This is a genomic window from Sphingomonas longa (assembly GCF_016892685.1).
In the GTDB taxonomy this organism is placed as follows: domain Bacteria; phylum Pseudomonadota; class Alphaproteobacteria; order Sphingomonadales; family Sphingomonadaceae; genus Sphingomonas; species Sphingomonas longa.
The window spans coordinates 553,524-668,866 of the sequence record NZ_JAFEMC010000003.1 but is presented as its reverse complement, the minus strand read 5'-3'; the positions used below and the strand labels follow the sequence as shown (position 1 = coordinate 668,866).

Genomic DNA, 115,343 nt, shown 5'->3' with positions numbered 1-115,343 from the left:
TTTCGAGGCGACCGGTGATCGTGCGCACGTCCCAGCTTCGCACCGTTTCGGAGACGAGGCGGACGATGCCGTCGCCGTAATCCGCCGCGATGCCGACAACAGTGCGGCGGACGAAGCGGTTGATCCGGGCCGCCAGCGCACGGTTCTCGCGCAGCGTCGCGCCCAGTTGGCGCAGGATCTCGCCCAATTTGCCGGCCATCGCGCGTTCCGGATCGCGGGCGATATTCAGCAACGCACCGCGCGCCTGCTCCCACAGCCCGTCGAGCCAGCGCGCCATCGCCTTGTTGGCGAGCAGTTCCTCCTTCAGCGACTCGACGCGCGCCTGCGTCGCCGGATCATACTGGAGGTCCCAGGCGAGGCGATCGAGCCCCTCCTCGGCCTTGATCCGCATCGGGTGCTGTGGATCGTTGGCCATGTCGGCGAGCAGCTTCTCCAGACCGCCGATGAGCTTGTCCGCCAACGTCTCGTCGAGCCCGGTCCAGCGCAGGATCGCGCCGGCGCGGTCGTGGACCATCTGGCGGATGAGCGTGTCGTTGCCAGACAACGCGTTCGCGCCCCACCGGATCGCGGCATCGAGCAACGGCGCGTGCCGGCCCTCCGCCATCGCCGCCTTCAGCAACTGGCCGGCAAGCGGCGACACCTGCGTATCGCGCAGCCGCCCGGCGACCGCCGACTTGACCATTCCACCGAGTCGCGCGGGATCGAGCCCGTCGAGCATGCCCGCGACCAAAGCCGACGCGCCCTGTCGGAACCGGCCGCCCGCGCTTTCGGGCGGATCGGTGAGCCAGCGCGCGACCGCCTCCGCCACGTCGAGCCGCCGCATGCGTCGCGCGACGACGTGCGGGATCAGGAAATTGTCGCGCAAAAACTGGGCAAGCTGGTCGCCGATCCGGTCCTTGTTGCGCGCGACGATGGCGGTGTGCGGGATCGGCAGGCCGAGCGGATGCCGGAACAATGCGGTCACCGCGAACCAGTCGGCCAGCGCGCCGACCATTGCCGCCTCCGCAAAGGCGCGGACATAGCCCCAGCCCGGATGCAGCGGCACGAAATGACGGCTGACGAGGAAGATCGCCGCCATCAGCAGCAGCAATCCCGTCGCCAGGCGGCGCATCCGCACGAGCCCGACCGGTGGCGCTTCGGTCGCCAGCGGGGATCGGGTTGCAAGCGTCATCGCTTGCACAATACCCGAACCGGCCGGTTGGTTCAGCCGGTTCGTGACGGAGCCGTTCCGGCGTGCGCCACGATCATCCTCATTCGGCCGGATGCGGGCGGTCGGCGTCGTAGCCGATCTTGCCGGCCGGTCCCCCCAGCGGCGTCGGCGAGGGGGCGCCGGCGATCACCGGGCCATCCTCGTCACCGGGGCGATAGGTGAGCAGGCGACGGCCGAGCTTCGGCCCGATCCACTCTTCCATCCCGATTGCGAGACTGAAGCTGGCGGGCACGATGCAGAGCGTCAGGATCGTCGACAGGAACAGCCCGCCGATCACCGTCACCGCCATCGGCTGGTTGAACGATCCATCGCCGCCCAGCGCCAGCGCCGTCGGGATCATGCCGGCGATCATCGCGACCGTGGTCATGACGATCGGCTGCGCGCGCTTGTGCCCGGCATCGAGAATCGCGGCCAGCGGCGGCACGCCGACGCGCATCTCCTCCAGTGCGAAGTCGATCAACAGGATCGAGTTCTTGGCGACGATGCCGAGCAGCATCAGCAGACCGATCAGCACCGGCAGCGAGATCGGCATGCCGCACAGGTGCAGCGCAATCGCGCCGCCCAGCGGCGCCAGCAGCAGCGAGCCGAGGTTCACGAACGGCGGCATCGCACGGCGATACAGCAGGATCAGCACCGCCAGCACCAGCAGTACGCCGGCGAACACCGCGATGACGAAGTTCTGGATCATCTCCGCCTGCCACTTCGCCTCGCCGGAGGCGGCATAATGCACACCCTGCGGCAGGTTCTTCATGATCGGCAGTTCCATGATCTTCGACCGCTCCTCGCCGGCGATCGCGCCGGGTGCGAGGTCGGCACCGATCATGATGCGGCGTTCCTGGTTGAAGCGACGGATTTCCGACGGCCCCGCCCCGAAGCCGATCTCCGCGACAACGCGCAGCGGCACGGTACCCCCGCGCGAGGTTTGGACGGGCAGGTTCTGGATCGTCGACAGGTTGCGGCGGCTATATTCGTCCAGCGCGACGCCGATCGGAATCTGGCGATCGGGCAGCGAGAACTTCGCCGCGTTCTGCGCGATTTCGCCCTGCGTCGCGATCCGGATCGTCTGGCTGAGCGCCGCCGTCGTCACGCCCAAGTCGGCGGCGAGGTCAAGCCGTGGACGGATCACGAGCTCGGGCCGCGGCAGATCGCCCTCGACTCGCGGCGCCCGCAGATTGGGCAGCGTCCGCATCTCGTTGGCTAGCGTGTTGGCGGCCTTCATCAGTGCATCGGGATCGGCACCCGCCAGCATCAGCGACACCGCGCGGCCACCGCCGCCGCCGCCACCGAAGTTGATCCGGGCATCCGGAATCTCGTTCAGCAACACCGCCGTCTCGCGCTCGAAGTCGATCGAGCTACGCTTGCGATCCTTCTTCAGCGTGATGGCGATGCTGGCATTGCCGATGCGGACGTTCTCGACGGCGGAGCGAACCTCCTGCTGCTGGCGCAGGATGTCGGCCACGCGGCTGGTCACCGCCTCCGTCTGCGCGAGCGTCGTACCGGGCGTCATCGTGATCGAGACGCGGCTGAAATCATTGTCGCGCGGCGGCTGGAACGTGAACGGCAAGGTCGCGAACGCGCCGATCGTGGCAAGGAACGCGAGGCCGCCGATCGCCATCGTCCACCAGCGATTGCGCAGGGTCCAGCGCAGGATCGCCATGTACCCGTCCATCGCCCTGCCCTCGCCGTGTTCGGCGTGGCCATGCGCTTTGAGGAAATACGCCGCGACCATCGGTGTGATGAGGCGCGCGACGGCAAGGCTCATCAGCACCGCGACGACGACGGTGATGCCGAAATTCTTGAAGAACTGGCCGGCGATACCCGGCATCAGGCCGACCGGCAGGAACACCGCGACGATCGAGAAGGTCGTCGCGACGACTGCGAGACCGATCTCGTCGGCAGCGTCGATCGATGCCTGATAGGCGGTCTTGCCCATCCGCATGTGACGGACGATGTTTTCGATTTCCACGATCGCATCGTCGACGAGCACGCCCGCGACGAGGCTGAGCGCGAGCAGCGTCATGAAGTTCAGGCTGAACCCCATCAGCGACATGATCCAGAAGGTCGGGATCGCTGACAGCGGAATCGCGAGCGCGGAGATCACCGTCGCACGGCCGTCGCGCAGGAACAGGAACACGACGACGACTGCGAGGATCGCACCCTCGAGCAGGGCGTGGACCGCGGACCTATACTGCGCCTTGGTATAATCGACGCTGGTGAATTGCTGGATGAACCGGAACTTCGGGTTCTCCTTCTCGATCTTCGCCAGTTCCTTGACGGTGGCGTCGTACAGCGCGACCTCGGACGCGCCGCGCGCGCGCTGGATGCCGAACCCGACGACCTGATGGCCGTTGACCTTGGAGAAGCGCTTCTGTTCCAGCGACGTGTCGCGTATCTGGGCAATGTCTGCCAGCTTGACCATCCGGCTCATCGTCTGGATCGTCTGGCCGCCATTGGCGATCTGGTTGCCGGCGATCGGGATTTGGAGCTGGCCGACCTCGTAGGCGGTCTTGGCGCTGCCGACGATGCGCAGCGACTGCTGCGACCCGCCGATTTCGGCCTGCCCGCCCGCGGCATTCTGGTTCACGTTGCGCAGCGCCTGATTCACCTGGCTGGCGGTGATGCCAAGCGACTGCATCTTGGCGGGATCGAGGATGACGCGGATCGCGCGATCGACACCGCCCGACAGGTCGACCTTCTGCATGCCCGGAATGCCGAGCAGGCGCTTCACGACGACGGTGTCGACGAATTCCGACAGACCCTCCATCGTGGTGTCCGTACCCTCGACCGACCATGTCGCGATCGAATCGTCGTTGATGATGACACGCTCGACGCGGGGTTCGATCACGCCGTCCGGCAATTCGCTGCGCACCGACGCCACCGCGTCGCGCACGTCGGTGACGGCGCGGTCGACGGGAGTCGAGAAGTCGAACTGGATGAAGGTGCCGCTGGAGCCTTCGCTGATCGTCGAGTTGATCTCGTCGACGCCCTCCAGCCCGCGGATCGCCGCTTCGACCTTGGTCGTGATCTGCGTCTCGATCTCGGTCGGGGCCGCGCCCGGCTGGCTGATCTGGACGTAGACCGCCGGGAAGGTGATCTCCGGGCTGTCGTTCACCTGCATGCGGTTGAACGAGATGATGCCCGCCAGCGTCAGCGCCATGAACAGGACGAGCGGAACGACCGGGTTCCGGATCGCCCAGGCGGACATATTGCGAAAGCCCATCGTGGGTTAGCCCTTGCGTGCCTGGAGGACGGGTTTGATCTTCTGGCCGGGATTCAGGAACGCGCCCGCCGAAATCACGACGCGTTCGGTGCCGTTCAGCCCCTCGGCGATCGGGATGCCGTTGTCGGCGCCCTCACCCGTCTTGACCGAACGCCGCTCGACCTTGTCGTCCTTGCCGACGACGTAGACGAAATTGCCGGTCGCATCGGACAGCACCGCCGATTCGGGCAGCAACGGCTCGGACGCGCTGCCCGCGGTCACCGTCGCCGAGGCGAAGCCGCCGGGACGCAGCGCCGGATCGTACTTCACGGCGATGCGGGCGATACCCTGCCGCGTCGACGGATCGATCACGGGGGAAACCTGCCACACTTCGCCCGGGAAGCTCTGTGTGGAGCCGACCGGCGTGACGGTGGCGCGCGAACCGACGCGCAGGCCCTGAAGATCGCCTTCGCTCATCTGCGCGCGCATCTCCATCTGGCCGTTCTGCGCCATCCGGAACAACGCGCCGGAGCCGGAGCTGACGATCTGGCCCGGCTCGACCTGACGCGTCAGGATCAGGCCGGCGGTGGGGGCGCGGATATCGAGGCGGCCGTTGCGGGCGCGCGCCTCGCCCAGCGACGCCTGCGCGACCTTGACGCGGGCGGAGGCGGCGTCGCGCGTGGCGGCGCGGCGTTGCAGGTCGGCCTTGGAGATGAAGCCGCGATCGACGAGCTGCGCGGCGCGGTCGAGTTCCGCCTGCGCAAGGTCGGCATCGGCCTTCGCGACGCTGACCTGTGCGGCAAGCGAAGCCGCGGTCTGCGTCTGCACGGACCGGTCGACGGTCGCGAGCACCTGCCCGGCGGCGACCCACTGGCCGGGTTCGACCAGCACGCGGGTGACGAGGCCACCCTCGCCGGCGATGCCGACGGGCATGTCGCGACGGGCGGCGAGCGAGCCGGTCGTGGTCACGTCGCGCGCGACGACGGTGCGACCGGGGACCATGACGGAAATCGCCGCAAGCTGTTCGCCCGATGCGGTTTTCGCCGCACCGTCCGATTCGCCGCGGCCGAATACCGCCCAGCCGACGACCGCGAGCACCGCCACGACGATCGCGGCGATCAGGAACTTACGACGCGACGGCGGCGCTTCGACGCCCGGCAGCCGTTCCTGCGTGATAGAGCCCGTCTCGTAGTTCATCGGCTTTCGTCTTCCCCCGCACGACCCCACCGGTCAGTGACCGGGCTGTATTATCCGAATAGGTCACCAACCTCAATAGGGCGGCCATAGCATATCCTACACGATGTTCCTCGTTCATCGCAGGTTGCCAGCGGGCCGTTCATGGGCTGTGTCATCATCGTCGTCGCTCCACGGGAGAAGTCCATGCGCCTTGCCACCCTCGCCCTCGTCGCCACGGGCTTGTCCTCGCTGACGGCGTTCCCCGTCGTCGCGCAGACCGTGCCCGGCGTCGCACCGATGATCCCGGCGGAGGGCACCGTTCTGGACATCACGGCGGAAGGCCGCACGACGCGGGTGCCCGACCTCGCCACGATTCGGGCCGGGGTCGTCACGCAGGGCGCGACAGCCGCGCAGGCTTTGACCGCGAACGGCGGCGCGATGGAGAAGGTGATCGCGGCCCTTCGCAAGGCCGGCGTGCAGCCGCGCGATCTGGAGACCGCGTCGGTCCAGTTGTCGCCTCAGTACCGATACCAGGACAACCAGCCGCCGGTCATCACCGGCTATCAGGCGACCAACAGCGTCAGCATCCGCTTCCGCGATATCGCCAGATCGGGAACGATCCTCGATACGCTGGTGGCGCAGGGCGCGAACCAGATCGACGGGCCGAACCTGTCCGTCGACCAGCCCGATGCGGCGCTGGACGAAGCCCGGACCGATGCCGTGAAGAAGGCGCGGGCGCGGGCGGAGCTGTATGCGAAGGCGGCCGGTATGCGCGTGCTACGGGTCGTATCGATCGACGAGACCGGGCAGGATGCCGGCGGGCCGGACCGCCCGCCCGTGTTCCTGCAGGCGCGGGCGCAGATGATGGATTCCGCCACGAAGATCGTGCCGGGCGAGAAGGACATCACCGTGACACTGCGCGTGCGTTTCGTTCTGGGACAATAGAACATGAAAAAGGGGCCGCCCGGCATGCCCGGCGGCCCCATTTCCGTAGTGACACTGGTCGTGTCGCTGTTCCGCCATCCAAGCCGGCGGAAGAGCGTCCGACTTAACGGACGCTACCGCGACGCACCAGGTTGACGATCCCGAGCAGGACCACCGCACCGAGCAGCGACACAAGGAACGACGTGACGTTCAGGGGCGCGTTGTTGATTGAACCGCCGCTGATGATCAGCCCGCCGATGAAGGCGCCGATGATCCCGACGACGATGTTCAGGAAGATACCCTGCTGGGCATCCGTGCGCATGATGATGCTGGCGAGCCAGCCGATGACGCCGCCGATGATGAGCCAAAGGATGATACCCATTACACTTCCCTCCATTATGCCCATCATACGGGCGATGGAGGTACAAATCGGTGGCGTTGATTTATGTTCCGCCTGCGATCCGATTCAGAACATGGATTTTTAGTATCGTTGCTGGCGTTCGTACAGGGAACGATAATGCTGGATGCGCGTGACGCGCAGCCCCGGCATCCCCGACCGGTCGATCGCGCGCTGCCACCCGGCGAATTCCTCCACCGTCAGCCCGTACCGCTCGCAGACTTCGTCGACGGACAGCAGGCCGCCATTGACCGCCGCAACGACCTCGGCCTTGCGCCGCACGACCCAGCGGCTGGTGCCCGGAGGCGGAAGCGTGTCCAGCGTCAAAGACTCGCCCAGGGGGCCGATGACTTTCGCGGGGCGGATCTTCTGGTTCTCGATCATACTCAACCTCTGTCGGGGCGGGGGGCCCCCTTCACGAACTCGATGGGTGGGGAGTAAGGGCGGGACTTGAAGATCGCCTGAAACCCCACGGTAAACGCGCTCTTCATTCGTCCTTCCAACGTGTTATCGCGGCCGCCACCTGGCCGTTGAAGCTGCCGTCCCGCGGTGCGAACTCCGAGGGTTTCGGACGCTGGACGGCATCGCCGGCCGCTTGCGCGGTCGCGGTCGGGCTGGCCGACTGCCGCGCCTGCACACCGATCATCAGCACCGCCAGATCGCCCGGCCACGCCACCGGTTCGGCATCGCGATCGAAGGAGAAGCTGAGGTCCAAGGCGGCGTGTCTTTCGGGCAGGAAAAAGGGTCGGTCGCCGGCGTGTAGCGGCAAGGGCATGAAGGTCCGGTAAAGCGCGGCCCATGCTCGCCATTCGACCCGCACGCGCCTATGTGACGGAACGATGGACGAAACGGATTTCCAGTTGGGCGCCGATGTCGGTGCCAGGCGGATCGTCGTCGCCATGTCGGGCGGCGTCGACAGCTCGGTCGTGGCGGCGCTGGCGGCGCGGACCGGCGCGGAGACGATCGGCGTCACGCTGCAACTCTACGACCACGGCGAGGCGGTCGGGCGCGCGGGCAGCTGCTGCGCCGGCCGCGACATCCGCGATGCGCGCGCGGTGTGCGACCGGCTCGGCATCGCGCACTATGTCTTCGATCACGAGAGCGCGTTCCGGCGCGACGTCGTCGACCGCTTCGCCGACGAGTATCTCGCCGGGCGGACGCCGATCCCGTGCGTGTCGTGCAACACGGGACCGAAGTTCACCGACCTGCTGGCGCTGGCACGCGAGCTGGGCGCGGACTGTCTGGCGACCGGCCATTACGTCCGGCGGGTCGAGGGGCCGAACGGCGCGGAGCTGCACCGCGGCGCCGACCCGGCGCGCGACCAGAGCTATTTCCTGTTCGCGACGACGCAGGACCAGCTCGACTATCTCCGCTTCCCGCTCGGCGGCCTGCCCAAGGCACGGGTGCGGGAGATCGCGGCGGAACTGGGTCTGGGCGTCGCCGCCAAGCCCGACAGCCAGGACATTTGCTTCGTGCCGGACGGCGACTATGCCGGGCTGGTCCGCAAGCTGCGTCCCGATGCGGATACCGCGGGCGAGATCGTCGATCTGTCAGGCCGCACGCTGGGGCGGCACCGGGGGCTGATCCACTTCACGGTCGGACAGCGTCGCGGGCTGGAGATCGGCGGCACGCCGGAGCCGCTGTACGTGGTGCGGCTGGAGCCCGACTCGAAGCGCGTTGTGGTGGGGCCGCGGGCGGCGCTGGCGGTCGAGGCAGCGGTGCTGGAGAACCTCAACTGGATCGGGGGCGACCATCGCGGGCCACTGACCGCCAAGGTCCGGTCGATGGCGAAGCCGGTTCCGGCGCGGCTGGAGGGCGGACGCCTGAGCTTCGACGCGCCCGAGTATGGCGTCGCACCGGGTCAGGCGGCGGTGTTGTACGCGGGTGAGCGGGTGCTGGGCGGCGGCTGGATCGCCGCGACGGAGGCGGCGCTGCTGGCGGCATGAGTCGGATAGATGGGAACATGGTCTGCCGGGCTATACTGCCGGCGAAGCCCCAGCCCTCTCCCACTCCGTCATTCCAGCGAAAGCTGCGATTCTACCGTGGGCGAGCGGGTCGCGCCGCGTGAGACTCCAGCTTTCGCTGGGGTGACGAGGACGTTGGAGTGGCGCTGCGGCAACTGCCGCGCTGCAAAGCACATCGGATGGAACATGGGCGGGAGAGAGCGTGGTGGTGCGCTCGATCTCCCGCCGCTGTCGTGTTCGCCGGTGCCGGTCTTGCCGGCGGCTCCGCTCCAGAATTCGTCTTTTTTTTGACGGCGTCCGCGACAGTCGCGGGCTGCGTAGAGGAGCGACGGGCAAAAAAAAAGGCCGGACAAGCCGGCCTGTGAAGTTTTTAGGAGAGGATGCCTGAAAGGCACGCTCTTTGTGCAGTGCAGCGCGGCTCTTCGCAAGTGCAACTTGATCCATCATAGTTGCAAATGTTGCAATCGTATACTCAGGGGAGCAGGAACGTGCCCTCGATCACGGTGACGCACTGGCCGCCGAGCACCACCCGGTCGCCATCGAGTCGGCAGGTCAGGTGACCTCCGCGCGCACTTGCCTGAAAGGCGGTCATCGTGTCGCGGCCGAGCCGCTTCGCCCAATAGGGGACGGCCAGCGCATGGGCGGAGCCGGTCACGGGGTCCTCGTCGATCCCATAGGCGGGCGTGAACACGCGGCTGACGATATCGGTGGTCGCACCCGGCGCGGTGACGACCGCGACCATCGGTTCCAGTGCAGCGAGCGCACGCTGGTCCGGATCGAGATTGCGGACGACGTCCTCGTCCTCGACCACGATCAGCGCATAGCCATGTTCGTGCCACAGGATGTCGGCGGGACCGGTGATCCCCAGCGCCTCGACCAGCCCCGGCATCGCGCGCGGCGACGGACCCCATGCGGGGAGCGACAGCGTGTAGCCGTCATCCTGCCGCGCGACCTCCAGCATGCCCGCCTTGCGCGTGCGGAAGCGGACCTTCAGCCACGTCGGGTCCGACGACAGCACGACATGGCCGCTGGCCAGCGTGGCGTGGCCGCACAGCACGACCTCCGCGCCCGGGGTGAACCAGCGCAGCTCGAAATCGGCATCGTCATCCTCGGCGGCAACGAGGAAGGCGGTTTCGCTGAGGTTGTTCTCCTGCGCGATCTTCAGGAGCACATCGTCGGCCAGCCACGCCGACAGCGGCATCACCGCCGCCGGATTGCCCGTGAACGGCGCATCGGCGAACGCGTCGACCTGGGTGAAGGGTATTCGCATCGTCAATATCCCACGCGCTTGCTGAACCAGTGCGGCGTCACGTCCGCCTCCACCAGCGGGTTGTCGGTATCGGTGTGCCCTTCGGGATCGAGGTGGATCAGCACCTCGACCTTGGGAAACGCACGCTTCAGGTTGCGCTCGACCGATTCGACAAGGTCGTGGGCGCGCGCGACGGTGATGGTCGGATCGACCTCCATGTGGAATTGCGCGAAATCGTGGCTGCCGGAGCGGCGCGTGCGGAAATCGTGGATGCCGCGTAGCCCCGGCTGGCGCGCGGCAATGTCGAGGAACGCGGAACGCTGATCCTCCGGCCATTCCTTGTCCATCAGTTGATCGATCGCATTCGACGACGCCTGAAACGCGCCCCAGGCGAGCCATGCGGCGATAGCGATGCCGAACAGCGCGTCGGCACCGTGCCAGCCCATATATTGATCGAGCACCAGCGCGGCGATCACCGACCCGTTGAGCAGCACGTCTGATTGATAGTGGACGTTGTCCGCCATGATCGCGACGGAGCCGGTCTGGCGGATGATGCGCCGTTGATACCAGAGCAGCAGCACGGTCGCACCGATCGCCACGATCGACACGCCGATCCCGAACTCCGCATCCTGCGTCGGTGCGGTCTCGCCCAGCGCCATGAGCGCTCGCCAGCCGATACCGGCGGCGGACGCGGTGATGAGGCCTACCTGGAACAGCGCCGCCAGCGCCTCCGCCTTGCCGTGGCCGAAGCGGTGGTCGTGATCGGCGGGCGTCGCCGCCAGCCGCACGCCGTACAGCGTCACGAGGCTGGCGAGCAGGTCGAGCCCGGTATCCGCCAGCGAACCCAGCATCGCGACCGAGCCGGTGTGCCATGCGGCGAAGCCCTTGAGCGCCAGCAGGAACAGCGCCATCGCGACGCTGGCGAGCGCCGCGCGCGTGGCGAGCGGGAGCGCGAGACGACGTTCTTCGCGGGTCATGGGTAGAGCAGCCCCTCCGTCCAGCCGCCGTCCTCGCGCACGAACAGGCGGCGTTCGTGCAGCCGGTGCGCGCGGTCCTGCCAGAATTCGATCTGTTTCGGCGCGACGACATAGCCACCCCAGAAAGGCGGGCGCGGAATATCCTGCCCCTCGAACCGGGCCTTCATCTCGTCAACGCGACGCTCGAACGTCTCGCGTGCGTCGAGCGGACGCGATTGCTCCGACGCCCATGCCCCGAGCTGCGAGTCGCGACCGCGGCTGGCATAATAGGCGTCCGACTGCGCCTCGGTGGCGAGCGACACGGGGCCCTCGATCCGCACCTGCCGGCGCAGCGACTTCCAATGGAACAGCAATGCGGCGTTGGGATTGGCGGCAAGGTCGCCGGCCTTGCGCCCGTCGCGGTTGGTGTAGAACACGAAACCGTCCGGCCCATGCCCCTTCAAGAGGACCATGCGGACGGAAGGGTGCCCCTGCCCATCCGCCGTGGCGAGCGCCATCGCGTTGGGATCATTGGGTTCGGACGCCTTCGCCTCCGCGAACCACGTATCGAACAGGGTGAAAGGGTCGTCGGTCATGCCCCGCCCTTACCGCAATCGCGCGGCGAACGGAACGAGTCCGCGAGCGCCGCATTCATTCAGGATAATCGGGGATCAGAACATGGCGGCACGCGCATATTGGCAGGGGCAGATCCGGTTGGCGCTGGTGTCCATTCCGGTCGAAATCTACTCCGCCACCAAAAGCGGCGCGGCGGTGTCGTTCCGCCAGATCCACGAACCCTCGGGCAAACCGATATCGTACGAGAAGGTCGTGACGGGCATGGGCCCGGTCGACGTCGACGAGATCGTCAAGGGGTACGAGGTGTCGAAGGGCGAATACGTGCTGCTGGAGCAGGACGAGATCGACGCGGTGAAGCTCGAATCGAAGAAGACGCTGGAGCTGACGCAGTTCGTCGACGCGTCCGAGATCGACGTGCTCTATTATGAGAAGCCCTATTTCGTGGTTCCGGCCGACGATCTGGCGGAGGAGGCGTTCATCGTCCTGCGCGAGGCGTTGCGGCGGACGAAGAAGGTCGGGCTGGGCCAGTTGGCGATGCGCGGCCGCGAATATGTCGTCAGCCTGAAACCGTGCGGGCGCGGCATGGTGCTGGAGACGCTGCGCTATGCCGATGAAGTGCACAAGGCGCAGGGGTATTTTCGTGAGATTCCGGACGACAAGCCCGACGCCGAACTGCTCGACCTGGCGGAGGCGCTGATCGACCGGAAGACGTCCGCGTTCGATCCGCAGGAGTTTCATGACCGTTACGTCGATGCCCTGAAAGGATTGATCGAGCGGAAGCGCAAGGCGCACGGGAAGAAGATCATCGAGGAGAAGGACACGGGCGAGGCGAAGGGATCGAACGTCGTCGACCTGATGGCGGCGCTGCGCAAATCGATGGGCGACAAGGCGACGCCGGCGAAGAAGGAGCCGGCCGCAGAGAAGGCGGCTGCGGCGAAGAAGACGCCGGCGCGGAAGCCTGCGGCGAAGAAGCGTGCTTGAAGGCTGCGCTGCTCCCCTCCCTCGTAGGGGGAGAAGATGGTGCACCCTTCCTGACGGGGAGCGGAGCCAATGACCGACGCGCTCGAACGGTACAACGCCAAGCGCGACTTCACCAAGACCGCGGAGCCGGCGGGGACGCTCGCGCCCGGCAACGGCAACAGCTTCATGGTCCAGAAGCACGACGCGACGCGGCTGCACTGGGATTTCCGGCTGGAGATCGACGGCGTCCTGAAAAGCTGGGCCGTCACGCGGGGGCCTAGCCTCGATCCGAACGAAAAGCGGCTGGCGGTGCGGACCGAGGATCATCCGCTGAGCTATGCGACATTCGAGGGAACGATCCCCAAGGGCGAATATGGCGGCGGCACGGTGATGCTGTGGGACCGCGGAACGTGGTCGCCGATCGCCGGCAAGTCCGCGAAGGACATCGACGAGGGCCATCTGCATTTCGTGCTGGAGGGCGAGCGGATGCGGGGCGAGTGGCTGCTGATCCGCCTGAAACCGCGGGGCAAGGAGCGCGGCGAGAACTGGCTGTTGCGCAAGGTGGAGGACGGGTTCGCCGGCGGCACCGACACGCTGGTCGAGGAAGCGCTGACCAGCGTCGCCACCGGCCGGACGATGAGCGAAATCGCCGAGGGGAAGACAGCGGCGAAGGTTGCGCCGAAGATGCGCAAGGCTGCACCGAAAAAGGCGGCGACCGGCAAGCGCGCGCCAGTGTTCCGCGAGCCGCAATTGTGCACATTGGTCGACGCGGTGCCGGCGGGATCGACGTGGCTCCACGAGATCAAATATGACGGGTATCGCACGCTGGTCGCCGGCGCCGGCAAGGCGGCGAAGGTCTTCACCCGCAGCGGTCTCGACTGGAGCGACAAGTTCGGCGGCATCGCCGATGCGGTGGCGGCGCTGCCGGGCACGGCGCTGATCGACGGCGAAATCGTCGCCTTCCGCGACGGCAAGCCCGACTTCGCCGCGCTGAAGGATGCGATCGCGGCGGCGGACGGGGGCATGACGCTGTTCGCGTTCGACCTGATCGAACAGGACGGCGAGGACCTGTCCGACCTGCCGCTGACGGAGCGCAAGGAGCGGCTGCGCGCGCTGATCGGCGAGGGGTCGGAGACGCTGCGCTATTCCGAGCACGTCGTCGGATCGGGCGAGGCGCTGTTCGAACAGATGTGTCGTGAGGGGCTGGAGGGTGTCGTGTCGAAGCGCGCCGACTCGCCCTACCGGTCGGGACGCACCAAGGCGTGGCTCAAGGCCAAGTGCATCCAGCGGCAGGAATTCGTGATCGTCGGCTGGCAACCGTCGCCGAAAGGGCGCGGCTTCGCGTCGCTGCTGCTGGCGGTGCATGAAGGCGACGGCTTCGCCTATCGCGGCAAGGTCGGCACCGGCTTCAACGCCGCGACGATGGACGAACTGGTCGCGAAACTGGCGCCGCTGGAGCGCAAGACGGCGCCCGTCAGCGCGCCACGGGCGATGGTGCGCGGCGCGAAATGGGTGACGCCGAAACTGGTCGCGGAGATCGCCTATGCGGAGGTGACGCCGGACGGCATGCTGCGCCACGCCAGCTTCATCGGCCTGCGCGAGGACAAGGGCGCGAACGAGGTGGTGGCGGAGATTCCCGCCCCTGCGCCCGATGCGAAGACCGCGACCAGCGTGAAGATCAGCAATCGCGACCGGGTGATCTTCCCGGAATCGAACGTCACCAAGGTGCAGTTGGCGGACTATTACGCGGCGATCGCACCGATCATGCTCCCGTGGGCCGGCAAGCGCCCGGTCAGTCTGGTCCGCTGTCCGCAGGGTCGCGCGCGCGCCTGCTTCTTCCAGAAACACGATGCGGGCAGCTTCGGCGATACGGTGCATCAGGTGCCGATCCGCGAAAAGGACGGATCGACCGAAAACTACCTGTACGTCGATACGGCCGACGGGCTGGTCGCATGCGTGCAGATGGGTGCGATTGAATTCCACGGCTGGGGATCTTCCGTCGCCAGCGTCGAACAGCCCGACCGCATGGTCTTCGATCTCGACCCCGACGAGGGGCTGGACTTCGCCGACACGAAAAAGGCGGCGGAGCATCTGAAGGAACAGTTGGCGGAACTGGGGCTGGTCAGCTTTCCGCTGCTGTCGGGGGGCAAGGGCGTCCACGTCGTCGTGCCGCTGACGCCCAAAGCCGAGTGGCCGGCGGTGAAGGATTTCGCCAGCCGCTTCGCACAGGCGCTGGCACAGGCGGAGCCGGACCGGTTCGTCGCGACAATGGCGAAGGCGAAGCGGAAGGGCCGCATCTTCATCGACTGGCTGCGCAACCAGCGTGGGGCGACCGCGATCATGCCCTATTCGGCGCGCGCGCGGGAGGGTGCGCCGGTGGCGGTGCCGGTGTCATGGACCGAATTGCGCGACATCGACACGGCGGCGCGGTGGAGCGTGACCGACCTCGACGCGCTGGCAAAGCGCGCCGGTGGGCGTGGGTTGGAGGGCTGGGGCGTGGCGGATCAGGTGTTGCCGGATTTTTGAGCGGCCCTTTGCTGCTCCCCTCCCCAAGGGCAGGGGAGCCAGGAAGAGAAAAGTTGCGACACTCCGGCCTCCTCGTTCACAGACCGAAACGGCTTGCCGCCGCCGTCTGCGTGTGGGACCACGCGCGCCTGCATTTCCGCCCAGCAAAGGACGCGACGCGACGGTCATGGCGACGCAGTCGACCTCTCTCTTCGACGCCGGCGTGAACGCGCGGCGGTGGATCGACGACTATGTCGCACGGGCGCCGGCGCATGACGTGCTCGCGACGGGATCAACCGAGCCGTGGGCGACGATGCTGGAGGAGCTGGCAGCGGTCGCGAGTGACGATCTGGGCCATGCGCGCGAGCGCGTGCAGCGGCACGCGGCGGATATCGGCACCGGTTTTCGGATCATCGGCGAGGCGGACGAGCGGCCGTGGCCGGTGTCGCCCGTCCCGCTGCTGATCGAGGCATCGGAATGGGCCGGGATCGAAGCGGGCGTGGCGCAGCGCGCGGAGTTGATCGAGCGCGTGGTCGCGGACCTGTATGGCGAGGGACGGCTGGTCGCCGAGGGCGTGCTGCCCGCGTCGCTGGTGACCGGCAGCCGCCTGTTCCTGCGGCCGATGGTCGGGCTGGAGCCGCCGGGCGGCAAGCATCTGCAATTCGTGGCGTTCGACCTGGCGCGCGGGCCGACCGGCGAGTGGCGGGTGCTGGCCGATCACCTGCGCGCGCCGGCGGGGGCGGGCTATGCGCTGGAGAACCGGCTGGCGGTCGGGCGGACGCTGGGCGGTCTGGCGGCGCGGCTGAACGTGCAGCGGCACGCGCCGTTCTTCGCGGCGTTCCGCAGCGGACTGGCGGCGCTGTGCCGGCGCGACGATCCGCGCATCGGCCTGCTGACGCCGGGGCGGTTCAACCCGAGCTATCCAGAGCAGGCGCACCTCGCCCGGTATCTGGGACTGTTGCTGGTCGAGGGGGCCGACCTCGCCGCGCTGGAGGGCAAGGTCTATGTCCGCACGATCGGCGGGCTGAAGCGGATCGATGCGCTGTGGCGCAGACTCGACCCGCGCATGCTCGATCCGCTGGCGTTCGACACCCATTCGCAGATCGGCGTACCCGGCCTGATCGATGCCTATGCGGAGGGCAATGTCGTGCTCGCCAACGCGCCGGGCGCGGCGGTGATGGAGGCGCCCGCCTTCCACGCGTTCATGCCGGCACTGGCGCGCGCGGTGCTGGGCGAGCCGCTGAAGCTGCCGACGATCGCGACATGGTGGTGCGGTGGTCCCGACGAGTGCGCGCATGTCGCCGCCAATCTCGACCGGCTGACGATCGCGCCGGCCTTCGGGCATCTGCCGCTCGGGCTGGCCGACGACGCGTCGCGCGCCGACCTGATCGCCGACATGGCCCGCCGCCCGCAGGATTATGTCGGGCAGGAGGAGGTGCGGCTGTCGACGATGCCCGTCGTGGTCGGCGACCGGCTGGAGGCGCGGCCGTTCATGCTGCGCGTGTTCGCGGCGCGCGACGGCGATGGTCACTGGGCCGTCATGCCGGGCGGATTCGGCCGGATCGGCGAACATCCGCAGGCGACCGTGGCGGCGATCGGCGAGGGGCTGTGGTCGGCCGACGTGTGCATCTACGGCGCGGAGCCGGTCGCGCCGGTGTCGCTGCTGACGGCCACCGATTCGCTGCACGTCCGGCGCAATCCGGGCACGCTGCCGAGCCGGGTGGCGGACAATTTCTACTGGCTGGGCCGCTATCTGGAGCGGGGCGAGGCGTTGCTGGGCGCGATCCGCGTGCTGCTGGGCAATTCCATCGACGCGGACGGCGGCGGCGCGGTGCTGCCGACGGCGACGCTGGCGCGGCTGGTCGGCATGCTGGCCGGATCGAACGCGGCTCCCGCTCCCGCCTCGCTCAACCGCCCCGCGCTGATCCAGTTCGCGCGGACCGCGATGGAAGACCCGGACTGGCATTCGGTGGCGGCGATCAACCGCAACGCGCGCGCGATCGGCGAGGGATCGCGCGATCGGCTGTCGGCGGACATGGTGCGCCTGCTGGAGGCCCCCTTCCCCACGCAGCGCGGGATGCTGGAGCGGGCGGGGTCGCTGCAACGGCGTTACGCGGCGATCGTCGGCCTGTCGGCAGAACATATGGTGCGGACCTCGGCGTGGCGGTTCCACGATCTCGGCCGGCGGATCGAGCGGGCGGCGGCGATCGCGCGGGCGGTGCGGCTGTTCGGCATGCCGGGCGCGACGGTGGACGATCTGTCGACGTTGCTGGACCTCGCGGACAGCCAGATCAGCTATCGCCAGCGTTATCCGACCGGGCTGGCGCGCGTCGCCGTGGTCGATCTCGTCGCGCTCGATCCGAACAACCCGCGCAGCCTGGGTTTCCAGACGGAGCGGATCGCCAATCACCTCGCCGCGCTGCCGGTACTGGGGGACGACGAGATGGCGGAGGCGCAGCAGGCGCAGGCGATCCGGCTAAAGGCGATCGTCGAAACCGCGGACGCAACGACGCTGGACGTGGATACGCTGGGGGATGTCGAGAGCCGGCTGGTCGCGCTGTCGGACGCCGTGGCGCGGCGGTATTTTCTGCAAGGCGCGGAGCCGCTGCGTGCGGTCGGGCTGACGCTCGCATGAGGGTGGCGGCGTGATCTACGACATCCGGCACGTCACGACGTTCGACTATGGCAACCAGGTCAAGTTCGCGCGCTGCAATCTGCGGCTGAAGCCGATCGACTGGCCGGGGCAGACGCTGGACGATTACCGGCTGACGGTGTCGCCGGTCGGCCGGACCAGCCCGGCGCGGGCGGAAGCGGGCCTCGCCAACGTCACGCGGCTGGTGGTGGACAGCCCCGTCCGCACGCTGACGATCGAGAGCGTCGCGCGGGTGACGGTGGATCGGTTGGTCCCGATCCCGGCCGCCGACGATCCGACGCTGGCGGAGATCGCGCAACTGGCGCGAACCAGCCGCGACCTGTCGGCGGCGGGACCGGCGGCGTATATCTATCCCTCGCCGCTGATCCCGCTGGACCCGGAGATCGGCGCGTGGTGCGCGGCCGACCTTGATCCGGCGCGGGGATCGCTGGAGGCGGGCATGGCGCTGGCGCGGCGCATCCAGCGCGATTTCGCGTTCGATGCGGATGCGACCTTCGTCGACACAACCCCGATCGACGCGTTCCGGCAGCGGCGCGGCGTGTGTCAGGATTTCGCGCAGATCATGATCGCGGGTCTACGGGCGGCGGGGCTGCCGGCCGCCTACGCATCGGGCTATATCCGCACGATCCCGCCGCCCGGACAGGCGCGGCTGGTGGGTGCCGACGCGACGCATGCGTGGGTGCTGCTGTGGTGCGGGCCAGTGCGCGGCTGGGTGGGGATGGACCCGACCAACGGCATCTGGATGGCGGCGGACCATATCGTCACCGCGATCGGGCGCGACTATGCGGAGATCGCGCCGGTCGACGGGGTCGTGCTGGGATCGGGCGCGCAGGATATGGACGTCAGCGTCGATGTCGCGCCGCTGGAGGGTTCGTGAAGCGGGTCGCGCTGGTGGCGCTCATCGTCGCAGTGGTGTTCGGGGTGAGTTACTGGCTGTTCGCGACGATCACCGGGCGCAACCTGCCCGACTGGGCGCTGGTGCTGCCGTTGATGGTGATCGGGACGGATATCGGGTGGTCGGTCGCGCGGCGAGCGATGCGGCGCTGACCGGGTCAGGCCGGGACGAGCCCGGCCCGACTACTCATTTCGTCACGGCGTTGGGATCGCCGGCGTCGGGATCGTCCTTGTCCGCGGGGCCGGAATAGGCATTGTCGGTCTGGCCGCCATGACCGAAGAAGCCGCCGCCTTCGGGTTTCTTGCCGGTCTGCGGGTTGGGATAGGCGCCGCCGTTGCTCTCGCCGCCGGCATCTTTCGCGGGGGCATCGGACACGCCGTCGGGCGCGACCTTGCGGCCGTCGCCGCCATTCGCCTGCATCGGTTGATCGGACATGGGATCGTCTCCTTCGCCCGGCATAACGCGCCGCATGGCTCGCGCGTTGCGCTCTTGCGGCGAAGCGCCCACATAGGCGGATAATACACCGACCCGGATTACAGGGAATTCGATGGCCGATCCGTACCAGATCCTCGGCGTGGCACGCACTGCGACCGAGGCCGATATCAAGAAAGCCTACCGCAAGCTCGCCAAGGAGCTGCACCCAGACCGTAACAAGGACAATCCCAAGGCGTCCGAACGCTTCAGCCAGGTAACGAACGCGTACGACCTGCTGAACGACAAGGACAAGCGGGCGCGCTTCGATCGCGGGGAGATCGACGGCGACGGCAACCCCGCCGCGCCGTTCGGCTTCGGCGGCGGTGGTGGTCGCGCCCCGCATCCCGGCGCGGGCGGCGGCGGGTTTCGCAGCCAGGGATTCGAGTTCGGCGGCGGTGGTGCCGACGCGCCCGACATGAGCGATATTTTCGAGGGGCTGTTCGGCGGCGGATCGCGCGGCGGCTTCGGCGGCGGCGCGGCACCGGGCGGCGGCGGCTTCGCGAGCGGGTTCGGCCGGCGCGGCGCGACCAAAGGCGCCGACGTGCAGTATAAGCTGCAGGTGCCGTTCACCGACGCTGCGACCCTCGCGCCGCAGCGCGTGACGCTGGGCGACGGCAAGGCGATCGACCTGAAGCTGCCGGCGGGCGTCGAGACGGGCACGCAGATGCGGCTGAGCGGCAAGGGCCAGCCGGGGCCGGCGGGTGCGGGCGACGCGCTGGTGACGATCGAGGTTCAGCCGCACCGCTTCTTCGTGCGCGACGGCGACGATGTCCGCGTCGACCTGCCGATCTCGCTGGCGGAGGCGGTGCTGGGCGGGCAGATCAAGGCGCCGACCGTGGAACGCCCCGTCATGCTGACGATCCCCGCCGGCACCTCGTCCGGCAAGGTACTCCGGCTCAAGGGCAAGGGATTCCACAAGAAAGGCGGCGGTCGCGGCGATCAGCTCGTCACGCTGATGGTCGACGTGCCCGACGATGCGGCGCTGAAGACCTTCGTCGAGGGCTGGTCGGGGCGCGATGCGGGGAACCCGCGGGCGGCGATGGGCGTCTGAAGCCCTTGTGGATGATATCGGCGAACTGACCCCGGAAGCACGGGCTCACCAACACGGCCGCGCCCGCGCCCGTTTCGACAAGCAACTGGCGAAGGTCCGCCCCGGCAGCTACGCGTTCGAGGTGTTCAAGCGCGCGGCGATCGGCGTGTTCAACGACGGTTTCACGCATGCGGGCAACCTCGCCTATCTGGCGCTGATGACGCTGTTCCCGTTCTTCATCGTCGCCGCCGCGATCCTGTCGCTGCTGGGACAGAGCGAAGAGACGGTGCGGACGGTCGAGGGATTCCTCCATGTCCTGCCGCCCGATGTGTCCACGATTCTGCAAAAGCCGATCGCCGACGTGCTGGCGTCGCGCACCGGCAACCTGCTGTGGCTGGGCGGTCTCGTCGGGCTGTGGACGGTCGGCGGCTTTGTCGAGACGATCCGCGACATCTTCCACCGCGCCTACGGGATCAAGGCGACCGCGCCGTTCTGGAAATCGCGGTTGTCGTCGTCGGGCGTCATCATCCTGTCGGTGATCGTCGCGCTGTTCGCGTTCCTGGCGCAGGGTATCCTGACCGCGGCGGAGCAGTTCGTGTACCGGTTGCTGCCGTTCGCGCAGGATTGGGTGGGAGTGATCGGCCTGTCCCGCTTCATTCCCGGCCTCATCATGTTCGGCGCGCTGTACATGCTGTTCTATTCGGTCACGCCGTCGAAATACCGCTACACCAACTGCCGCAAATGGCCGGGCGCTGCGTTCACGACGGTCTGGTGGGTCAGCATGACCGCGCTGTTGCCGGTCGTGCTCGCGCAACTGGGTGGGTACGACATGACCTATGGCAGTCTGGCGGGCGTCGTGGTGATGCTGCTGTTCTTCTATTTGATCGGCCTTGGGCTCGTGTTCGGGGCGCATCTGAACGCGGCACTGGCGGAACCGCCCGAATCTTCGCTACAGAAGGGCGAGGCGGCGCCGGCGGGAGCGGCGATAGCGTAAAGGCTTGATGTGACAAAAGGGATCGGCGTGAACGGATTGATGGCTGGCAAGCGTGGGCTCGTCATGGGCCTCGCCAACGACAAGTCGCTCGCGTGGGGGATCTCGCAAAAGCTGGCCGAGGCCGGGGCGGAACTGGCGTTCTCCTATCAGGGCGAGGCACTGGAAAAGCGGGTGCGTCCATTGGCCGAGCAGCTCGGTACCGCGCGACTGATCGAGTGCGACGTGTCCGACATGGGCGCGCTGGATGCGGCATTCGCCGACTTGGCGAAGGACTGGCCGACGATCGATTTCGTCGTCCACGCGATCGGTTTCTCGGACAAGAACGAGCTGCGCGGGCGCTATGTCGACACCAGCCTCGACAATTTCCTGATGACGATGAACATCAGCGTCTATTCGTTCGTGGCGGTGGCGCAGCGGGCGGCGAAGATGATGCCGGATGGCGGCGCGCTGCTGACGCTGAGCTATTACGGCGCGGAAAAGGTGATCCCGCACTACAACGTCATGGGCGTGGCGAAGGCCGCGCTGGAAACGAGCGTGCAGTATCTGTCGGTCGATCTGGGCCGCGACAACATCCGCGTGAACGCGATCAGCGCCGGCCCGATCAAGACGCTGGCCGCGAGCGGCATCGGCGATTTCCGCCTCATCATGAAGTGGAACGAGCTGAACTCGCCGCTGAAGCGCAATGTCACGATCGAGGATGTCGGCGGCGCGGGCCTGTACCTGCTCTCCGACCTGGCGAGCGGCGTGACGGGCGAGGTGCATCACGTCGACGCCGGCTACAACGTCATCGGCATGAAGGCGGAGGACGCACCCGACATCGCGCTGGCCTGAGCGCGGGTGCCGGTGGGTTTTCTCGCCCGGCAACCGCTTCCACTTCTATTCCAGTGGGGTCGAACCGCGGGCACCGACCCACGTCGCTTACCCGGACGTGGCGATCGCCGATAATCGTGGACTGGACGCCCGCACCTTGCGATGGATTGTCGAACAGGTGAGCCTTTGCCGGTCAGAGATCGTGGATGCATGGAATGACCCCCTTGAAACGCGCGGTCGGCGTCGAACTAGACGAAGACATCTTTGTGCAAGCCCTGCTCGCCGGTCGTGGTGACATGAGGCGGACGGCTCGTAGCGCGGCATGAGCGTCAACAGCTTCGGCCGCCTGCTGCGGTTCACGACATGGGGTGAGAGTCACGGGCCGGCGATCGGCGCGGTGGTGGACGGGTGCCCGCCGGGCATCGCGCTCAGCGAGGCGGATATCCAGCCGTGGCTGGACCGCAGGCGGCCGGGCACCTCGCGCTTCACGACGCAGCGGCGGGAGCCCGATCTGGTCCGCATCCTGTCTGGCGTGTTCGACGGACGCACGACCGGCACGCCGATCAGCCTGATGATCGAGAATGTCGACCAGCGATCGAAGGATTATTCGGAAGTCGCGAAGGCGTACCGGCCCGGCCATGCCGATTATGCCTATGACGCCAAATACGGGTTTCGCGATTATCGCGGCGGTGGACGATCGTCGGCGCGCGAAACGGCGAGCCGGGTCGCGGCAGGGGCGGTTGCGCGAGCAGTGATCCCCGGCGTCCGCATTCGCGCCTGGGTCGAGGCGATCGGCGGCGACGCGATCGATCCTGCGGCGTTCGACGACAGCGCGATCGACGAAAATCCCTTCTTCTGCCCGGATCGCACCGCTGCGGCCCGTTGGGAGCAACTGGTCGACCGCGCGCGCAAGGCGGGATCGTCGCTGGGCGCGGTCGTGGCGTGCGAGGCGACCGGTGTTCCGGCCGGCTGGGGCGCGCCGCTCTATGCCAAGCTGGACAGTGAACTGGCGGCGGCGTGCATGGGCATCAACGCGGTCAAGGGCGTGGAAATCGGCGACGGGTTCGCCGCGGCGGCGCTGTCGGGCGAGCAGAACGCCGATCCGATGCGACCGGGGGAGGAGGGACCAGCTTTCCTGGCCAATCACGCCGGCGGGATCGCCGGCGGAATCGCGACCGGCCAGCCAATCCGGTTGCGCGTCGCGTTCAAGCCCACCAGTTCGATCCTGACGCCGGTGCCGACGATCAACGCGCTGGGCGAAGCTGCCGAGATCGCCACGAAAGGTCGACATGATCCATGTGTGGGTATTCGCGGAGTCCCGGTGGTGGAGGCGATGGTCGCCCTCGTGCTCGCCGACCAAGCGTTGCTTCATCGCGGTCAAACTGGCGCAACGTTAACCTACTAAACAATTGAAATGGAACGCACTCCTATCGGGCTTCGTTTGACGGGTACTTTTAGGAGAATGACGATGCGTATGATCCTTCCTTTGGCGGCCGCCGCTCTCGCCCTTCCCGCGCTCGCCGCCGCGCAGACGACCGGTGGCACTGCGGGCGGTACCGCAGGCAGCACGATGGGCGGCACGTCGGGCACGATGGGCGGTACGACCGGCTCCACGATGGGCGGCACTACCGGCAGCAGCACAATGGGCCAGACGGGGGGCCAGACCGGCACCACGACGACCACGCCCGACACGCAGTCGACAACGACGCGTTCGACCACCACGCGGTCGCCGAACCGTGCACGTCGCGGTTCAGCGACGGGTGGTACGACCGGCGGTGCGACGACCGTCGATCCGACGACCAGCGCGCCGGGCACCTACGGCGGCGCGGGCACGACTGGGGTCGACAGCACGACGGCACCGGGTTCGACCGGCACGACGATGGGCGGTACCACCGGCTCCACGATGGGCGGAACCACCGGTACGACGACCGGCGGCACCACGGGCACCACCCCGCCGCAATAAGCGTCTTCAACGATGCCGACGAAGGGCCGGGCGAGCGATCGCCCGGCCCTTTCGTTTGTCAGTCGGCGAAGGGGTCGCGGACGAGGATGGTGTCCGCACGCTCCGGGCTGGTCGAGACAAGCGCGACCGGGCAGCGGATCAGTTCCTCGACGCGGCGGATGTATTTGATCGCCTGCGCCGGCAGGTCCGCCCAACTGCGCGCACCCGCGGTCGACTCCTGCCAGCCCTCCATCGTCTCGTAGACCGGCTCGACCGCGGCCTGATCGGCGGCATGAGCGGGGAAATAGTCCAGCGTCTCACCGCGCAGGCGATAGCCGGTGCAGATCTTCACCTCGTCGAACCCGTCGAGCACGTCGATCTTGGTCAGGGCGATGCCGGTGATGCCGCCGACCGCCGCCGACTGGCGTACCAGCACGGCGTCGAACCAGCCGCAGCGCCGCTTGCGCCCGGTGACCGTGCCGAACTCGTGGCCCCGGATGCCGAGGTGTTCGCCGGTGGGATCGTCGAGTTCGGTCGGGAACGGGCCGGATCCGACACGCGTCGTGTAGGCCTTCGCGATCCCCAAAACGAAACCGACCGCCGCCGGACCGAGCCCGGAGCCACCCGCTGCGGTGCCGGCGATGGTGTTGGACGATGTGACGAACGGATAGGTGCCGTGGTCGACATCGAGCAGCACGCCCTGAGCACCCTCGAACAGGATACGCTTGCCGGCGGCCCGGGCGATATTCAGGTCGCGCCAGACCGGCTTGGCAAACGACAGGACGAAATCGGCGATCTCGCGCAGGTCGCCGACCAGCCGCTCGCGATCGATCGGATCGACGCCGAAGCCGGCCCGCAGCGCGTCATGATGCGCACAGAGGCGGTCCAACTGCGCATCCAGCTTGTCGAGATGGGCCAGATCACAAACGCGGATCGCGCGGCGCCCGACTTTGTCCTCATAAGCAGGGCCGATGCCGCGGCGGGTAGTGCCGATCTTGCCCGCGCCGCTCGCATCTTCGCGCAGACCGTCGAGGTCGCGGTGGAAGGGCAGGATCAGCGCGCAATTGTCGGCGATGCGCAGCGTATCCGGCGTCGCGACGACGCCCTGCTCGCCCAGCCGCTCGATCTCCGCCTTCAGCGCCCAGGGGTCGAGGACGACGCCGTTGCCGATGACCGACGGCGTACCGCGCACGATGCCCGATGGCAGCAGCGACAGCTTATACACTGCGTCGCCCACCACCAGCGTATGGCCGGCATTGTGCCCGCCCTGAAACCGGACGACCATGTCGGCCCGCTCGGCGAGCCAGTCCACGATCTTGCCCTTGCCCTCGTCGCCCCACTGTGCGCCGATGACCGCTACGTTCGCCAATGCGTTTCTCCCCGGATGCGCGTGCCCTCTACAGGGCCTGCGCCTGTCCTGCCACCCAGCAATGCGTGGCGAGTTGTGCCTGCGGCGTATCCGCCGGATCGAGCGCGGCGACCGTGACCCATCCCTGCGCGCGGAGCGATGTACCCTCCGCATCGGGCGTGCCATGCGGCAGGAACAGGCGGCGGCGCTCCACGGTGGCATCACCCGCCAGCAGTGCGTCGGCATAGAGCGTGAAACCCGTGGCGGGTTCCTCGTTGCCGTTCGGGTGGACCACGACGTACGTGCCGCCACGGCCCAACTCACGAGCGGCGCCGGCGGCGAACAGCGAAAAGCCGAGCCACGACTGGTATTCGAAGCCGTGCCGCTCCGTCGGATCGAGCGTCATCGCAACGCGGCCGCCAAGCGAGTCGGCGATCTGCCGAAGCCCATCGAGCCGGCTGGCGAGCGCACCCGTCGTGTCGAACGCGCGCAGCCGCTCCAGTGCGGGAGCGAAGGCACCCGCCGCTTCGATGAGCGGCAGGTAGGCGGGCGCGATCGCGGCGACACCGCCGGCGTCCTTGGCGTCGAGCCGGTCGCGCAACGCGTCGATCTGCCCGGCCGGCACGGGCAGCGCGCCCGCGGCGAGCGTGTCCACCAGATCCGGGAGTGTGAAATCGACCGACGGGTCGGCGATGCCCGCGGCGGCGAGCGCATCGGCGGCGACTGCGACGACTTCGCGCGCGGCGGCGATCGAATCGAGGCCGATGAGTTCGACGCCGAGCTGGCGGCGTTCGCGCGCCGGGGCAAGCTGCGTCGCGCGCAGTTTCAGGACGGAGCCGCCATAGGACAGGCGAACCGGGCGTGGGTGGTGGCCCATGCGGGTTGCGGCTATACGGGCGACCTGCGCGGTCAGGTCGGGGCGGATCGCGAGTGTCGCCTGCCCGACCGGATCGACGAAGCGAACGGCGTTGGCGAGGCCGCCGGCCTTGAGCCGGGCGGCGAGTTCGTCGGCATATTCGGCAAGCGGCGGGTCGATGCGCTCGTAACCGTAGAGCCGTGCCGCCTCCAACACGCGCGCCTCCACGGCGGCGGCGACGTCGGCGAAGGGTGGAAGGCGGTCGTGAAACCCCTCCGGAAGCAGGCCGGGCTTGGTCATGCGCGCCGGATAGCGGGGTGCGCGGTGGAGCGCCAGCCGGCGAAGTGGAGGAAGTGAAGGCGCTGGCGCACCAGTTCCTCCACTTCAAGGCCCCGGCGCTTAGGCGCCGAGCGGGGTGGGGTTGCCGAAGCCGGTGGGACGGCGTGTCTTGGGGATCGAGGTGCCCGCGGCGGGGACCGACGGGGTCTTCGAACCCGGATCGCTGCGATCGAGCTGTTCGCCCGCGATCAGCTTCTTGATCTCGTCGCCCGATAGCGTCTCATATTCGAGCAGCGCACCGGCCAGCAGGTGAAGCTGGTCGACATGCTCGGTCAGCAGATGCTGCGCGCGCGCCAGACCGCCCTCGACGATCGCCTTGATCTCGTCGTCGATCAGTTGCGCAGTGGCATTCGACATCCGCACCGGCTGAGAAGACGAGTAGCCGAGGAAGCTCTCGCCCTCCGGCTGCGCATATTCGACCGGGCCGACCTTGTCCGACATGCCCCACTTGGTGACCATGTCGCGGGCCAGACCCGTCGCATACTGAATGTCGCCCGATGCGCCCGACGATACCTTGTCGTAGCCGAAGATCACTTCCTCTGCGACACGGCCACCCATTGCCACCGCGAGGTTCGCGTACATCTTGTCGCGGTGGTAGGAGTAGCTGTCCCGCTCCGGCAAGCGCATCACCATACCCAGCGCGCGGCCGCGCGGGATGATCGTCGCCTTGTGGATCGGATCGGACGCCGGCTCGTGGATCGAGACGATCGCGTGGCCCGCCTCGTGATAGGCGGTCATGCGCTTCTCGTCCTCGGTCATGACCATGCTGCGACGCTCTGCGCCCATCATGACCTTGTCCTTGGCCTCCTCGAACTCGGCCATCGCGACGAGGCGCTTGCCCTTGCGCGCCGCGGTCAGCGCCGCCTCGTTGACGAGATTGGCGAGGTCCGCGCCGGAGAAGCCGGGCGTACCGCGCGCGATCGTGCGGGCATCGACGTCGGGCGCCAAGGGCACCTTTTTCATGTGAACTTCGAGGATCTTGACGCGACCCTCGATGTCCGGCCTCGGCACGACGACCTGACGATCGAAGCGGCCCGGACGCAGCAGCGCGGGATCGAGCACGTCGGGGCGGTTGGTCGCCGCGACGATGATGATGCCTTCGTTCGCCTCGAAACCGTCCATCTCGACCAGCAGCTGGTTCAGCGTCTGCTCGCGCTCGTCATTGCCGTTGCCGAGACCGGCACCGCGATGCCGACCGACCGCGTCGATTTCGTCGATGAAGACGATGCAGGGCGCGGACTTCTTGGCCTGTTCGAACATGTCGCGGACGCGGCTGGCACCGACGCCGACGAACATCTCGACGAAGTCGGAGCCGGAGATGGTGAAGAACGGTACGCCGGCCTCACCCGCGATGGCGCGGGCGAGCAGCGTCTTGCCGGTGCCGGGCGACCCGACGAGCAGCGCGCCCTTCGGAATCTTGCCGCCGAGACGCGCGAACTTGGTCGGGTCCTTCAGGAAATCGACGATCTCGGTGAGTTCCGAGCGCGCCTCGTCGATGCCGGCGACGTCGTCGAACGTCACCTTGCCGTGCTTTTCGGTCAGCATCTTCGCGCGGCTCTTGCCGAAGCCCATCGCGCCATTGGCGCCGCCGCCCTTCTGCATCTGGCGCAGCACAAAGAACGCGATGCCGAGGAACAGCAGGAACGGTAGCGACTGGTACAGCAGGACCATCCAGACCGAAGGACCTTCCTCCGGCTTGGCAGTGATCGTCACGCCCTTTTTCCGCAGCGTCGGGACCAGCGTCGCATCCTGGATCGGATAGGAGCGGAACTTCTCACCGCTCGTCATCGTGCCGGTGATGATGTCACGGCTGATGTTGACGTCGCGAACCGTACCCTCGTCGACCTTGTCGAGGAAAGCCGAGTAGGCGATCTGGTTGCCGGTGCCCGAGGTCGTGGTCCGACCGTCGATCATCGTCACGAACAGCGCGAGGCCGAGCAGGATCGCCACCCAGATGAGAAGACTCTTCATCCAGGGGTTGGGCCCGCCGCCCTCGGTTCCGTTCTGCTTGTCGTTGTCGTTCATGGGTCGCGCTGTACCTTTCGACCCTCAAGATAAGCCTGGATGGGTTAATGGCAATGGAACAAGAGCGCTCAGAGTGATCGACGTGGCGGTGCTTCGCGAAAATACCACGTCGTATCGCGCGCGGATGCCATCACACCGGCCTGCGTTGCCGATTTGCCCGCCTCCAGCGCATCGAGCAGCGCCTCGACATGGGTCGATTCGGAAAACCCGGGTCGAGTAATCGTGTTGGCCGTGCGGACCTGTTCGATCGCCATCCGGGCCAGCATGCGGCGAAGCGCGCGGGGCAGGTCGGCGACGTTGATCGCGACATCCTGCCCACGATGGGCGCGGGCGGCCCAGAGCCAGTCGCGGACCGCGCGCAAGTCGGCGTCGGCTTCGGCGCAACAGCCGGCGCTGCGGGCGAGCGCGGCGGGATCGAGCAGGTCGTGTGCGGCGAGGTGGCGGCGCAGATGCGTGCGGTCGAACCGGTCGGCGTCATTCGAGGGATCGTCGACGAAGGGGATTCCGGCCGCCTCCGCCATCGTCCGCAAGGTCGCGCGACGCCAGCTGAGGAGCGGGCGGATGACCGTCAGGTCACGGTCGCGTCGGCGCGGGCGGATGCCGGCGAGCCCGGCCAGTCCGCTGCCGCGATTGGCGCGCATCAGGAAGGTTTCGGCCTGGTCGTCGGCGTGATGCGCGGTGGCGAGGTACTGCGCGCCCTCCCCGGACGCCCAGTCGGTTAAGGCGGTGTAGCGTGCGGCGCGTGCTTCGGCGTGGAGATTGCCGGCTGGCAGCGGTTCCAGCGCGAGCGTCCGATGGGGGATGCCCGATGCGGCGCACCAGCGTGCGACCATTGCGGCTTCATCGGCGGAGTCGGCGCGAAGGCGGTGATCGACCGTCGCGGCGATCACCCAGCCCGGACAGGCCGCGGCGGCGAGCGCCAGCATCGCCATGCTGTCGGGACCACCGGATACCGCCAGTGCGAGCGGGTGAGCGGAAGCGAGCGGAGCATCGAGCAGCGCCGTCGTGTCGGAGCGGAATCGATCGATCAGCCCCGGATCGATCAGCCCCGGATTGATCAGGGCCGAATCGATCGCGCCCGCCTCACTTGCACTTGGCGGCGGTGCGGCCACGGGTGATGTCGGCCTGCATCGCGGCGGAGAGCTTGCCCGCATAGACATCGCTCAGCTCGTCATAGACCTTGCAGGCGTCGGCCGGCTTGTTGAGCTTCACCAGTGCCTGACCAAGGTAAAGCAGGCTGTCCGGCGCACGCTCGCCATCCGGCATCTTCTTGTAATTGTCGTAGAACGCCATCGAGGCGAGGCTGGGCTTGCCGTCGTCGAGATAGGCGCGGCCGAGCAGGTTCTGCGCGTAGCTTGCCCGCTTTGACTTGGGGAAGTCGGCGACGGTCTTCTTGAGTTGCGCCTGCGCCTCCGGGTAGAGCTTTGCCTGCCACAGACGATAGCCGTAGAGATAGGCGTCCTCCGCGGAGTCGCCGCTCGACGGGCGTTCCAGCGCCGCAAGGCGCGCGGCGCGTTCGTCGGTGACGGTCGGGCCTGCCGCTGCCGGGCGGGTTGCGCCAGACACGGTATTGGAGCCACCGAGCGGACGCGAGGCGGGCGCGGAAGCGATCGGTGCCGGGTCGCTACCATCGACGGGAGCGGCGGCGACCGGCGCAGTCAGCTTCGCATCGGTGCTGCGCCGATACGCCTCGAACTGCTCGCGCAGGGTGCGGATCTGGTAGCCATTCTGTTCGACCTGCCCGGTCAGCGTCGCAAGCTGCTGCTCGAGCGAGGTCACGCGCGCGGTCAGGTCGACGACGGCGCTGGACGCGGGCGCGCCGGGTACTTCGGTGGGAGCGACCGGCGCGGTCACGTCGGGCTGGAGCAACTGGCCGTTCGGGAAGACCTTGCGCTGGACCGCGCGCATCTCGCTTTCGAGGCGTCCGACACGGCCGTCTAGGCCGGACTGCGCGCTGGCGACCGCTGGAAGCGCGCCGACGAGCATAAGGGGCAGGAAGAGGATGTTACGCTGGGTCACAATACGCTGGGTCACTGTACGCTGGGTCACTGGCGTTTACTCGCTGGTATTCGGCCTGGACGCTGGCGGGTTCGCGGCCGAGTTGAGGTTGGCACGCTGCGTCTCCGTCAGCACGCGCGTCGGACGCGGGCGCGGTCGCGCTGCGGTCGTTCGCGCCGGACTGGTGGAGGGCGTAGCGGCCGGAATGGCGCTGGGCACCGGGGTCGGTGCCGTTGCGGCCGGTGCGCCGGACAGGCGTGCGGCGATCGAGGCGGCGTCGACCGGCACGTCCTTGATCGGCCGGCGACCGTCACCCAGTGGCGGGATCGCACGGCCGTCGACGCTGACCTGAAGCTCGTCGGGACGGCCCACGTTGATCATCGGGCCATTCGCGGTCGGCGGCACATCGAACTTCTCGCCCGGCTTCAAGATGCCGAGATACAAGGTCGTGTTGGCGGCATCGTAGACGCGCAGCCACACCTCGTCGTCGCCCGCCGCCAGCGTCACCTGTCGCGGTGTGGCCGGTGCGGGGGCCGCGGTCGGCGTCGGCGCGGCGCTGGGCGAAGTCGCGGGCGTGGCGGCAATCGTGCCGGTGCCTTCGCGCCGGAGCACGTCGGTACCGTACCATAGCCCGACGAGGATGATGACGGCGAGCGCCAGTCCCAGACCGACGATCGCGACACCGCGCGACGGCACGCGTGCAGGATCGGCGGTTTCATAGGGTGCGTATTCGGGCGCGCGGGTGACGTTGCGCAGTTCCAGCCGGACGTCGTGGGCCACCGCAACCTCATCCATCCCCAACGTGCGGGCATAGGCGCGGGCGAACCCGACCGCATAGGTGGGCGACGGCAGCGCGGCAAAATCGGTCGCCTCGATCGCCTCCAGATGGCGCAACGGAACGCGGGTGCGCTGCCCCACCTCGGCGATCGACAGCCCGGCTACCTCGCGCCCCGCGCGCAGGCGGTCGCCGACGCGTTCGGAGGACGCTGGCGGTACGGGCTGGTCGGGCACGACGTCACTCATCCATTCACTCCGCCCGGGCATCCCACCCGCCCCTGCATCTTTCAGAGCGTTACAGCCCCGTCAAGCCGCGCGCCCGTTCGGGAACGCCCTTACGCCAACTCGATTCCGTTCGCCGCCGCCCAGCCTTCGAGCGCGCCGCGCATGTCGCGCGGCGGCTTTTCGAGCAGCGTGTCGAGCGCCGCCGTCACCGCCGCCCGATCCAGCGACCGGATCATCGCCTTGACCGGGCCGACCGCGGCGGGTGTGATCGACAACCGATCGATACCGATACCGATCAGGGCCAGCGCCTCCAAGGGGCGGCCGCCCATCTCGCCGCACACCGCCACCGGCACGCCCTGTTCGCGCGCCGCGGCGGCGACGCGACGCAGGAAGCGCAGGATCGACGAGGACAGCCAGTCGTACCGCTCCGCCAGTTTCGGGTTGGCGCGATCGGCGGCGAAGAGGAACTGCGTCAGGTCGTTGGTGCCGATCGACAGGAAATCGACCGCGGGCAACAGCAGGTCGAGTTGCTCGGCCAGCGCCGGCACCTCCAGCATCGCGCCGTAGCGGACTTCGTTCGGCGCGCGCTTGCCGCGGCTCGACAGCCAGTCGCGCTGCGCCTCGAACAATGCCTTCGCTTCGTCGAACTCCCATGCCTCCGACACCATCGGGAACATGACGTTGAGGGTGCGGCCCGCCCCCGCCTCCAGCAATGCGCGCGCCTGCACCTTCATCAGGCCGTCACGCTCCAGCGACAGGCGCAGCGCGCGCCAGCCCATCGCCGGATTTTCCTCCGTGCCGCCCTCCAGCTTCAGGTAGGGCAACGCCTTGTCGCCGCCGATATCGATCGTGCGGAACACGACGGGACGGTCGCCGGCGGTTTCCAGCACCTCCCGGTAAAGGCGTTGCTGACGTTCGCGCTGGGGCAGCGTCGCGGAGACGAGGAACTGGAATTCGGTGCGAAACAGGCCGATCCCGTCCGCGCCGGTGATGTCGAGCGCGCCGACATCGTCGCGCAGGCCCGCGTTGATCATGAGCGTGACGCGGTGGCCGTCCTTCGTCTCCGGCGGCACGTCACGCAGCGCGGCGAATGCGGCCTTGCGCTTCTGACGCAGCACCAGCTTGGCGTCGAACGCCTCCTCCATCGCCGCCGACGGCCTGACGAAGACGTTGGCCTCGGCCACGTCGAGCAGCAGCTGGTCGCCCTCCGCGATCAGGCGGCGGACGTCGCGGACGCGGCCGAGCACGGGCACGCCCATCGCTCGCGCGACGATCGTGACGTGCGCGGTGAGCGATCCTTCCTCCAGGATCACGCCCTTCAGACGGCGGCGGTCGTATTCCAGCAATTCGGCGGGGCCGAGATTGCGGGCGATCAGGATCGTGTCCTGCCGCAGCCCGAGTTGCGCGGCGGTGCCCATCTGGCCCGAGACGATGCGCAGCAGGCGGTTCGCGAGATCCTCCAGATCGTGCATGCGATCGGCGAGCAACGGGTCGTCGATCTGGCGCATCCGCTGACGGGTGCGCTGCTGCACGCGCTCGATCGCCGCCTCGGCGGTCAGGCCGCTGTCGATCGCCTCGTTGATGCGCCGCGCCCAGCCCTCGTCATAGGCGAACATCTTGTAGGTCTCGATGACCTCGATATGCTCGCCACCGACGCCGAATTCGGCCTCCCGCGCGATGCGGTCGATCTGCTCGCGCATCTTGTCGAAGGCGGCGTAGACGCGGTGGCGCTCCGCATCGGTGTCCTCGGCGACAGTATGCTCGACGACGATGCGCGGCTGGTGGAAGACCGCCGCGCCGGACGCCATGCCCTCGACCAGCTTCTGCCCCGGAATGCGGACGGCGGCGGTCGATTGCGGACGATCGGTCACCGCGCCGGTGTCGATCAGGCCGGCATTGGCGATCAGTTCCGACAACACCATCGCGACGGTCAGCAACGCCTCGATCTCGACATCGGCGTAGCGGCGCTGTTCGGCATGCTGGACCGCGAGCACGCCGACGACGCGTTCGCGGCGGATGATCGGCACGCCGGCGAAGCTGTGGAAGCGCTCCTCCCCCGTTTCCGGCATGTAGCGGAAATCGGGGTGGGAGGCGGCCTCGTCGAGGTTCAGCACCTCGCCGCGCTCGGCGATCGTACCGACCAGCCCCTCGCCCAGCGCCAGCTTGGTGACGTGCACCGCCTCCTGCGCGAGGCCGCGGGTGGCGAAGAGTTCGAGCACGCCCTCGCGAAGCAGATAGACGGAACAGACTTCGCTGTCCGTTTCCTCGCCGATGATGCCGACGACCTGATTGAGCTTCGCCTGCGCGGGCGTACGCGACGCCATTACGTCGTGAAGACGAACGAGAATCTCGCGGGCGGAGGCGGCGGCCGTGGGCATGATGCGACTCGCTATCAGATTGTCCGGGGGCCGGGTAGCGGCGCGATCACGGAAACAGCAGCCACCCCGCCGCCGCACCGAAAGCGATCAGCGCGGGGATCAGCCAGCGCCCCTTGCCGAACCACGCCGCCGCCAGCGCCAGCGCGAAGATCGTCCCGACCGGCCAGAGCGCCGGAGCGCGGGCGGCGGTGGCCCAGCCGAGCTGCACCGACGTGGCGGCGATCACCCCGACCACCGCCGCCGCAACGCCCGCAAGCAGGCGGTGGGTGGCCGGGTTCTCCACCACCGCCTCCAGCCGTTCGAACAGGATCATCGAAAACGCGAATGCCGGCAGGAACATGCCCGCGGTCAGCGCCAGCGCACCGCCGAGACCACCGGCGACATAGCCGACGAAGGTGCCGAAGATCACCAACGGCGCCGGCAGCACGCCCGCCAACGCGACGCCGTCGAGAAACGTGCCGTCCGCCAGCCAGCCGCGCCCGACGGTGTCGGCGCGCACATAGGGGATGGCGGTATAGGCCCCACCGAAGGTGAGCAGCCCGCCCTTCAGCCCGGCGACGAACAGCGCGGCGATGCCCGCCTGCACGGCCGGCAACGCGGGCACCGCGCCGACCGGCGCCACCGTGCCGTTATGCAGCGCCAGCGCGAGGAGGACGGCCAGCACCGCCACCGCCGCCGCGGCCCAGCGCCGCGCCGCGACCGCATAGGCGAGACCGCCGGCGATCAGCGGGATCCAGAAGGGCACGCCGAGCAAAGTCGCGACCGTCGCAAGTCCGGCGATCAGCCACAGCAGGCGATCCTCCAGCACATGCGTGCCGATCCGCTGCACCGCGCGGACGATGATCGCGACCACGACGATCTGCACGCCCAGCAGCAGCCCCGACGCCCCCGTCCGACCAAGCAGCCACGCATCGTAGAGCCACGCCGCGCCCAGCATCAGCACGAAGCCGGGCAGCATGAAGCCGAGCCCGGCGAGCAGTCCGCCCCAGCGGCCCCGCGCGACCATGCCCAGATGGACGCAGAGTTCGTGCGCCTCCGGCCCCGGCAGGATCTGGAGAATCGCGAGCAGGCGGTTGAAGCGCGCGCCGGAGATCCACGGATCGTCCTCGACCAGCGCCTGCCGGATCATCGCGATCTGCGCGACCGGGCCACCGAAGGCGAGGCAGCCGAACCGCAGGAAGCGCAGGAACAGCGCCGGCAACGATATCGCGGGTGGCGCAGGCGATAGCACGGTGCCCCGATCCGCCGCGTCGACGACCATTCCCCCCATGTGACCCCCCTTCTACTCCGTCAGTCGAACAATCCGTCCTGCGATCCCGCCGGCGGGTTGAGCCCGAGATGCTTCCAGCCCCCGGCGTTCAGGAAGCGGCCCCGGGCGGTGCGGGCGATGAGCCCAAGCTGGATCAGATAGGGCTCGATCACCTCTTCGATCGTATCGCGTGGTTCGGACAGGCCGGCGGCGAGCGTCTCCACCCCGACCGGGCCACCCCGATAGATATCGGCGATCATGTGCAGATAGCGCCGGTCCATCGCATCGAGGCCGAGCTTGTCGACCTCCAGCCGGTTGAGCGCGGCGTCGGCGACGCGGGCATCCACCGTTTCCACCCCCGCAACGTTGGCGAAATCGCGGACGCGACGCAGCAGGCGGCCGGCGATGCGCGGCGTACCACGCGCACGGCGCGCGACCTCCGCCGCGCCGTCTGGCGCGATGCCGAGATCGAGCAGGCCGGCGGCGCGCGATACGACGCGCGTCAGTTCCTCCACCGTGTAGAATTGCAGGCGCACGGGAATGCCGAAGCGGTCGCGCAGCGGGGTCGTCAGCAATCCCTGCCGCGTCGTCGCGCCGACCAGCGTGAAGCGCGGCAGGTCGATGCGGACGGAGCGTGCCGATGGCCCCTCCCCGATCATCAGGTCGAGCGCGCGGTCCTCCATCGCCGGATACAGCACCTCCTCGACCGCCGGTTGTAGTCGGTGGATCTCGTCGATGAACAGGACGTCGCCATCCTCCAGATTGGTCAGCAGCGCGGCGAGATCGCCCTGTTTGGCGATGACCGGGCCGGAGGTGGCGCGGAAGCCGACGCCCATTTCGCGCGCGATGATCTGCGCCAGCGTGGTTTTGCCGAGACCCGGAGGGCCGAAGAACAGCACGTGATCGAGCGCATCGCCGCGACCGCGCGCGGCCTGAATGAAGATGCGCAGGTTCTCGCGCGCCGCCTGCTGCCCGACGAATTCGTCGAGGCTTTTGGGGCGCAGCGCGGCGTCGACGTCCTCGGGGCGGCGGCTGGCGGTCAGGAGGCGGTCGTCGGTCACGATTCGTTCCGTAGCGGACCTGCACGCATCAAGTCGAGGGGGCGAAGTGGAGGAAGTGGAGGCGTCGGTGCGCCGGCCTCTACTTCGCGCACGCTGCCATCCGAACGGCGGGCATCAGGCGAATGGGGCGGTGACGAATACACGTCTGTTATATCGCATCGGGCAGCGATGTAGGACAGCGGAACCCGTTCCGCGCCATGCGGTTGGAAGCGCATGGCGGACGATCCCCACAGCATCGGCGACATCCTCGACTCGTTGGGTACGCTGGCAGACGAGCAGGACCGGGTATCGCTCGGCGATGCGGTAGCGGCGTTCGGCAACCGATCCTACGGCCCGTTCCTGTTGGTGCCGGCATTGATTGAGGTATCGCCGATCGGCAGCATTCCCGGCCTGCCAACCATGCTGGCGGCGATCATCGCGTTGTTCGCGGTGCAGATCGTCATCGGCCGCGAGCATCTGTGGCTGCCGAAGTTCCTAGCGCGGCGGAGCGCCAAGGCGGCGACGGTTGACAAGGCGACGCGCAAGCTCCGCGGCGTGGCGCGTTTCGCGGATCGCTGGTTCCACGGGCGGCTGCCGGTGCTGACCCGTGGGCCCTTCGTGCGGGTGGCGGGCCTGTGCTGCCTGTTGCTCGCGATGACGGTGCCACCGCTGGAACTGCTGCCATTCGCGAGCACCGCGCCCATGGCAGCGATCGCCGCGTTCGGGCTGGCGCTGCTGGTCCGGGACGGGGTGCTGATGATTGTGGCGACGGTCCTGGCCGGGGTGGCGGTGGCGGTCGGCGTGGGGGTGATCGGGTCGAAAGGGTAGGTCGGACCGTCGCCTCAGCCGCGCGCGTACGAAGCGGTTTCGGCAGACACGCCCAGCCACGCATTCAGCAACTGCTCGATCGCGAGTCCCTCCGCATCGAGGTGCGCGCGGACGCCGGCGATCAGCGTCAGCATCGCCGCGCGGCGATCCGGTTCATCGGCGCCTACGACCCCGCCGATCCCGCTCCAGCGCAACACATAGGCATCGAAATTGGCGGCGGCGGTGTCGCAACTGACCATCATGTCGACAGCGGAGCGACGCTCGCCCGGATCACCCTGCGCGATGGCCGGGCAGAAGATGTCGGCGTGCTTGAACAGGCGATACGCGCGAAGCCGGCGCGCCAGATCCCAATGGGCTCGCGCCAGATCCGGACCGCCATCCTTGCTGGCGCCGGTGACGACCACCTCCGCCGCCTTCAACTGGTCGAAAAGGCCCTGCCGATGTTCGTTCAGCAGACGAAGTGCGCGGGTGGTGTCCATGCCCCGACCCTGCGGCGGAAAGGCTTACTGATCCATTACGGACCCAAAATGCATTTTACACACGGATTTTGGGTCTAGTTTCATTTTGCGGCTTTTCGCAGCGCCAGCCGAACCAGCGCGTCGAGGCTGGCGGCGCCGCCCAATTCCTCATCCGCCGCCGTAACGGCTGCGCTGGCATCGGCGGGGCGGAAGCCGAGGTTGAGCAACGCCGATACCGCATCCGCTGCCGCCCCCGCAGGCGCGACCATCGCTCCCCCGGTCCCGCTACCCGCCGGGATGACGCCGACGCGATCCTTCAGTTCGCGAACGATGCGTTCCGCCAGCTTCGGCCCGACGCCGTTGGCCCGCGCCACCATCGCCTTGTCCTGCGCCCCGACGGCGCGGGCGAGGTCGACCGGTTCCAAAGTCGACAGGATCGCCAGCGCGACGCGGGAACCGACGCCCTGCACGCCGGTCAGCAGACGAAACCAATCCCGTTCGGTTGCGCTCGCGAAGCCGACGAGGCGGATCGAATCCTCCGACACCAGCATTTCCGTGAACAGGGTCGCCGCCTCGCCGACCGGACCGACCGCCGCCAGCGTGCGCGACGATGCGCCGACCAGATAGCCGATGCCGCCGACGTCGATGACGGCATGGTCGATGCCGGTGGACTCCAGCCGTCCCTTGAGATGCGCGATCATGGCCGCGGGACGTAGAACAAACCGCGTCCCGCGTCATCCCGGAGCATCATCCCGTCGCGAGCGGGATCAGTTCCGGATGCAGGTAGGCCGGATCGAACTCGCCCAGCGACGCGAGCCGGGGCAGGTCGAGGACGGTGATCGCGCCGTTCTCCCGCTCGATCAGGCGATCCTGCGCCAGCGACTGGAGCACCCGGTTGACGTGGACGGGCGTCAGGCCGGTCGCGTCAGCCAATTGGCCTTGGGTCAGCGGCAACGCAGCCGCCGTTTGCGCATCGAGGCCGGCGACGCGCACCGCCGTTTCGCACAGCAGGTGCGCGATTCGGGTGCGGGCACCGCGCCGGCCGACGTTCAGAATCCACTCCCGGAACACGGAGGCATCCACCAGCGTGTCGAGCCAGAACGCACGGGCGATCGCCGGCCGCCGTTCAACCAGGGCGAGCAGGGCGGTGCGCGGGATGAAGGCGACGCGGCACGGCGTCAGCGTGCGGATGTCGTGATCGGCGGTACCCGTCATCAATCCGTGCAGGTCGAGCAGGTCGCCGCGCAGGTGCAGCGACACGATCTGGCGCTTGTCCTCGCCGGTGATCTTCGACCGATACGCGAAGCCGGAGAGCAACGCGCAGCAACGCTCGACCGGTTCGCCATCGCGCGCGATCACTGTGTCGGCGTCGAGCATGGTCGCCTCCTGCGCCAGCGCGAGAAATTCGGCGCGGTCGTGTTCGTCGAGTAGGCCGGATCGTTCGAGCTTGCGGACGATGGGCATGAGGACAGGTTCGCCTGCCTGCATCGGAATACCTCTTCTTGGGGCGTGGGAGAAAGACGCACGCCGTGCCGACCACGGCTCGCAGGGCCCGTTTACCATTGCGGCCGCCGGTAAAAACGCTTGGTCGGAAAGCGAACATTATCCAGGGCAAGGCGGGGTCGTGTAGCCGGTGCTAGTCGGCGGCATCGCCTGCCCACGGTGTCGGGATGCAGGCGACCGGGGGGTCAGGCTCCCCCGCCCGCACGACGGGATGCCATCATGTCCATGCTTATGCAGTCCTCGCCTGCGCAATCCACGGTCGAAAACCGGCTGCTATCCGCGCTGTCGGCGGAGGACTTCGCGCGGCTCGCGCCCTCGCTGGAGCGGATACACCTGCCGGTCCGGTTCCTGATGGGCGGTCACGGCGGGGTGATGGACACCGTCTATTTTCCGGAAACGGCGGTCGCGTCGCTGCTGGCGATCTCTCCCGACGGCAACCGGGTGGAGGCGGGTCTTTTCGGGGCGGAGGGCATGTCCGGCCTCCCGGTGCTGCTGGCGGAGGGACGGTCGCCGCACGATTCGCTGATCCAGGTCGAGGGCGGCGCGTTGCGCATGCCCGCCGATGCGTTTGCGAAGGCCGCGTGGGACAGCCCGACGCTGATGGGCCTGATGCTCCGCTACGCGCAGACGTCTTCGGTGCAGGTCGCGCATACCGCGCTCAGCAACGCGCTGCACACGATCAACGAGCGGCTCGCGCGGTGGATATTGATGTGTCACGACCGGGTGCCGACCGATCAGATCGCGCTGACGCACGATTTCATGGCGCTGATGCTCGGCACGCGCCGATCCAGCGTGACGCTGGCGTTGCAGACGCTGGAGGGCAGCGGCCTGATCCGCTCGCTGCGCGGTCAGGTCGTGGTGCGCGACCGCGCCGGGCTGGAGGAGTTCGCGGGCGATGCGTACGGCGCACCGGAGGCCGAGTATGAACGCCTGATCGGGCCGATGCCGCGCCCGCGGTCGAAAGAGGGGGTCGGCGGGGGCGCGAGCATCGGCCCCACCAGCTAGCGGCGATAGCGCTCCGCGAACTCGTCTTCGGACATGATGAGGTAGCGGATCGTGTCGATCAGCGCCCAAGGGCCGGTGACGATCAGGCCGACCAATGTGCAGGTCAGCACCAGCATCGCGATGCCGGAGCCGGTGCGGCCGAGATAGAAGCGGTGGATGCCCAGCGTGCCGAACAGGAAGGCGATGATCGCAGCGACGAACTTGTTGCGGTCGGTGCGCGGGCGCGGCGGTGTGGCGGCCGGAACGGCGACGGCCTGCGCCGCGGTCGGCAGCGGAAAGATGCTCAGCGCGCGGGTGTCGGCGGTCTCGAAATCGACATAGGCGCCGATCGCCGGCTCGCCGCGGTCCGCCCAATCGTCGGGCCCGAAGGTGTAGCGGCGGCCGTCGTCGCCCGCGACTTGCCCCGCCCCGGTCCGCGCATCTACGCCAAGCACTTGTCCCCGCATCAATTCCCTCCCTGTTGCCGCGGCGTTTCCGACATCCGCTGCCGGGTTGCAAGTCATCAGGCGGTGATGCGCGAGCGGCGCGCCATACCCTCCGCGCTGGCGAGGTGGTGGGCGTGGGTGATCGCGACGGCCAGCGCATCGGCGGCGTCGGGCCCGGCCAGCTTCGCGCCGGGCAGCAGCACCGCCATCATCGCCTGGATCTGCTTCTTCTCGGCGCCGCCGGTGCCGACGACCGCTTTTTTGACGGTCGAGGGGTGATATTCCCCGATATGCAGCCCGGCGGCGGCGGCGGCGAGCAGCACGACCCCGCGCGCCTGCCCCAGCTTCAGCGTCGACTGCGCATTGGTGTTGCCCAGCACCTCCTCCACCGCCGCCCCGTCCGGCCGTTCGGTGCGGATGACGTCGACCAGCGCCGAATACAGCAGCGACAGGCGACGGGGCAGCGCCATCGATGGATCGGTGCGGATCTGGCCGTTGGCGACGTGGCTGAGCCGGTTGCCGTCCGCGCGGATGACGCCCCAACCGGTGGTGCCGAGGCCGGGATCGAGGCCGAGGATGATCATTGGGACTGCTTCCACCGTGCGGGACAGGTTTGCGCAACCGACAGGATCGACAGGAGCGTGCCCTCCATGTTGGTCATCACGTCGTAGTTGGAGACGCGAATCGTCGTGATGCCCGCTGTTTTCAGGATGCCGTCCGCAACGAAATCGGTGTCCGCGTCATGCGTATGACCGTCCACTTCCACCGCCAAGGCGATGGCAGGGCAGAAGAAATCGAGGATACGAGAGCCGGAGACATACTGGCGGCGAAACTTGAAGCCGCCCCGCTTCGATCCGGACAGATGCCGCCACAAGCGTAGTTCGGGTTCCGTCGGATTGCGTCGATGATCGCGGGCGTAGCCGCTGACCACTGCCGACGCCGCCTCTCTCTTGAAGCCCCTCCCCTTCAGGGGAGGGGTTGGGGGTGGGGTGGGTCTCACCGAGTCCGTCGCCTGCGGAGAAGCCCCACCCCAACCCCTCCCCTGAAGGGGAGGGGCTTGAAGTGTTGGCTCAACCCAGCTTCTCCATGACCTCGTCGGAGACTTCGTAATTGCCCCAGACGGTCTGGACGTCGTCGTCGTCGTCCAGCGTGTCGATCAGCTTGAACAGCGTCGCGGCATCGCCCTCCTCGATCGAGACCATCGTCTGCGGGCGCCATGCCAGCTTCGCGCCCTCGAACTCGCCGAGCACGGGCTCCAGCGCCTTGGCGACTTCGTGCAGGTCGCCCTGCGCGGTCCAGATCTCGTGACCGTCTTCGGTGGAGGTCACATCCTCCGCCCCGGCTTCCAGTGCCGCCTCGAAGACCTTTTCGGCATCGCCCGCCGACGCCGGATAGTTGATGAGGCCGACGCGATCGAAGGCGTGGCTGACGGAGCCGGATGCGCCGAGATTGCCGCCGTTCTTCGCCACCGCCGTACGGACGTTGGTCGCGGTGCGGTTGCGGTTGTCGGTCAGCGCCTCGATGATGAGCGACACGCCGCCGGGGCCGAAGCCCTCGTAGCGGATCTCCTCATACGCCTCCATGTCGCCGCGCGACGCCTTGTCGATCGACCGCTGGATATTGTCCTTGGGCATCGACTGCGCCTTGGCGGCGTTCACCGCTGCGCGCAGGCGCGGGTTCATGTCCGGATCGGGCAGGCCCATCTTGGCCGCCACGGTGATCTCGCGACTGAGCTTGGAGAACATGCCGGACCGCTTTTTGTCCTGCGCGCCCTTGCGGTGCATGATATTCTTGAACTTGGAATGGCCTGCCATCGGTCCGCCTCTTGGAAGATGGCAGCGTCCTTAGACCCGACAAAGGGCTTTCGCCAATCGTCCCCTTCCGGCAAACGGCACCGCGATGACGGTAAGCGTGGATATGGGCACCGACGAGCGCGGCTCGGCGGTGGCGATGGACCTTGAGGAACTGCTCGCCACCCGGTTGCTGGTGCAGGGCAATTCCGGATCGGGAAAGTCGTACCTGCTGCGCCGCCTGCTGGAACGGTCGGCCGGGCAGGTGCAACAGGTGGTGATCGACCCGGAGGGCGATTTCGTCACCCTCGCCGGCCCCTACGGGCATGTCGTGATCGAGGCGGCGGACTATTCGGTGGCGGAGGTGGCCCGGTTCGCATCGCGCATCCGCGAACATCGCGCGTCGGTGGTGCTGAGCCTCGAGGGGCTGGAGGCGGAGGGGCAGATGCGCTGCGCGGCGGCGTTCCTGTCGGCGCTGTTCGATGCCCCGCGCGAACACTGGTATCCGGCGCTGGTGATCGTCGACGAGGCGCAATTGTTCGCCCCGACGACCGGCGGCGAGGTCGCGGAGGACGTCCGGCGCGCCTCCTTGTCGGCGATGACCAACCTGATGTGCCGGGGGCGCAAACGCGGTCTGGCGGGCGTGATCGCGACGCAGCGACTCGCAAAACTGGCGAAGAACGTGGCCGCGGAGGCCTCGAACTTCCTGATGGGCCGCACCTTCCTCGACATCGACATGGCGCGCGCCGCCGACTTGCTGGGGATGGAGCGGCGTCAGGCGGAGGCGATCCGCGACTTGCCGCGCGGCACTTTCATGGCGTTGGGGCCGGCGGTGTCGCGGCGGCCGATCACCGTCAGGATCGGCGCGGTCGAGACCTCCGCCCGCTCGGGCAGCCCGAAGCTGACGCCGTTGCCGGACGCGAAGCCGTTCGATCTGGTCGACATGCTGGCCGAACCCGTGGTGGACGCGCCGATGCTGCCGATGGCGTTCGAAGCGCGGCCACGGCTGGTGCCGGCGGAGGAACTGGTGGCGGATATCGGCCGCCCTACCCCTGCGCCGCTGGCTCCCGTGCCCGACAAGGACGAGGCGGAGGTCGAGGCGATCTACGCGGAAGCGCTGCGCGCGATCGTCGCCGATGCGGATGCGGCGTTCCGGTCGCCGTCGACGCTGTTTCAGGATTTTCAGGTGCGATGCCGGATGGCGGGACTGTCGCGTCCGCCGCTGGACCTGCCGGGCTTTACGCGGCGGCTGAGTTGCGCGCGGGCGGGTATCTTCGACGTGGCGGCGGAGGAGTGGCAGGACGCGCTGGCGCTGGCGGGGACGTTGCCCGACGACATGATGGGCGCCTTCCTGCTCGTGGCGCGCGCCGCCAAGGAGGGACGCCCCTGCCCCTCCGACGCGGAGCTGGCGACAACCTACGGCACCAGCTCGCTGGGGCGCGTGCGTCGCCTGATCGGTTATATCGAAAGCCGAGAGCTGTTCGTGACGCGCGTGGACCTGTCCGGCAAGCGTTCGATCACGATCCCGCGCCTCGGTTGGACGACAGAGTCAGCCGACGCAGCTTGATCTAGTTTATTCACCCAGAAAACCAAGTTGGTTCTACATTGTTTACTCCTCCCGCCTATCGGTGATGGCGGAGGACGTTTTCATGCGGGTGACGATCACGGCCAGTCAGTTGCGGCTCGGCATGTACATCAGTGCGATCGACACATCGTGGTGGGAACATCCGTTCTGGCGCAGCAGCTTCCTGCTGCGGCGGCAAAGCGATCTGGACAAGATCATCGCCAGCGATTTCCAGCGGATCGAGATCGATACCGACCGTGGGATTGCACCCGAATCGGCTGCGTCGCTTAGCGACGCTGCTTCGCCGCAAACGGCGATTGCTGTCGACCCTCTTCCAGCCGTCGCTGAACCTGCCGCGCCCGAGCCGGCGCCGGTTCGCGTCCGCCCCACGCGTCGGCGCGAGGATGCAGCGACGCGCGCCGCCGAGACGGTCCAGCGCTCCAAGTTCGCCGTCCGTCGCATGTTCGGCGAAGCGCGGCTGGGTCGCGCGATAAAACCCGCTGATATCGCGCCGCTGGTGGACGAGATCGCCGCCTCCGTCGCGCGCGATCCCGGCGCGATCATTTCGGTCTGCCGTCTGAAGAACAAGGACGAGTACACGTACCTGCATTCGGTGGCGGTGTGCGCGTTGATGATCAATCTCGGCCGACACCTGCGGCTCGACGAACGTGAGATCCGCGACATCGGCATGGCCGGGCTGCTCCACGACATCGGCAAGATGGCGATGCCGGACGGTTTGCTCGACAAGCCGGGGCGACTCGACGACCAGCAGACCCGCGTGATCCGGACTCATCCCGAAGAAGGCATCCGGCTGCTCGGCGACAGCGACGAGTTGATGCCGATCGCGCGCGACGTGTGCCTGCACCATCACGAACGGGTCGACGGCACCGGCTATCCGTTCGGACTGACGGCGGAGCAGTTGAGCGTGCATGCGCGAATGGGCGCGGTGTGCGACGTCTACGACGCGGTCACCAGCAATCGCAGCTACAAGCCGGCCTGGTCACCGTCCGACGCGCTGTCGCGGATGATGACGTGGGAGGGGCATTTCGACCCCAACGTGCTGTCGGCGTTCGTCGGCAGCATCGGCATTTATCCGATCGGCACGCTGGTGCAGATGTCGGATAGCCAGCTGGGCATCGTCATCGCCGCGAACGCCGACGAACCGACGCTGCCCTGCATCCGGCGGTTCTACGCGGTGCCAGACGCCCGTTTTCTGGCACCGAAGGACGGGGCCGCCCGACCCGCCCCCCACCCGGACGCGATCCTGCGCCCGGAGGATGGCGATCGCTGGTTCGGCCGCGACTGGCCGGCGATTGCCGCGCGGGTGCTGGCGGGCGAGACCGTGACCGGGGAGCTGTTCGGTGCGACCGGTCACGGCGCGATGCCGTTGATCGGGATGCGCGCCGCCTAGACATCGGCTCTTCATCCCTCCCTTGGAGCGGGAAGGATGCGGTTACCGACGATCCCGTTCAGATCATCCCCAACGCCTGCATGTACACTTCGAGGATCGCCTCCTCCTCCTGATATTCTTCTTTCTTCTTCTTGCGGATCGACAGGATCTTTCGGATCGCCTTCGGGTCGTAGCCGCGGCCCTTGGCCTCCGCCATCACGTCCTTGATGTCGTCGGCGATGCCCTTCTTTTCCTCTTCGAGGCGCTCGGCACGCTCGATCAGGAGCCGCAGCTCGTCCGCCGCGACGTGCCCGCCGCCCATGCCTTCGTTACGATCTTCGGCCATGTCCCACCCCGCCCGCGCCCACGCGCGGCCTTTTGCTGATTCGATGAAAGGATGCCGGATCCCCGGCAGGGGGGCGCGTCTAGGCGTTTACGTTTGCCGGCTCAACCCCGGCCGGGTTCGGTCATCGCGGGCGGATCGCTGGCCGGGAAACTCTCGTCCAGCGCTTCGTCCAGCGCATTCTCCGCGGGAGCGTTGCGGGCGACGCTCTCCTTCATGCGGGCGAGCTGTTCGGGCGTGGCGTCGCCCTGATGCCGCGCCTTCCAGTCGGCATACGGCATGCCGTAGATCGCCTCCCGCGCCGTGTCCTTGTCGAGCTTGCCCGCCTCCTGCGTCCAGTCGGCCAGGCAATTGCGGCAAAAGCCAGCCAATCCCATCAGATCGACGTTCTGCGCGTCCGTGCGATGACGCAGATGCCGCACCAGCCGGCGATAAACCCTTGCGGCGGTGGCATCATCGACGCTGTCAAGCGGGTCCATTCGTATGCTCCGTGGTTGATCGAGGTATAATAGGCTTTAGGAGGTGGGCCCGCATCCCCCCAGCCGTATCTCATGAAAGCTGATCCATGACCCAGGCCAACGCCCCCACGGAGTTCGCGCCCCGGACGCGCAAGGTCCGCGTGCTCGCGACGCTCGGCCCCGCCAGCAATACGCCGGAAATGATCGCCACCCTGTTCCAGGCGGGCGCCGACGCGTTCCGCGTGAACATGAGCCACGGCGACCAGCAGTCGAAGGTCGCGGTGATCCAGGCGATCCGCGGACTCGAACGGCAGTTCGGCCGCCCGACGACCATCCTCGCCGATCTTCAGGGACCGAAGCTGCGCGTCGGCCGCTTCGCCGAGGGTCGCGTCGAACTGGTGACGGGTAACGTCTTCACGCTCGACCGTTCGCCGGAGCCGGGCGACGCGACCCGCGTCGAGCTGCCGCACCGTGAAATCTTCGCCGCGATCGAACCCGGCGCACGCCTGTTGCTGGACGACGGCAAGCTGGTGCTGCGCGTCACCGATCACGACGAGACCAAGATCGTCACCACGATCGAGGTCGGCGGCATGCTGTCCAACAACAAGGGGCTGAACGTCCCCGACGTGGTCGTGCCGATGGCGGCGCTGACCGAGAAGGACCGCAGCGACCTGGCGTTCGCGGTCGAACAGGGCGTCGACTGGATCGCCCTGTCGTTCGTGCAGCGCCCCGAGGATTTGATGGAGGCCCGCCGCCTGATCGGCGGCAAGGCGGCGTTGCTCGCCAAGATCGAGAAGCCGGCGGCGATCGAGCGGCTGGAGGAGATCGTCGAGCAGTGCGACGGCGTGATGGTCGCGCGCGGTGATCTGGGCGTCGAGCTGCCGCCCGAGCAGGTGCCGCCGCTCCAGAAGCGCATCGTCGAGGTGTCGCGCCGAATGGGCCGGCCGGTCGTCGTCGCGACGCAGATGCTGGAATCGATGATCCAGTCACCCTCGCCGACCCGCGCCGAGGTGTCCGACGTGGCGACCGCGATCTACGACGGTGCGGACGCGATCATGCTGTCCGCCGAGAGCGCGGCAGGTGCGTGGCCGATCGAATCGGTGACGATGATGAACGCGATCGGCAACGCGGTGGAGCGCGATCCGGGCCACGGCGACCGAGTCCACTTCACGGTCATGAAGCCCGATCCGACGACCGCCGACGCGCTGGCGGAGGCGGCGAAGAACATCGCGCGCACCGTATCGGCGGCGGCGATCATCTGCTTCACCTCGTCCGGATCGACCGCGCGCCGCATCGCGCGCGAGCGGCCGGCGGTGCCGATCTTGGTGCTGACGCCGCAGCTGGAAACGGCGCGACGGCTGGGGCTGCTCTGGGGCACCCACGCGGTCCACACCCGCGACGTCGAATCGTTCGAGGAGATGGTCGCCAAGTCGAAGCGCATGGCGCTGCGCCACGGCATCGCCAAGGCGGGCGAGCAGGTGGTGGTGATGGCCGGCGTGCCGTTCCGCACGCCGGGGTCGACCAACGTCATCCACGTGACGCGCATCGTCGGCGACGAACTGAAGAACTACGATTGAGGCTGTGAAGTCCTCCCCGGCACGGGGAGGACTTCAGATGCACGCGGCGCAATCATCGTGCCGTAACAAGCGTTTGCCATCGCCGCCGCATGCCCTCACCTCCGGCAGGATGACCGCTACCGTGCTCTCCGCTCCCGTCCGCCGGACGCCTGCCGTCGGCCTCGTCCACCTCGCGCTCGCGCTGGGCGGGTTCGCGATCGGCACGACCGAATTCGCGACGATGAGCCTGTTGCCGCTGATGGCGCGCGACCTCCACATCGACGAACCGACGGCGGGCCATGTCATCAGCGCCTATGCGCTGGGCGTCGTGGTCGGCGCGCCGACGCTGGCCGTGTTGGGAGCGAAGTGGCCGAAGCGGACGATGCTGATCGCGCTGATGGCGGTGTTCGCGGTCGCCAACGGGCTGTCCGCGCTCGCGCCGAGCTACGGCTCGATGCTGGTGTTCCGCTTCCTCAGCGGCCTGCCGCACGGTGCGTATTTCGGGATCGCCTCGCTGGTCGCCGCATCGCTGGTGCCGGCCGAGCGGCGCACCCGCGCCGTGGGCCGCGTGATGCTGGGGCTGACCGTCGCGACCGTCGCGGGGGTGCCGCTGGCCAATGCGCTGGGCCAGTGGATCGGCTGGCGCTGGGGCTTCGGCGTGGTGGCGGTGCTGGCGGCGGCGACGGCGGTATCGGTGGCGATCATGGCCCCGCGCGACACCGTGCAGCCGGGCGCGAACGCGATGCGCGAACTGGGCGCGCTGAAGAAGCGTCAGGTGTGGCTGACGCTGGCGACCGGCGCGGTCGGGTTCGGCGGCATGTTCGCGGTTTACACCTACCTTGCCTCCACCCTCTCGGCGGTGACCGGCGGAGGACCCGCCGCGCTCGCGCTGGTGCTGGTGGCGTTCGGCAGCGGCATGACCGCAGGAAACCTGTTCATACCGCGCTTCGCCGACCGTGCGCTGATGCCGACGGCGGGCGTGCTGCTGGTGTGGTCGGCGGCGATGCTGGCGCTGTTCCCGCTCGCCGCGCACGACCTGACCTGGCTGACGCTGGACGTGTTCGCGATCGGCGTCGGCGGGGCGCTCGGCACCGTGCTCCAGACCCGGCTGATGGATGTCGCGGGCGACGCGCAGACGCTGGCCGCCGCGCTCAACCATTCGGCGTTCAATACGGCGAACGCGCTGGGGCCGTTCCTCGCGGGGCTGGTGCTGGCGGCGGGCTATGGCTGGACGTCGACCGGGCTGGTCGGTTGCGCGCTGGCGCTGGGCGGACTGGCGATCTGGGCGGTGTCGTGGAAGGTCGGCGACCGGTAAAAGACTGTTGCTCCCGTGGCGACCGCGGCCGATACGTTCGGGTAAAGCGGGAGAGGCGGCGTGACGACCAAGGACAGGATCGGCTGGAGTGCGCTCGCGCTGCTGGGCGCGACCGCGCTGGGCGTCGTCGCCACCGTACGCGGCGAGAGCGTCAACGCGCTGTGGATCGTCACCGCGGCGCTCTGCACCTACCTGATCGCATATCGTTTCTACGCCAAGTTCATCGCCACCCGCGTGCTGGGTATCGATCCCTCGCGCCCAACGCCGGCGGTTCGCCGCGCCGACGGGCTGGATTATGTCGCCACCGACCGGCGCGTGCTCTTCGGCCACCATTTCGCGGCCATCGCCGGCGCGGGGCCGCTGGTCGGGCCGGTGCTGGCGGCGCAGATGGGCTATCTGCCGGGCGTGTTGTGGATCCTCGTCGGCGTCGTGCTGGCGGGGGCGGTGCAGGATTTCTGCATCCTGTTCGTGTCGATGCGCCGCGACGGGCGCTCGCTGGGCGAACTGGTCCGCGCTGAGATGGGGCAGGTCGCGGGGACGGTCGCGCTCGTCGGCGCGTTCGCGATCATGGTCATCATCCTCGCCGTGCTGGCGCTGATCGTGGTGCGCGCGCTGGCGGAAAGCCCGTGGGGGCTGTTCACGGTGGCGGCGACGATCCCGCTCGCGCTGCTGATGGGATGCTACACCCGCTGGCTGCGGCCGGGACGCATCGGCGAGGTGTCGGTGCTGGGCATCGTCGGGCTGCTCGCCGCGATCGTACTGGGCGGGCAGGTCGCGCAATCGTCGCTCGCGCCGTGGTTCACGCTGACGCCAGTGCAGTTGTGCTTCGGCCTGATCGCCTATGGTGCGGTCGCGGCGCTGCTGCCAGTGTGGCTGCTGCTCGCGCCGCGCGATTACCTGTCGACCTTCCTGAAGATCGGCGCGATCGTCGCGCTGGCGCTGGGCATCGCGATCATGGCGCCGCCGCTGCGGATGCCGGCGCTGACGCAATTCACGAACGGCGGCGGGCCGGTCTGGGCGGGCACGCTGTTCCCGTTCCTGTTCATCACGATCGCCTGCGGCGCGGTCAGCGGCTTCCACGCCCTGATCGCGAGCGGCACCACGCCGAAACTGATCGCGAGCGAGGGCGACGCACCGTTCATCGGGTACGGCGCGATGCTGGCGGAGAGCTTCGTCGCGATCATGGCGCTGGTCGGCGCGTCGATCCTCGACCCCGGCCTGTATTTCGCGATGAACAGCCCCGCCGCGGTGGTCGGCACCAGCCCGGAAAGCGCCGCCGCCGCCGTGACAGCGATGGGCTTTCCGATCACGCCCGCCGCGCTGGCGCAGGCGGCCCGCGACGTCGGCGAGGCGACGGTCATCAGCCGCACCGGCGGCGCGCCGACGCTGGCGGTGGCGATGGCGGAGATCTTCAGCCACGTGCTCGGCGGATCGGCGATGAAGGCGTTCTGGTACCATTTCGCGATTTTGTTCGAGGCGCTGTTCATCCTGACCGCGGTCGATGCCGGCACCCGCGCAGGGCGCTTCATGTTGCAGGACCTGCTGGGACTGGCGGTGCCGCGCTTCCGCGAGGGAGTGGGCTGGGCGCCGGGGCTGGTCGCGACCTTCCTGTGCGTCGGCGCCTGGGGGTTCTTCCTCTATCAGGGCGTCACCGATCCGCTGGGCGGCGTGAACACGCTGTGGCCGCTGTTCGGGATCGCCAACCAGATGCTCGCCGCGGTCGCGCTGGTGCTGGCGACGGTGGTGCTGTTCCGGATGAAGCGCGACCGCTACGCCTGGGTCACCGCGGCCCCGGCGGCGTGGCTGGTGCTGTGTACCGGCACGGCCGGGTTGCAGAAGGTCTTCCACGCAGATCCGGCGATCGGGTTCCTGGCGCATGCCGCCAAGTTCTCTGCCGCCGCTGCGAAGGGTCGGGTGCTCGCCCCCGCCAAGTCGCTGGCGGACATGCACCGCGTGGTGCTGAACGACCGCATCGACGCCGGACTGTGCGCGCTGTTCCTGGCGGTGGTGGCGACGATCCTCGTGTTCGGCATCCGCGCCTGTCTCGCCGCGCGCCGTGTGGACCGGCCGACGGTCAGCGAAATACCGGCGCTCGGTGAGAAGACGGTCGCGGCATGACGCTGATCGCGCTGCTCAGGGAAACCGCGCGGGCGATGGTGGGCATGCCGTCCTACGACGCGTATCGCCGGCACATGGCCGAACGGCATCCCGACCACGAGCCGATGGACGAGATCGCGTTCTTTCGCGATCGGCAGCAGGCGCGGTACGGGGGCAAGGGCGGCGGGCGCTGCTGCTGAGGTGCCGCCCCAAGCGCCTGATGCGCAAAGCCGTTGCGGCCCCCCCGCGATAGTGCGATGATTCGACATCATGCTGCTGCATCCGCCAGGAACCCCCCGCAATGCGCTGACGATGCGTCTGGCGCGTTATGTCGACCTCACCGGCCATGAGCGCGACGCGCTGGCGGCGCTGATCGAAAGCGAGCGGCGACTGAGCGCCGGGCAGTTGTTGCAGGAACAGGGCGGCCCCGTCGACGGACTCTTCGTGGTGCAACAGGGCTGGCTCCATTCGTCGAAGCGGCTGACCACCGGCGGGCGGCAGATCCTGCGCTTCCATTATTCGGGCGACCTGATCGGCACGTCCTCGATCGCATGGTCGGTCGCCGCGGCGTCCCTGACCGCGGTCAGCGACTGTATCGTCGCGACGGTGCCCAAGGCGAACCTGGGTCGCTTGTTCGCCGCGCATCCCCGGCTTGGCGCACTGCTCTATGCCGTCGCCTGTGCGGAAAAGGTGGCGATGGCGGACCGGTTGACGACGATCGGGCGGATGAACGCGCTGCAACGGCTGACCATCCTGCTCCTCGACGTGCTCGCGCGGCTGCGGGTGACGGCGGGCGGCGTGGTCGACACGATCGAGCTGCCGCTGACGCAGACCGATCTGGGCGACGCGCTCGGCCTGACCAAGGTCCACGTCAACCGTACCTTCCGCGCGCTGGAGGCGAAGTCGATGATCCGCCGCGACGGCCGGCGCGTGACGATACTGGACGAGGCCGGGATGACCGCCGCGACCGGCTTCGTCGACCGCTACCGCGAAGTCGCGACGGAGTGGCTGCCGAATCCCTAAGGGCTGAAAGATCGGCCCTAGAGTTCCGTCATTGCTTCGCTACGCTCGCAATGACGGCGTTGCTATTGAAGCACCGGCGCCGCGCGCAAAAACGCCGCATGCGGCTTCATCGCAGTCGCTTCCCGGACGTTCTGGTCCGCCAGCATCCGCATGAAGCCCGCAAGGTCGGCGTCCGGCAGCGTGTCCGCCAGCGGATGCCACGCCGCGGGGGCAATCCCCTGCCCGGCCAGCACCTGGAGCCAGCCGGGTTCGGTGAACAGCTCGTCATGCTCGCGGACGATGTGGCCCCGCGCGCGGTAGAGTTCGATCCTCGCTTGCAGAGTATCGGGCAACGTCATGGCCCGACACGCCTGCCAGAACGGCTCCGACCGCTCCGTCGCGTGATAGTGGAGGATGACCATGTCGCGGATCCGCTCGATCTCGAAATCAGTCTGGCGGTTGTATTCGGCGCGCTCCGCATCCGTGACGGTGCGGCCGGGAAACAGCTTCAGCAGGCGCGCGATGGCCGACTGAATCAGATGGATGCTGGTCGATTCGAGGGGTTCGAGGAAACCGCTCGACAGCCCAATCGCGACGACGTTCGCCTCCCGCGCCCGGATGCGGCGGCCGGTCGTGAACGACAGCGGACGCGGATCGCCGAGTGCAGGAGTATCGAGCCCGGCAAGCAAGGTCGCAGCGGCCTCGTCGTCGCTGGTATGCGCGCTGCAATAGACATGGCCGTTGCCGGTGCGGTGACGCAGCGGGATGCGCCATTGCCATCCCGCCTTGTGCGCGGTCGAGCGGGTGTAGGGGGCCGGCTCAGGCGTCGGTTCGCTCGGCACGGCCAGCGCGCGGTCGCAGGGCAACCAGTGGCTCCACGTCTCGTAACCGACGCCCAGCGTCTCGCCGATCAGCAGCGCGCGAAAGCCGGTGCAATCGACGAACAGGTCGCCGTCGATGCGGCGATCCCCCTCCAGCCGGAGCGCGGCGATATCGCCGGTGGGCGCCCGCTCGACGGAGAGGATTCGGCCCTCGATCCGCTCGACTCCGCGCGCCTCCGCATAGTCGCGCAGGAACCGCGCGTAGAGCGTGGCGTCGAAATGGTAGGCGTAGGGAACGGGTGGCAGATTGGGCGCAGTGATCGACGGCCCGCGATGCATGCGGCCGGCGCGCGCCGCGACCTCGTTCAGGGCGTAGTCGCCGAGCGGCCCTGCCACGCCCGCCGCGTTGGCGCGTGTCCAGTAGTGATGGAACGGCACGACGCCGATATCGCGGCCGACGGTGCCGAACGCGTGCATGTAGCGATGGCCGGTCTTCCACCAGTCGACGAACTCGATGCCGAGCTTGAACGTGCCGCCGGTCGCGGCGACGAACGCATCCTCGTCGATGCCGAGACCGTGGTTGAACAGGCGGATCTGCGGGATCGTTGCCTCCCCGACGCCGACCGTGCCGATCGCCTCGGACTCGACCAGCCTGATGCGCGTGGCCGGGCCGGCGAACCGCGCGAGCGCGGCGGCGGTCATCCACCCTGCGGTGCCACCGCCCGCGATCGTGACGGTGAAGGGCGCGCTCATGCGGCGCTCAGGAAGGTGTTGACGGTCAGCCGCCCGACGCGCGGATCGGGCGAGAGCGACAGATCCGCAGGCAGGTCGGCGCAGTGCAGCGTGTTGCTGCGATAGAGAATTGCGCGGTTGAAGCAGCCCTGATGGCGCGCGATGCAGGCGAACAGCGGCGTGTCGCCGTCGATATAGGCCGCGTCGGGCAACCCGTGCTCGCGCACGTCGAGTTGCAGGGCGGACGCATAGGACGGGTAGCGCGACCGGTCGACGCTTTCGTAGCCGGTCGATCGCTGCCGGAAGAAGGCGGTGCCGCCACGCTCGTCGGGCGACAAATAGTGGAGCAGCGCCAGCCGGTCCTCGCCGACGCCGTCGATATGCGGCAGCCGCTGGATCGGCGCGAGCGCGGACGGGGGCGTGGTGACGATAGAATAATACGCCTCCACCACCGACAGCGCGCCCGTGCCGAAGGTCTCGCTCGCGAGCGGCTCCAGCGCGGCGAGCAAATCGGCGATCAACGGGGCCGGGACCGTGGCGCGGATGCCGGGATAATAGGGGCCGATCGGCGCGAACTCGCGCGCGGCGGCGTCGTCGACGAAGATGGCCGGATCGGGCGCGAAACCGTCGAGGATCAGGACGGGCGACCGCTCCTCGCCCTGATGCACGACGGTGGTAGTCCAGTGGTTCACGTCACGAAGGGTAGCGGGTCGTGCGCGCGGCGTCTGCAAAATCCTCCCCTCGTCGAGGGGAGGATTCGGGGCCGTCAATCCGCCGCGATCGGCCCTTGCGGCGGCGACGCGCGGCGGGTGAACCAGACGACGACGACCATCACCACGCAAAGCCACGCCGACAGCCGGAACAGGTCGGTCGACGCGAGCAGATACGCCTGCCCGACCATCTGCCGCGTCACGACCGCGGCGGACTGCACGTCGGTCAGGCCCATCTTCCCCAGCGCGCCGGAGGCCATCTGGTACGGCATGTTGGTGCCGACCGCATCGGAAAGCCGGCTCTGGTGCAGCGCCTCGCGTCGGTCCCACGCCGTCGTGATGAGCGAGGCGGCAAAGCTGCCCGCCGTGATCCGCGCGAAGTTGGAGATGCCGGTCGCGGACGGCAGGCGTTCGGGCGGGATACGATCGAGCGAGATCGTCAGCATCGCGAGGAAGAACGTGCTCATCGCGATTCCCTGCACCAGCAGCGGCAGCATCAGGTCGCGGAAGCTGGCTCCCGTCGTATAGCCGGAGCGCAGATAATAGGAGAGGCCGAACGCCGCGAAGGCGATCGTCGCCATGATCCGAGCATCGACGCGCCCGCTGAACTTTGCCACGAACGGCGTCAGCAGCACCGCGACCGCGCCCGACGGCGCGGCAACGAGGCCCGCCCAGGTCGCGGTGTAGCCAAGCTGCGTCTGCAACCACAACGGCAGCAGCAGCGTGTTGGCGAAGAACACCGCATAGCCCAGACAGAAGGCAACGGTGCCGATCGCGAAGTTGCGGCTCTTGAACAGCGACAGGTTCACCGCCGGGTTGGCGTCGGTCAGTTCCCAGATCAGCCAGAACACGAAGCCGATCGCGGCGACGACGGTGGCAATCACGATCCGTTCGGACGCGAACCAGTCGTCGTTCTTGCCCAGATCGAGCACGATCTGGAGCGCGCCGACCCAGATCACCAGAGCGACCAGCCCGACCTGATCGATTGGCAGCTTGCGCGTCGGCGTCTCCCGCGATTTCAGGCCTTTCCAGCACGTCGCCGCGCAGAACAGGCCGAAGGGCACGTTGATCAGGAAGATCCAGCTCCAGTGGTAATTATCGCTGATATACCCACCCAGGATCGGCCCCATGATCGGCGCGACCAGCGTCGTGATCGACCAGATACCGAGCGCGGTACCGCGCTTGTCGGGCGGGAAGATCGCGATCAGCAGCGCCTGGCTGCCGGGGATCATCGGGCCCGACACCGCGCCCTGAAGGATGCGGAAACCGATCAGCGAGGGCAGGTTCCACGCGATGCCGCACAGGAAAGACGCGATCGTGAACAGGAATACCGACGTGCAGAATGTCCGCACGACGCCGAACCGCCCCATCAGCCAACCCGTCAGCGGCACCGCGACGCCGTTCGCGACCGCGAAGGCCGTGACGATCCACGTCGAATTGTCGCTCGACACGCCGAGGTTGCCCGCAATGGTCGGCAGCGACACGTTGGCGATCGTCCCGTCCAGCACCTGCATGAACGTGCCGAGCGCCAGCGCGAAGGCGACCAGCGCCAGCTTCCCCCCTTGCAGGGGCGGTGCGCCACCAGCGGCGGGAGGGCCGGCCATCAGCGGTTGGCCGCGACGATCTGGCGGATGCGCGCTTCGGTCGCAGGGTCGTTGGCGGCGGTGTCCAGACCCTTGTAGGCAGCACGGCCCGGCTGGCCGATGCGCGTGCCCGAGGTATTCGCCGTATCCACCGTCGCCGCGACCGACAGGCCGACGCGCAACGGGTTCGCCTTCAACTCGCGCTGGTCGAGGGCGATGCGGACGGGCACCCGCTGCGTGATCTTGATCCAGTTGCCGCTGGCGTTCTGCGCCGGGAGCAGCGCGAAGGCGTTGCCGCTGCCCGCGCCCAGGCCGATCACGCGGCCGTGATAGACGACGTCGTCGCCGTACATATCCGAATGGATCGTCGCAGGCTGGCCGATGCGCAGGTCCTTGAGCTGCGTCTCGCGGAAATTGGCGTCGACCCAGACGCGGTCGAGCGGCACGACCGCCATCAGCGGCGTACCCGCCGCGACCTGCTGGCCGATCTGCACCGTACGCTGCGCGACGACGCCGTCGATCGGCGCCGTGACGTGCATGTGCCCGCGCACGATCGCGGCGCGGCGATAGGCGGCGATCGCGGCGAGGACGGCGGGGTTGGTGTCGACCGTCGTCCCCTGCACGCCGGTGCGCGACTGTTGCTGACGCGTGCGGGCGAGCGCGAGGTTCGCGGTCGCGACGCGGACCTCGTCGGCGGCGTGGCTGAGTTCCTCGCCGGACACCGCCCCTTCGGCGGCGGCGCCGCGGCGGCGGGCATAGTCGCTGCGCGCCCGCGCCAGTTGCGCCTGTGCCTGCACGACCTCCGCACCGGCCGAATCGACCTTGGAGAAGTCGGACCGCGTGGCGCGAACGGCGCGCGCGAGATCGGCTTCGGCGGAGGCGAGGCCGACATCGGCGGTCGCCGCATCGAGGTCGATCAGCGGCTGGCCCGCCTTTACCATCTGCGTGTTGTCTGCGTGGATCGACAGCACCGTGCCGGGATCGCGCGCAGTGATAGCGACGATATCGCCGGCGACATAGGCGTCGTCCGTCTCCTGCTCCGGCGCGGCGAGCAGGAAATGGAATACCGCCCAGACGATCGCGCCGGTGACGACGACGAGGCCGAGCAGCATCAGCCCACGACGCCGCGCGCGCGGGTTGCCGCTGGCCGGGGGAGCCGAGGGGGCCGGTGCGGCGGGAGCCTCCGGCGCGGGAGCGGTCGTGTCGGTCATCGGGTCGTGTCCTGTGAGAAGCCGCCGCCGAGCGCGAGGACCAGCGCGACGCGCGCCTGCGCCGCATCCACCGCGAGGTTGGCATCGTCCTGCGCGGCGGCGAGTTCGCGGACGTCGTTGTCGATCAGGCCGAGCCGGCTTTCGAGGCCGCTCGACACGCGTATGGCGTTGAGGCGACCCGTCTCCGCGAAGCCGCGCACGACCTCGCGCTGGCGGGCGCGGTCCTGCTCCAGCGCGCCGATGCGGGCGATGGCATCCGCCGCCTGCCGCACCGATCCGACGACGCGGTCGTTGTAATCGGCGGTGGCGAGGTCGACCGCCGCCGTCGCGCCCGCCAGATCGGCACGCAACCGGCCATTGTCGAAGATCGGCAGGTGGATCGCCGGCCCGACCGCGGCATTGCCCGCATCGGGGGAAAACAAATTGCCGAGGCCGATCGCCTGCAGCCCGGCCGCGGCGGAGATGTTGATGTTCGGGTAAAAAGCGCGGCGCGCGACCTGACGCCCTGCCGCCGCCGCCTCGACCCGCGCCTGCGCCGCGGCGATGTCGGCCCGGCGCGACAGCAGGTCGGCGGGTACCGTCGCGGGCAGCGGCAGCGCGGCATCCAGCGTCAACCGCGTCGGCGCGATCGTCTGCGGGTAATCGACGCCGCGACCGGCCAGCGCGGCGAGCGCGTTCTTCGCCAGCACCTGCGCCGCTTGCGCGCGGACCAAAGCCTGCCGCGCCTGCGCCAGCAGCGTCGCCGCCCCCTGCGCATCAAGGTTGCTCGCCAGCCGGTTGCGGATGCGGACGTCGATCAGCCGGGCCGATCGCGAGCGGGTGGCGATCGTGTCGCTCGCGATCCGCGCCTGCGCCTCCGCGCGGGCGAGATCGAGATACGTCTGGACCACCGACCCGGCGAGCGCGAGCCGCGCCGCCTCCAGATCCAGCGCCGCCGCCCGCCCCGATGCGCGTGCGCCCGCGATCGCCGCCTGCTGCCGCCCGAACAGGTCGAGGTTCCAGTTGAGGTTCGCCAGCGCCGTGCCGACGAAGCGGACCGAACCACCGAAGGGCGGCGGAATGATGTATTTGCCGCTGAGCCGGCTGACCTGCCCCTGCCCGTCGAAGGTCAGGTCCGGGCCGTCCTCTGCCCGGCGTTGCGACAGCACCGCCTGCGCCTGCGCGACGCGAGCGAGCGCGGCGGCGAGCGTCGGGTTGCCGTCGGTGGCGTCGGCCACCACCCGGTCGAGTTGCGGATCGCCGAAGCCATGCCACCAGTCGCCCGCGATCAACGGCGCGGGTGCGCCGGTCAGGCCAAGCGCGGCGGGTGCGACCGGCGTCACCGCCTGCTGCGTGGCGGGCGCGGCGCACCCGGCCAGCAGCGCGGCGGCGAGTGGCACAAGGCGGGACACGCGCATCATGCCGACACCGTCACCAGCGTATCGCGCAGCTTCTGCAACAGGGCGATCATCGTCTCCACCTCCCGCGGCTCCCAGTCCGCCAGCCATTCGTTCCAGCAGGCCAGCACTTGACGCTTGCAGCGCATCGCCACCGCCTCGCCCTCGGTCGTCAGCGCGAGGTTGATGCAGCGGCGATCCTCTGCGGTGCGTTCGCGCGTGATCCAGCCGCTATGCTCCATCGCATCGACCAGCCGGGTCATCGCGCCCTTGTCGTGGCCCAAATCGCGCGCGAGTTCGGCGGCGGTACTGCCGCGCCCGGACCAGATTGCGACCAGCGCCTGCCACTGCATCGCCGTCAGTCCTTCGGCCGCGAAAATCCCCTCGATCCGCACGCCACCGAGCTGGTGAACGCGACGGACGAGATAGCCGATCGAGCAATCGGGCGTGAAATCCGAGTCGGTGTAGAAGCCCATATGGTTGCCTTGGCTACCATTGCCTGGGCAGTCAAATGAACTTTACGACATTTTTACGCGGGTGGCTTGCAATCCGTCTCGCGGCTTTACGGCGACCCGTGCTTCGGGTGCAGGATGGATCAGCATTCCCCTCGCGGCCGCACCGCCGCCCTGACGCTCGGTGCGATCGGCGTCGTGTTCGGCGATATCGGCACCAGCCCGCTCTATGCGTTCCGCGAGGCGTTGGCGCAGTCGGCGGCGGGCGGCATCGACGCGACCGAGATCGTCGGCGTGCTCAGCCTGGCACTGTGGGCGCTGATCCTGATCGTGACCGTCAAATACGTGCTGTTCCTGCTGCGCGCCGACAACAACGGGGAGGGCGGCGTGCTGTCGCTGATGGCGCTGGCCAGCCGATCGGGCACGGCGCAGCGCGGCGGGCTGGTGCTGCTGCTGGGCGCGGCGGGCGCGGCGCTGTTCTACGGCGACGCGATCATCACGCCGGCGCTTTCGGTGCTGTCCGCGGTCGAGGGGCTGAAGACGGTGCCGGGTCTGGGCGGGCTGTCGCTGCCCGCGATCATGGGCATGACCGTCGTGATCCTCATCGCGTTGTTCGCGGTGCAGTCGCGCGGGACCGCCAGCGTCGCGCGCGTGTTCGGGCCGGTCTGCGTCCTGTGGTTCCTCGCGATCGGTGCGCTGGGGGCGTGGCACGTTCTCGACCGACCCGGCATCCTGATGGCGTTCAACCCGTGGCATGCGGCGACTTTCCTCGCGGGGCACGGCACCGCCGGGCTGTTCGTGCTGGGCGCGGTGTTCCTGACCGTGACCGGCGCGGAGGCGTTGACCGCCGACATGGGCCATTTCGGCGCGCAGCCGATCCGCATCGGCTGGTTCGCGCTGGTCTTCCCGGCGCTGGTGCTCAACTATTTGGGACAGGGCGCGTTTGCGCTCGCGACGCTGGAGGGTGCGACCGCGGCGGGCAAGCCGTTCGCCAACGCCGACTGGTTCTTCCTGATGGCCCCCGATCAATTGCGCGCGCCGCTGGTCGTACTCGCCACGCTGGCGACGATCATCGCGTCGCAGGCCGTCATCACCGGCGCGTTCAGCCTGACGCAGCAGGCGATCGCGCTGGGCCTGCTGCCGCGCATGGCGATCCGCCAGACGTCGCAGCATCATGCCGGGCAGATCTATATCCCGCTCATCAACTGGCTGGTGCTGATCGGCGTGCTGTATCTGGTGCATGCCTTCCAGAGCTCGTCGGCGATGGCCGCCGCTTATGGCATCGCCGTGACGGGAACGATGGTCATCACCACCTGTCTGGCATTCATCGTGGTGACGAGGCTGTGGAAGTGGAAGCTGGCGACCGCGCTGGCGCTGATCGTGCCGTTGCTGGCGATCGACCTGATCTTCTTCGGGGCGAACATCCTGCGCGTCAGCGAGGGCGGCTGGGTGCCGTTGCTGGTCGCGGCGCTGGTCGGGCTGGTGATCGCGACATGGCGACGCGGACGCGCGCTGGTGTCGGAGCGGACCTCGGGCGACAGCGTTCCGCTCGCCGCGATCGCCGCCGCGCTGGGGCGCCGGCCACCGGAGCGGGTGGAGGGCACCGCCGTGTTCCTGACGCGCGAGACGCATGAGGCGCCGGCGGCCCTGCTCCACAATCTCAAGCACAACAAGGTGCTGCACGCGCACAACGTCGTGCTGACGGTCCGGACCGCCGACACCCCCTATGTCGCGCCGCCGGAGCGGTTGGAGATGACGCCGCTGGGCGAGCTGTTCGAATGCGCGACGCTGACCTACGGGTATATGGACGTGCCCGACATCCCGGCCGACCTGCTCGGCGATCCGCGCTGGCCCAAGGACAAGGGCGGTACGTCGTTCTTCATCGGCCGCAATTCCGTCGGTGCGGCGAAGGGTCAGGGAATGCCGTTCTGGCAGGACGTGATCTTCCTGTTCCTGCAAAAGAACGCGACCGACCCGACGCAGTTCTTCTGCATCCCGCCCGGCCGCGTCGTCGAACTCGGCAGCCGCATCGAGGTGTAGACGCGCCGACCGCCGGACGGCAGGACGAGTCCGTGCCCGACACCCTCGCCAGCCACCGGATCGGTATCGTCGTCGCGCTGGCGTCCGTCGCCGCCGTGGCGGGGGTGGCGCTGCTCCTGTCACCCTATCTGGGCGCGGGCAGCCTGGCTTTGCTGTTCATCCTGCCGGTGATGCTCGCCGCGGCGCAGGGCGGACTGGTCGCCGGCCTCGTCGCGGCGGGGAGCGGAGCGGTCGCGTTCAACTTCTTCGTGATCGAACCGCGCTTCACGCTGCGCATCGCCGATCCCGACAATGTCGCGACGACGTTGGTGCTGCTGCTGGTCGCCGCCGCCGTCAGCCAACTCGCCGGTCGCCTGCGCGCGGCGCGGGAGGCGGCGGAGGCGCTGGCGGCGGACCAGCGGCGGCTGGCCGCACTGGAACGCGCGCTGACCGATGCCGGCGACCACGGCGCGGCGCTGGCGCTGCTGATCGATGCGGTAGCGGGGGCCTTCGCGGTCGACGCCGCGGCACTCGGCGAACCCGACATCGCCGACCCCGCGCCGCTCGACCGTGCGGCGGGCGAATGGGCCCTGGCGAACGGCGAGGCGGCGGGGCGCGGCAGCGGCGTGATCGACGCTGCCGACCGGCTGTACGTGCCGCTGGTCGCGGGCGGCGAGCGGGTCGCGCTGATTGCACTGTCACGCGCTGACGGCGCCTCGCCGGTACCGACGGGGCGCGGCGGGCTGCTGCGCAACATGGTCGCGGCGGCGGCGCAGACGATCGGCCGCCTGCGCCTTTCGGAGCAACAGGCGGCGATCCGCGAGGAGCGACGGCGCAGCGAACTCAGTGCGGCGTTGCTGTCCTCGGTCGGGCACGACCTGCGCACGCCACTGACGGTGATCCTGGGCGAGGGTCAGGCGCTGCAAGGTGGCGCGACGATCGTGGCGGAGGCGCAGCGGCTGGCACGCAGGATCGACAATCTGCTCGGCATGGCGCGGGTCGAGGGCGGTGCGGTGGCGGTCGCGATCGAGCCCGTCGACCTGACCGATGCGGTCGCCAGCGTGCTGGACGATGCCGCCGGGCTGCTTGGCGGGCGGACGGTGTCGGTGACGATCGCCCCCGACGCGCCGCTGGTGCGCGCCGATCCCGGCCTGCTCCACCACGTGCTGCTGAACCTGATCGACAATGCCGCCAAATTCTCGACCGGCCCGATCGCTGTCTCCGTCGCAGGTCCGGTGCTGACGGTCGCGGACACCGGGCCGGGCATCCCGCCGGGGCATGAGGACGACGTGTTCACCCGTTTCCGCCGCTTCGCCGGTTCGGACCGCGAGGGCGGCAGCGGGCTCGGCCTCGCGATCGTCCGCGCCTTTTCCGATGCGTTCGGCGCGACGGTGACCGCGACCAACCGGCCGGGTGGCGGGGCGATCTTCAGCGTGGCATTCCGGTCGGCATGATCCTGATCGTGGATGACGAGCCGCATGTCCGGCGGCTGCTGGCGGCGATCCTGTCGCGCGGCGGGTACGACGTGGCGGAGGCCTGCGACGCGCGGTCGGCGATGCCGCTCGTCGCGCGCGCGGAGGCGGTGCTGCTCGACCTCGGCCTGCCCGACCGCGACGGCATGGAGTTGCTGAGCGATATCCGCCGGGTCAGTGCCGCGCCCGTGCTGGTCGTCTCCGCGCGCGAGGCGGCGGCGGAGAAGGTCGCCGCGCTCGACCTCGGTGCGGACGATTACGTGACGAAACCGTTCGATGGCGACGAACTGCTCGCCCGACTGCGCGCGGCGTTGCGCCGGCGTGGTGCCGAGCCGGCCCGCGCCGTGACCGCCGGCGATGTCGTCATCGACACCGAGCGGCGATCGGTCACCAAAGCGGGCGCGGAGGTGCATCTGACCCGCAAGGAATATGGCCTGCTGGCGATGCTGGCCGCGCATCCGGGGCGGATCGTCACGCACGCCCAGTTGCTAACCGTGATCTGGGGTCCGGCGCATGTCGCCGACATCGCATACCTGCGCGTGGCTGCGCGGGCCCTGCGCGTGAAGCTGGAGGACGATCCGGCGCGGCCCGTGCTGATCCGCAACGAACCGGGGATCGGATACCGGCTGGTGGTCTGAGCGGCGTGACCCCTATTCTCCGTCGCCCCAGCGAAAGCCGGGGTCTCGTTGAGGAGAGGACGAAGCCCCTCACCGGGAGACCCCAGCTTTCGCTGGAGTGACGAAGGGAGTGGCAACAACGGTCGCAAAACCCCCGCGTTGCACGCGTGACGGCGCACCGGTATGGCCCGGTCCGTGAAACCCCTCATCATCGCCGTGCCCAAGGGGCGTATCCTGAGCGAGGCGTTGCCGCTGCTCGCCGCCGCCGGCATCCGTCCCGAAGCCGCCTTCGCCGACGAGGACAGCCGTGCGCTGCGCTTCGCCACCGATGTGCCCGAAATCGAACTCATTCGCGTCCGCGCGTTCGACGTCGCGACCTTCGTCGCGCACGGCGCAGCGCAACTGGGCGTGGTCGGATCGGACGTGCTCGCCGAGTTCGACTATTCGGAACTCTATGCGCCCGTCGATCTTGGCATCGGCCATTGCCGCCTGTCGGTCGCGGAGCCGGTCGCGATGGCCGAGCGTGACGATCCGCGCGGGTGGAGCCATGTTCGCGTCGCGACCAAATACCCGCACGTCACGGCCGCCCATTTCGCACGCCGCGGCGTGCAGGCGGAGTGCGTGAAGCTGAACGGCGCGATGGAACTCGCCCCCACGCTCGGCCTCGCGCCGCGGATCGTCGATCTGGTGTCGTCCGGCCGCACGCTGAAGGAAAACGGGCTGGTCGAGGTCGAACGCATCATGGACGTGACCAGCCGCCTCGTCGTCAACCGCGCGGCGATGAAGACGCGGCCCGACGTGGTGCCCCTGGTCGAGGCGTTCCGCCGCGCCGTCGCCGGGGCGATGGCCGCATGATCCGGCTCGACACGACCGAACCCGGCTTCGCGGAGGCGTTCGACGCCCTGGTCGAGGGGCGGCGCGAGTCCGCCGCCGACGTGACCCGCGACGTGACCGCGATGCTGGCGCGCGTGAAGGCGGAGGGGGCGGACGCCGTCGCCGCGTTGACGCTGCAATTCGACCGTCACGATCTGGCGCAAACCGGCTGGCGGATCGACGCCGCGACCTGCGCCGCGGCCTATGAGGGGCTGGAGCCGGGCCTGCGTGCCGCGCTCGACCTCGCCGCCGCGCGCATCCGCGCCTATCACGAGCGTCAGCGGCCGGTGGACAGCGACTATGTCGATGCGGTCGGCGTCCGGCTCGGTGCGCGCTGGTCGCCCGTCGATGCTGCGGGGCTGTACGTGCCGGGAGGACGCGCGGCCTATCCGTCGTCGCTGCTGATGAATGCGATCCCGGCCAAGGTCGCGGGCGTCAAGCGGCTGGCGATGGTCACTCCGACCCCGAACGGAGAGGTCAATCCGCTGGTCCTCGCCGCCGCGCACCTGTCGGGCGTGGACGAGGTGTTCCGCGTCGGCGGTGCGCAGGGCGTCGCCGCGCTCGCCTACGGCGCGGGACCGATCGCGCCGGTGGACGTGGTGACCGGTCCCGGCAACGCCTGGGTCGCGGAGGCCAAGCGCCAGCTCTACGGTGTTGTCGGCATCGACATGGTCGCCGGTCCTTCTGAAATCGTCGTCGTCGCCGATGATGCGAACGACCCGGAGTGGATCGCCGCCGACCTGCTCAGCCAGGCCGAACATGACGTGACGACGCAGTCGATCCTGTTCACCGACGACGCCGCCTTCGCCGACCGCGTCGCCGCTGCGGTCGAGGCGCAACTGACGACACTGGTGACCGAAATCGTGGCGCGGACTGCGTGGGAGGCGAACGGCGCGATCATCGTGGTCCGCGATCTGGACGAGGCGCTGCCGCTGGTCGATCGCCTGGCACCCGAGCATCTGCAACTGGCGGTCGACGATCCGCAGGCGCTGTTCGACCGCGTGCGCCATGCCGGATCGGTATTCCTCGGTCGCCACACGCCGGAGGCGATCGGTGATTACGTCGCGGGGCCGAACCACGTATTGCCGACCGGCCGCCGCGCGCGCTTCGCGAGCGGGCTGTCGGTGCTGGACTTCATGAAGCGCACCAGCTTCCTGGGGCTGGACGAGAGTGCGCTCGCGGAACTCGGCCCTGCGACGGTGGCGCTGGCGGAGGCGGAGGGGCTGCCCGCGCACGCCCGCTCGGTCGCGCTGCGGTTGCGCCTGAACCGACCTGAAAACTGAGATTTACCGGCCGGAAAACTGATACACGAGGAGAGCATGATGTTTCGTCGCCGTGTCGCCGCCCTGCTGCTCATGCTGGGCATGCCGCTGATGTCGCCGCTCTGCGCGCAGGTGGTGGTGCCGGACGACGACTATGCCGCCGATCCGGTCGGCATCGTCGAGAAACCCTGCGTGTTCCACCCCGCGCCGATCGACGACAAGACCAAGGCGGCGTGGCGGCTGCACCTCGCGACGCGCGATTTCGGCGGTCTGTGCCGCTACGCCGCCGACGACGCGCGCCTGATCGCGGCGAAGACGCCGGTGCGGATCGTGTTCCTCGGTGATTCGATCACCGAGGGTTGGGCGCAGAAGGACCCGGCGTTGTTCCAGAACGGCGTCGTCGGACGCGGCATCGGCGGGCAGACGACACCGCAGATGCTGGTCCGCTTTCGGCAGGATGTGATCGACCTTCACCCGAAAGCGGTGCACATCATGGCCGGCACCAACGACATCGCGGGCAACACCGGCGCCGCGACGATGGCGACCGTCACCGGCAACATCCGCAGCATGGCCGAACTGGCCAAGGCGAACGGCATCCGCGTCGTCATCGCCTCCGTCCCCCCCGCCGCCGCATTCCCCTGGGCGAAGGACAAGCAACCCACGCCGCAGATCGCCGCGATCAACGCGTGGGCGAAGGGGTATGCGGCGGCGAACGGATTTCAGTGGGTCGACTATCACCCCGTCCTCGCGACCACGGCCGGCGCGATGAAGCCGGGGCTTGCCAGCGACGGCGTGCATCCGACCGAGGCCGGCTACGCGGCGATGCGCCCGGTCGCCCTCGCCGCGATCGCCCGCGCGACGCGATAGGGGACGAGGCCACTTGAAGCCGGCGGTCGGCATGCCGGGCATCCCGCGATAGCCCAACCCGTCGTGTCCCCGCGAAGGCGGGGACCCAGTGAGCCGGACGGGTCTACGCCTGCGGAACCAAGCGGTGAGCTCCCGCCTTCGCGAGAGCACGGATGTCTGACAGCGCAACCGCGTATCCGCTCAGCCCCCTCTATGATCCACCCCGGCGAAGGCCGGGGTCCAGTTGCCGCCAAGGCCGTGAGTCTCTCCAACTTCGCCGATACTGGACCCCGGCCTTCGCCGGGGCGGTGCGGTAATGAGAACATACCGCGTGACGCGAGCATGCCGACCCACACCCCAACCCGTCATTGCGAGGAGCGGAGCGACGCGGCAATCCAGAGCCGCGAGCGCCGGACGGGATTGCTTCGCTGCACTCGCAATGACGGCAGCAGGCAGCCCCCTCAAAACACCGGCTTCACCTCCGCGTCCGGCAGGGTCACGCCCAGCACCCGCGCGATCGACGGTGCGATGGCGCGCATGTCGACCACGCCCAGGCCACCGTGCCGGATCCCCGGCCCCGCCACGATCAGCGTCGACCGCATCGCCGGATCGCTCGGGACATAGCCGTGCATGCCCTTGTATGCGGCAGGCCTTACAATCGGCGCGGCCGGATCGCGCCCCGTCTCGTAGCCGGGCTGGAGCGCGACGAAGAAACTCGCCTCGCTCGCGCCGCCCGCCTTCGCCACCGCGCTGCGATCCATGACCGCGGCGATGTGGTAGGCGGAATCCGCCGCCGTCTTCGCCAGCACGCCCGCGACCTTCGCCACCAGCGCGGCGTCGTCCGGTCGCGCCAGCCGTACCGCTGCGGTGCCGCCCGCGAGCCAGGGCATCGCCTCCCATGCGGTCGGCTTTCCGTCCGCACCGAGCGTGATCAGCCCGGCGTCGAGGAACGGCTTGAACAGGTTGATGTCGGTCGCGATCGGCTGGAACCCGTGATCGGACACCAGCACGATCGTCACGTCCGGCATCGCCTTGCGCGCCGCGGCGACGAGTTGGCCGACCAGCTTATCGGTCTGTTCAATCGCGGCATTGGCAGCAGCAGAGCCGGGGCCACTGCGATGTTCCTCGTGGTCGATCCCGGCGAGGTAGACGGTGGTGAAGGCTGGCTTGCGCGCCGCGATCAGCGCGGCGGCGAAGCGGACGCGGTTGGCGTCCCCCTCGACGCTTTCGTCGATGCCCTGCGCATAGGACGTGCCAACCGCCTTCTCCAGTTCGGGCAACAGCCCCGGCGTCGCCAGCGCCGCGAGCAGCTTGGGATCGTCGGCGGTGCCGGTGCGCCAGATCTGCGGCAGGTTCGCGTCGATACCGGGCGCACCGACCGTGACCGGCCAGTGAACGTTGGCGGTCGTCAGCCCCTTCGCATGCGCCGCCGCCCACAGCGTCGGCACGCGCACGTCGCTGGCATACCAGTACCAGCCGGTCTGGTTCTTCGCGTCGGGATCGAAGGTCAGGTTGTTCGACACGCCGTGCTTCGCGGGCGAGACGCCGGTGACGAGCGTGGTGTGGCTGGGATAGGTCAGCGTCGGCAGCACGCCGATCACCCCCTCCGCCGACGCACCCTCCGCCGCGAGCGCGGTCAGCGCGGGCAATTTCATACCTCGCGCCTTCGCCTGCGCCACGTCGGCGGAGCGCAAACCGTCGAGCGAGATCAGCAGCACCGACGAGGCCGAAGCCTCGCCGGTCGTCAGCAGCGCCGCCGCCACGAACAGGAGACGCCGCAGCATCGTCAGAACCCCTTGCGTAGGGAGACGAAGAACTGGCGCGGCGCACCCGCCAGCAGCGTCTGGTTGTCGCCGCTCGCCCCGTACCCGTTGGAGCCGACCGTGGAGATATACTCCTTGTCGGTCAGGTTGGTCACGCTGCCCTCGATCGCCAGCCCACCCAGCGCGGGGAAGCGATAGCCGATGCTGGCATCGACCAGCACGCGCGCACCGACCGACTGATCGTTCAGGTAGGTGAAGTACCGCTTCGACATGTAATCCGCACCGGCGCGCGCGAAGAAGCTGCCATTGTCGAACACCAGTTCGCCCTTCGCCATATGCTCCGGCGTGTCGACCACGGTCTTGCCCTCGGTCGCGGTCAGCACCGCGCCGGCGACGTTGCGGACATCGTCCTGATACGTCGCCTTGTTGTACGAATAGCTGGCGAAGGCGGAAAAGCCGCCGGCGATCCGGTAATAAGCGGACAGTTCCGCGCCATAGCTTTCGACGCTGCCCGCATTGTTCAGCGTGGGCGGGTTGCCGATGATCCCAGCCCCGTTGGCGAAGGTCAGCAGCCGGTCGGAGAAGTCGACATAATAGCCGACCGCCGACAATTGCAGCCCGCCGGTGCGCAGGCGCACGCCACCCTCCGCGGTCTTCGACGTCTCGGGCTTCAGCGTCGTGCGGATCGCGTTGAACCCGACCTGCGTGATCGCGAACGGCCCCGTCGTCGCGGACGACACGAACGCGCGCATGTTCTCCGTGTAGCTCGCGAACACCTCCGCACCGCCGCCCAGGCGGAACACCGCGCCGACCTGAGGCAGGAACCAGTCCTTCGACTGGATCTCACCCGCGACCAGCGTACCGGTCGTCAGGTTCGCGCGGTTCTGGACGCGCATCCCCTTCCACCCGCCGTTCAACGTCAGGTCGCCCAGCGTCAGCGTATCGGCGATGTAATATTGCAACGTGAAGGTGTCGTACTTGCCGTCCCACTGGGTGGCGAACGGGTCCTTCTGGAATTCGAGCGTCTCGCGATTGGGCGTCGCGGCGCTGGTCATGCCGTAGAAGCGGCGCGCCTGCACGAACGTGTTGCTTTCGACCCAGCCGCCCAGCTCCAGCCGGTTGGCTCCCGTCTCGTACGCGAAGCGGGTCAGGTTGCCGGCGCGGTCGATGCCGTATTCGGTGGTGCGGAACGACAGCGGCGATGCCGTGGTGAGCGTGCCGCCATTGCCGTCCGGCGCGCCCGCGGGGGTGCCGACATAGGGCGTGATCCACGACCCCTGCCCCTTATTCTTGTGATAATAGCTGGTCGAGACGACCGACAATTCCGGCGACAGCTTCGCGTCGAAGGTCACGCCGCCCAGCCAGTCGCGGCGCAGGCCGCCCGCATCGTAATACACGTCGTCGATCGTGCCGATCCCCGACGGGAACGCGAGTCCCGCCGACGGGTAGGGCAAGGGCGCGGCACCGCTGCCGGCGCGCACGGTCTGGTTGGCGTAGATCTGCCCGAGTTGCAGCGCGAGCGGGTAATTGTCGCCGATATTGTCGTTGTTCAGGCCGCGACGACGGATGATGTCGAGGCTCAGATCCTGATAATCGGTCTCGCGCCGGTCGGAGAAGTTCAGGAAGGCGGTGATGCTGCCCAGCCCGGCGATGTCCTTGACGACCTTGCCGTTCGCCTGGTGCTGGCGCTGGTTGCCGTATCCCTTCCACTTGTCGGTCTGAAGAAAACCATAGCTCAGATACCCCTTCAGCCCGTCGCCGAGGTCGCCCGAATCGACGCGGACGAAGGCGCGATAGGTGTCGTCGCTGCCGTACGTGCCGGAACCGACGATATCGAACGCGTTGGACGGCGTGCGACTGACGAACTGGAGCGTGCCGCCGAGGTTGCTGGTCGACGCGGTGCCGATCGAGCCGGCGCCCTGCGCGACCGTGGTGCTGGCAAGGTTTTCGGAGATGATCGCGCGGCTGACGTGCAGGCCGTTGACGTTGCCGTAGCTCATGTCGCCCAGCGGCACGCCATCCAGCGTGAAGCCGAGCTGGTTCTGGTTGAACCCGCGCAGGCTGATCCGCGTCGACCATTCATACGCGCCGAACGCGTCCGACGACTGGAAGTTGACGCCGGGCAGCTTGGCGATCGCCTTCAGCGGCGACGTGCCGGGCGTCAGCCGCTCGAGATCGCTGGCGGTGACGGTCTGGACCTGACGGCTCTGGCCGAAGCCGAGCACGACGATGTCGCCGCCCGCCTGATCGGGAGTGGCCTGATCGTCGGGCGCTCGAACGGCCGGCGACGTGTCGGTGGCGGCAGGAACCGCAGCGGCAGCCTGCACGGACATCTCCTGTGCAACGGCAGCCTGCGCGAACAACGCCGCAGGCGCGACGCCCGCGAGCATCAGAAACTTGGCGATCATGGTCTTGGCCCCTTGGACGGATATGCTTCCCGGTGAGCGGGGCCATGTTCCCATCCGGTGACCGGGTCGTGACGCATCCGTGACGGATGCGTGACGCCCTACTTCATCGGCAGCTCACCAAAGCTGATCTTGATCCGGACCCAGCCGCCCAGGATCTTGCGGTTACCCTCGCGCGGGGGCAGCACGCGGAATTGCCACGCCGCCAGCCGCATCGCCCGCGCCAAGCCCGAGCCGACCGGAGACTCGGCCACCTGGCGGCAATTCTCGACGTGGTAATCCTCGATCATGCGACAGGCGATGATTGCATAGCTGCCCGCCGGCGCGCCGTTGGGCAGATAGCCGTCGAGCTCGGCCTGGGTCGGCCGGCGGTACCAGTCGACGTCGTACAATTGCTCGCCGCCCGGCCCGTCGCCGGGGCCATAGACCTTGCCGCTGCCCTTGCCGGTTCCTGCGGTTTCGGTGCCGGTATCCCCCTTGTCGCCCATCTTGCCGATGTCGGCGGCGTCGAACAGCTCCATGCCTCCGGGCAGCATCTTCAGCGGCACGGGGGCCGGGATCGGCGGCGGTGGCGGTACTACGGCCGGGCCGACCGGAGCCGCTGCAGGCGCCTTGCGCGCGGCGCTGGTGGACCGCGCGACGCTCTTCTGGGGGGTGGGCCGCGTCACATCGTTGGGCGCGGGATAGAGGCTGAAGGTCTTGGGATCGGGATCGACCTCTCGCAGCGGCGGCGGCTTCGGCGCGGCCCAGAACAGCGCGAGGATGATGAGGACATGCGCCACCAGCGCCAGGATCAGCGAGGCGGGCCGACGCCGACCGGGCGAGACGCGGTAACCCGATGCCATCGCCGATCGCCCTAGGATGTGGCGAACGCGGTCGCAATGGGGTTGGGTGCCGAGGGATGCGGACCGACGCTCAATCCTCCCGGCGCGGGCAGGTGGCGCGCCGCAGGCGTGACGGAGGGGCGGCCACAAGCGACAGGCCCGCGGCTGCCCCTCCACCAGCTTCGCTGGTCCCCCTCCCCGTGCCGGGAAAGATTCGAATCAGGCCAGCTTGCCCTCGAAATCGCTCGCGTCGTGGCGTTCGTGGAGCTGTTCCGCGGGATCGCCCATGATTCGGTTGACGATCCGCCCTCGCTTCACCGCCGGCCGTTCCCCGATGCGCTCGGCCCAGGCGACGACGTTGCCGTATTCGTGCGCCGACAGGAACTCCGCCGCCTCGTAGACCTTGTTCTGCACCAGCGCCCCGTACCACGGCCAGATCGCGATATCGGCGATCGTGTACTCGTCGCCCGCGACGTACGGCACCTCGCCGAGCCGGCGGTTCAGCACGTCGAGCTGGCGCTTCACCTCCATCGCATAGCGGTCGATCGCATATTCGATTTTCACCGGCGCATAGGCGTAGAAATGCCCGAAGCCGCCGCCCAGCAGCGGCCCGGCCCCCATCTGCCAGAACAGCCACGACAGCGTCTCCGCACGGGCGGCGCGGTCCGCGGGCAGAAACGCGCCGAACTTCTCCGCGAGGTAGACGAGGATCGATCCGGACTCGAAGACGCGCACCGGCTTCTCGCCGCTATGATCGACCAGCGCCGGGATCTTGGAATTGGGATTGGCGGAGACGAAGCCGCTGCCGAACTGGTCGCCATCCATGATGCGGATCAGCCACGCGTCGTACTCCGCGCCGGTGTGGCCCGCCTCCAGCAATTCCTCCAGCAGGATCGTCGCCTTCTGACCGTTTGGCGTGGCGAGCGAGTATAATTGCAGCGGATGTTTGCCGACGGGCAGGTCCTTGTCGTGCGTTGGCCCCGCGATCGGACGGTTGATGCTGGCGAAGCGGCCACCGGCCTCGCGGTTCCAGGTCCAGACCTTGGGCGGCTCGTAGCTGGTATCCGTCATTGGGGCTCCTTCGCAACAGTTGCGACCGGGCGTAATCTATGGTCCACCACCCCCGCCCTCAAGGAAGCGGCGGGAGAGAATGATGCTGAAGCACGGTCTGGCGGCATTTGCCGTTGCGGGAATGGGTGGCTTGCTGGTCGCCGGAACGACGCCGCTGGGCGCGCAGGCGGTGGCGAAGCGCACCGATCCCGCGATGATGGCCGCGATCGCCGCGCCGGAGCGCAGCGCCGCCAACCGCGCCCGCGACAAATACCGCCACCCGGCGCAGACGCTGGCGTTCTTCGGTGTCACTCCGGGCCAGACCGTGGTCGAGTTCCAGCCGGGTGGCGGCTGGTACACCGAAATCCTCGCACCCATGCTGTCGGCGCGCGGCCACTATATCGGCCTCACCGGCCAGAAGGGGCAGGAGGGGCTGACGAAGCTGCTCGCCGGCGGCGGTACCCGGTACAAGGGCGCGACGGCAGCGGCGCTGGACGTGGCCGCTGGAACGTCGACCGTGCCGGACGGATCGGTCGACACCGTGCTGACGTTCCGAAACGTCCACAATTTGATCATGCAGGGCGGACAGGCCGCACCGAACGCGTTCAAGGCGTTCCACCGCATGCTGAAGCCCGGCGGCACGCTGGGCGTGGTCGACCACCGCCTGCCAGAGGGCATGGACTCGGCGGCGGAGATGAAGAGCGGCTATCTGAAGCGGTCGACGATCGTGAAGCTGGCACAGGATGCGGGCTTCAGGCTGGCCGGCGAGAGCAAGGTCAACGCCAACCCGCGCGATACGCATGCCTGGCCGGACGGCGTGTGGACGCTGCCGCCGACGCTGCGGCTGGGCGACACCGACCGCGCCAGATACGTCGCGATCGGCGAAAGCGACCGCATGACGCTGCGGTTCGTCAAGGCGAAGTAGCGGTTTTCACGCCCTCCCCTTCAGAAGAAGACCCTTGCTCCCCTTCCCTTGGGGAGGGGCTGGGGGAGGGCTTCGCCGCGGGCGACCCGCCAAGGCTCCACCCCACCCCGTCCCTCCCCTGAAGGGGAGGGAGAAGCGCGAGGACGTCAGGCCTTCCGAGCCCGCCCCGTCTCAGCCCGCCGGCTTCGCCCCGATCTTGATCCCCGCCGCCATCGGCTGGCTCGGCGGCAGCGCGAGTTCCCCCGCCGGGAAACCGTTCGACTGGAAGATATACGCCTCGATATCGGCGACGGTCTTGCCGCTCAGGCTGCCCGGCGCGTTCAGCGGCATCGTCGTCTGGATGCGCCCGAGCAGGTCGCCCGCCGACGTGTTGTTCCAGTTGTTCAGGAAGCCGCTGCCCGTCAGCGCCGGCGCGACGTCGATCCCCGAGAGCGAGTCGCCGTGGCATGCGGCGCAGTTCGCCGCATAGGCGGCCTTGCCGCGCGTCGCCTGTTCGGCGGTGTAGACGCCGCTCCACACGCTGCGTTCGCTCGCCTGCGCATTGGCGACGACGGCGGCCCCGAACATCGTGGTCGCCGCGGCGAGCAGCCACAGGCCGCGAGTCTTGTCGATCATGGTCATCACGCTACTCCCGGAAGCCGATACGCGACCAGCTCGGCACTGTAGTTGCCGCCACCAATCGCGACGACGATATATTGTTTGTTCGCAAGTCGATAGGTCATCGGTGAGCCGCTTTGCGGGGCGGACATGTACACCGCGCCCTTCTCCTCCCCGGTGGCCTTGTCGTACGCGCGCAGCATCGCGCCGCGCACGCCGTATTCGTTGGTGTAGAACCCTGCCTCGCCACAGATCACCAGCGTCTTGGTCACCAGCGGGCCGAGGTTGCCGGCGCGACCGGTGCGCGGGATCTTCAGCCCCTTCAGCTTGGGGTGGTTGCGGACGTTGTCCGGCGTCTCCCCGTGCGCCACCTGCCACGCGATGTCGCCCTTGGTCAGGTCGATCGCGGTGATCCGCCCATAGGGGGGCTTGAGCAGCGGCAGGCCCTGTACCGCCAGATACCCCGGCGGCGGCGCCTGCACCCCGCCCGGCGCGCCACCCGGCGGTGGCGCGACCGGCGGTGCGCCGGTGTTGGCCGTACCCGGAGGGGCACCAGCAGCGGCCGGCGGTGCACCCGGTGGCCGCGCACCGGCGGGCATCGGCGCGCCCATCGCGGTCTGCGGCCGCACGCCCGATCCCGCGATCCCGTGCACCTGCGGGAATTCGGATACGTTCATATCGGTGTTCGGGACGATCCCGACCACCGACGGTTGCGTCTTCGAATAGACGTAGACGGTGTGCGTTTCGGGATCGTAGCAGCCACCGGGCCAGTTGGTCCCGCCCTGGATACCGGGATTGGTGATCGTCCCCCAGCGGCCCGGCTTGCTGACCACGGGCGGCGTGTAGAGCGGGCCGATCTTGTACGACTTCACCATTTCTACCGCCTCGGCGCGCAGCTCTGGCGTGAAGTCGATCAGGTCATCGATCGTCACGCCCTGCATGTCGTAGGCGGGCGGCTTGCTGGGGAAGGGCTGCGTCGGCGCATACCATTCGCCGGGCACATCGCCCGCCTCCACCTTGCGCTCGACGATCGGCCAGATCGGTTTCCCCGTCTCGCGGTTCAGGACGTAGAGGAACGCCTGCTTGGTGGGCTGGGCCAGCGCCTTGACAATGCGGCCCTTGACCGGGATGTCGCACAGGATCGGTGCGCAGGGAATGTCGCGGTCCCACAGGCCGTGATGGACGAGCTGATAATGCCAGCGGCGCACACCCGTTTCCAGGTCGAGTGCGACGATCGATTCGCCGAACAGCGCATTGCCGCGGCGGAACATGCCCATCTCGTCACCGGTCGGCAGTTCGACGGGAATGTAGACCAGCCCGAGCTGCTCGTCCGCCGACATCTCCGCCCAGACGCCGCCGTTGCCGGCCTCGTCCGCATCGCCGTTCAGCCAGCTGTCGTAGCCATACTCGCCCTTTTTCGGGATGGTGTGGAAGATCCACTTCCGCTTGCCGGTCCGCACGTCGAATCCGCGGACATAGCCCTTCACGTTCTTGCGCACCGCCGGCACGTCGCCCGCAGTGTGCGCAGCCCCGACCACCACCGTGTCGCGGGCGACCAGCGGCGTCGCGTGCAGCCCGACGTCGGCGGTTTCCAGATCGAGTTCCTGATCGAAATCCTTCTTCAGGTCGACGATGCCGTTCACACCGAATTCGGGGTCGGGAACCCCCGTCGCCGCGTCCAGCGAGACGAGTTGGTACCCCGTCGTCACGTACAGCACGCGTTCCTTGACGCCGTCCGTCCAGTAGGAGCAGCCATGCCCGGACAATTGCCGCGGCGAGTTCAGCGCGCGCTGTCCCTCGTCCAGCCGGTGCATCCACAACAGCTCGCCGCTCGCCGCATCCAGCGCGATGCAGTCGCGTCGCGATCCCGCCGGCAGGAACAGCCGTCCCTTGACCAGCAGCGGCGTCGGTTCGAATTGGTACTCCTTGCGCGCGCCGAACACGTCGGTCTTCACGCTCCAAGCGATTTCCAGATCGCCGAAATTGGCGGCGTTGATCTGGTCCAGCGGCGAATAGCGCGTGTTCGCCACATCCGCCGCATAGTGACGCCACTCTGTGTCGGGCAGCGAGGCCGCCGTCGCCTGCACCGCTGCACCCGCCCGCGCGCCGAGCGTCATGACGAACACGGACGCGGCGGTGCCGCTCAACAGGTGACGGCGGGAGATATCGGACATGGTGCTCACCAGCTCACGGCGATGTACTTCGCCTCGCAATATTCGATCAGGCCGTGATGCGATCCCTCGCGGCCCAGCCCGCTTTGCTTGACGCCGCCGAACGGGGCGGCGGCATCGGACACCAGCCCGCGATTGACCGCGACCATGCCGCATTCGATGCGGTCGGCGATCTTCAGCGCGGTCTTCAAATTCTCGGAATAGACGTACGCGGCCAGCCCGTATTCGGTGGCGTTGGCCAGCGCGATCGCCTCTTCCGGATCGTCGAACGGAATCACCGCCGCAACCGGGCCGAACACCTCGTTATCGAGGATTTCGGAGCCGGGCTGAACATTGGCGATCACCGACGGCGGATAGAAATAGCCGTCACCCTCGATCGCCTGCCCGCCCAGCCGCACCTCGGCACCCTTCCCGACCGCGTCGCCGACCAGCCACACGATCTTGTCCACGGCCTTGCGGTTGATCATCGCGCCGCATTGCGTCGCCGCCTCGATGCCCGGACCGACCTTCATCGCGCCCATTTTCTCGACCAGCTTGGCGACGAACGCGTCGTGGATACCGCGCTGTACGTAGAAGCGGTTGGCGGCGGTGCAGGCCTCGCCCGCATTGCGCATCTTGGCGATCATCGCGCCCTCGACCGCCGCGTCCAGATCGGCATCGTCGAGCACGATGAACGGTGCATTGCCGCCCAGTTCCATCGACGAACTGACGACCGAATCCGCCGCCTCGCGCAGCAGCAGGCGGCCGACCTGCGTCGATCCGGTGAAGGACAGCTTGCGCACGCGCGGATCGTGCAGGATCGCACTGCACACCGGGCCGGGCTTGCTGGTGTTGACCACGTTCACGACGCCCGCCGGCACGCCCGCGCGGCGCATGATCTCCGCCACCGCGAGCGCCGTCAGCGGCGTCTCCGCCGCCGGTTTCAGGATGCAGGTGCACCCCGCCGCCAGCGCCGGCGCGATCTTGCGCGTCGCCATCGCGGCCGGGAAATTCCAGGGCGTAATCAGCAGCGATACGCCGATCGGCTGATACTGGACGAGGATGCGGTTACCGCCCGACGGGGAGATGCCGAGTTCGCCGTTGATGCGCACCGCCTCCTCCGCATACCAGCGGAAGAATTCGGCCGCATAGGCGACCTCGCCCCGCGCATCGCTCAGCGCCTTGCCGTTCTCCAGCGAGATCAACTGCGCCAGCCACTCCTGCTCGGCCATCATCGCGTGGAAACAGGCGAGCAGGATGTCGGCGCGCTTGCGTGGAGCGGTCGCCGCCCAATCGGCCGCCGCCGCCGCCGCGGCATCGACCGCGGCGATCCCCTCCGCGATGTCGCCGTCCGCGACGCTCGTCAGGATGCTGCCGTTCGCCGGATCGTCGACGTCGATCCGCGCGCCGCTCGCCGCCTCCATCCACTGTTCGCCGATCAGCAGGCCGGTGGGGATCGCGAACGGTCCGTCGCGACCATGCGCAGGCGGCGGGGTATAGGTGGTGCCGGTCATGTCGTTGCCTTGTCGTTCAAGCAGCATGGAGGGAGGCCCGGTCGCCGGCGAACGCCGCGCGCGTGATGGTCTGCATCGCCGCCAGGTCGAGCGGCCGGGGGTTGTTCTTGATCAGACGCGCGGCGTTCAGCGAATATTCGGCGACGTAATCCTGCTGGTCCGCGCGCAGGCCCAGCGCCTCGAGCGACGGCGGGATTTCGATCTTCGCGAACAGCTCCGCCACCGCTTCGATGAAGGACTGCGAGCGATCGGCGGCGGTCGCGCCACCGATCCCGACCAGCTCCGCCAGCTCCGCAAAGCCGTCCGTGCAGGCGGGGCGATTGAACTGCATCACGAACGGCAGCAGCGTCGCGACGCCCTGCCCATGCGCGGTGTGCGTCAGATTGCCGACCGGATATTGCAACGCGTGCGCCGCAGCGGTCCCGGCGGTCCCGAACGCGCAACCGGCGGCGAGCGAGGCGAGCATCACGCCCTCACGCGCTTCCATGTCGCTGCCGTCGACGAACGCACGCTCCAGATACCGGAAGATGTTGGTCACCGCCAATTTGGCGAAATGATCCGACAGCATGTTCTTGCCGACGAACACATGCTCCTCGGTCAACATCGCGTCGACCGGGCGGGCCAGCGTCGTGTACGCCTCCACCGCATGCGTCAGCGCGTCCGCCCCCGAAAAGGCGGTCAGACCCGGCGGGCAGGTGACGGTCAGCTCGGGGTCGCAGATCGCGATCTGCGCGATCAGGTGGGGGCTGGCGATGCCGACCTTCGCGCCGCGTTCCTCGTCGGCGACGACCGCGACCGGCGTCGCTTCCGATCCGGTGCCGGAGGTCGTCGGCACCGCGACCAGCGGGATCACCGGGCCGGGCACCGCGAACTCGCCGTAATAGTCGCGCACGCTGCCGCCGTGGGTCAGCAGCACCGCGACGACCTTCGCCAGATCGAGCGAACTGCCGCCGCCGATGCCGATCACCACGTCGGCCCCGTAGCCGCTGCCCTGCGCGACGCACGCATCGATCGAGCGCAGCGGCAGGTCGGGGATCGTGCCGTCGAATACCCGCGTCTCGACGCCGTGCGCGGTCAGGTCGTCGACCATCGCCGCGAACTCGGGCTGCGCCGCCTGCCGCTCGTCGGTACAGATCAGCGCGCGCCGACCGACGCGGGCGGTGGCGGAGCCCAGCGCCGCGCGCTGCCCGCGGCCGAACAGGATGCTGCGGGGCAGGCGCAGCGCGCCGAACATGGGAGCGATGTCGGTCACCGGGCGCTGCCGGTCTTGAGGTAGGCGATCACGTTGGCGCGGTCCTGTGGATTGGCGATCGGCGCGGCCATCATCTTCGTGCCGGGCACCGTCTTCGTGGGGCCGCTGAGGAAGCGGGAGAGGTTGGCCTCGTCCCATTTCAGCCCGGCGGCTTTCATGGCGGGGGAATAGCGATAGGTCGGCAACGATCCCGCCCGCCGTCCGACGACGCCGACGAGGTTGGGACCGATGCCGCTGACGCCGGTCGGGGCCAGCGAATGACACCCGGCGCAGCGCGCGAACACCGTCTTGCCCTTGACCGGATCGGCGGCGGGCAGCGGCGCGGCGTTCGTCGCCACGCCGCCGCCAGCAGCGATCGCGACGACGGCGATACCGCCCGCGACGGCGAACATTCCGACCATCGATCGACCGTTGTGGAAACGCGTCATGCGGCGACGACCTCCTCGGGCACGTAAAGCCGGCGCGAGGCGTCGATCCACAGGAACAGGATGGCGGCGATCAGGCACAGCACCGCCAGCACCATGAAGGCGGGGAACCAGCCGCTCATCGTCACGATATAGCCGGTGACCGCGGCGGCGATCGCCGCGCCCAGATTGCCCAGCGTGTTCATGACCGCGGACACCGATCCGGCGAACTCGCCGCCGATATCCAGCGTCACCGCCCAGGACACGCCGACCGTCAGCTCCAGCCCGAACAGCGCGACGCAGAAACACGCGATGCTGGGGATCGGCGCGTCGAGGGCCGCGGCCAGCGGGATCATCGCCGCCGCGGTCAGGAACCCGATCACCGCGATCACCCGGCGCGCCAGCTTCAGCCCGGCCCCGCGCTTGACCAGCAGGTCGGACGTCCACCCTCCGGCGAGATCACCGAGCACGCCCGCCATCAGCGGCATGCTGGCGAACAATCCCATCACCGCGATGTCGAACCCGCGCGTGTCGTGGAGGTATTTCGGAAACCACGTCAGGAAGATGTTGATGCAATAGGCGTAGCAGAAATACATCGCCGACAGCAGCCAGAGCTGGGGATTGGCGAGCAGGCGACGCCACGGCACCTTCGCGCGCGCGGGTCCGCTACCCAGCGCGTCCTCGATCATCGCGCACTCGGCGGCATTGACCGACCGGTGCGTGCGCGGCGTGTCGCGATAGTACCAGAACCACAGCAGCGCCCACGCGATACCGACCACCGCGAACAGCAGGAACGGCATGCGCCAGCCGAAATCGACGATCAGCAGGGCGACGAACACCGGCGTCACCGCCCCGCCCAGCCGCGCGCCGGCATGCGTCAGGCCCTGTGCCCATCCGCGCTCCGCCGGCAGCATCCACCGCGACAGCGAGCGCGTGGCGATCGGGAACGCCCCCGCCTCGCCCATCCCGAACAGGAACCGGCACACCATCATCGACCCGGCCGAAAACGTCAGCGCGGTCGCGGCAGTGAAGGTCGACCACCAGAGCACCACGCCGGTCAGCGCGCGGCGCGGCCCGAACCGGTCGCCCAGCCAGCCGCCCGGGATCTGGAAAAAGGCATAGGCGAATTGGAACGACGCGAAGATCCACCCCATCGTCACCAGCGAGAAGCCGAACTCCTTCTGGATCGACGGTGCCGCGGTCGCGATGACGACCCGGTCCATATAGGTGATGAGGTAGGCGAGGACGGTCAGCCACAACACGACATGCCGCACGCGCGTCGGCCGCACCGATGCAGCACCGTCGCCGACGCGGGGAACGGCCGCCGACGGCACGATCGTGTCGGTGATGCCCGCCCCCGCGACGCTCACGGCTTCGCGGCTCCGCAGGCATCCGCCGCCCGGCCGACGCAGGTCTGCCAGATGGTCGGCACCTTGCGCCCGGCGATATAGACGGAGGAGATCGCCCGCGTGTTGCGGATGTCGGCAACGGGATCGCGGTCGAGCACGAGCAGATCGGCCCATTTGCCCTTCTGCACCGTGCCCGCCTCGTTCGAGCCCAGGAAGCTGGCGTTGGTCCCGGTCGCGGCGGTGATCGCCTGCAACGGGGTCACGCCCGCCTTGACCATCAGCTCCATTTCCCAATGGGCGAAATAGCCGGGGAATCGCGCGGTCGGCCCGCTGTCGGTGCCCATCCCGTACTTGACGCCCGCTTTCGCCTCCGCCGCGAAGCTCGCCATCGCGTTGGTCAGCACCTTCGGATACTTCGGGAAGGTCGGCGACGCGGCGAGCCGCTGCTGCCGCTCGTCGCTTTTCAGCGTCGCGACGGTCGACGGTGCGACCCCACGCGAGAAGAACGGATCGTCCACGAACGGTAGCAGCGTGTACGTGAAGCTGGCTTCGCGGCTCAGCGTCGACGCCAGCTGCCACGTACCACGCGCCTTCATCGCCGCGATCAGCGGCGCATCCGCGACGCGGTCGCGTACCTGATGCATGAACACGTCGACGCCCTCGCGCGTCAGTTCCGCGGCGTTGTCGTAATAGAAGATGTGCGCCGCCGCCTTTTTGTCGGCCTTGTGCGCGGCGGCGATGACGGCGGTGCTGACCGGATAGGGCATGCGCTCCGCAATGGTGCCGAACTCGTCGTCCATCCACAGTTTGACGAAGTCGTCGCCCTTGGCCGTCTCGCGCTCGACCATCGCGGTCGCTTCCGCGGGGGTCGCGACCGACTGGTCCAGACCGGGCACGCCGCCATAGCTGCCCTTGAACACCACGCCGCGCCCGGCGGTATAGGCGCGCGCCATCTCGACCCGGCCGATCCGCCGCTGGTCGGCGATGACGTCGTGGATCGTGTCGCCGTCGGTGCCCAGCGTGTAGACCGACGTCACGCCGTAGGCCGCGTACAGGCGAAGCTGCGCCTCGATATTGGCGCGGTCATAGTATTTGGTGAAGTTCTGGTCGACGCCGTTCACCAGCCCCAGGTGCACGTGGCTGTCGATGATGCCCGGCATCAGGTATTTGCCGCGCAGGTCCTCGCTGGTGGCGGACTTGGCCGCGGCCGGTCGCCGGCCCGACGGCCCTACCCAGGTGATGCGACCGTCCGTCATCACCAGCGCCTGATCCGCCACCGGGGCGCGGCCGGTGCCGTCGATCAGCGTGAAATGGTCGAGGACGACGGTTTCGGCAAAGGCTCCCCCGCTCAGGCACATCGTCGAGATCGCCGCACCGAGGCGGATCGCTGTGTATACCCGGCGACTTGGGCGAATCCGCCGCATCGCTTACCTCTCCATGTCATATCCTATATGATCTGGTTAGGCAGCGTCGCGGAGGCTGTCAAGCGGGCGTAACGTCCATCCGCGGTGGAGATCAGTCCGTGGTCGGCGTGGTTTCCGCCAGCACGCGATCCATCCGCATCTGCGACCGCTCCAGATGATAGCGGACGGCTTGCTCGGCCGCCGCGGGATCGTGCGCGACCAGCGCGTCGATGATCTTGCGGTGCTCCTCCGCCGCCTCGTTGGGTGCGTTCGTCGCATACAGCGCGCGGAAGATATGCAGATGCGCGTGCAGCCGGTCGATCGCTTCCTCGATCAGGCGATTGCCGCTGCCGGTCGCGATCAGGCGGTGCAGCTTGGCGTCCGCCTCGGCGAACCGCGAATAGGCGCGCGCGTCGCCCGCCACCACGCTCGACATGTCGCGATCGATCGCCTCCAGAATCGCGATCGAGGCATCCGTCATCGCCTCCGCCGCGCGCGCCGCGGCATAGGGCTCGATCAACTGGCGCAGCGTGTACAGGTCGCGCACCTCGTCGCGCGTCATCTGGGGGCTGGCGCGATAGCCGACGTTCGGCATCTTGAAGACCAGCTTCTCCGCCTCCAGCTGGCTCATCGCCTCCCGCACGGGGGTCTGCGAAATGCCCAGCTGCCGCGCGACGGTGTCGATCGCGATCCGCTCCCCCGGCGCGATCGACAGGCTCATCAATTGCGTCAGCAGATATTCGTACGCGCGCTCGACCATCGTCGGGCCGGGCACCGGCTTCGCCGCACGCGTGCGGGCCGGCACCGGGATAGTTTGTTCAATCTGCCGCACAGCCAAGGGATCACCACCCGGTTCGAGTTCGTGAAATCATATAGGTTTTTGGCTTTTGAAGTAAGCGGATTTTGCTTGTGGGGTGGGAACGTTACCTGCGAACGAATACAATATTCTATCGCTCCCGTTCCGGTTACGGCAGGCGAAACGACGATCGTCAGGAGTATCGATGACGCGCCTTCTCCGCCCCCTGACGATTGCCCTCCTCCTCGTATCGCCTGCCTTCTCGCAGACCGCCAACCCGGCGGAGTGGGAGCAGCCGACCGTCATCCGTCAGGGTGCGGAGCCGATGCACGCGACGTTCGACGGGTTCGAGACGCGGCGCGGCGCACTGTCCCGCGACGTCGCGAAGTCCCGCTATCATGTGTCGCTCGACGGCGCGTGGCGGTTCCGCCTGTCGCCCACTCCGGAAAGTCGGCCGACCGGGTTTCAGCGGCCCGATTACGACGTGTCCGGCTGGGGCACGATGCAGGTACCCGGCATCCTTCAGGCGGCGGGCCACGGCGGCCCGGTGTTCGTCGGCAGCGGCTATCCGTTTCCGCGCAACCAGCCTTGGATCGACCACAAGCTCAACGAGGTCGGATCGTACCGCCGCGACTTCGTCGTGCCGCCGCATTTCGCCGGCCGCCGCCTGCTGCTGACGGTCGGCGCGGCGGGCGCGGCCTATTACATCTGGGTCAACGGCGTCCGCGTCGGCTATTCGGAGGACTCCAAGCTCCCCGCCGAGTTCGACGTCACCGCCGCCGCGAAGCCCGGCCGTAACAGCGTCGCGATCGAACTCTACCGCTATGCCGACGGCAGTTACCTGGAGGATCAGGACTTCTGGCGCGTCAACGGGTTCGAACGCAGCGTCACGCTCTACGCCGCCCCCGAGACCCGGTTGCGCGACCTGTCGGTCGTGGCGGGGCTCGATCCAGCCTATCGCGACGGCACGCTTGCGCTGAAGGTCGACGTGGCCGGCGAGACGCGTCCGACCCGCGTCCGCGCGACGCTACTAGACGGCAAGACGCCGATCCTGACCCGCGACGGCGACGTCACGAGCGGCGGCGTCACCCTGAACGGCACGATCCCCGCCGTCCGCCGTTGGACCGCGGAAACCCCGGAACTCTACACGCTGCTTGTCGAACTGCTCGACGCCGACGGGAAGCTGATCGAGGCGACCAGCCGTCGCGTCGGCTTCCGCACCGTGGAGGTCGCGGGCGGCGAGGTCCGCGTCAACGGCCGCCGCATCATGATCCGCGGCGTCAACCGCCACGAACACGACCCCCGCACTTTCCGCATCGTGTCGGAGGCGACGATGCGCCGCGACATCGAACTGATGAAGCAGGCCAACATCAACGCGGTGCGCACGTCACACTACCCCAACGACCCGCGCTGGTACGACCTCGCCGACGAATACGGCCTGTATGTGATGGACGAGGCCAATATCGAGAGCCACGGTTATCTCAGCCTGTCGCAGGAGCGGAACAACGACCCCTCCGTCCTGCTCGGCAACGATCCGAGGTGGCAGCCCGCGCATCTCGACCGCGTCCAGCGCATGGTCGAACGCGACAAGAACCATCCGTCGATCATCTTCTGGTCGCTGGGCAACGAGACCGGCATCGGTTCGAGCTTCGAAGCCGCGGCGAAATGGGTGAAGGCGCGCGACCGCACCCGCCTCGTCAGCTTCCTCGGCTGGAGCATGAGCGGGTGGCGGCACCCGGTGAACACCTATGTCGATATCTTCGCGCCGATGTACGACGATATCGGCAAGATCGCCGACTATGCCGAACAGCCCGGCCTGACCCAGCCGCTGATCCTGTGCGAATACGCCCACGCGATGGGCAACAGCCTCGGCAACTTCGCCGATTACTGGGAGGTCTTCCGCAGCCACAAGAAACTGCAAGGCGGCTTCGTCTGGGACTGGGTCGACCAGACTATCATTGAAAAGGACGCGAAGGGCCGCGAATATTGGGCACAGGGGCCGGACTTCGCCAACAAGGGCGGGGACGACAGCCCGGTCGGCGACGGCGTGATCCGCTCCGACCGGACGCCCGACCCCGAATATTACGAGCTGGCCAAGGTGCAGTCGCCGATCGCGTTCGAACAGATGCGGCCGGGCTTTGCGGTGACCAACCGCCACGATCATATCGACCTCTCGCGCTTCACCCTCGACTGGACGATGATGGAGGACGGCCGCGCCGTCGCGACGGGGAGCATACCGACACCGCTTTTGGCCCCCGGCGAGCGCGCGCCGCTAAACTTCCGACCGCCTGCGGCCCAGAAACCCGACGCCGAACGAATCCTCGTCCTGCGCGCGCGGGCGAAAGCGGGCGCGATCCCGATGGTCCCTGCCGGCTATGTCGTCGGCTGGGAACAGTTCCCGCTGACCGCCCCCCGCGCGCTCGCCCCCTCTCCCGCTACATCGGTGCGTCCCACCGAAGCGGCAGACGCCCTGACGCTCGCCGCCGGCGACGCGGTGCTGACGATCGACCGCGCGACGGGGCTGGTGCGACGCTATGCCCGTAACGGCCGCACGCTGCTGACCGGCGGCGCACCCGATTTCTGGCGCGCACCGACCGACAACGACATCGGCACCGGCGTGACGAAGTCGCACGCGATGTGGAAGCAGTTCTCCGAAAACCGCCGCGTCTATGCGGTGGCGGCAGAGGGCGACGCCATCGTCGTGCACCACGACATGGGCGTGGGGTCGGTCAAGACGGTCACGCGCTGGACGATGGCGACCGACGGCACCGTCCGCGCCGACGTACAGTTCACGCCGATCCGCGACACGCTTCCCGACCCCTTGCGCGTCGGCCTGACCTTCGCGACGCCACCCGCGCTCGACCATGTCCGCTGGTACGGTCGGGGGCCGCAGGAAACCTATCCCGACCGCAAGACCGGCGGCCAGATTGCGATCTGGCAGGGCGCGCTCGCCGACCAGTATCACGGCTATGCCCGCCCGCAGGATTCCGGATCGAAGCAGGACGTACGCTGGGTCGCACTATCGGGAAGCGGCACGCCCTCGCTGCGCGTCACCGGCGCGCAGCCGCTGGCGGTCAACGCCCTGCCCTTTCTCTATTCGGACCTCAGCACGGCCAGGCACAGCAGCGACATCCGCCCGCACGGCGACGGCACCTTGCTGATCGACGCCGCGCAGGCGGGCGTCGGCGGCGACACCGGCTGGAGCCTCGATGGCCGCCCCCACATGCCATATCGCATCCCGCTGAAGCCGCTCCGCTGGTCGTTCACGATTGGCGCGGATCGCTAACCGCCGGCGAACGTCGATCCGGTTTAAGCGCTGGCGTCTGCAGCCGGGTTGCGCTCTACTCCACCTGTCTTCGGGGGAGGGTGGCATGAATACATCGATGGGCACCGTTGCGGCACTGGCGTTGGCGGCGCTGGCAGGATGTGGCAACAGTGGTGACGCGCCCGGTAATGCGACTGCCACGACCACGACCGCCACCTGGAACGCCGAGGACGCCTGCGCCATCCTCGACAAGAATGTCGCGGCGGCGGCGTTGGGCATCGGCGTCACGAAGACCGAACTCGGCAGCGTATCGCCCGCGGCCGAGGGACGCGCGGCGTTTTCGATGTGCACCTACACGCTGGCCGACGGTGGCCAGATGATGCTGCTCACCCGCACCGCCCCCAATGGCGACTTCGCGTCGTCGGATGTCGAGGCCTCGCGAACCGCCGACGGCACGATGCCCCCCGCCAGCGACGTACCGGGTCTCGGCCGCGCCGCCCTGTGGCGGGATCAGGGCGCACAGTTGCAGGTGTTCCTCGACGACAGACGCTATGTGGCGATCAACCTGTCCGGCCCGTCCGCCACCGGTGACGCGAAGGGCCGCACTATCGCAGTAGCCAAGAAAATGCTGTAATCCGTGCGAGTTGGTCAGAAAAGCGGAAGAGGATAGCCGGTGGAGATCGAACGACGTGACGTGTTGCTGTCCGCTGCGGCGCTGGCGATCGGCATGGCCGCCCCCGCCTGCGCCGCCGCTCCGCGCAAGCTGGGCTATGCGATCGTCGGCCTCGGCTATTACGGGCTGAAGGTCATCATCCCGAAATTCGCCGACTGCGAACACAGCCGGCTGGCCGCTGTCGTCAGCGGCGACCCGATCAAGGCGCGGCGCGTCGCCGCCGAACACGGCCTCGATCCGAAATCGGTCTACAGCTACGCCGATTTCGACCGCATCCGCGACAATCCCGATGTCGACATCGTCTATGTCTGCCTGCCCAATTCGATGCACGCCGAATACACGATCCGTGCGGCCAAGGCGGGCAAGCACGTGCTGTGCGAAAAGCCGATGGCGATCTCCGTCGCGGAGTGCGAGGCGATGATCGCCGCCTGCCGCCGCGCCAATCGCCAACTGATGATCGGCTATCGCTCGCATTTCGAGCCGCACAATCTGGAGGCGATGCGCCTTGCCCGCACCGGCGCAGCGGGCAAGATCCGCTACGTCCGCTCCGAACACGGCTTCGTACAGGGCGATCCGCAGGCGTGGCGACTGAAGAAGGCGCTGTCGGGCGGCGGATCGCTGATGGACATGGGAATCTACAGCCTTCAGGCGGCGCGCTACATGACCGGTGAGGAGCCGATCGCCGTCACCGCGCGCGAGTCCACCGACCGTCGCGATCCGCGCTTCACGGAGGTCGAGGACATCATCGACTGGACGCTGGAATTCCCCTCCGGTGCGATCGCCAGTTGCCAATCGATGTACAGCGCCAACCAGAACCACATCCTGCTGATGGGCGACAAGGGCCGCATCGAGCTGGAGCCGGCGACGCGCTACGACGGCAACCAGATGTGGACCGGCCGCGATGGCCGCGAACAGCAGGTCCAGCCGCCCTCGGCCAACCGCTCGCAATTCGTCGGCCAGCTCGACCACATGGCCGAATGCGCCACCACCAACCGCGAACCGATCGTCTCCGGCGCGGAAGGGTTGCGCGACATCCGCATCGTCGAAGCCATCTACCGCTCCGCCCGCGAAGGAAAGACGGTGCGGCTGTAGCCTCTTCTCCCCTCCCCTTCAGGGGAGGGGCCGGGGGTGGGGCAGTGCCGCGGGCGACCCGCTGGCGACGAGGCCACCCCCGCCCTTCGACGACACGAACTAGCTACCGCTGCCGCCCCGCAACGGCTCCACCACCGCCGAGATATCGCGCTCGCCGAACCCCTCGCGCTCCGCCGTCAGGAACCGCTCGCGTGCCGCAGCGGCGAGGTCCGAGGTGATCCCCAGCCCCGCCAGCGTCTGCCCCGCATAGCCCAGATCCTTCGCCATCAGCGGCACGTAGAAATGCGGATCATACTCGCGCGCCAGCATCCGCGCGGACATCGTCTTGACCATCGGACTGGCCGGCGCGCCCGCGTTCAGCAGCCGTACGGCGGTGTCGGCGTCGAGCCCGCTGCGCTCGATCGCACCCATCGCTTCCGCCAGGCTGGCGACCTGCACGCCGCACAGGAAGTTGTTGATCAGCTTCAGCGTCGCACCGCTCCCGTTCGGCCCGAGCAGGGCACTCTCGGTGCCGAGAACATCCAGCACCGGCTGCGCCCGGTCCAGCGTCGCCGCATCGCCACCCACGAAGAAGCGCAACGCACCGGTCGCCGCCTGCACGCGGCTGCCGGTCACCGGCGCATCGAGGAAGCGGACCCCGCGCGCCTGCGCCTCACCGGCCAGCGTCCTGGTCCACTCCGCGGTCAGCGTGCTGCACTCGATCGCCACCGCGCCGGCCTTCATCGCCGCCAGCGCGCCACCCTCGCCCAGCCACACTGCGCGCGACGCATCGTCCTCCGCCAGCATCGCGACGACCGTGTCGGCACCTTCCACCGCCTCCGCCGCAGTCGCCGCGATCCGCGCGCCGGCCTCGCCCAGCGGTGCGGACCGCGCGGGATTGCGGTTCCAGACCGTCACCGCTAAGCCCTTGTCGAGCAGGCGCTGCGCCATGCCTGCGCCCATGATGCCCATGCCGAGCACCGTCACGTTCGTCATCGCCCGCGTCCTTCTACTTATCCAACATCACCAGAGCCACGCCCTGCCGCGCCAGACGCACGTCCAGCACCGTCGTTCCCTTCGCACCCGCCGTTACGGTCAGCGTTTCGGGTTGCAGCCGCGATGCCGCTTCCAGCTTTGCGTAAAGATCCTGATCCGGCGACTGCACCGACCCCAGCCGCTTCCATTCGGCGAAGGCATTGGCGTGATCTCCGTCGATCCGCCACAGCGTCGCGCGCCCGACCTTGCCGCCACCCCGCTTCAGGCCGGCGACGCTCAGCCGGATCGCCGCGTCCGGACCGGGCAGGTCGTCGTCGTGATAATGCCACAGCAGCACCGCGACCTTGCCGTCCGCCGTCCGCGTCGCCAGCGTGCCGATATCGGCGGCACCGCGCACGCCCTCCGCCACGACCGTGTCGAGCGGCACCTGCGCATCGCTGGTGGCGGTCAGCCGCTCCGTGCCGAGCTTCGCGAACAGCCGGAACACGTTCAGCACCGGCAGGTCGACACCGTTGGTCGAGAGCTGGCGATATCCCGCGAACCACGGCTGATCCTCGAACTCGAACGACCAGGACAGCACGCCATCCAGATTCACCCGCCGCCGCGCCGCGAGGTCCCAGATGCGCGCGAAGCTGGCGGCGGTGTAGCTCGAATACATCGTGCCGTTGCGATAGTCGTTCGACCGCCCCGGACAGGCCGCGCACCCCTCCGGATCGCTCTCGCCGATCACCACCGGCTTGACCGCGAGCGAGGGGATCGCGGTGGCCTTCACGAAGCCCTTGTCGACCTCCTTCAGGTGCGTCGCAATCCCCATCCGCACATGCCCGTCGACGAAGCTCGGCTGCCCCTTGGCGTGGAACGACAGGAAGTCGGTCGGCGTGCCCGTCGCACCCGTGGCGTAGTTCTTGCCGGACGAGACGTGCTTCAGGAACCCGTCCATGAACGCACCGCCCGCGCCCGCGACATCGGGACCGCCGACCTTCGCGGTCGGCAGCGCGCGGCGTACCGCGTCGATCGCGAAATCGTGCAGCCTGTAGAATTCCTCCGGGCTACCCTGCCAGTAGAAGTCGATGTTCGGCTCGTTCCAGACTTCGAAATACCAGCGCTCGACCTCCGCCCGGCCGTAGCGTTCGACATTGTGCTGCGTCCACCGATAGACCAGCTCCGCCCATGTCTCGTAGCTCTTGGGCGGGTAGGTCCAGCCGGTCGCGATCAGCTTGTAATCGAAACCGGGCCGCCACGAATGCTGGTAGGGCGTGCCCGCAGGTGCGCTCGACATCGCCTCCGGCATGAACCCGATCTGGAGGTACGGACGCACGCCACGCGCGAGGTACGTGTCGATGATGCCGTCGACGATCGTCCAGTCGTAGACCGGCTTGCCGTCCTTCGTTTCGGTATAGGCGTTGGTACTACCCCATTTGAACGCGGGCGTGCCGTCGCCAGTGCTGAGCAGGTTGTGCGCGCGGAAGAACACCTCGCCCGACTTGAGCTTGCCGAGTTCGACCAGCAGCTTCCGCCCGTCCTTCATCGTCGCGTAATTGGGCTCGTCCGCGCCGAAGAAGCGCCACACCGGCGGCAGCGTCCCCACCGGGCGATCCGCCTGCACCGTCACCGCCACCGGCCGCGGTGGCAGCGTCGATTGCGCCGCCGCGCCAGCCGTCCACCCCATCGCCGCCGCGCCGATCGCCGCCCGCCAAATCCTCATTGCATGCTCCCCGTCCGTCCACGTCGCGCTTCACCGGGCGCGCTTCATGTCGGAGTAAAGCAGCTATCCGGCGCTGGCGAAAGCACCCTCCGTCGCGGGTTCCGCCACGCCCCGCATCTCCGCCGCGCCCATCGCTGCGCCGATCAGCAACAGCGTCGGATCGTTCGCACCGACCGCCCGCACCAGGAACGACAGCGCATCCAGCCGCCCGCGGATCAACCGCTCATCCGGCAGCGACACGTTGACCGCGATCATCACCGGCGTCTCCGGCGCCAGGCCGGCGCGGATCAGCTCGCGCGTCACCTCGCCCGCCGCTGCCCGCCCCATATACACCGCCAGCGTCGCATCCGGCCGTGCCAGCGCCGCCCAGTCGAGATCGAGCGGCTCGCCCGCCCTGGCATGCGCGGTGACCAGCGTCAGCGACCGTGCCAGCCCGCGCAACGTCAGCGACAGCGCACCTGACGCGGCGGCGGCGCTGGCGGCGGTGATGCCCGGGCAGACGTGGACGGGAATGCCGTGCACGCCGCACGCCGCGATCTCCTCGGCCGAGCGGCCGAACACCGACGGGTCGCCGCCCTTCAGCCGCACGACGCGCTTCCCGGCGAGCGCGGCGGCGACGATCAGATCGTCGATCGTCCCCTGGTCCTTCGAATGGCGGCCCGATCGCTTGCCGACGCCGACCCGCTCGACACTGTCTGGGATCAGGTCGAGCACACCCGGCCCGACCAGCGCGTCGTAGAAGACGATGTCCGCCGCGGCAATCAGGCGCTCGGCCTTGCGCGTCAGCAGGTCCGGATCGCCGGGGCCGGCCCCGACCAGCCAGACCGTACCGGGGGCGATGATCTCATGCGGCATGCGTCGATCCTTCGGCGAGGAGTTTGGCGAGGGCGGGGCGGCACGACCCGCAATTGGTGCCGGCTTTCAATGCGCTGCCGATCGCGGCGACGTCGGTCAGTCGCTGCGCCGCGATCGTCGACAGGATGGTCTTCAGCCCGACGTCGAAGCACGCGCAGACGATCGGCCCGCGATCGACCTGCACGCCCGGTGCGCGGCCCGCCAGTAGCGTGGGGGCGGCCTGCGGTTCGGCGAGTTGCGCGACCAGCCAGTCGCGGGGCGGCAAGCTGCCGTCCCGCGTCACGAACAGGGCGGCGGCGAGCCGCCCGTCGCGCACGATCGCGATCCGGCGCGTCCCCCGCGCGGCATCGATCGCCTCCAGCCGCTCGCCCGGCGGCAACAGCGCGTCGAGCGCCGCGGGATCGCCGTCACCGGCAAGCTCCCAGGCGGTGCCGCACGGCACGGCCACCCGCGTCGCCCACAGGCAGTCGGGGCGGGCGGCAAGCTCGCCCGCGACGATGACGAAGCCGCGCCATGCGGTGGCGACCGCGGCGATGCTGGCCGGCGTGGCCTTGAACCCCGGCTGCCCTGAGATCGGGTCGGCAAGCGGGCGCGGCAACAAGCCGGTACGCCCGCCGGTCGCGTTGCGATCCGTCCAGTGGATCGGCGTGAACAACTCGCCCCGCCGCTGCGTCGCGGCGACGCGCACCCGGAACAGGCTGTCGCCCTGCGGCGTCATGACCCGCGCCAGTCCGCCATCGGTCAGCGCCAGTGCGGTTGCATCGTCGGGATGGACCTCGACCGCGGGCTCTTCGCGATGCCGGGCGAGCTTCGGCGACAGGCCGGTCCGCGACATCGTATGCCATTGGTCGCGATACCGCCCGGTGTTGAGCGTCATCGGCCAGTCGGCGAGCGGCTTGGCCAGCGGCTTCTGGACCACCGGCACCAGCCGCGCGCGACCGTCCGGCGTCGGATAGCGCCCGTCCGCGAACGGCGTGCCGCCCCAGCGGAACGGCTCCATCGCGTCATAGGCGGCATTGCCCGACGCCGCCTGACCCGGCAGCGCGAACAGCCGCTCGCCCTGATTTTCGTACCCCGATAGGCGGCAATGCTCGCGCCAGATCTCGGCGGGACGATCATAGGCGAAGGCGGTCTTCCACCCCATGCGTCGGCCGACCTCCTTGACGATCCACCAATCGGGCTTCGCCCCGCCGGGCAGCGGCAGGAACGCGCGCTGGCGGCTGATCGTGCGATCCGAATTGGTGACGGTGCCGTCCTTCTCGCCCCAGGCGGCGGCGGGCAGTCGGACATGCGCGTGGACGCTGGTGTCGGTTTCCGCGATCACGTCGCTGACCACGACGAAGGGGCACGCCGCCAGCGCCTCGCGCACCCGTCCCGCGTCGGGCATCGACACGGCGGGGTTGGTCGCCATGACCCACAATGCCTTGATCCGCCCGTGGCCGAGTTCGCGGAACAGGTCGAGCGCCTTCAGCCCCGGCTTGGTCGCCATGTTCGGCGCGGCCCAGAAACGGCCGACGCGCGCGACGTTCTCGGGCGCGAAATCCATGTGGGCTGCCAGCGTCGACGCCAGCCCGCCGACCTCGCGCCCGCCCATCGCATTGGGCTGTCCCGTGATCGAGAACGGCGCCGCACCGGGCTTGCCGATGCGACCGGTGGCGAGATGCAGGTTGATGATTGCGTTGACCTGATCCGTCCCGCTCAGCGACTGGTTCACGCCCTGGCTGAACATCGTCACGGTGCGCGGCGTCGCGGCGAACAGGTCGAAGAAGCGCCTGAGGTCGTCCGGCGCAACATCGCATGTGCGCGCCGTCGACCACAGGTCGCTCCCCTCTCCGAACCCGTTCCAGAAATCGTCGGGAGTCGCGACGTGGCGCTCCAGATAGGCATCGTCGATCGCGCCGTTCGCACGGCACCACGCGAGCAGGCCATGCATCAGCGCGACATCGGTGCCGGGCCGGATCGCGAGGTGCAGGTCGGCTTCGTCGGCGGTTTCGGTGCGGCGCGGGTCAATAACGACCAGCTTCGTACCCCGAGCGACACGCGCAGCCATGATCCGCTGATACACGACCGGGTGACACCACGCGGTGTTGCTGCCGACGAGCACGATCAGGTCGGCGGCGTCGAGATCGTCGTAGCTGGCCGGCACGATATCCTCGCCGAACGCGCGCATATGCCCCGCGACCGCGCTCGACATGCACAGGCGTGAATTGGTGTCGATGTTCGCGGAGCCGATGAAGCCCTTCATCAGCTTGTTGGCGACATAATAATCCTCGGTCAGCAATTGGCCGGAGACGTAGAAGGCGACGCTGTTCGGGCCATGCTTCGCGATCGTATCGCGGAAGCGTTTGGCGACGAGATCGAGCGCCTTGTCCCACGACGCCCGACGCTGGCCGATCATCGGATGGAGCAGGCGGCCATCGAGGCCGATCGTCTCGCCGAGGTGCGTGCCTTTGGAACACAGCCTGCCGCGATTGGCCGGGTGATCCGCATCGCCCGCGATCGTCGCGGTGCGCTCGCCGGTCGGCGTCGCGAGTATCCCACACCCGACCCCGCAATACGCGCACGTGGTCTTGGTCGCGCTCAAAGCCCCTCCCCTTCAGGAGCGTCGGGTGAACCGCGCCCCGCGCGGTTCAGGTCAGGCTGGGAGCCTGACCGACCCGACGCTGGGTTGGGGTGGGGCCTGTCCGCGAGCGCTGATCTCGGTGAGACACCACCCCACCCCCAACCCCTCCCCTGAAGGGGAGGGGCTTTTCTTTGGAAGCCCCGCAGCATCACGCCGCCGCCTTCAGCACGCTGGTCCGGCAGATCAGCACCCGCCCCGCGGACACCTTCACCGGTACCACCGGCGTACACCCCTTGTCCTCGCCCAGCGCCTCACCCGTCGTCAGCGAGATGCGCCAGTTATGCAGCGGACACGCCACCGCGCCGCCGTGCACGATCCCCTGCGACAACCGCCCATGCTTGTGCGGACACCGGTCGAGCAACGCGAAGACCTTGCCGTCGCCGGTGCGGAACACCGCGATGTCGTCGCCGCCGGTCACCTGTACGGTGCGGCTGCCGCGGACGGGGATTTCATCGACCCAGCCGATGTCGAGCCATTCGCCGATCATGCCATTTCCCTCGCTGCATCGATGGGCGTGAAGACCGCCATCGGCGCGTGCTGCTCGCGGGCGTCACCGGCGGCGCGGGCGGCCCAGGGGTCGTCCTGCATGAACGTCTGCGAATAGCGGAACCGGGCAGCCAGCGCGTCGCGGCCCTCGGCGTCATCGGCGATGCGTTCGCGGATATACTCGACCCCGATCCGCTCGATCCACGGCGCGGTGCGCTCCAGATAGCGCGCCTCCTCGCGGTACAACTGGATGAAGGCGGCGCAATAATGCATCGCCTCTTCCTCGGTCGTGACCTTGCAAAGGAAGTCGGTGGCGCGGACCTTGATGCCGCCATTGCCGCCGACGTGCAGCTCGTAACCGCTGTCGACGCAGACCACGCCGAAGTCCTTGATCGTCGCCTCGGCGCAATTGCGCGGGCAGCCGCTGACCGCGATCTTGAACTTGTGCGGCATCCACGACCCCCAGGTCATGCGCTCGACCTTCACGCCCAGCCCGGTCGAATCCTGCGTCCCGAAGCGGCACCATTCGCTCCCGACACAGGTCTTCACCGTGCGCAGCGACTTGCCGTACGCATGGCCGCTGACCATCCCGGCGGCGTTGAGGTCCGCCCACACTGCGGGCAGATCCTCCTTCTTGATCCCGAAGATATCGAGCCGCTGGCCGCCCGTGACCTTGACCATCGGCGCGTCGAACTTCTCGACCACATCGGCGATCGCGCGCAGTTCCTTGGGTGAGGTGAGCCCGCCCCACATCCGCGGCACCACCGAATAGGTGCCGTCCTTCTGGATGTTGGCGTGCAGCCGTTCGTTGACGAAGCGGCTCTGCTGGTCGTCCTTATACTCGCCCGGCAGCGCGCAGAGCAGATAGTAATTCAGCGCCGGCCGGCACGACGAACAGCCGTCCGGCGTGCTCCACGTCAGCTTCTGCATCACCTCCGGGATCGAGCGCATATCCTGCGCGACGATCTCGCGCCGCACGTCGTCGTGGCCGAAGCTGGTGCATTTGCACATCGTCTTCACGGTACGCTCGCCCGAGTAATCGTCGCCCAGCGTCACCGCCAGCAGCGTCTCGACCAGCCCGGTGCACGACCCGCACGACGCCGACGCCTTGCAGGTGGCGCGCACCGCATCCAGCGTGGTGTTGCCCGCGCCGATGCACGCGACGACCTTGCCCTTGGTGACGCCGTTGCAGCCGCAGATCTCCGTCTCGTCGGAGAGCGCCGCAACGGCCGCCTTAGGGTCCGCCGCGCCTCCTCCCGAGGCGAAGGCTTGTCCGAAGATCAGCATGTCGCGGATCGCCGACACGTCCTCCTCGCGTTTCAGCAGGTCGAAATACCAGCCGCCGTCCGCCGTATCGCCGTACAGCACCGCGCCGACCACCCTGTCGCCGCGCACCACCACGCGCTTGTAGACACCGCGACTGGCATCGCGCAGCACGATGTCCTCCGCGCCGTCGCCGCCCGAGAAATCGCCCGCCGAGAACACGTCCAGCCCCGCGACCTTGAGCTTGGTCGACGTGACCGAGCCGCGATACCCGCTGTGCCTCTCGACCAGCCCATCGGCGAGCGCGCGGCACATATCCCAAAGCGGCGCGACGAGCCCGTAGACGTTGCCATCATGCTCGACGCACTCTCCGACAGCGAGGATCGACGGATCGGACGTGACCATATGGTCGTCCACCTTGATCCCGCGCCCGATCTCCAGTCCCGCATCCCGCGCCAGCGCCACCGAAGGCCGGATGCCGACCGCCATCACGACGAGGCTGGCGGGGATCACCGTCCCGTCCTTCAGCGCGACGCCCTCGACCTTGCCGTCGCCGACGATCGCGGCGGTGTGCGCCTCGGTCAGGATCGTCTGCCCGCGCGCCTCCAGCGCCGACTTCAGCAGCCATCCCGCTGCCTCGTCCAGCTGCCGCTCCATCAGCGTCGGCATCAGGTGGATGACGGTGACCTTCATACCGCGCAGCGTGAGGCCATGCGCCGCCTCCAGCCCGAGCAAGCCACCGCCGATCACCACCGCATCGCCGCCGGCTCCCGCCGCCGCGAGCATATGGTCGACATCCGCCATGTCGCGGAAGCTGATGACGCCGGGCAGGTCCTTGCCCGGCACCGGGATGATGAACGGATCGGACCCGGTCGCGATCAGCAATTTGTCGTACGACACGCTGCGGCCCGACCGCGCCGTCACCGTCTTCGCCACGCGGTCGATCGCCTGCACCGGATCGCTTGATATCAGCTCGATCGCGTTCGACACGTACCAGGCGGCATCGTTGATGACGATCTCGTCGAACGTCTTCTCGCCCGCCAGCACCGGCGACAGCATGATGCGGTTGTAGTTCACGTGCGGTTCGGCACCGAAGATCGTCACGCGATACCGGTGCGGATCGCGCGCGATCAGTTCCTCGACGGCGCGGCAACCGGCCATGCCGTTGCCCACCACGACCAGATGTTCGCGAATGTCAGTCATATCGTCCAGTCCAGTTGGAGCCAGAGTTTGCGGCTATTCGTGGCGAAGCGATCCGCATCGTAATCGGCGTAGCGGACGCTCGCGGTGGTGCGGCCGATCCTGGCGCTCGCGAGCAGGTCGATCTCGTTGCCGTAATGGCGGACCAGCCGGTCGCTCTCGAACCGGTGGTAGATCGCCTGCACCGACACGCCCTTCAGCGCGCCGATTTGCGTCCAGCCCCAGCCGGCGCTCGCATACAGGTCGCGGATGCCGTCGGGCGGCGTGGTGATGAACTTGTCGGCCCAGCCCTGGAACTTGAAGATCGACGACAGCGGCGTCTGGAAACTGGTCAGCGCTGTGCCGCGGTCGGCACCCAGCATCTCATACCCCGCACCCAGCTTCGGCCCGGCGAGGTCGACCGCGACATCGGCCAGCCAGTAATCGGCGCGATAGTCGTTGGGGTTGCGGTTATAGTCGGACTGCCGCGCATGGCTCGCCTGCCACGCCACGGTCGCCTTGCCGATCTTGCGCGATCCCGCCAGCCGCACGCCGTAGCTCTGGCTTGACAGGCGATAGCCCTGCACCGCGCGCTCGTCCTGATCGACCAGATAGGCGAAGCCCGTCAACGTCCCGACCGGCGACGCCCAGCCCAAAGTCGCGAAGACATTGTCGCCGCCGACCGCCTGCGGCCGTGCGCCGAACCCGTCGATGCCCCAGATCGTGCGCACGCTCCAGGCATAGGTCACGTCCGCCTTCACGCCCTTCACCGGCACGATCTCGGCGCGCACGGCATCGAAGGTCTGGCCGTTGTTGCGGATCGCCGCCGCGCCCACGAAGCGTTCGTCGTCCAACTGGATGCGCTGCCGACCCGCCGTCACCGTCAGCGGCGCGCTGCGATACTGCACCTGCGCGCGGTAGAGGCCGATGCTCTCGGGATCGGCGACCAGCGGGCGGCGCGTGGCCGGTCCGCTCAGCCCGTCATAGTAACGTCCGACGATCGCGACATTGCCCTGCGCCTCCGCCAGTGCCGACCACGGCCCGTCGCTGACCTGCACGCCCGCCCGCACCCGCGTCGTCACCGCATCGGCGTCGCCGGGGAGCCCCGCCTGATCGACATGCTCGTGACGGATACGAACATCGACCAGCGGCGCGATCGTCTGCGCCGCAGCCGGGGCGGCACCGACGACGATCAGGGAGAAAGCGATGACGCGGCGCATGTCAGATCCGCACGCCATCGGCGGCACCCCAGCGCGCGCGCCAGCCGCTTTTGACCAGGGTCAGCCCCGCCAGCGCCACCAGCGCCAGCCCCGCGAAGATCAGGAACCCCGACGAAAAGCTGCCCGTCAGTTGCTTGGCGATCCCCAGCGACGACGCGAGATAGAAGCCGCCAATGCCGCCCGCGAACCCGACCAGCCCGGTCATCACGCCGATCTCCGCCGCGAACCGCTGCGGCACCAGCTGGAACACCGCGCCATTGCCGGTACCCAGCGCCAGCATCGCGCAGACGAACAGCGCCAGCGCCGCCTCGACCGATCCCGCCAGCGACACCCCCGCCAGCGCCAGAGCGGCAACGACGAACACTGCGGTCAGCGCCTTCACCCCGCCGATCGCATCCGCCAGCGCCCCGCCCATCGGCCGCACCAGCGATCCGGCGAACACGCACGCCGCCGTGCAGTAGCCCGCCTGGATCGTCGTCAGCCCGAACCGGTCGGTGAAATAGATCGGCAGGCTGGCGGCCAGCCCGACGAACCCGCCGAACGTCACCGCATAGAACCCCATCAGCGACCACGCGTCCGCGGTCTTCAGCGGCGTCAGATACTGGGCCAGACTCTTCGGCGCGGGCGCGTTCGGCGCATCCTTCGCCATCATCATGTACGCGACGAACACCAGCGTCAGCGGGATGCAGGCGAGGCCCAGCACCGCGTTCCACCCGAACAGCTTGGCCAGCGCGGGGGCGAACAGCGCCGCCAGCACGGTGCCCGAATTGCCCATGCCGGCGAGGCCCATCGCCTTGCCCTGATGCTCCGGCGGATACCAGCGGCTGGCGAGCGGCAGCGCGATCGCGAAGCTCGCTCCGGCGAAGCCGAGGATGACACCCAGCGCCAGCGTCCCGCCGAAGCTGTTCACGCCCATCGCCCAGGCGACGAACAGGCCGACGATGACGATGATCTGGCTGATCGCGCCGGATTTCTTCGGCCCGATCCGGTCGACCAGCAACCCGTTGACGACGCGCAGGATCGCGCCCGCCAGCGTCGGCGTCGCCACCATCAGGCCCTTCTCGGCCGGCGTCAGCATCAGTGTCTTCGCGATCTCCGGCGCGAGTGGCCCGAGCAGCACCCACACCATGAAGGCGAAGTCGAAATACAGGAACGCGGCGATCAGCGTCGGGGTATGCCCGCTCTGCCAGAAACCGGTTTTGTCGTCCGTCGTGTCGTCGTTCCAGATTGCCGTGGCCATGCGCCGTCCCCTTGCGACAAGACAAAGAAAAAGCCGCCAGGACGGCGGCCATCACTGGCTGCATCCTGGCGGCTTCGTTGCCGTTGACGGAGGCGTCACCGCCATCCGTCGCCGCAGAGCCTGCCCCCCATTGGAAAGGCGCTGCGTTGATTTCGTGTCCGGCATCATTGCCCGACGATTCGAAAGCTGCCTGATTCGCACGGTTGGCGCAAGTGCATTTCGCACATGCAGCAAACCGCGTTCCGGAACGCTACTCCGCCAACCCGTCAAGATACGCCGGTATCTCGTCCGGATCGAACGCCCGCCCGTCGAAGAACCGGTCGCTCCCCAATATCAGCCGACCCTGCGTCGCGCCCACACCGGTCGCCGCCCCGATCGAACCCTCCATCTTCGAACTCGCGCCCGGCAACGTCGCGGACGATCCCGCCAGCGCCGCCCGGTACAGGTCCGGCCGGAACACACCCTCCGCCGCCTTCGCCTCCGCCGCGGAGAACGGCGTGCCGTCCCAGCGCGTCATCTGCGAATAGAGCCACGCCGCCTGACTGCGCCACGGGAAGTTCGCCGCCTCGCGGTACTGGAACATGAAGTCCGGGATGTGCAGCGCCTCCGCATCGCGCGCCAGCCGCACCCGGTCGGTGATCGCGCGCAGCACCGTCTCCGGCGGCGCATCGCAATATTCGGGGCGCGACAGGATCGCCGCGCTGTCCTCCGCCGTATCCGGCGCGACGAAATGCGCGGCGGCCCGGTGCAGCGCGCGGATCAGCGCCGCGACCTCGTCGCCCCGCTCCGCCACCGTGTCCGCCCGCAGCGCCAGCACCTTCTCCACGCCCCGCCGCCAGATCTGCGCGGTGACCATCGCGATCCGCCCGACCCCGCGATCGACCGCGATGCTGTTCCACGGCTCGCCGACGCAGATGCCGTCGACCTCGCCCGCCGCCAGCGCATCGGCGGCAAAGGGCGGGCTGGTCACGACGATCTCGACGTCGCGATCGGGCTGGATACCCACCGCCGCCAACCAGTATCGCAGCATGTAATTATGGCTGGAATAGCGATGCACCACCCCGAACCGCAGCCGCGTTCCCGCCGCCGCTCGCTCCGCCGCCACCGTCCGCAACCGCTCACCCAGCACCACCGGATCGGCCAGCCCCTCGTCCGCGCCCCCGCCCAGCTCGACCGCCGCCGCGAGTGCCGTCGACAGCGTCACCGCATTCCCGTTCAGCCCCAGCACGAACGGCACGCTCAGCGGCACGGCGGGCCGTCCCCGTCCCAGACTGGTGGCGATCGCCAGCGGCGCGATCAAATGCGCCGCGTCGGTATGACCATAGAGCAGCCGGTCGCGTACCGTCGCCCAGGTCATGTCGCGCACCAGCTCGATGTTCACACCCTCGGCGGCGGCAAACCCCTGTTCGTGCGCCAGGATCGGCAGCGCGGCATCGACGAGCGGCAGGAAACCGATGCGGACCATCACAAATCTCCCATCAGGGCGTCGCTGGTGACGATCGCCTCCGCGATCTCCGCGATGCGCCGGTTGGATTGCATCGCGTGGTTGCGCAACAGCGCATACGCGGCGGGTTCGTCCAGCCCGCGCCGCTTCATCAGGATCGCTTTCGCGCGGTCCACCGCCTGCCGGTCGGCCAGCGCGCTCTTCGCCTCCGCCAGTTCTTTCTGAAGCCGCGCGAAGGCCTGAAACCGCCGCACCGCCAGATCGAGCACCGGCTTGATCCGCTGCTTCGCCAGCCCGTCGACGATATAGGCCGACACGCCCGCATCGACCGCGGCGGCCGTCGACTCCGCATCGCTCTGGTCGACGAACATCGCGATCGGCCGGGCGAGCGCGCGCGACATGGCGAAGAAGTCCTCCAGGACGTCGCGGCTCGGATTCTCCAGATTGACCAGCACCACTTCCGGCCGCGCCGCCTCCAGTTGCGCGAGCAGCGGCCCGGCGGGATCGATCAGCACCAGATCGCCGAGCCCCGCATCGCGCAGGCCGTCGGAGATGATCGCCGCGCGCGTCGTGCTGGTGTCGATGATAGCGATCCGCATCCCGGCATTATGCTGCACTGCGGCCGAAAACCAAGCGGCACGACGCCGCGGATCGTCGGGAGCCATGTGGCGACTACGCCGTTACGCTCCTGAATCATTGCGAATGAAAGGCTTGGAATATGGCACGCACGGCAGAAAAGCGCGGCAAGGACGAAACCAAGGCCGCCGAGAAGACGGTCAAGGCGACCGGCAAGCCCGCCGGCGGCGCGCGCGGCGGCATCACCGCCCCCGTCACCCCCTCCCCCGACCTCGCCGAAATCGTCGGCAAGGACGACCTGCCGCGCAGCGAGGTCGTCAAGAAGGTCTGGGACTATATCAAGAAGCACGACCTTCAGGACACCAAGGACCGCCGCCAGATCAACGGCGACGACGCTCTGGCCAAGATTTTCGGCAAGAAGTCCGTCAGCATGTTCGAAATGAACAAGCATCTGAGCGCCCACCTGACCGCCAAGAAGGATTGACGCCGGCGCGCGACCCACCTGTCGGGGCAACCCGGCCATTCAGCGCCACCATCATCACGTTCGGCGCGACACCCTGTACTGACCGCCCCTCCCCTTCAGGGGAGGGGTTGGGGTGGGGCCGTGCCGCAGACGGCTCGCTGGCGGAGTAGCCACACCCCCTGTCCCCTCCCCTGAAGCGGAGGGGTGGCAAGAAGGTCGATTGTGCCCAGATGTCAGCGCATCATGCACCCTGTCTCTTTCATCCGGGTCCACACGAACGCTGGCCGATTGTCGCCCGTGCGGGACACAGGCAGGCAGACAGCCCAAGGCAATCACCCCAAAAGACCGGGCACCGGCACCGATCAGGCTCGCTTGCTCGGCGAGAGAAATCTTCGCCCTACCAATGTTGGAAAAAGTGGATCATGACCCCGCCTCCCCTTTTTCTCATCGGGCCGGCCACCGGCTGCCCCACATTCTGACGTAACGCCCGCAAAGCCGAGGCGGAACACCTCTACCGAAAACATCGCGTTGGACTAACCTTAGCCTAACCTTCCGAGTTCGCCTTCAAGGATCACAACAGCTTATCCAGCGTGATCGGCAGATCCCGCACCCGCTTCCCCGTCGCGTTGAACACCGCGTTCGCCACCGCCGCACCGACGCCGGTGATGCCGATCTCGCCCACGCCGCGTGCACCCATCGGGGTGTGGGGATCGGGGATATCGGTCCAGATCACGTCGATCGCCGGCACGTCCATGTGCACCGGCACATGATATTCGGCCAGGCTGGGGTTCATGATGCGGCCGTTGCGCTCGTCGAACTGCGTTTCCTCCATCAGCGCGAGGCCGAGGCCCATGATGATCCCCCCGCGGAACTGGCTGGCCGCGGTCTTGGGGTTGAGGATGCGGCCACAGTCGAACGATCCGAGGAAGCGGCTGACCCGCACCTCCCCCGTCACCGCGTTGACGCGCACTTCACAGAACATCGCGCCGTGCGAGTGCATCGACCAGTGCATCGTCTCCAGCGGCGCGGGCGGCGTCGCCTCCACGACCACCTCGTCGCGCTGCGCCCGCGACAGGATCGACGCATAGCTTTCGTGCCGCGTGCGGTCGTCCGTCTTGGCAAGGCCGCCGTCGACGCCCACGACCTCGTCCACGTCCAGCCCTGCCAGCGGCGAGTCGTTGCCGGCCAGCTTCAGCAGCTCCGTCACCAGGTCGCGGTGCGCCGCCATCACCGATGCACCGATCGCCGCCGTCTGCTGCGACCCGCCCGCCATGACCACACCGGGCAATGTGCTGTCGCCGTAGCGGAACGTCACCTGCTCCATCGCCAGCCCCAGCCGGTCGGCCGCGACCTGCGTCTGTGCCGTCGCGGTGCCCATGCCCATGTCGTGCGCGGCGATATCGACCGTCGCATGGCCGCCGCGGCGCAGCGTGATCCGCGCCGCACCGCCGGGCATCCGGTAATAGGGATAGGTCGCGGTCGCGACGCCCGTGCCGATCAGCCATTCTCCCTCGCGCCGGCTGCCGGGTGCGCCGCGCTCCGCCCAGCCGAACCGTTCGGCACCGTCTCGGTACGCCTTCTCGACCTCGCGCGAGGAAAAGGTCGCGCCGGTCGTCGGGTCCTTGTCCGGCTCGTTCCGCAGGCGCAGCTCGATCGGGTCGATGTCCATCGCCACGGCCAGCTCGTCGATCGCGCTCTCCAGCGCGAACGTGCCGACCGCCTCGCCCGGTGCCCGCATGAAGGTATTGGCGACCATATCGAGGTACGCGACCTCCACGTCCAGCGCCATGCTGCCCGCGGCATAGGCGCTGCGCGTCGCCACGATGAACGGCTCGGGCAGGACGTTGTGCCGGCTCATCGCAGTAGTGCCGGTGTGGATCAGCGCGTCGAAGCGGCCGTCCTCGGACGCGCCGATCGCCACGCGCTGCTCCGTCACCGTGCGCCCGCCGACGATCCGGTACACGCCCTCGCGCGACAGCATCAGCCGGACCGGCCGTCCGGCCAGCTTCGACGCGGCGGCGGCCAGCACCTGATGCTGCCACAGCCCCTTGCTGCCGAACCCGCCGCCGACGAACGGGGAGGTCACATGCACCTTGTCCTCGTCGATGCCGAAGACATGGCCCAGCGACCACGCCGTATGCGCCACCATCTGCGACGCGTCATGGACGCGCAGCGTGTCGCCCTGCCACGCGACCGTCGCCGCGTGCAGCTCGATCGCATTGTGGCTGTGCCGCGGCGTCGTATAGGTCTCGTCGACGCGGTGCGCCGCCGCGGCCAGCGCCGCTGCCGCGTCGCCGGTCGCGAATTGCAGCGGCTGGCCCATGAACATGCCCGGCTCGGTGCCCTTGGCCTTCGCCGCCGCCATCGCGGTGATCGAATGATCCGCATCGTAGGTGACCGCAATCAGCGACGCGGCATGATCCGCCTGTTCCTGCGTCTCGGCCAGCACCAGCGCGACGGGTTCGCCGTTCCAGTAGATGCGGTCATCCTGCATGATCGGCAGGTCGTTACCGCCGCACGCCTTTTCGGAGGTCATGAACAGCGGCATCGACGCCATGCGCGGCGCATTGCGATACGTCATCACCAGCTCGACGCCCGGTGCCGCCTCCGCCGCATCCGTATCCAGCGAAGCGATCCGCCCCTTGGCGATCGTGCTGAACACCAGCGCGGCATACAGCATCCCGTCGAGCGGGAACTCCGCCGCATAGGTCGCCTCGCCCCGCACCTTCACCGGCCCGTCGAGGCGGGAGATCGGCTTGCCGATATGCCCGTGCTGCTGCCGGATCAGCGGGTCGGGCTTTCCCCCCGGCATGAAGCTGTCGGGTGCCATCTGGATGGCCTTCTGCATCGCGCCCTGGACGGCGCCCTGCACCGCCTGCTTGGCGTCCTCGACGATGCTCATGCGCTCACTCCCGCCAGATCGGCCAGCACGGCCGCGATCGTCCGCTTCGCCAGTTCCACCTTGAAACCGTTGTCGCGCAGCGGCTGCGCGTCGGCGAGCTCGACCTGGGCGGCGGCGGTGAAGGCCGCCACCGTCGCCGGCCCGCCGCGCAACGCCGCCTCCGCCCGGAACGCGCGCCAGGGCTTGTGCGCCACCCCGCCCAGCGCGAGGCGCACGTCCTTCACCCGGCCATCCTCGACCTCCAGCGCCGCCGCCACGGACACCAGCGCGAAGGCGTAGCTCGCCCGGTCCCGCACCTTGCGATAGGCCGACCGCGCCGCCATCGGCATCGCCGGCAGTTCGATCGCGGTGATGAGTTCGCCCGGTTCCAGCATCGTCTCGATTGCGGGATGCTCGCCCGGCAACCGGTGCAATTCGGTCAGCGGCAAGGTCCGCGTGCCACTGACGGAGGACAGGTGCACCAGCGCATCGAGGGCCGCGAGCGCCACGCACATATCCGACGGATGCGTCGCCACGCACGACGGCGACGCGCCGAGGATCGCGTGAATGCGGTTGAACCCGCCGATCGCGTCGCACCCCTGCCCCGGCTGCCGCTTGTTGCAGCGCGAACCCTCGACATCGTAGAAATAGGTGCAGCGCGTCCGCTGGAGCAGATTGCCGCCCACCGTCGCCATGTTGCGGATCTGCGCGCTCGCCCCGGCGACGATCGCGCGCGACAGCACCGGATAGTGCGTCCGCACCGCACGGTGCTCGGCAAGGGCGGTGTTGGTCACCGCCGCCCCGATCATCAGCCCGCCGTCCGTCGTCTCCGCGATCGTGGTCGACAGGCCCGTCACGTCGATCAGCGTCGTCGGCTGTTCCACCGTCTCGCGCATCAGGTCGACCAGGTTGGTGCCGCCGCCGAAATACCGGGCGCCCACGTCGCTCGCGCGGGTCAGCGCGTCGGAAGCGTCGACGGCGCGCGTGAAGGTGAAGGGCGTCATTCTGCGGCCTCCGTCTCGGCATAGACTTCGAAGATCGCATCGACGATGCCGTTATGCGCCCCGCACCGGCACAGATTGCCGCTCATCCGCTCGCGCAGTTCCTCGCGGTCGAGCGCGATCGTCTCCGCCGACAGGTCGCCGGTGACATGGCTCGGCACGCCGCGCTTCACCTCCGCCGCCATGCCGATCGCCGAGCAGAGCTGGCCGGGCGTGCAATATCCGCATTGGAACCCGTCATGCTCCACGAACGCGGCCTGCAACGGATGGAGTTCGCCGCCTTGCGCCAGCCCCTCGACCGTCATCACGGCGCGTCCGTCATATTGCACCGCGAGCGCCAGACAGGACAGTATCCGCTGGCCATCGACCAGCACCGTGCAGGCCCCGCACGCGCCCTGGTTGCAGCCCTTTTTGGTGCCCGGCAGATGTAGATCCTCGCGAAGCATATCCAGCAGCGAGACGCGCGGATCGCTGGGCAGCGGAACAGGTAAACCGTTGACGGTGATGGACATGGTGCATGCCTCCTTGAACGGGTCCAACGTAGATCAATCACGAGACAGCGGCAACGCGTCCCCCAACCGGTGCGTTAGGGCGGCTCCCGTTGAAAGGTGCCGTCGTTGTTGAAGGTTCTGGTCGCCGAAAGCGAAACCCCCGAGGAGCGCGAGGCGCGGCGGGAGCATACCGGTAAAAGCTCGGGCGAAAGCTATGCGGCGACGCTGGATCAGATGATGCCGGGCGTGAAGATCACCCGCATCGCCCCGGCGGACGAGGATGCCCGCACCTACACCCCGGAGGGGTTGGCGGAGTATGACGGCGTGTTCCTGACCGGCTCGCCGCTCCACGTCTACGACGACACGCCCGCTGTCCGCCGCCAACTGGCGTTCATGCGCGCCGTCTTCGCCTCCGGAACGCCGTCGTTCGGCTCCTGTGCCGGTCTTCAGGTCGCGGTCGCGGCAGCGGGCGGCACGGTGCGCAAGATGCCCGATCGGCTGGAGGCGGGCATCGCGCGCCGGATCGTCGCCACCGCGGAGGGTCGCGATCACCCGCTGCTGGCGGGGCGTACCCCCGCTTGGGACGCTCCCGCGATTCACGGCGACGAGGTCGAGGAGCTGCCCGAAGGCGGGACGCTGCTGGCGGGGAACGGCTCGACCCGGGTACAGGCAGCGGAAATCCGCCACGACGGCGGCGTCTTCTGGGGCGTGCAATATCACCCCGAATTGTCGCTGGCGGAAATCGCGACCGCACTCCGCCGCCAGAAGGACGGCCTCGTTGGCGCCGGTCTCGCCCGCGATCAGGCCGATGTCGAGGCGCAGGCCGACCTGCTCGATGCACTCGACAGCGATCCCGGCTCGCGTCCACTCCGCTGGCGGCTTGGCGTCGATGCGGCGTTTGCCGAGGCGGACGGCCGCCGCATCGAACTCGGCAACTTTATTCGGGCGCTGGTACTGCCGCGCCACGCTGCTCGGTCAGCACCTGCCACCCCGTAATGAACAGCGCCCCGGCGAGCGGCCCGACCACGATGCCGCTCAGTCCGACGAGATCGATCCCGCCCAGCGTCGTCACCAGCACCAGCCAGTCGGGGATCCCGGTGTCCCGACCGACGAGGATCGGGCGCAGGATATTGTCCGCCAGCCCGATCACCAGCACGCCCGCCAGAACGACGACCACCGCCTGCCAGATCGCGCCCGTCGCCAGCAGGTACAGCGCGACCGGCCCCCAGATGATCGCCGGGCCGACGGCGGGCAACAACGCCGCAATCGCCATCAACAGGCCCCAGAGCAGCGCCGCGGGCAAGCCCACGATCCAGAAGGTGATTGCGCCCAGCGCACCCTGCACCAGCGCGACGACGCCCGATCCCTTGATCGTCGCACGGACGACGGCGACGAACTTCTCCGCGAACCGCTCCGCCACCGCAGGTTCCAGCGGCAGCGCGCGGACGATCGCCGGGCCGATCCGGCCGCCGTCGCGCAGCAGGAAGAAGGTGACGTACAGTCCGACGCCGAACGCCAGCAGGAACGCCGCCGCGTTCGCCCCGATCGAGAAGGCCTGTCGCGCCAGCATGCTCGCGCTGCTGCCCACCGCCTGCGAGATGCTGGTCTGCGCGCGCTCGAAACTGTCGAACCCGGCACTGTCGAGCAGTCGCTGGAGCCGGTTCGGCAGCGCGTCGTGCATCTGCTGGAAATACGAGGCGAAGTTGATCTGGCCCGATCGCATCTGGTTGTAGACGCTGGCCGCCTGCTCGACGACGAGGCTCGCGACGATCAGCGCCGGGATGACGACCGCGAAGGTGATAATCAGCATCGTCACCGCCGCCGCCGTATTCCGCCGGTCCGGCCAGCGCTTCAGCAACCGTTCGAACAACGGCTGGAACAGCAACGCCGCGAGCGTCGCCCATAGCAGCGCGCCGGCAAAGCTCGATACGACGGACCCCAGCGCCAGGGTGAAGGCGACGACGAAGAGGATCAGGCCGCCATTCTCGACGCGCTGACGGTGGACGGACATGACGGTGCTACCTTACGAATGTTCGACGGAGCGATCGCAAAGCGCGCCGGGATGAGGGTGTTGAACACCCAAACACGCATTTCGCTCCCGAAACTATGTTCGCGCCAGCGCACCGACCCGCCCCCCACTCCCCGCCCGTCATGCCGGGCTCGTCCCGGCATCCACCGTTTCGATAACGCCATCGATCCTTGGATGCGCAGCATAGTGAATGCCGGCACACGTCCGGCTCACGGGCGAACCGACGCGTCTCCAACGGCGGCTGGCAGGCCCTTGCGGTCGAAGCATTTCGCCCCGACAACACCGGCATGACCGACATCGATCGCCGCACCTTGATTGCGCTGAGCCTCACGGCCGCCACCCTGCCCGCGACGATCGCCGCGGCCGCGGAGGCGGAGACGTTCCCGCTCTGGCCCGGCCGTCCGCCCGGCGCCCGCGCGCCGCTGCCGACACCCGGCCGCAAGCCGACCGCGGAAGCGCGCGTCACCGGCGTCGCCCGGCCCACGCTCGCCGTCCGCCGCCCGGCAAAGGCCAACGGCATCGGCGTGCTCGTGATTCCCGGCGGCGGCTACGGCTTCGTGTCGCTCGACAATGAGGGCAACTGCGTCGCCGATCGCCTGACCGCACAAGGCTATACCGCCTTCATCCTCACCTACCGCCTGCCGGCCGAGGGTTGGGATGCGCAGTCCGACGTGCCGCTACAGGATGCGCAGCGGGCGATGCGGCTGATCCGCACAGGCGCGGCGCGGTTCGGCATCGATCCTGCCAAGGTCGGCGTGCTCGGCTTCTCCGCCGGCGGTCATCTCGCCGCCACCCTCGCGACCGCCTATGACGAACACGTCTACACAGCCGTGGACGCCGCCGACCGTCAGAACGCCAGGCCCGCCTTTGCCGGCCTGATGTACGCCGTCACCACACTCGAACTGCCCGATACGCATGTCGGCAGCCGCGAGAACCTACTGGGAAAGACAGCGGACGACGCCGCTGTCCTTCGCCGCTCGCCGCTGCGCCATATCGATGCCAAGACCCCGCCCTGCTTCCTCGTCCACGCGCTCGACGACGATGTCGTGCCGGCATCGTGCAGCCTGCGCTGGCTCGACGCGTGCATCGCCGCCAAGGTGCCGGTGGAGGCGCAGATCCTGCAAAGCGGCGGCCACGGTTTCGGCGTGCAGCTCCCCGATACGCAACCGGGCTCGCTATGGCCGGAAGCGTTCGTCCGCTGGGTCCCGCGACAACTGGCGTGAACGGCGGCTCAAGTCGATCGACGTTCGAGCTCGTCAAGGATTTCCTGCAATGCCGCCGACAATCGCATGTGCTTCCGCAAAGGCGGGAGCCCAGTACTGGGTCCCCGCCTTCGCGGGGACCCATGACCCGCTTCCTGTCCTAGGGGATAAGTACCGACCTGCTCCCGCACGCTCCGGGCGAACCGACGGGTTGAACCAACGTCACGCCATCATGCTCTCGCCTGCCGGTCACCCCGCGATGGCGCGCGTCGCCTTCGCCTCGGCGGTCAGCACCAGTTCGGCCGCCAGCAGCGCACCGTCCTGATCCTGCGCCACCGACGTGCCCTCGACGATGTCGTTCACGAATTGCGGCCCGAACGGCAGCGGCACCTTCGAACAGTCGATGTAGCGCATGCCCTTGCGGTCGGCGATGAACAGGTGGTTGCCGCCCGGCCGGCCCGCGATATCGACATATTTGCGCAGCTCGATGTACCCTTCGGTGCCGAGGATGAAGAGCCGTCCGTCGCCCCAGGTCGACAGGCCGTCGGGCGTGAACCAGTCGACGCGGACATAGCCGGTGCCGCCGTCGCCGTTCAGCACCATGTCGCCGAAATCCTCGAACTTCGGATGATCGGGATGCGCGAAGTTGCCGGTCTGGGAGGCGACGACATGCGCGCGCTTGCTGCCGGTCAGATAGACGAACTGGTCGGCCTGATGGCTACCGACATCGGTCAGGATGCCACCATTGCGTGCCGGGTCCCAGAACCAGTCGGGCCGGGTGGGCGCGGACAGGCGATGCGGGGCGAGGTTGACCGTCTGGATCACCCGTCCGATCGCGCCGTCATGCACCATCTGCCCGGCCATGACCGCGGCAGGCACCTCCAGCCGTTCCGAATACATGATCCCGTATTTGCGCCCGGTCTGCTTGATCGTGCGCCGCACCTCCGCCAGTTGCGCCAGCGTCGTCACCGCCGCCTTGTCGCTGAGATAGTCCTTGCCCGCCTTCATCACCCGGATGCCGAGCGGTGCGCGCAGGCTGGGGACGGCCGCGCTGCACACCAGCTTGATCCGCTTGTCAGCCAGAATCTCGTCCTCGCCGCGCGCCAGCGTCGCGCCCGGATACCGCTTCCGGAACATCGCGATCTGCTTCGGATCGGTTGCATAGAAACTGGTCAACACGCCGCCGCCGCGGATGATCGCATCGGTGATGCCATAGATGTGGTTGTGATCCATCCCGATCACCGCGAACGGGACGCGGTACTTCGCCTCCGGTGCCGGTCGCGCCGCCGCGCTTTCGGTCGGCGCGTCGCCCCGCGTCGTGGATTGCGCCAGCGCATCGGCGGCGAACCCGACGAGCCCGGCGGTCAGCCCCATGCCCAGTATCGCGCGGCGGTTGGAATCGGTCACGATCGCAGATCCTCTCAAATGGTCACGAGGCCGGTGGGCCAGGTCAGCGCCTCGCCCTTGTCCATCGCCTGTTCGCCCAGCAGCGACGCGACGCTGGCATTATACGCCTGATACAACAGCCCCGGCAGCGGCCTGCCCGATCGCACCGCCTCTCCGAACCCCTCGAACTGGAGCATCGTCTCGTCATATTCGCCCCAGCCGAGCGAGTCGCCGGGGGTGGTGACGGGCAGTTCCGGGAACCACGTCGCGCCGCCGATCGGCACGGTGCGCTTGTGCCCGCGCTTCACGTCCGCCTGCATCCGTTGCAGCGCCAGCGTCTTGGGCGGAATTTCCTGATAGATGCGGCCGAGTTCAGGTTCGATCGACCCCTTGCTGCCCTGGATCTGCTCCTCGCAGCCGTAACGCGCATTGTTGAGCAGCGACGTGTAGATGAACTTCCGCCCGCCCGCATATTCGTAGATCAGCGCGACATGGTCGTACACCTCGCGCCCGTCCTTCCAATAACAGATGCTGCCGGAACCAAGCACGCGCGTCGGGACCGCATCAAGGAACCAGTTGCCGACCTGAAGCTGGTGAGTCGCCAGCTCCGTCATCAATCCGGCGGAGCTTTCGCGGTACAACCGCCAGTTGATGCGGCGGTCGTTGCTGTCCGCCGGCACCGGTCGCCGCCAGCTGTTGTTGCGGTGCCAGCTCGCGCGGATCTGCGTGATCGTGCCGATCTCCCCCGCCTTCACGCGGCGCAGTGCGTTGAGGTAGGTCGGGTGGAACATGCGCTGGTGCCCGATCTGGAGCACCTTGCGGCTGTCCTGCGACTTGCGGACCATCGCGCCGCAATCGGCGATCGTCCGCGCCATCGCCTTTTCGCACCAGACATGCAGGCCGGCGTCGAACGCATCCATGCTGTGCTGCGCGTGCCTGTTCAGCGGCGTCGCGATAACGACCGCGTCCAGCCCTTTGGCGTCCAGCATCGCGCGATGATCGGCGAAGGTCGGGGTGCCCGCCGGCACCCATTGCTGCGCCTTGACGATGTTGGGCGCATAGGTGTCGCAGATTGCCGCGACCATGCAGTTGCGCGTCTTGCCGATATTCTGGATCAGCGCACGACCGCGATCGCCCGTGCCGATCACGCCCAGCCGCACCTTGCCGGTGCCCGGCGTCTGCGCCCCAGCCGCCATTGCGGCCCACGGCGTCGCCGCGGACATCGCCGCGCCCGCCGTGGCCATCAGCACCCGGTCGATGAACGACCGCCGCGTCAGGTCGAAATCCTTGTCAGTCATCACACACACATCCTGGCTGATTCTACGGGGGCAAGGTCGAACAGGAACCGCCGCGCGCCGCCCGTCAGGCGCGCGACCTCGTCGTCGGCGGCGACGATCAGCGCGGTGCTGAGCATCTCCGCGTGCGATCCGCTGCGGTCGATAACGACGGCACAGCGCGCCGCACTGACGACCGACGCGTCACCCGGCCGGATCATCGCCGCCCGGTCCGGCGCCAGCGTCCCCGCCCCGACGGTGGACGAGATCGACATGGCCTCGTCGTTCAGTTCCACCTCGACCAGTTCGCGCTCCGGCCGCAGCGGATCGGGGATCGCGAACGGCCAGCCGCCACCCAGCGGATGCTCGCCCACGACCACGATCGAACTTTCGCCCGCCGACAGCAGCGCCGACGACACGCCCGCCGCCCGCAACGCCGCCGCTGCCCGGTCGAGCGCGAAGCCCTTGCCGAACCCGCCGAAATCCAGCGCCACCGGTCGCGTCACCGCCACCCGCCGCGCCACCGCATCGATCCGAACGTCGCGCCATCCCGTCGCCCGCTGCGCATCGGCGGTCGGGTCGAACAGCCCCAGCGTCAGTCCCTGCGCCGCATCGATCTCGATTAGCGCGTCGAACAGCACCGGATCGTCCACCGCCACCTCCCGCCCCGCCAGCAGCGCCTCGTTCAGCGCCGTCGCCGCTGACGGCCGGTGGATCGTCAGCGCGTCGTCCACCGCCTCGATCGCCCGCTGCGCCAGCATCAGCGCATCCTCGTCGCCGGGACCGAAGCGGTGCAGCTCCACGCGCGTCCCCATCGCGAAGAAGCACGCGATGCCGGTGCTGGTCAGCGTGGGAGGCGCGGTCGGCGTCATGATCGCAACCGGCGTCAGGCCTTGACCTCCCAGCCGGGCTGATAGTCCACGGACCACAGCTTCATCGCCTCCGCACTGGTCGGCTTGCCGGTCGCGGGATCGACGGTCAGCACGCTCTTCGTGCGGTACGCCATGTTGCCGAGGTGACAGAGCGTCGTGCTGATATGCCCCTCCGCGATCGGGGAGGCGAGCGCGTTCGACCGGCCACGGATCACGTCGAGGAAATTGGCGGCGTGGTACACGTCCAGCGCCCCCTCCCCGACCGTACCCGTCGTCTCCGAACTGGCGGGCGCCATCACCTGCCGGATCGACTTGCCGGCAAGATCGTACAGCTCGAACCCGTTGCGATCGACCACCGCCGACCCCTTGGTACCAAGCAGCAGCACGCCGCGCCCGCGGCCATAGGTCAGCTGCCCGTTGCAGCTTTGCCCGTTCCACCGGATCGCCCGATCATTGTCGTAGATCAGGTCGAGCGCGAGCGAGTCGTACATCTCCCAATCGTCGTCCTGATAGAAGCGCCGCGCCCCGCGCGCCGACACGGTGTTCGGATAGGTCACGCCCATCAACCAGCGCGCCACGTCCAGCTCATGCATCGCGTTGTTGCAGATCTCGCCGGTACCGTACTTCCAGAACCAGTGCCAATTGTAATGGACCAGGTTCGACCGGTACGGCCCGCGCGGGCGCGGCCCCTGCCACATGTCCCAGTTCAGGTTCGCGGGCGGCGCGACCTCCTTGCCCGTGCCGATCGACTTGCGGTTGTTCGCATACCAGGTCTGCGCCTCGTACACGTCGCCCAGTTCGCCCGCCTGCACCAGCGCGCGGAGCTGCTGCGTCTCGCGGCTGCTGCGCTGCTGGTTGCCGACCTGCAAGATGCGGCCGGTGCGCTTCTGCACCGCGATCAGCGCCTCGCCCTCCGCCGGCGCGATGCCGATCGGCTTTTCGATGTAGCAATGCCGCCCCGAATCCATCGCGTCGATCGCGACCTTCGCGTGCCAGTGATCGGGGGTCGCGACGGTGACGATGTCGACCGCCTTCCTGTCGAGCAGCCGGCGATAATCGGCCTCCGTCCTGATCCGCGGATTGCCCTTCGCCGCGAATGTCGACGCGCGCTTGGCGAGCACGTCGGAGTCGCAATCGACCAGATGCGTGATCTCGACGTTCGGCTGCTTCGTAAAGGCGCTCATATGCGCCTGCCCGCGGCCGTTGACGCCGACCACCGCGACGCGGAGCCGATCGTTCGCGCCCTTGATCTGCGCATAGCTGCGCGCGCTGATCGCGATGCCCAGCGCCGCGCCGGCGCCCGTCATCATCGTGCGACGGTCAAGCATGTCCCATCCCCTTTTAGAGTTCGCGTATCTTGATCGAGCGGAAATCGACGTGGTTGCCGTGATCCTGCAACAGGATCGGCCCCTTCTCCCACTCGCCGAAATTCGGCCATTTCGCGTACTTGCTCTGCGCCACCAGCGCGCCGAATGCGGGCGAGCCGCGCTCGTACTCGACGACCTTGAAGCCGTTCAGCCAATGCTCGACATGCTGGCCGCGCACGACGATGACGGCGCGGTTCCACTCGCCGGGCGGGTTGATGCGCTTGCCCGGACTGTCCGGGTCGGACAGGTTGCGCGCGGTAATCAGGTCGTACAGCGACCCAAGCGTACGGTTACCGTCCCGGCCCATCTTCGCGTCGGGATGTCGCGCATCGTCGAGCAACTGATATTCCAGCCCGATCGCCGATCCGTCACCCTTCAACAGGTTCGGATCGACGAAGTACTTGATGCCGCTGTTGGCGCCCTCGGTCAGGCGGAAGTCCACCGACAGCTCGAAATTCCGGTAATCGCGCGTCGTGACGATGTCGCCGCCATTGGTCGACTCCGCCCCGTTCGCGCCCTCGACGCTCAGCGTGCCACCGGCCATCGACCAGCCCTTTTTGGGAAAGCTCGCCGCCTTGGCGCTGCGCCAGCCGGCCGAGGTCCTCCCGTCCCACAACAACTTCCACCCGGCGCGCTGCTCGCCGCTCGACAGGCGGTTGGACAGCCAGCCCTGCTGCTCGATTTCCGTCGCGGGCCCCGTCTCCGGCATCGCGAAGCGTGCCGGCCGGTCGGTAATCATCCGGACGTTGCGGAACCGCGCCTCCGGATGGCGCGCGGCGTCCGCGTCGGGAATGGCGTGAACCTGAAACGCGATGAAGCCGCGCGCATCGACATCGTCGACCACATCGGCGGCGGGCACGCCGTTCACCCACGTCCTTAGCCGGTTGCCGATCGCCTCCACGCGGTAGTGGTTCCAGTCGCCGGAGCGGAAGGTCCGTCGCGCCGCTTCGTTACGGCCCAGCGTGTACAGCCACTGGCGACGCTGCTCGTCGTACAGTCCGCCGCTCCAGGCGCGCTTGGACGGGTCGATCTCCGCCTGATAGCCGAACACGACGCCGTTGCGATAATCGGGCCGGCTCTGGCCGCGGATCATCACCCCGGAATTGAGCATCGGATCGGTCTTCGCGTCGAATTCGATGATGAAGTCGCCATACTGCGCGTCCGACACCAGCCAGCTGTTGGTCTTGCTGATCTCCGCGCGCCCGACGAGCTCGCCGTCCGCCACCGTGTAGGTCGCCTTGCCGCCGACCGCGTGCCATCCGGCGAGGCCCGAACGCGGCGTCACGTCGCGCCACGGGGCAGTCTTCTCGGAAACGCCGGCAGCCTGAACGGGAGCCGCCGCGGGCACCGCCATCATCGCAACGAGGGCCGTCATCGCGACCAAGGGCGTGGCCGCCACCGCCAGCACCGCAATTCCACGGATCATCCTCATGCGCCCGGTCCCTGCTGGGCGATCGGCCCGCCGCTGCCCGCGGAGTCGGCCTTCGCCTGT

General features: G+C 68.4%; 99 protein-coding genes (1 of these 99 only partly in view). 34 read left to right on the top strand and 65 right to left on the bottom strand.

The features are described from left to right. The 3 genes from ILT43_RS13170 to ILT43_RS13160 form a co-directional block, all read right to left on the bottom strand. On the bottom strand, window positions 1–1,171 hold the 5' portion of the coding sequence (locus ILT43_RS13170; protein WP_204199419.1) for a DUF445 domain-containing protein. It extends 98 nt beyond the left edge of the window; the window shows 1,171 of its 1,269 coding nt (coding positions 1–1,171); its start codon is at window positions 1,169–1,171; its stop codon lies off the left edge, out of view. Window positions 1,172–1,250: 79 nt separating this feature from the next. Next, the gene (locus ILT43_RS13165) at window positions 1,251–4,430 is read right to left on the bottom strand and encodes an efflux RND transporter permease subunit (RefSeq protein ID WP_204199418.1); all 3,180 of its coding nucleotides are present in this window, start codon (window positions 4,428–4,430) and stop codon (window positions 1,251–1,253) included. 6 nt (window positions 4,431–4,436) lie between these two features. Beyond that, window positions 4,437–5,606, bottom strand: a complete 1,170-nt coding sequence (locus ILT43_RS13160) for an efflux RND transporter periplasmic adaptor subunit (RefSeq protein WP_204199417.1) — start codon at window positions 5,604–5,606, stop codon at window positions 4,437–4,439. A 183-nt stretch (window positions 5,607–5,789) separates the two neighbouring features. Between ILT43_RS13160 and ILT43_RS13155 the strand changes: the two genes are divergently transcribed. Next, window positions 5,790–6,530 (top strand): SIMPL domain-containing protein, encoded by a 741-nt coding sequence (locus ILT43_RS13155; RefSeq protein ID WP_204199416.1) that lies wholly within the window; start codon window positions 5,790–5,792, stop codon window positions 6,528–6,530. Between the two features lie 103 nt (window positions 6,531–6,633). Here the strand turns inward: ILT43_RS13155 and ILT43_RS13150 are convergent, their stop codons facing one another. From ILT43_RS13150 to ILT43_RS13140, 3 genes are all read right to left on the bottom strand, one after another. After that, on the bottom strand, window positions 6,634–6,891 hold the full coding sequence (locus tag ILT43_RS13150; protein ID WP_055840864.1) for a GlsB/YeaQ/YmgE family stress response membrane protein: 258 nt from the start codon (window positions 6,889–6,891) through the stop codon (window positions 6,634–6,636). A gap of 99 nt (window positions 6,892–6,990) precedes the next feature. After that, the gene (sciP, locus tag ILT43_RS13145; RefSeq protein WP_204199415.1) at window positions 6,991–7,290 is read right to left on the bottom strand and encodes a CtrA inhibitor SciP; all 300 of its coding nucleotides are present in this window, start codon (window positions 7,288–7,290) and stop codon (window positions 6,991–6,993) included. Between the two features lie 103 nt (window positions 7,291–7,393). After that, the gene (locus ILT43_RS13140; protein ID WP_204199414.1) at window positions 7,394–7,621 is read right to left on the bottom strand and encodes a hypothetical protein; all 228 of its coding nucleotides are present in this window, start codon (window positions 7,619–7,621) and stop codon (window positions 7,394–7,396) included. 124 nt (window positions 7,622–7,745) lie between these two features. Between ILT43_RS13140 and mnmA the strand changes: the two genes are divergently transcribed. Beyond that, entirely contained in the window at window positions 7,746–8,852 is a 1,107-nt protein-coding gene (gene mnmA, locus ILT43_RS13135; protein WP_204199413.1) for a tRNA 2-thiouridine(34) synthase MnmA, read from the top strand. Between the two features lie 490 nt (window positions 8,853–9,342). Here the strand turns inward: mnmA and ILT43_RS13130 are convergent, their stop codons facing one another. Genes ILT43_RS13130 through pdxH form a run of 3 tightly spaced genes read right to left on the bottom strand, consistent with a single transcriptional unit; the run spans window position 9,343 to window position 11,671 of the window. Then, window positions 9,343–10,140, bottom strand: a complete 798-nt coding sequence (locus ILT43_RS13130) for a PhzF family phenazine biosynthesis protein (protein WP_204199412.1) — start codon at window positions 10,138–10,140, stop codon at window positions 9,343–9,345. Between the two features lie 2 nt (window positions 10,141–10,142). Then, a complete protein-coding gene (locus ILT43_RS13125) occupies window positions 10,143–11,096 on the bottom strand; it encodes a cation diffusion facilitator family transporter (RefSeq protein ID WP_204199411.1) in 954 nt (317 codons plus the stop codon). Continuing rightward, a complete protein-coding gene (gene pdxH, locus ILT43_RS13120) occupies window positions 11,093–11,671 on the bottom strand; it encodes a pyridoxamine 5'-phosphate oxidase (RefSeq protein WP_204199410.1) in 579 nt (192 codons plus the stop codon). The genes ILT43_RS13125 and pdxH overlap by 4 nt, the downstream gene beginning before the upstream one ends. Before the next feature lie 82 nt (window positions 11,672–11,753). On the opposite strand from pdxH, the gene ku reads away from it, so the two are divergent. The 5 genes from ku (at window position 11,754) to ILT43_RS13095 (ending at window position 18,816) form a co-directional block, all read left to right on the top strand. Then, entirely contained in the window at window positions 11,754–12,632 is an 879-nt protein-coding gene (gene ku / locus ILT43_RS13115; RefSeq protein ID WP_204199409.1) for a non-homologous end joining protein Ku, read from the top strand. Window positions 12,633–12,701: 69 nt separating this feature from the next. Next, on the top strand, window positions 12,702–15,137 hold the full coding sequence (gene ligD, locus ILT43_RS13110) for a DNA ligase D (RefSeq protein ID WP_204199408.1): 2,436 nt from the start codon (window positions 12,702–12,704) through the stop codon (window positions 15,135–15,137). A gap of 166 nt (window positions 15,138–15,303) precedes the next feature. Further along, complete coding sequence (locus ILT43_RS13105; protein ID WP_204199407.1) at window positions 15,304–17,751, top strand: circularly permuted type 2 ATP-grasp protein; 2,448 nt, start codon at window positions 15,304–15,306, stop codon at window positions 17,749–17,751. A gap of 10 nt (window positions 17,752–17,761) precedes the next feature. Further along, window positions 17,762–18,646 carry a transglutaminase N-terminal domain-containing protein gene (locus ILT43_RS13100; protein ID WP_204199406.1) on the top strand — a complete coding sequence of 295 codons (885 nt, stop codon included), beginning with the start codon at window positions 17,762–17,764 and terminating at the stop codon, window positions 18,644–18,646. Continuing rightward, entirely contained in the window at window positions 18,643–18,816 is a 174-nt protein-coding gene (locus ILT43_RS13095; RefSeq protein WP_204199405.1) for a hypothetical protein, read from the top strand. The genes ILT43_RS13100 and ILT43_RS13095 overlap by 4 nt, the downstream gene beginning before the upstream one ends. A gap of 34 nt (window positions 18,817–18,850) precedes the next feature. Here the strand turns inward: ILT43_RS13095 and ILT43_RS13090 are convergent, their stop codons facing one another. Next, window positions 18,851–19,099, bottom strand: a complete 249-nt coding sequence (locus tag ILT43_RS13090) for a hypothetical protein (RefSeq protein ID WP_204199404.1) — start codon at window positions 19,097–19,099, stop codon at window positions 18,851–18,853. Window positions 19,100–19,211: 112 nt separating this feature from the next. Between ILT43_RS13090 and ILT43_RS13085 the strand changes: the two genes are divergently transcribed. From ILT43_RS13085 to ILT43_RS13065, 5 genes are all read left to right on the top strand, one after another. After that, the gene (locus tag ILT43_RS13085) at window positions 19,212–20,189 is read left to right on the top strand and encodes a DnaJ C-terminal domain-containing protein (RefSeq protein WP_204199403.1); all 978 of its coding nucleotides are present in this window, start codon (window positions 19,212–19,214) and stop codon (window positions 20,187–20,189) included. 7 nt (window positions 20,190–20,196) lie between these two features. Next, window positions 20,197–21,162 (top strand): YihY/virulence factor BrkB family protein, encoded by a 966-nt coding sequence (locus ILT43_RS13080; RefSeq protein ID WP_204199402.1) that lies wholly within the window; start codon window positions 20,197–20,199, stop codon window positions 21,160–21,162. Between the two features lie 27 nt (window positions 21,163–21,189). Continuing rightward, on the top strand, window positions 21,190–21,993 hold the full coding sequence (gene fabI / locus ILT43_RS13075) for an enoyl-ACP reductase FabI (protein WP_343283972.1): 804 nt from the start codon (window positions 21,190–21,192) through the stop codon (window positions 21,991–21,993). A gap of 301 nt (window positions 21,994–22,294) precedes the next feature. After that, window positions 22,295–23,377, top strand: coding sequence for a chorismate synthase (aroC, locus tag ILT43_RS13070; RefSeq protein WP_204199401.1), 1,083 nt, complete (start codon window positions 22,295–22,297; stop codon window positions 23,375–23,377). Between the two features lie 63 nt (window positions 23,378–23,440). After that, the gene (locus tag ILT43_RS13065) at window positions 23,441–23,935 is read left to right on the top strand and encodes a hypothetical protein (RefSeq protein ID WP_204199400.1); all 495 of its coding nucleotides are present in this window, start codon (window positions 23,441–23,443) and stop codon (window positions 23,933–23,935) included. Between the two features lie 58 nt (window positions 23,936–23,993). On the opposite strand, the gene ILT43_RS13060 is transcribed toward ILT43_RS13065, so the two are convergent. The 9 genes from ILT43_RS13060 to ruvB form a co-directional block, all read right to left on the bottom strand. Continuing rightward, window positions 23,994–25,283, bottom strand: coding sequence for an adenylosuccinate synthase (locus ILT43_RS13060; RefSeq protein WP_211534480.1), 1,290 nt, complete (start codon window positions 25,281–25,283; stop codon window positions 23,994–23,996). A gap of 28 nt (window positions 25,284–25,311) precedes the next feature. Beyond that, window positions 25,312–26,418, bottom strand: a complete 1,107-nt coding sequence (locus tag ILT43_RS19540) for an ATP phosphoribosyltransferase regulatory subunit (protein WP_211534479.1) — start codon at window positions 26,416–26,418, stop codon at window positions 25,312–25,314. Between the two features lie 99 nt (window positions 26,419–26,517). Further along, on the bottom strand, window positions 26,518–28,482 hold the full coding sequence (ftsH, locus tag ILT43_RS13055) for an ATP-dependent zinc metalloprotease FtsH (protein ID WP_275431444.1): 1,965 nt from the start codon (window positions 28,480–28,482) through the stop codon (window positions 26,518–26,520). Between the two features lie 68 nt (window positions 28,483–28,550). Beyond that, complete coding sequence (gene tilS / locus ILT43_RS13050) at window positions 28,551–29,594, bottom strand: tRNA lysidine(34) synthetase TilS (RefSeq protein ID WP_204199399.1); 1,044 nt, start codon at window positions 29,592–29,594, stop codon at window positions 28,551–28,553. Further along, window positions 29,566–30,468: a tol-pal system YbgF family protein gene (locus tag ILT43_RS13045; protein WP_239474767.1), complete on the bottom strand. Its 903-nt coding sequence runs from the start codon at window positions 30,466–30,468 to the stop codon at window positions 29,566–29,568. Before ILT43_RS13045 ends, tilS begins: the two co-directional genes overlap by 29 nt. A 69-nt stretch (window positions 30,469–30,537) precedes the next feature. Continuing rightward, window positions 30,538–31,503, bottom strand: a complete 966-nt coding sequence (locus ILT43_RS13040; RefSeq protein ID WP_204199397.1) for a helix-turn-helix domain-containing protein — start codon at window positions 31,501–31,503, stop codon at window positions 30,538–30,540. A gap of 89 nt (window positions 31,504–31,592) precedes the next feature. After that, a complete protein-coding gene (ptsP, locus tag ILT43_RS13035) occupies window positions 31,593–33,860 on the bottom strand; it encodes a phosphoenolpyruvate--protein phosphotransferase (RefSeq protein ID WP_204199396.1) in 2,268 nt (755 codons plus the stop codon). 46 nt (window positions 33,861–33,906) lie between these two features. After that, complete coding sequence (gene chrA / locus ILT43_RS13030) at window positions 33,907–35,130, bottom strand: chromate efflux transporter (RefSeq protein ID WP_204199395.1); 1,224 nt, start codon at window positions 35,128–35,130, stop codon at window positions 33,907–33,909. Between the two features lie 20 nt (window positions 35,131–35,150). After that, window positions 35,151–36,170, bottom strand: coding sequence for a Holliday junction branch migration DNA helicase RuvB (ruvB, locus tag ILT43_RS13025; protein ID WP_204199394.1), 1,020 nt, complete (start codon window positions 36,168–36,170; stop codon window positions 35,151–35,153). A gap of 213 nt (window positions 36,171–36,383) precedes the next feature. On the opposite strand from ruvB, the gene ILT43_RS13020 reads away from it, so the two are divergent. Further along, on the top strand, window positions 36,384–36,977 hold the full coding sequence (locus ILT43_RS13020) for an exopolysaccharide biosynthesis protein (protein WP_204199393.1): 594 nt from the start codon (window positions 36,384–36,386) through the stop codon (window positions 36,975–36,977). Window positions 36,978–36,991: 14 nt separating this feature from the next. On the opposite strand, the gene ILT43_RS13015 is transcribed toward ILT43_RS13020, so the two are convergent. From ILT43_RS13015 to ILT43_RS13005, 3 genes are all read right to left on the bottom strand, one after another. After that, complete coding sequence (locus ILT43_RS13015) at window positions 36,992–37,456, bottom strand: hypothetical protein (protein ID WP_204199392.1); 465 nt, start codon at window positions 37,454–37,456, stop codon at window positions 36,992–36,994. A gap of 80 nt (window positions 37,457–37,536) precedes the next feature. Continuing rightward, a complete protein-coding gene (gene ruvA, locus ILT43_RS13010; RefSeq protein WP_204199391.1) occupies window positions 37,537–38,136 on the bottom strand; it encodes a Holliday junction branch migration protein RuvA in 600 nt (199 codons plus the stop codon). 46 nt (window positions 38,137–38,182) lie between these two features. Beyond that, window positions 38,183–38,899, bottom strand: coding sequence for a Crp/Fnr family transcriptional regulator (locus ILT43_RS13005; RefSeq protein ID WP_204199390.1), 717 nt, complete (start codon window positions 38,897–38,899; stop codon window positions 38,183–38,185). A gap of 258 nt (window positions 38,900–39,157) precedes the next feature. Here ILT43_RS13005 and ILT43_RS13000 point away from each other — a divergent pair, with 258 nt between their 5' ends. Further along, on the top strand, window positions 39,158–39,943 hold the full coding sequence (locus ILT43_RS13000; RefSeq protein ID WP_204199389.1) for a Crp/Fnr family transcriptional regulator: 786 nt from the start codon (window positions 39,158–39,160) through the stop codon (window positions 39,941–39,943). Here ILT43_RS13000 and ILT43_RS12995 read toward each other — a convergent pair. From ILT43_RS12995 to ILT43_RS12980, 4 genes are all read right to left on the bottom strand, one after another. Beyond that, entirely contained in the window at window positions 39,940–40,389 is a 450-nt protein-coding gene (locus ILT43_RS12995) for a TM2 domain-containing protein (RefSeq protein WP_204199388.1), read from the bottom strand. The two genes, ILT43_RS13000 and ILT43_RS12995, sit on opposite strands and share 4 nt — an antisense overlap. Before the next feature lie 56 nt (window positions 40,390–40,445). Next, window positions 40,446–40,952: a crossover junction endodeoxyribonuclease RuvC gene (ruvC, locus tag ILT43_RS12990; protein WP_055840780.1), complete on the bottom strand. Its 507-nt coding sequence runs from the start codon at window positions 40,950–40,952 to the stop codon at window positions 40,446–40,448. Then, complete coding sequence (locus tag ILT43_RS12985; RefSeq protein WP_204199387.1) at window positions 40,949–41,368, bottom strand: DUF559 domain-containing protein; 420 nt, start codon at window positions 41,366–41,368, stop codon at window positions 40,949–40,951. Before ILT43_RS12985 ends, ruvC begins: the two co-directional genes overlap by 4 nt. A 70-nt stretch (window positions 41,369–41,438) precedes the next feature. Continuing rightward, window positions 41,439–42,182 carry a YebC/PmpR family DNA-binding transcriptional regulator gene (locus tag ILT43_RS12980; RefSeq protein WP_204199386.1) on the bottom strand — a complete coding sequence of 248 codons (744 nt, stop codon included), beginning with the start codon at window positions 42,180–42,182 and terminating at the stop codon, window positions 41,439–41,441. Between the two features lie 85 nt (window positions 42,183–42,267). On the opposite strand from ILT43_RS12980, the gene ILT43_RS12975 reads away from it, so the two are divergent. Together ILT43_RS12975 and ILT43_RS12970 are read left to right on the top strand one after the other, a co-directional pair. Beyond that, window positions 42,268–43,725, top strand: coding sequence for a helicase HerA domain-containing protein (locus tag ILT43_RS12975; RefSeq protein WP_204199385.1), 1,458 nt, complete (start codon window positions 42,268–42,270; stop codon window positions 43,723–43,725). An 82-nt stretch (window positions 43,726–43,807) separates the two neighbouring features. After that, window positions 43,808–45,133, top strand: coding sequence for an HD-GYP domain-containing protein (locus ILT43_RS12970; RefSeq protein ID WP_204199384.1), 1,326 nt, complete (start codon window positions 43,808–43,810; stop codon window positions 45,131–45,133). A 58-nt stretch (window positions 45,134–45,191) separates the two neighbouring features. Here the strand turns inward: ILT43_RS12970 and ILT43_RS12965 are convergent, their stop codons facing one another. Beyond that, a complete protein-coding gene (locus ILT43_RS12965; protein WP_204199383.1) occupies window positions 45,192–45,458 on the bottom strand; it encodes a DUF2312 domain-containing protein in 267 nt (88 codons plus the stop codon). 101 nt (window positions 45,459–45,559) lie between these two features. Beyond that, window positions 45,560–45,934: a DUF1244 domain-containing protein gene (locus ILT43_RS12960; protein ID WP_204199382.1), complete on the bottom strand. Its 375-nt coding sequence runs from the start codon at window positions 45,932–45,934 to the stop codon at window positions 45,560–45,562. An 86-nt stretch (window positions 45,935–46,020) separates the two neighbouring features. On the opposite strand from ILT43_RS12960, the gene pyk reads away from it, so the two are divergent. The 5 genes from pyk to ILT43_RS12935 all read left to right on the top strand — a co-directional run bounded on the left by pyk (window position 46,021) and on the right by ILT43_RS12935 (window position 51,904). Further along, on the top strand, window positions 46,021–47,490 hold the full coding sequence (pyk, locus tag ILT43_RS12955) for a pyruvate kinase (RefSeq protein WP_204199381.1): 1,470 nt from the start codon (window positions 46,021–46,023) through the stop codon (window positions 47,488–47,490). A 109-nt stretch (window positions 47,491–47,599) separates the two neighbouring features. Continuing rightward, window positions 47,600–48,784 carry an MFS transporter gene (locus tag ILT43_RS12950; protein WP_204199380.1) on the top strand — a complete coding sequence of 395 codons (1,185 nt, stop codon included), beginning with the start codon at window positions 47,600–47,602 and terminating at the stop codon, window positions 48,782–48,784. Window positions 48,785–48,844: 60 nt separating this feature from the next. Beyond that, window positions 48,845–50,902, top strand: coding sequence for a carbon starvation CstA family protein (locus ILT43_RS12945; RefSeq protein ID WP_204199379.1), 2,058 nt, complete (start codon window positions 48,845–48,847; stop codon window positions 50,900–50,902). Further along, complete coding sequence (locus tag ILT43_RS12940; protein ID WP_204199378.1) at window positions 50,899–51,081, top strand: YbdD/YjiX family protein; 183 nt, start codon at window positions 50,899–50,901, stop codon at window positions 51,079–51,081. Before ILT43_RS12945 ends, ILT43_RS12940 begins: the two co-directional genes overlap by 4 nt. 70 nt (window positions 51,082–51,151) lie before the next feature. After that, window positions 51,152–51,904, top strand: a complete 753-nt coding sequence (locus ILT43_RS12935) for a Crp/Fnr family transcriptional regulator (protein ID WP_204199377.1) — start codon at window positions 51,152–51,154, stop codon at window positions 51,902–51,904. Window positions 51,905–51,966: 62 nt separating this feature from the next. On the opposite strand, the gene ILT43_RS12930 is transcribed toward ILT43_RS12935, so the two are convergent. From ILT43_RS12930 to ILT43_RS12905, 6 genes are all read right to left on the bottom strand, one after another. Next, entirely contained in the window at window positions 51,967–53,457 is a 1,491-nt protein-coding gene (locus ILT43_RS12930; RefSeq protein WP_204199376.1) for a tryptophan halogenase family protein, read from the bottom strand. Next, window positions 53,454–54,128, bottom strand: a complete 675-nt coding sequence (locus ILT43_RS12925; RefSeq protein ID WP_204199375.1) for a DUF6445 family protein — start codon at window positions 54,126–54,128, stop codon at window positions 53,454–53,456. Before ILT43_RS12925 ends, ILT43_RS12930 begins: the two co-directional genes overlap by 4 nt. A 74-nt stretch (window positions 54,129–54,202) precedes the next feature. Next, window positions 54,203–55,750 (bottom strand): DHA2 family efflux MFS transporter permease subunit, encoded by a 1,548-nt coding sequence (locus tag ILT43_RS12920; RefSeq protein ID WP_204199374.1) that lies wholly within the window; start codon window positions 55,748–55,750, stop codon window positions 54,203–54,205. Continuing rightward, complete coding sequence (locus tag ILT43_RS12915) at window positions 55,750–56,940, bottom strand: efflux RND transporter periplasmic adaptor subunit (RefSeq protein WP_204199373.1); 1,191 nt, start codon at window positions 56,938–56,940, stop codon at window positions 55,750–55,752. Before ILT43_RS12915 ends, ILT43_RS12920 begins: the two co-directional genes overlap by 1 nt. Next, window positions 56,937–58,340, bottom strand: coding sequence for an efflux transporter outer membrane subunit (locus ILT43_RS12910; protein ID WP_204199372.1), 1,404 nt, complete (start codon window positions 58,338–58,340; stop codon window positions 56,937–56,939). Before ILT43_RS12910 ends, ILT43_RS12915 begins: the two co-directional genes overlap by 4 nt. Continuing rightward, a complete protein-coding gene (locus tag ILT43_RS12905) occupies window positions 58,337–58,792 on the bottom strand; it encodes a MarR family winged helix-turn-helix transcriptional regulator (RefSeq protein ID WP_204199371.1) in 456 nt (151 codons plus the stop codon). The genes ILT43_RS12910 and ILT43_RS12905 overlap by 4 nt, the downstream gene beginning before the upstream one ends. A 114-nt stretch (window positions 58,793–58,906) precedes the next feature. On the opposite strand from ILT43_RS12905, the gene ILT43_RS12900 reads away from it, so the two are divergent. From ILT43_RS12900 to ILT43_RS12875, 6 genes are all read left to right on the top strand, one after another. Further along, a complete protein-coding gene (locus ILT43_RS12900; protein WP_204199370.1) occupies window positions 58,907–60,808 on the top strand; it encodes a potassium transporter Kup in 1,902 nt (633 codons plus the stop codon). A 32-nt stretch (window positions 60,809–60,840) separates the two neighbouring features. Continuing rightward, complete coding sequence (locus ILT43_RS12895; protein WP_204199369.1) at window positions 60,841–62,241, top strand: DUF4118 domain-containing protein; 1,401 nt, start codon at window positions 60,841–60,843, stop codon at window positions 62,239–62,241. Then, complete coding sequence (locus tag ILT43_RS12890) at window positions 62,238–62,897, top strand: response regulator (protein ID WP_204199368.1); 660 nt, start codon at window positions 62,238–62,240, stop codon at window positions 62,895–62,897. Before ILT43_RS12895 ends, ILT43_RS12890 begins: the two co-directional genes overlap by 4 nt. 174 nt (window positions 62,898–63,071) lie before the next feature. Continuing rightward, window positions 63,072–63,731 (top strand): ATP phosphoribosyltransferase, encoded by a 660-nt coding sequence (gene hisG, locus ILT43_RS12885; RefSeq protein WP_204199367.1) that lies wholly within the window; start codon window positions 63,072–63,074, stop codon window positions 63,729–63,731. Beyond that, window positions 63,728–65,032: a histidinol dehydrogenase gene (gene hisD, locus ILT43_RS12880; RefSeq protein ID WP_204199366.1), complete on the top strand. Its 1,305-nt coding sequence runs from the start codon at window positions 63,728–63,730 to the stop codon at window positions 65,030–65,032. The genes hisG and hisD overlap by 4 nt, the downstream gene beginning before the upstream one ends. Before the next feature lie 39 nt (window positions 65,033–65,071). Next, window positions 65,072–65,878, top strand: a complete 807-nt coding sequence (locus ILT43_RS12875) for an SGNH/GDSL hydrolase family protein (RefSeq protein WP_425530305.1) — start codon at window positions 65,072–65,074, stop codon at window positions 65,876–65,878. 440 nt (window positions 65,879–66,318) lie between these two features. On the opposite strand, the gene ILT43_RS12870 is transcribed toward ILT43_RS12875, so the two are convergent. The 4 genes from ILT43_RS12870 to yghU form a co-directional block, all read right to left on the bottom strand. Then, window positions 66,319–67,641, bottom strand: coding sequence for an alkaline phosphatase family protein (locus ILT43_RS12870; protein WP_204199364.1), 1,323 nt, complete (start codon window positions 67,639–67,641; stop codon window positions 66,319–66,321). A 2-nt stretch (window positions 67,642–67,643) separates the two neighbouring features. Beyond that, complete coding sequence (locus tag ILT43_RS12865) at window positions 67,644–70,028, bottom strand: TonB-dependent receptor (protein WP_204199363.1); 2,385 nt, start codon at window positions 70,026–70,028, stop codon at window positions 67,644–67,646. A 98-nt stretch (window positions 70,029–70,126) separates the two neighbouring features. Then, window positions 70,127–70,870 (bottom strand): hypothetical protein, encoded by a 744-nt coding sequence (locus tag ILT43_RS12860; protein WP_204199362.1) that lies wholly within the window; start codon window positions 70,868–70,870, stop codon window positions 70,127–70,129. A 198-nt stretch (window positions 70,871–71,068) separates the two neighbouring features. Continuing rightward, window positions 71,069–71,920, bottom strand: a complete 852-nt coding sequence (gene yghU, locus ILT43_RS12855) for a glutathione-dependent disulfide-bond oxidoreductase (protein ID WP_204199361.1) — start codon at window positions 71,918–71,920, stop codon at window positions 71,069–71,071. A gap of 82 nt (window positions 71,921–72,002) precedes the next feature. Between yghU and ILT43_RS12850 the strand changes: the two genes are divergently transcribed. After that, the gene (locus ILT43_RS12850; RefSeq protein WP_425530304.1) at window positions 72,003–72,824 is read left to right on the top strand and encodes a class I SAM-dependent methyltransferase; all 822 of its coding nucleotides are present in this window, start codon (window positions 72,003–72,005) and stop codon (window positions 72,822–72,824) included. 171 nt (window positions 72,825–72,995) lie between these two features. Here the strand turns inward: ILT43_RS12850 and ILT43_RS12845 are convergent, their stop codons facing one another. The 8 genes from ILT43_RS12845 to ILT43_RS12810 all read right to left on the bottom strand — a co-directional run bounded on the left by ILT43_RS12845 (window position 72,996) and on the right by ILT43_RS12810 (window position 82,298). Then, entirely contained in the window at window positions 72,996–73,445 is a 450-nt protein-coding gene (locus ILT43_RS12845; RefSeq protein WP_204199359.1) for a c-type cytochrome, read from the bottom strand. Then, complete coding sequence (locus tag ILT43_RS12840) at window positions 73,445–75,595, bottom strand: outer membrane protein assembly factor BamB family protein (protein WP_204199358.1); 2,151 nt, start codon at window positions 75,593–75,595, stop codon at window positions 73,445–73,447. Before ILT43_RS12840 ends, ILT43_RS12845 begins: the two co-directional genes overlap by 1 nt. A gap of 5 nt (window positions 75,596–75,600) precedes the next feature. Further along, the gene (locus tag ILT43_RS12835; RefSeq protein ID WP_204199357.1) at window positions 75,601–77,085 is read right to left on the bottom strand and encodes an NAD-dependent succinate-semialdehyde dehydrogenase; all 1,485 of its coding nucleotides are present in this window, start codon (window positions 77,083–77,085) and stop codon (window positions 75,601–75,603) included. 16 nt (window positions 77,086–77,101) lie between these two features. Continuing rightward, on the bottom strand, window positions 77,102–78,337 hold the full coding sequence (locus tag ILT43_RS12830; protein WP_204199356.1) for an iron-containing alcohol dehydrogenase: 1,236 nt from the start codon (window positions 78,335–78,337) through the stop codon (window positions 77,102–77,104). Then, window positions 78,334–78,765, bottom strand: a complete 432-nt coding sequence (locus ILT43_RS12825; protein WP_204199355.1) for a c-type cytochrome — start codon at window positions 78,763–78,765, stop codon at window positions 78,334–78,336. Before ILT43_RS12825 ends, ILT43_RS12830 begins: the two co-directional genes overlap by 4 nt. Further along, window positions 78,762–80,111, bottom strand: a complete 1,350-nt coding sequence (locus ILT43_RS12820) for an MFS transporter (protein WP_204199354.1) — start codon at window positions 80,109–80,111, stop codon at window positions 78,762–78,764. The genes ILT43_RS12825 and ILT43_RS12820 overlap by 4 nt, the downstream gene beginning before the upstream one ends. Further along, window positions 80,108–81,514 (bottom strand): amidohydrolase family protein, encoded by a 1,407-nt coding sequence (locus ILT43_RS12815; protein ID WP_204199353.1) that lies wholly within the window; start codon window positions 81,512–81,514, stop codon window positions 80,108–80,110. Before ILT43_RS12815 ends, ILT43_RS12820 begins: the two co-directional genes overlap by 4 nt. A gap of 91 nt (window positions 81,515–81,605) precedes the next feature. Then, window positions 81,606–82,298 carry an FCD domain-containing protein gene (locus tag ILT43_RS12810; RefSeq protein WP_204199352.1) on the bottom strand — a complete coding sequence of 231 codons (693 nt, stop codon included), beginning with the start codon at window positions 82,296–82,298 and terminating at the stop codon, window positions 81,606–81,608. 196 nt (window positions 82,299–82,494) lie between these two features. On the opposite strand from ILT43_RS12810, the gene ILT43_RS12805 reads away from it, so the two are divergent. From ILT43_RS12805 to ILT43_RS12795, 3 genes are all read left to right on the top strand, one after another. Then, on the top strand, window positions 82,495–85,575 hold the full coding sequence (locus ILT43_RS12805; protein ID WP_204199351.1) for a glycoside hydrolase family 2 TIM barrel-domain containing protein: 3,081 nt from the start codon (window positions 82,495–82,497) through the stop codon (window positions 85,573–85,575). 85 nt (window positions 85,576–85,660) lie between these two features. Further along, window positions 85,661–86,188 (top strand): hypothetical protein, encoded by a 528-nt coding sequence (locus ILT43_RS12800; protein WP_204199350.1) that lies wholly within the window; start codon window positions 85,661–85,663, stop codon window positions 86,186–86,188. Window positions 86,189–86,227: 39 nt separating this feature from the next. Beyond that, the gene (locus tag ILT43_RS12795; RefSeq protein WP_204199349.1) at window positions 86,228–87,319 is read left to right on the top strand and encodes a Gfo/Idh/MocA family protein; all 1,092 of its coding nucleotides are present in this window, start codon (window positions 86,228–86,230) and stop codon (window positions 87,317–87,319) included. Between the two features lie 99 nt (window positions 87,320–87,418). Here the strand turns inward: ILT43_RS12795 and ILT43_RS12790 are convergent, their stop codons facing one another. From ILT43_RS12790 to ILT43_RS12745, 10 genes are all read right to left on the bottom strand, one after another. Next, window positions 87,419–88,294, bottom strand: a complete 876-nt coding sequence (locus tag ILT43_RS12790) for an NAD(P)-dependent oxidoreductase (protein WP_204199348.1) — start codon at window positions 88,292–88,294, stop codon at window positions 87,419–87,421. 13 nt (window positions 88,295–88,307) lie between these two features. Then, the gene (locus ILT43_RS12785; RefSeq protein WP_204199347.1) at window positions 88,308–89,999 is read right to left on the bottom strand and encodes a GH39 family glycosyl hydrolase; all 1,692 of its coding nucleotides are present in this window, start codon (window positions 89,997–89,999) and stop codon (window positions 88,308–88,310) included. Window positions 90,000–90,062: 63 nt separating this feature from the next. Continuing rightward, complete coding sequence (gene cobA, locus ILT43_RS12780; protein WP_204199346.1) at window positions 90,063–90,854, bottom strand: uroporphyrinogen-III C-methyltransferase; 792 nt, start codon at window positions 90,852–90,854, stop codon at window positions 90,063–90,065. Beyond that, the gene (locus tag ILT43_RS12775) at window positions 90,844–93,438 is read right to left on the bottom strand and encodes a nitrate reductase (protein ID WP_204199345.1); all 2,595 of its coding nucleotides are present in this window, start codon (window positions 93,436–93,438) and stop codon (window positions 90,844–90,846) included. Before ILT43_RS12775 ends, cobA begins: the two co-directional genes overlap by 11 nt. 187 nt (window positions 93,439–93,625) lie before the next feature. Continuing rightward, complete coding sequence (gene nirD / locus ILT43_RS12770; protein ID WP_204199344.1) at window positions 93,626–93,964, bottom strand: nitrite reductase small subunit NirD; 339 nt, start codon at window positions 93,962–93,964, stop codon at window positions 93,626–93,628. Beyond that, window positions 93,961–96,429: a nitrite reductase large subunit NirB gene (gene nirB / locus ILT43_RS12765; protein ID WP_204199343.1), complete on the bottom strand. Its 2,469-nt coding sequence runs from the start codon at window positions 96,427–96,429 to the stop codon at window positions 93,961–93,963. The genes nirD and nirB overlap by 4 nt, the downstream gene beginning before the upstream one ends. Beyond that, entirely contained in the window at window positions 96,426–97,625 is a 1,200-nt protein-coding gene (locus tag ILT43_RS12760; RefSeq protein WP_204199342.1) for an alginate export family protein, read from the bottom strand. Before ILT43_RS12760 ends, nirB begins: the two co-directional genes overlap by 4 nt. Before the next feature lies 1 nt (window position 97,626). Then, window positions 97,627–98,865 carry a nitrate/nitrite transporter gene (locus ILT43_RS12755; RefSeq protein WP_204199341.1) on the bottom strand — a complete coding sequence of 413 codons (1,239 nt, stop codon included), beginning with the start codon at window positions 98,863–98,865 and terminating at the stop codon, window positions 97,627–97,629. Between the two features lie 250 nt (window positions 98,866–99,115). Continuing rightward, the gene (locus ILT43_RS12750; protein ID WP_204199340.1) at window positions 99,116–100,330 is read right to left on the bottom strand and encodes a CmpA/NrtA family ABC transporter substrate-binding protein; all 1,215 of its coding nucleotides are present in this window, start codon (window positions 100,328–100,330) and stop codon (window positions 99,116–99,118) included. After that, entirely contained in the window at window positions 100,330–100,908 is a 579-nt protein-coding gene (locus ILT43_RS12745) for an ANTAR domain-containing response regulator (protein ID WP_211534478.1), read from the bottom strand. Before ILT43_RS12745 ends, ILT43_RS12750 begins: the two co-directional genes overlap by 1 nt. 119 nt (window positions 100,909–101,027) lie before the next feature. Here ILT43_RS12745 and ILT43_RS12740 point away from each other — a divergent pair, with 119 nt between their 5' ends. Further along, window positions 101,028–101,369: an SWIB/MDM2 domain-containing protein gene (locus tag ILT43_RS12740; RefSeq protein WP_204199339.1), complete on the top strand. Its 342-nt coding sequence runs from the start codon at window positions 101,028–101,030 to the stop codon at window positions 101,367–101,369. Window positions 101,370–101,919: 550 nt separating this feature from the next. On the opposite strand, the gene ILT43_RS12735 is transcribed toward ILT43_RS12740, so the two are convergent. Genes ILT43_RS12735 through ILT43_RS12725 form a run of 3 tightly spaced genes read right to left on the bottom strand, consistent with a single transcriptional unit; the run spans window position 101,920 to window position 105,742 of the window. Further along, window positions 101,920–104,250, bottom strand: a complete 2,331-nt coding sequence (locus ILT43_RS12735; protein WP_204199338.1) for a xanthine dehydrogenase family protein molybdopterin-binding subunit — start codon at window positions 104,248–104,250, stop codon at window positions 101,920–101,922. Continuing rightward, window positions 104,247–105,233, bottom strand: a complete 987-nt coding sequence (locus tag ILT43_RS12730) for an FAD binding domain-containing protein (RefSeq protein WP_204199337.1) — start codon at window positions 105,231–105,233, stop codon at window positions 104,247–104,249. The genes ILT43_RS12735 and ILT43_RS12730 overlap by 4 nt, the downstream gene beginning before the upstream one ends. Further along, on the bottom strand, window positions 105,230–105,742 hold the full coding sequence (locus ILT43_RS12725; protein ID WP_204199336.1) for a 2Fe-2S iron-sulfur cluster-binding protein: 513 nt from the start codon (window positions 105,740–105,742) through the stop codon (window positions 105,230–105,232). Before ILT43_RS12725 ends, ILT43_RS12730 begins: the two co-directional genes overlap by 4 nt. Before the next feature lie 105 nt (window positions 105,743–105,847). On the opposite strand from ILT43_RS12725, the gene ILT43_RS12720 reads away from it, so the two are divergent. Beyond that, window positions 105,848–106,717 (top strand): type 1 glutamine amidotransferase, encoded by an 870-nt coding sequence (locus ILT43_RS12720; protein WP_204199335.1) that lies wholly within the window; start codon window positions 105,848–105,850, stop codon window positions 106,715–106,717. On the opposite strand, the gene ILT43_RS12715 is transcribed toward ILT43_RS12720, so the two are convergent. Beyond that, a complete protein-coding gene (locus ILT43_RS12715) occupies window positions 106,659–107,732 on the bottom strand; it encodes an AI-2E family transporter (RefSeq protein WP_204199334.1) in 1,074 nt (357 codons plus the stop codon). The two genes, ILT43_RS12720 and ILT43_RS12715, sit on opposite strands and share 59 nt — an antisense overlap. Window positions 107,733–108,037: 305 nt before the next feature. Here ILT43_RS12715 and ILT43_RS12710 point away from each other — a divergent pair, with 305 nt between their 5' ends. After that, the gene (locus ILT43_RS12710; protein WP_204199333.1) at window positions 108,038–108,973 is read left to right on the top strand and encodes an alpha/beta hydrolase; all 936 of its coding nucleotides are present in this window, start codon (window positions 108,038–108,040) and stop codon (window positions 108,971–108,973) included. A gap of 228 nt (window positions 108,974–109,201) precedes the next feature. On the opposite strand, the gene ILT43_RS12705 is transcribed toward ILT43_RS12710, so the two are convergent. Genes ILT43_RS12705 through ILT43_RS12685 form a run of 5 tightly spaced genes read right to left on the bottom strand, consistent with a single transcriptional unit; the run spans window position 109,202 to window position 115,283 of the window. Then, entirely contained in the window at window positions 109,202–110,359 is a 1,158-nt protein-coding gene (locus ILT43_RS12705) for a Gfo/Idh/MocA family protein (protein WP_204199332.1), read from the bottom strand. A gap of 14 nt (window positions 110,360–110,373) precedes the next feature. Then, window positions 110,374–111,636 carry a Gfo/Idh/MocA family protein gene (locus ILT43_RS12700; RefSeq protein WP_204199331.1) on the bottom strand — a complete coding sequence of 421 codons (1,263 nt, stop codon included), beginning with the start codon at window positions 111,634–111,636 and terminating at the stop codon, window positions 110,374–110,376. Beyond that, window positions 111,636–112,484, bottom strand: a complete 849-nt coding sequence (locus ILT43_RS12695) for an FAD:protein FMN transferase (protein ID WP_204199330.1) — start codon at window positions 112,482–112,484, stop codon at window positions 111,636–111,638. The genes ILT43_RS12700 and ILT43_RS12695 overlap by 1 nt, the downstream gene beginning before the upstream one ends. Before the next feature lie 14 nt (window positions 112,485–112,498). After that, the gene (locus tag ILT43_RS12690; RefSeq protein ID WP_204199329.1) at window positions 112,499–113,812 is read right to left on the bottom strand and encodes a Gfo/Idh/MocA family protein; all 1,314 of its coding nucleotides are present in this window, start codon (window positions 113,810–113,812) and stop codon (window positions 112,499–112,501) included. A gap of 13 nt (window positions 113,813–113,825) precedes the next feature. Then, window positions 113,826–115,283, bottom strand: a complete 1,458-nt coding sequence (locus ILT43_RS12685; protein WP_204199328.1) for a 3-keto-disaccharide hydrolase — start codon at window positions 115,281–115,283, stop codon at window positions 113,826–113,828. Window positions 115,284–115,343: the final 60 nt, after the last annotated feature.

Bases quoted from the DNA above. Each gene is read 5' to 3' on its own strand.
- ILT43_RS13165 (WP_204199418.1), bottom strand. From the start codon at position 4,430: ATGGGCTTTCGCAATATGTCCGCCTGGGCGATCCGGAACCCGGTCGTT.
- ILT43_RS13160 (WP_204199417.1), bottom strand. From the start codon at position 5,606: ATGAACTACGAGACGGGCTCTATCACGCAGGAACGGCTGCCGGGCGTC.
- ILT43_RS13155 (WP_204199416.1), top strand. From the start codon at position 5,790: ATGCGCCTTGCCACCCTCGCCCTCGTCGCCACGGGCTTGTCCTCGCTG.
- ILT43_RS13150 (WP_055840864.1), bottom strand. From the start codon at position 6,891: ATGGGTATCATCCTTTGGCTCATCATCGGCGGCGTCATCGGCTGGCTC.
- sciP (WP_204199415.1), bottom strand. From the start codon at position 7,290: ATGATCGAGAACCAGAAGATCCGCCCCGCGAAAGTCATCGGCCCCCTG.
- mnmA (WP_204199413.1), top strand. From the start codon at position 7,746: ATGGACGAAACGGATTTCCAGTTGGGCGCCGATGTCGGTGCCAGGCGG.
- ILT43_RS13130 (WP_204199412.1), bottom strand. From the start codon at position 10,140: ATGCGAATACCCTTCACCCAGGTCGACGCGTTCGCCGATGCGCCGTTC.
- ILT43_RS13125 (WP_204199411.1), bottom strand. From the start codon at position 11,096: ATGACCCGCGAAGAACGTCGTCTCGCGCTCCCGCTCGCCACGCGCGCG.
- pdxH (WP_204199410.1), bottom strand. From the start codon at position 11,671: ATGACCGACGACCCTTTCACCCTGTTCGATACGTGGTTCGCGGAGGCG.
- ku (WP_204199409.1), top strand. From the start codon at position 11,754: ATGGCGGCACGCGCATATTGGCAGGGGCAGATCCGGTTGGCGCTGGTG.
- ligD (WP_204199408.1), top strand. From the start codon at position 12,702: ATGACCGACGCGCTCGAACGGTACAACGCCAAGCGCGACTTCACCAAG.
- ILT43_RS13105 (WP_204199407.1), top strand. From the start codon at position 15,304: ATGGCGACGCAGTCGACCTCTCTCTTCGACGCCGGCGTGAACGCGCGG.
- ILT43_RS13090 (WP_204199404.1), bottom strand. From the start codon at position 19,099: ATGTCCGATCAACCGATGCAGGCGAATGGCGGCGACGGCCGCAAGGTC.
- ILT43_RS13085 (WP_204199403.1), top strand. From the start codon at position 19,212: ATGGCCGATCCGTACCAGATCCTCGGCGTGGCACGCACTGCGACCGAG.
- aroC (WP_204199401.1), top strand. From the start codon at position 22,295: ATGAGCGTCAACAGCTTCGGCCGCCTGCTGCGGTTCACGACATGGGGT.
- ILT43_RS13065 (WP_204199400.1), top strand. From the start codon at position 23,441: ATGCGTATGATCCTTCCTTTGGCGGCCGCCGCTCTCGCCCTTCCCGCG.
- ILT43_RS19540 (WP_211534479.1), bottom strand. From the start codon at position 26,418: ATGACCAAGCCCGGCCTGCTTCCGGAGGGGTTTCACGACCGCCTTCCA.
- ftsH (WP_275431444.1), bottom strand. From the start codon at position 28,482: ATGAACGACAACGACAAGCAGAACGGAACCGAGGGCGGCGGGCCCAAC.
- ILT43_RS13045 (WP_239474767.1), bottom strand. From the start codon at position 30,468: ATGCTCGTCGGCGCGCTTCCAGCGGTCGCCAGCGCGCAGTCCGGCCTA.
- ILT43_RS13040 (WP_204199397.1), bottom strand. From the start codon at position 31,503: ATGAGTGACGTCGTGCCCGACCAGCCCGTACCGCCAGCGTCCTCCGAA.
- ptsP (WP_204199396.1), bottom strand. From the start codon at position 33,860: ATGCCCACGGCCGCCGCCTCCGCCCGCGAGATTCTCGTTCGTCTTCAC.
- chrA (WP_204199395.1), bottom strand. From the start codon at position 35,130: ATGGGGGGAATGGTCGTCGACGCGGCGGATCGGGGCACCGTGCTATCG.
- ILT43_RS13020 (WP_204199393.1), top strand. From the start codon at position 36,384: ATGGCGGACGATCCCCACAGCATCGGCGACATCCTCGACTCGTTGGGT.
- ILT43_RS13015 (WP_204199392.1), bottom strand. From the start codon at position 37,456: ATGGACACCACCCGCGCACTTCGTCTGCTGAACGAACATCGGCAGGGC.
- ruvA (WP_204199391.1), bottom strand. From the start codon at position 38,136: ATGATCGCGCATCTCAAGGGACGGCTGGAGTCCACCGGCATCGACCAT.
- ILT43_RS13005 (WP_204199390.1), bottom strand. From the start codon at position 38,899: ATGCCCATCGTCCGCAAGCTCGAACGATCCGGCCTACTCGACGAACAC.
- ILT43_RS13000 (WP_204199389.1), top strand. From the start codon at position 39,158: ATGTCCATGCTTATGCAGTCCTCGCCTGCGCAATCCACGGTCGAAAAC.
- ILT43_RS12995 (WP_204199388.1), bottom strand. From the start codon at position 40,389: ATGCGGGGACAAGTGCTTGGCGTAGATGCGCGGACCGGGGCGGGGCAA.
- ruvC (WP_055840780.1), bottom strand. From the start codon at position 40,952: ATGATCATCCTCGGCCTCGATCCCGGCCTCGGCACCACCGGTTGGGGC.
- ILT43_RS12980 (WP_204199386.1), bottom strand. From the start codon at position 42,182: ATGGCAGGCCATTCCAAGTTCAAGAATATCATGCACCGCAAGGGCGCG.
- ILT43_RS12975 (WP_204199385.1), top strand. From the start codon at position 42,268: ATGACGGTAAGCGTGGATATGGGCACCGACGAGCGCGGCTCGGCGGTG.
- ILT43_RS12970 (WP_204199384.1), top strand. From the start codon at position 43,808: ATGCGGGTGACGATCACGGCCAGTCAGTTGCGGCTCGGCATGTACATC.
- ILT43_RS12965 (WP_204199383.1), bottom strand. From the start codon at position 45,458: ATGGCCGAAGATCGTAACGAAGGCATGGGCGGCGGGCACGTCGCGGCG.
- ILT43_RS12960 (WP_204199382.1), bottom strand. From the start codon at position 45,934: ATGGACCCGCTTGACAGCGTCGATGATGCCACCGCCGCAAGGGTTTAT.
- pyk (WP_204199381.1), top strand. From the start codon at position 46,021: ATGACCCAGGCCAACGCCCCCACGGAGTTCGCGCCCCGGACGCGCAAG.
- ILT43_RS12950 (WP_204199380.1), top strand. From the start codon at position 47,600: ATGACCGCTACCGTGCTCTCCGCTCCCGTCCGCCGGACGCCTGCCGTC.
- ILT43_RS12940 (WP_204199378.1), top strand. From the start codon at position 50,899: ATGACGCTGATCGCGCTGCTCAGGGAAACCGCGCGGGCGATGGTGGGC.
- ILT43_RS12935 (WP_204199377.1), top strand. From the start codon at position 51,152: ATGCTGCTGCATCCGCCAGGAACCCCCCGCAATGCGCTGACGATGCGT.
- ILT43_RS12930 (WP_204199376.1), bottom strand. From the start codon at position 53,457: ATGAGCGCGCCCTTCACCGTCACGATCGCGGGCGGTGGCACCGCAGGG.
- ILT43_RS12920 (WP_204199374.1), bottom strand. From the start codon at position 55,750: ATGGCCGGCCCTCCCGCCGCTGGTGGCGCACCGCCCCTGCAAGGGGGG.
- ILT43_RS12915 (WP_204199373.1), bottom strand. From the start codon at position 56,940: ATGACCGACACGACCGCTCCCGCGCCGGAGGCTCCCGCCGCACCGGCC.
- ILT43_RS12910 (WP_204199372.1), bottom strand. From the start codon at position 58,340: ATGATGCGCGTGTCCCGCCTTGTGCCACTCGCCGCCGCGCTGCTGGCC.
- ILT43_RS12905 (WP_204199371.1), bottom strand. From the start codon at position 58,792: ATGGGCTTCTACACCGACTCGGATTTCACGCCCGATTGCTCGATCGGC.
- ILT43_RS12900 (WP_204199370.1), top strand. From the start codon at position 58,907: ATGGATCAGCATTCCCCTCGCGGCCGCACCGCCGCCCTGACGCTCGGT.
- ILT43_RS12890 (WP_204199368.1), top strand. From the start codon at position 62,238: ATGATCCTGATCGTGGATGACGAGCCGCATGTCCGGCGGCTGCTGGCG.
- hisD (WP_204199366.1), top strand. From the start codon at position 63,728: ATGATCCGGCTCGACACGACCGAACCCGGCTTCGCGGAGGCGTTCGAC.
- ILT43_RS12875 (WP_425530305.1), top strand. From the start codon at position 65,072: ATGTTTCGTCGCCGTGTCGCCGCCCTGCTGCTCATGCTGGGCATGCCG.
- ILT43_RS12870 (WP_204199364.1), bottom strand. From the start codon at position 67,641: ATGCTGCGGCGTCTCCTGTTCGTGGCGGCGGCGCTGCTGACGACCGGC.
- ILT43_RS12865 (WP_204199363.1), bottom strand. From the start codon at position 70,028: ATGATCGCCAAGTTTCTGATGCTCGCGGGCGTCGCGCCTGCGGCGTTG.
- ILT43_RS12860 (WP_204199362.1), bottom strand. From the start codon at position 70,870: ATGGCATCGGGTTACCGCGTCTCGCCCGGTCGGCGTCGGCCCGCCTCG.
- yghU (WP_204199361.1), bottom strand. From the start codon at position 71,920: ATGACGGATACCAGCTACGAGCCGCCCAAGGTCTGGACCTGGAACCGC.
- ILT43_RS12850 (WP_425530304.1), top strand. From the start codon at position 72,003: ATGCTGAAGCACGGTCTGGCGGCATTTGCCGTTGCGGGAATGGGTGGC.
- ILT43_RS12845 (WP_204199359.1), bottom strand. From the start codon at position 73,445: ATGACCATGATCGACAAGACTCGCGGCCTGTGGCTGCTCGCCGCGGCG.
- ILT43_RS12840 (WP_204199358.1), bottom strand. From the start codon at position 75,595: ATGTCCGATATCTCCCGCCGTCACCTGTTGAGCGGCACCGCCGCGTCC.
- ILT43_RS12835 (WP_204199357.1), bottom strand. From the start codon at position 77,085: ATGACCGGCACCACCTATACCCCGCCGCCTGCGCATGGTCGCGACGGA.
- ILT43_RS12825 (WP_204199355.1), bottom strand. From the start codon at position 78,765: ATGACGCGTTTCCACAACGGTCGATCGATGGTCGGAATGTTCGCCGTC.
- ILT43_RS12815 (WP_204199353.1), bottom strand. From the start codon at position 81,514: ATGCGGCGGATTCGCCCAAGTCGCCGGGTATACACAGCGATCCGCCTC.
- ILT43_RS12805 (WP_204199351.1), top strand. From the start codon at position 82,495: ATGACGCGCCTTCTCCGCCCCCTGACGATTGCCCTCCTCCTCGTATCG.
- ILT43_RS12800 (WP_204199350.1), top strand. From the start codon at position 85,661: ATGAATACATCGATGGGCACCGTTGCGGCACTGGCGTTGGCGGCGCTG.
- ILT43_RS12790 (WP_204199348.1), bottom strand. From the start codon at position 88,294: ATGACGAACGTGACGGTGCTCGGCATGGGCATCATGGGCGCAGGCATG.
- ILT43_RS12785 (WP_204199347.1), bottom strand. From the start codon at position 89,999: ATGAGGATTTGGCGGGCGGCGATCGGCGCGGCGGCGATGGGGTGGACG.
- cobA (WP_204199346.1), bottom strand. From the start codon at position 90,854: ATGCCGCATGAGATCATCGCCCCCGGTACGGTCTGGCTGGTCGGGGCC.
- nirD (WP_204199344.1), bottom strand. From the start codon at position 93,964: ATGATCGGCGAATGGCTCGACATCGGCTGGGTCGATGAAATCCCCGTC.
- nirB (WP_204199343.1), bottom strand. From the start codon at position 96,429: ATGACTGACATTCGCGAACATCTGGTCGTGGTGGGCAACGGCATGGCC.
- ILT43_RS12760 (WP_204199342.1), bottom strand. From the start codon at position 97,625: ATGCGCCGCGTCATCGCTTTCTCCCTGATCGTCGTCGGTGCCGCCCCG.
- ILT43_RS12755 (WP_204199341.1), bottom strand. From the start codon at position 98,865: ATGGCCACGGCAATCTGGAACGACGACACGACGGACGACAAAACCGGT.
- ILT43_RS12750 (WP_204199340.1), bottom strand. From the start codon at position 100,330: ATGGTCCGCATCGGTTTCCTGCCGCTCGTCGATGCCGCGCTGCCGATC.
- ILT43_RS12745 (WP_211534478.1), bottom strand. From the start codon at position 100,908: ATGCGGATCGCTATCATCGACACCAGCACGACGCGCGCGGCGATCATC.
- ILT43_RS12740 (WP_204199339.1), top strand. From the start codon at position 101,028: ATGGCACGCACGGCAGAAAAGCGCGGCAAGGACGAAACCAAGGCCGCC.
- ILT43_RS12735 (WP_204199338.1), bottom strand. From the start codon at position 104,250: ATGAGCATCGTCGAGGACGCCAAGCAGGCGGTGCAGGGCGCCGTCCAG.
- ILT43_RS12730 (WP_204199337.1), bottom strand. From the start codon at position 105,233: ATGACGCCCTTCACCTTCACGCGCGCCGTCGACGCTTCCGACGCGCTG.
- ILT43_RS12725 (WP_204199336.1), bottom strand. From the start codon at position 105,742: ATGTCCATCACCGTCAACGGTTTACCTGTTCCGCTGCCCAGCGATCCG.
- ILT43_RS12715 (WP_204199334.1), bottom strand. From the start codon at position 107,732: ATGTCCGTCCACCGTCAGCGCGTCGAGAATGGCGGCCTGATCCTCTTC.
- ILT43_RS12710 (WP_204199333.1), top strand. From the start codon at position 108,038: ATGACCGACATCGATCGCCGCACCTTGATTGCGCTGAGCCTCACGGCC.
- ILT43_RS12700 (WP_204199331.1), bottom strand. From the start codon at position 111,636: ATGACTGACAAGGATTTCGACCTGACGCGGCGGTCGTTCATCGACCGG.
- ILT43_RS12695 (WP_204199330.1), bottom strand. From the start codon at position 112,484: ATGACGCCGACCGCGCCTCCCACGCTGACCAGCACCGGCATCGCGTGC.
- ILT43_RS12690 (WP_204199329.1), bottom strand. From the start codon at position 113,812: ATGCTTGACCGTCGCACGATGATGACGGGCGCCGGCGCGGCGCTGGGC.
- ILT43_RS12685 (WP_204199328.1), bottom strand. From the start codon at position 115,283: ATGAGGATGATCCGTGGAATTGCGGTGCTGGCGGTGGCGGCCACGCCC.